A 114,784-nucleotide genomic window follows, 5' to 3' on the forward strand; every position below is an offset into this window, starting at 1 on the left:
TCGTTTCCGCTCGACTTGCATGTGTTAGGCCTGCCGCCAGCGTTCAATCTGAGCCATGATCAAACTCTTCAATTTAAAGTTTTTGATTCCCTAAATAAATAGGGAGAGGCTCAATGAATACTGACTTCAAAACTACTAATGTAATTTTAAAGCTATTATCGTTCCAACAGAACGATAATGAATTGACTGTGCCAAGTCCGAAGACTTGATTGGTCACTTCGTTTCATTGAAACCTAATTTGATACCGCTTTCCGTTAAGAAAGAAATATCTAATTGGATTATCATCAACGAGTGCCCACACAGATTGATAGGTCTATATTGTTAAAGAGCTTGCTTCGTAAGCTTTGCTATCGAAGCGGAGGCGTATTCTAAGGAATTAATTTTCAGTGTCAAACACTTTTTCAAATTAATTTTTAGAAGTTTTCTTTCGCCTTCTTGCCAACCGCTTTTGCGTTTCCGCTTTGCCCTGACAACGGAGGCGCATTATAGGGAGATGATTTTTCTTAGCAACCCCTTTTCAGAAAAAAATTCAAAAAAAAGCGTCGAATGATTAAATCTCACTCAAACGCTTATTTTTAGCACTCAGTTGTTAACTTCAAGTAGCAAATAGGCAATCAATATGTGTCTATCCAAGACTCTTCAAAGCCTGTGATATCGAGACTCAGTGATTGCGCCGCTTCGATTTGCTCGATAGCCTCTAGTTCTTTATTTACACTGCTCATCGTTAATGTGTTGTTGTCTAGCTCAAACACTTGGCGTTGCGTGGTGTAATAGAACTTAAGCGTAGTGAGCGCTTTTACATCGTCATTGCTCGCGGCTGCTTTAATGCTTTTTAGTTTACGAAAGATTTTGTTGTGCAGTTGCTTGAGTTTCCAAACGTACAGCACTTCTTCCATGTATGGTCGAGTTTTAATGTGATTCAATAAAGAGAGGGAAGTTGCAACTGCGAGAACGACACCAATCAAATTCCAATGGAAATTGCCCGTTGATTGTTCTGGTACGACTTCAGTGTTGCCAAACAAAACAATCAACAAGGTACTAAAGGCAAGAGAGGAGATGGCGAGCAACGCAACAAAACCGCCAATCACAAGGTTTACTTTCTTTTTATAAATGTCTTTATTTATCTGTTTGATTTCCATATACCGCTCCTAACAGGTTACCTCTATTTTAACCAGCGCACTCCGCACGACAATCGAAGCTTTGTAAGTAAGTTAACATTTGCTATTAAACTCGCATCCCTTCCCTGCTTGGGTATATACTTCCGCGCATTCACTCTTCCTATATAGAGGCTAAATTCATGCGCTCTTTTGTTTTACGAGCTCGCGCGGCGCCAACCACCAGCAAAGCACTGTTAGAAGGTGTTGGTAATGAAGCGCATACAGAGATTCTTGCTCATACCATGATGAACACTATGTTCGTTGCTCAATCACACCGTGAAGATGTGGTTGTTCACTTGGTTTTGGAAAGCACAAAAGACTTCTCACGCACCATTACTATTCGCTCCAACGACATCACCAACATTGGCGGCTTCCATGAGTCAACCTTGATTGCAGCAGTGGCTCGCGCTTTGGATGCTTCGGTTGGTATGGGTAAAGAGCAACTTCGTGAAGTCGAACCTGGTATTACCGTTCGTACAGTGAGCTTTGAACGCCTAGTACAAGAGCTGGCAGAAGATCACCAACTATATATGTTGGATAAGAAAGGCGAATTTGTTCGTGATGCAGAAATTGGTGAAAATCCATGTTTCTTGCTAACTGACCATATACCGATGCCGAAAAAGTCTTTTAACAGCTTAAAGCGCCTTGGCACAGAGAAGATCAGCTTAGGTCCTAAGATGCTTTTCGCTTCTCAGTGTGTGGTATTGATCCACAATGAGTTGGACATACGCGAATTCTAGTTATTCGCGCACACGTTGCTAGGTAATGAAAGAGGACTCCATTGAGTCCTCTTTTTTGTTTCTATAGGGATGCTAAGTTTACTTACCACCAATGCTCAAACGAGCAAAACGAACGTCTGGCGAGAAGAAAGTTCGGCTATCGTTAATTAACTGAGTATCACCCACTGCCTCAACTTCTTGCAGCATCTTGTAGAAGTTACCCGCTACCGTGATCCCACGAACTGGTTGAACGCGCTCTCCATCACAGCACAAGAAGCCACTCGCACCAAATGAGAAATCACCACTCACTGCATCCGCACCAGAATGGACACCTTGAAGCTCGACTAACTCTAGGTACTCACCCGCTTTTACTTCTGACGCACTGCTGTTGCCTGTCGCAATCACTTTGTGATTCGCTGATACGTCTAGGCTCGATTTTGCACCGCGAGCGGCACTTGCTGTCGAGACTGCGCCCAAGTAACTTGCGGTCTGGCTGTTGTGTAGCAAGGTTTTCAACTCACCATTAGCAATCATGACATTATCTTGAGTAGCGAAGCCTTCACTATCAAAACTCGCGATTGCCATACCATTTGGCATGTAAGCCGTATCAGTAAAGGTAATTAAATCACTCGCAACACGTTGACCAAGCTTGTCACCCAGTGGCGTAATGCCTTTCATCGCGCTTACGCCAGAGAAAGCACTGCCGAAAGCACCGAATAAACTTGCTAGCGCATTGATGTGGAAGATAGCAGGGTAGTTACCCGTCGCAACCGGTGCGCCTTCAAGAAGATCGCGAGCAAGGTTGTAGCCACCCTCGATACAGTAAGCTGGATTCAACTCATCAAAACGGCGACCCAGTGACATTCTACCCGCCATTGACTGTTTGCCGTCTTTTTCAAACAAGGTATACGCGTAACAAGTGAACGAGCGCTCGAAGTGTTGACACAATGTGCCTTGAGTATTGGCAATGATCAGTTGTGTTTCGCCATCGCTGTAACCATTGTAAGGTGCGCTAGAGGCGTGAGGCAGAGCCACTACGCCTTGCTCAAGAGCGAGAGACAGTTCGATTTTTTCGTCAACAGAAGTTGTATCTTCTTGCGCAATCTCAGCAACATCAGTCGCGATTTGACTGTTCACGCAACTAATCGTCTGATGTTCATCTTGCTTGGAAAAGCGAGCGCTTTGCAGTGCGTTGGTCAGCATCAAATCCAAGCTTGGTTGCTCTAACGACTCAGAATAGCTTGTTGCAACACGCGCATCTTTCACAACACGAACACCCAGAACTTGGCTTGAGCTTACTTTGTACTCATCCAGCTTTCCTTGGTTCGCTTTCAAAGAAAAGCTACTGTTACGGTTTACAATGACGTCCGCTTCTGCACCTTGGCGTTTTGCTTCTGATAGGACGTAATCAACCGCATTAAGAAGTTGTTGTTCTTGGCTCATTAGTTACCGCCTCCTACCAGAATGTTATCTACTTTCAGCGTTGGCTGACCGACAGTTGTTGGTACTGAACCACTCACGGAACCACACATGCCCGGCGCAAGCGCCATGTCTTTGCCGACCATGCTGATTTCTTTCAACACTTTTGGACCCGTGCTGATCAGCGTTGCTGTTTTCAGAGGCTTGGTGATTTTGCCATTTTCAATGAGGTAGGCTTCACGAACAGCAAAGTTAAACTCCCCCGTACCCGGTTGAACAGAGCCACCGCCCATCTTCTTCGCATAGATACCACGTTCGATGCCTGCCAGCATGTCATTAAGTGAATGCTCGCCCTCTTCGATAAAGGTGTTACGCATGCGCGAGGTTGGTGCGAACTTGTAGTTTTGACGACGACCAGAACCCGTAGGCTCATAACCTGTCTTCATGCCACCCATTTTATCGACCATGAAGCTGGTTAGCTTACCGTCTTTGATCAGTTGAGTGCGCTGAGTCTTCATACCTTCATCATCAATGTGAATCGAGCCCCATTCGTTGGTCATGGTGCCATCATCGACTGCATTCACTGCGGTGTGAGCAACCATTTCGCCCATCTTGTCGTGGAAGACTGATGCTTTCTTCGCAACTGAAGTGGTTTCTAGCAAGTGACCACATGCTTCATGGAAGATAACGCCGCCAAAGCCGTTACCAATCACCACCGGCATTTCACCCGATGGACAAGCATCCGCGCCAAGTTTTACTAACGCTTGCTGCGCGATAGTTTGACCTAGCTCTTTGGCATCAAGCTGTTCACTGAATTCCCAACCAGCAAGAGCGCCAGGACCTTCCATACCAGAAGACTGCTCATTACCTTTTTGCGCGACAGTGTTACCAGCAACACGAATGTAGTGGCGAGTATCGTCAACGTGTAGACCTTCTGAGTTGAAGATAGACACTTGTTGCTCGCGCTGAAGAACGCTGCCAATAAACTGGCTGATATGCTCACTCTCAGCACGTGCGGCTTGGTCAACTTTCAATAGAAACGCGATTTTTGAATCTAGGTTAGCATCCTTACTTAGCGACATGCGGCAACCATGTTGGATTGGGTAGCGGTTCAAATTCAAAGAACCCGCTGACGCGATTTGCTCACGCTTGTCTTTTGCAGCAAGCAGCGAGGTTACGCGCTTTAGTTCGGCTTCATCTGTGCTGTTGGTGTAACCGTAAAGCACCTTATGACCGAAAAAAAGACGAATACCGATACCAAAATCGATACCCGAGTTAACCTTATCCACTTCACCAGATGCGATCTGGACAGTGTTGGTTTGGTGATGTTCAACGAATAGTTCAGCGAAATCAGCCCCCAAAAAGAGTGCATGATCGATCACTGACTTCGCTGTTACAGAATTAAGCATGAAGTCTCCTTGCTCGATGATCGTCTTAGCCTTCCTAATTAACTGTGAAAAAGTTCAACAAAGTTAAATTGGCAACACGTTAAATTTTAACAGTTTTTTAACCTTGTTTTGTGCTAATCCTTGCTTAACGAGACCACGATTATTTATTAAATATTCCAGGTTCTGCTCATTCACCAGAGCGTTGCACTAGTAAATTCCACCCAGCAAACCATTTAGGTGCTTACTTTATCACTCACCTCGCATAATTGAATACTCATTATAATTACGCTCAAAAAACGTATCCCTTCCGCAATGGTCCTGCTATCATCCGAACGAAATAGTCGGGGGGCCACACGACAAGTGTTGGCTGAGATCGAAATTCGAGACCCGTTGAACCTGATTCAGTTAGCACTGACGTAGGGAACTATGCACACTTTGCCTTTCGTCGCCCCTCTTAGGTAAGCGATAGCGATCGAAAAATCGATCTATCTGCAACGGTCAAAGTCAGTTCCTATACGTCTTGTAGTAGGAGCGACCATGACGCAGCAATCACAACCTCATTCACATCACACGCCAGCCTTGCCTACCCCTATCGTATTGACCATCGCGGGCTCAGACAGTGGTGGCGGTGCAGGTATTCAAGCCGACATCAAAGCGATGTCCGCAACCGGCAGTTTTGCTTGCTCGGTAATCACGGCGATTACTTCGCAAAATACCCAAGGCGTTTCTGCGATTTTCCCCATTCCTCTCGACCATGTAGAGAGCCAACTTGATGCAGTATTTACCGACCTCAACATCGTTGCAGTCAAAGTGGGCATGCTGGCAGATTCCAACATCATCAAAGTCGTTGCAGACAAAATTAAACAATACCAGCCAAAACACCTCGTGATTGACCCTGTGATGGTGGCCACCAGCGGCGATCTATTACTGGAACAGTCGGCAATCAGCACTTTAAAAGAAGAATTGATTCCGCTCGCAGACATCATTACCCCTAACCTACCCGAAGGCGCAGCATTGACGGGTAAGCCAATGCCTCAATCAGAATCTGAAATGAACGATATGATTACCGACCTTCGTGCGCTTGGCGCCAAAGCTATTCTGCTCAAAGGCGGTCACCTTGAAGAAAATGAAAACAGCAACGATCTGCTTATCATGCAAGACAGTGCCGAGTTAATTAGCGCCAAGCGATTTCCAACCAAAAACACTCATGGCACAGGCTGTACACTTTCTTCCGCCATTGCGTCTTATCTTGGCCAAGGCAACAATCTGCACAAAGCGGTGCACCTTGGTAAGCAGTACATCAGCCAAGCTATCGCGCACGCTGATGAACTGGATGTCGGTAAAGGTCACGGCCCTGTGAACCACTTTTTTGCGGGTCATACTTATGTTCGCTAACGCGATTGGCATTCAGCTTTCCGATGCTAGCCTGCGATACAAAGATAGCCAAACACCGACTTTAGCAGGAATGAACATGACCATTCCCGTCGGTAAATGGACGGTATTACTCGGACGAAGTGGCTGCGGGAAAACCACAATATTGCGTTACTTAGCTGGCCTACTGGATGACCAAGTTGACTGGCATGGCGAACTCATCACAACGGATGGCGCTGCACTGCATGACCGTATCGCTTACATGGCTCAGCAGGATTTATTGCTACCGTGGTTGAATGTGTTAGACAACGTCTGCCTCAGTTCTCGATTTTCTCAAGAGCAAGCACCAGAGCAAAATAGACAACGTGCACTGACTTTACTCAGCCAAGTGGGACTCGCCGATTACCCGGATGCTAAGCCAGCTCAGCTCTCTGGCGGCATGAGACAGCGTGTTGCCCTTGCTCGCACTCTGATGCAAGACAAACCTCTAGTTCTGATGGATGAGCCTTTCTCTGCACTGGACGCGGTTACTCGCCATAAGTTGCAAACCTTGTCTGCCGAATTACTGAAAGACAAGACGGTTGTTCTTATTACCCACGACCCACAAGAAGCGGTGCGATTAGCTCACCAACTCTATGTGTTGCAAGGCACACCTGCGCAAGCTCAGCACTTGGTCGTTCCAGACTCCAAGCCGCCACGAGTTCTCGATGGAGAGTGCGCAGCGCTACAACAGGCGATTTTGGATCAATTGGAGAAAGACTATGAGTGATATGACTCAGTACAACTCCGTTTCGGCACGTATTAGTAAAAAAGAACGCGTGACCCATCCGGCTCTCCGTTTGGTCATCAGCACGGCGGTGATCTTGGGATTGTGGCAGTTGGTCGTGGTGATATTCGATATGCCAAGCTTCATCTTACCTTCACCAATTGAAGTGCTGGATAGATTGGTCACTCGTTACGATGTCCTGCTCAAACATACTTGGGTTACTGCGCAAGAGATCTTACTTGGTTTGGCGCTTGGATTATCGATGGGTTTGCTGTTCGCATTGCAAATGCTGATGTTCGAGCCGCTGAAGCGTTGGTTACTGCCTATTCTGATTGCTAGCCAAGCGATCCCTGTGTTCGCCATCGCGCCAGTACTCATGCTTTGGCTGGGTTACGGCATTGCATCGAAAGTCGTCATGGCGGCGATCATCATCTTTTTCCCCGTCACCACATGTTGCTACGACGGCTTACGTAATACACCAACAGGTTACCTCGACCTTGCCAAGACCATGGGCGCGTCTAAATGGCAGTTACTTCGTCATATTCAATTGCCAGCCGCCCTACCAACTTTAGCCTCAGGCATTCGTGTTGCCGTCGTTATTGCGCCGATTGGAGCAGTGGTCGGTGAGTGGGTAGGTTCAAGTGAAGGCTTGGGTTATCTGATGCTCCAAGCTAATGCTCGCATGATCATTGATGAGATGTTTGCGGCGCTGTTTATCCTAGCCGTGCTGTCTATCTCACTCTACTTCATCACCGATAAATTATTGAAAAATGCCATCCCTTGGGAAAGCAAGTAATTACAGAAAATAACCAAAGAAAATTGGGAAAGAAAAGGAAGAACCCCGTGAATAAAAACAAACTTATGAGCGCTGCTGCTCTACTCGCTTCAGTGGTATCAACCAATGTGCTTGCAGCAGAAAAAGAGATGACACTGATGTTGGATTGGTTCGTCAACCCAAATCATGGTCCTATCGTGATTGCCAAAGAGCGTGGTTACTTCAAAGAACAAGGTTTGAAGGTCAACATTCAAGAGCCGGCAGATCCAAGCACGCCACCTAAGTTGGTCGCGGCGGGTAAAGTCGACATGGCGATTTCTTACCAACCAAGCCTAACTATCGATGTCGCGGCGGGTTTGCCACTAATCCGCTCTGCGACTTTGATTGCTACGCCACTCAACACGTTGATGGTGCTGGATAACGGTAAGAATGAAAACCTTGGCGACTTGAAAGGCAAGAAGATCGGTATTGCGATCGCAGGCAACGAAGAAGCGACAATCGGCACCATGCTAGCGCAAGAAAACGTGAAGTTTTCTGACGTACAAATCATCAACGTAGGTTGGGCGCTGTCTTCGTCTCTTGCGTCTGGCAAGGTGGATGCGATTTGGGGCGGTCTACGTAACTTCGAAACCAACCAACTGGCACTAGAAGGTTATAAAGCTAAGGCCTTCTTCCCTGAAGAACACGGCGTGCCAGCGTATGACGAGTTAGTCTTCGTAGCCAATGCAAAAAACTACGACAAAGAAGCCATCAAGGCATTCAACAAAGCACTAGAGCAAGCGACCACTTACATCGTTAACCATCCAAAAGAGTCGTGGAAAGAGTTCGTGGCTTATTCACCAGACACGCTCAACAACGAGCTTAACCAACGCGCTTGGAACGACACGCTAACTCGTTTCGCTCTTCGTCCATCCGCAGTAGATCTGAAACGCTACGATGATTATGCGCAGTTCATGTATTCACAAAACATCATCGAAACACTGCCAAAAGCGAAAGATTACGTACCGAGCTTTGACTAATTCTACTGACCTTAGGATCTAAGCCTAGGGTCTTTTGATAACGAGATACTCATAATGAAATACCAAGATTTGATCGACGCTTGCCGCCAAGATTGGCAAGAATACACTGAGCATGCTTTCGTGCAGCAATTGGCGCAAGGCACTCTGGCTCAGCCTTGTTTTCTGCATTACCTAAAGCAGGATTTTCTTTTCCTAAAGCAGTACGCACGAGCTTACGCATTAGCGATCTACAAAGCACGTACTTTGGATGACATGCGCCGTGCCCTACCAAGCGTACACGCATTGCTCGATTCTGAAATCGCCCACCACGTGACTTACTGTGAGCAATGGGGACTGACAGAATCCGACTTAGAAAACGAGCCAGAAGATTTCGGCACTGTGGCTTACACCCGTTACGTATTAGATGCTGGCATGACGGGCGATCTTGTTGATCTATACGCGGCACTAGCGCCATGCTCCATCGGTTATGCCGTAATCGGTAAGGTGCTGATTGAAGATGAAAAGACCGTAATCGAAGGCAACCCATATGCAAGTTGGATCAACCTCTACGGTGGTGAGGAATTCCAATCTGGTGTCGCAAAAGGGGCAGAACACTTTAATCAGTTGCTAGCAGAAATTGATATCAACAGCCAGCGCGGTCAAAACCTGATTCAGGTATTCAAAACCGCAACGCGTATGGAAGTAGCATTCTGGCAACAAGGTCTGAACGCTCAGCAAGATTAATCGGAGAGTCTCATGTTAATTGAACAAATCACCCAAGCATTAACCGCAGTACGCCAGCAAAAGCCGTTAGTCGTCAACATCACTAACTACGTGGTGATGAATAACACAGCAAACGCACTATTAGCGATCGGCGCTTCTCCAATCATGGCGCACTCCAAACAAGAGATGGCAGAGATGATGTCGTTCGCTGGCGCACTGGTTATCAACATCGGTACCCTAGACAGCGTTTGGACACCGCGCATGAGCTATGCCGTAGAGCAAGCCAATGCCAACGGTAAAATCGTTGTACTCGACCCTGTCGGTTGCGGAGCAAGCTCACTACGTACCGAGACATCACGTGAGATCGCACGCCTTGCCGACAAGTTGATCATTCGTGGTAACGCCTCAGAAATCATCGGTCTCGCTGGCGAACAAGCACAAAGCAAAGGCGTCGATGCGTTAGACAGCAGCGACGCAGCACTTGGCGCAGCGAACTTCTTAGTTTCAGAGTATGGTGCAAGTGTGGTGATTTCTGGCGAGACTGATTACATCATCACGAAAGAGCAAACTGTGCAGCTAAACAACGGTCACGAGATGATGCCATACGTAACCGGAATGGGCTGCACACTAACGGCACTGACGGGTGCTTTCGCTGCTGTTGGTGATCACTCCGGACTTGCTGCCGCGGCGGTACTGGGCGTTGTGGGTGAAATTGCGGCTGAGCAAGCGCGAGGGCCAGGCAGTCTGCAAATGAACCTGTTGGATGAGCTTTACCAACTGGATGAAGAAACACTGGCAAAACGCCTAAAACTCCAAGTGAGTTAAGCTTTCTCTAACAAATACCGGCCTCTCACTCCCTGTAGATGAGAGGCCCAAAGGAAACAAAATGAACGCCTATCGTTTATATTTGGTCACCGATGACCAACAAGATTTAGCCACACTAAAGCGTGTTGTGAGAAAAGCCGTGGAAGGTGGCGTGACCATGGTACAAGTCCGCGAAAAACACGGCGATGTGCGTGCGTTTATCGAACGTGCTCAAGCCGTGAAAGACATCCTTAAAGATACCAATGTGCCTTTGATCATCAATGACCGCGTTGATGTTGCACTGGCAGTTGATGCCGATGGGGTTCACCTCGGGCAATCAGACATGCCCGCAACTATCGCTCGTGAGTTGATTGGACCAAACAAAATCCTCGGCTTATCCATCGAAAATGAAGAGCAGCTTGCAGAAGCGGACTCTCTTCCGATTGATTACATCGGCTTGAGCGCAATCTTCGCGACGCCGACCAAAACCAACACAAAAAAACATTGGGGTATTGATGGTTTGAAAATGGCGTTAGAGACGACTTCACTGCCGATTGTTGCCATTGGCGGCATTAACGAAAGTAACATTCCACAGCTTAGCGCCACTGGTGTTCACGGCTTAGCTTTGGTTTCAGCGATTTGCCACGCAGAAGATCCAAAAGCCGCATCGGAATATTTATTAGGGTTGATGAGCTAACCTTGCTCACGCCTGAACAAAGCGCTTATGGATGAGCGCGTTTGCCTTTCAGTACTTTCAACAACCTCTCCTTTCACAACGAAGAGCTGCAATATCACTTTCACGCTCGAATTGACAGAGCGTTGATAAGTTTTTCACGCCAGATAACGTAAGATAAGCCCCTTATTTTCACGTGGTTGAATAACCCTCAATAAAAACAAAACGCTCTCAATGAAAACCAAAAAATATGGATTGATGATGCTCGCCTTGTTTGTTCTTGGCATCATCCCAATGTCGCTGTTTGGCTCTTATCACAATCTCACTTCACAGGTGCCTGAAAGTCTGGGTATTACTTTTACTTTGCTCACAGATTCTGCTGGTAGCAAAGGCTTTTTAATTACGTTAACACTACTACTGCTTTCTTTATTTCGCTTTAAACCAAGTCGCATTGAGTGGATGCAAAAACTCTCAATGTTAGGGTTGTTACTTGTGATTGGTTTTGCCAGCAAAACAGGCTTGAAGCTAATGACAGAAAGCCCACGTCCCTACACCGAATTGCTTGCTGCAGAACAATTAATTGAACATCCAGAAGCGTTTTATCAACTAGAAACCGCTCAGCAAGCGAATGTGATTGGGCAGATTTCTGAGAAAGTCAGCGAATGGCGCACTCGCCACTGGCAAGGTGAAAAAGACTATTCTTTCCCATCCGGCCATACGATTTTCGTTTCGATTTGTTTGGCTTTCTTTGGCGGGTTGTTCTTACAGAACAAGTGCTATATCTCTGCACTGTCATTATGGATGTGGGGAATGAGCGTCGCATATAGCCGCTTATGGTTGGGCATGCATCGCCCTGAAGATTTAATAGGCTCAGTCTTGTTTGTCGCGATTGTATTTACTTTATTCCCGACATTTCAAATTAAGAAACAGATGCCGTTTGTTTCTCTCGCTTCGCGCTAATATGAGCGATTACTAGATAAAAAAGAAGCCAGCGATTCGCTGGCTTCTTGCTTTCAAGCGCTACTTTTTTCTAGCCATTTTTTGGTGGTTCAAACGCTGTTAGTTCTAATTCTGGGCCAGTGTATTTTTCAATACGAACCAGTGCCGAGTTCGCCGCACAGCCGTTTGCAAGTCGAGAGGTCGGAATATCCAACGTTAACACGTTACAACCGCCGTTCTTACAAATGCCGGTTTTCGGATCCAAATCCGGCCAACCGCCTTCATGAATACATACTGAACCTTGCTTGATTCGGTCAGTCACTTCCGCGCCAACCAATACTTGGCCACGGTTGTTAAACGCACGAACTAGATCGCCCGTTTTAATACCACGCGCTTTCGCATCTTCAGGGTGAATCCAAATAGGTTCACGGTTTGCAATTGCGTACTCTTCGCGAATCTTCGCGTAGTTAAACTGGCTGTGTAGACGATGTGCTGCGTGCGCGGTCATTAACTGCAACTCGCCATCTTTCGCAGTACCCGTGTACTCGGTTGGTGCCATCCACGTTGGGTGTGGAGGACAGTCTTCCAACTGGTAACCTTCAATGGTTTTCGAGAAGATTTCGATCTTACCACTTGGTGTACCGAGTGGATTCATGATCGGGTCTTCACGGAAATCCGCGTAACGAACATACTGTGCGTTCTTCTCGTTCCACTTCATCTCGATCAGTTGGTTATCTTCCCAGAACTTGCTGAAGTTCGGCATTGCTACGCGAGAGCCACGGCCACCTTGTTGCGCCGCCTTGTAGAAGCCGTACAGCCATTCCATTTCAGTTTTGCCTTCGGTGTACACATCACGGCCACCCGGTGCTAGTATCTCTGCCATGTCCGCGAATACATCGAAGTCATTACGCGCTTCACCTTGCGGCTCAATCACTTGCTTCATTGGCACCAAGTGTTGGTTACTGTAGTCACCTGTCATCGTTAAGTCGTTACGCTCAAACGATGTGGTGATTGGCAGAACGATGTCCGCATGCTTCGCAGCCGCCGTCCAGTAAGGCTCTGAAATCACGATCAGTTCAGGCTTTTGCCACGCTTTAATCAAGCGGTTGGTGTCTTGGTGATGAGTAAAGTTCGCACCACCTGCCCACCAAATCATCTTGATGTCCGGGAACGTCAGTTCATGACCGTTATGATGGTAGGATTGACCTGGGTTTTCCAACGCCTCGACAATACGCGCCACAGGGAAGCTTTGCACCGCGCCAGACACCGCCCAGTCGTTACCCGCAGAAGAGCCACCACCCAGTGATGCCGAAATCGCAGGAAGCACGCCAGCATCACGAGCAGGGTTACCACCGTTTGAGTAGTGGTAAGAGAAACCAAAACCACCGCCCGGTAAACCGATCTGACCCAACATCGTTGCCAGTGTAACCAGCATCCAGTGACGCTGCTCACCGTATTGTTGGCGCTGCATGCCCCAACCCGCCATCAGCATGGTGCGGTTTTTACTGAAGATGTCAGCCAGTAGCTCAAGTTGCTTCGCAGGTACGCCACAGATTTGTGATGCCCATTCTGCTGATTTTTCTACGCCGTCTTCTTCGCCCATCAGGTACGCTTCAAACTTGTCGTAACCTGCGGTGTATTTATCGAGGAAGGCTTTATCGTGCTTACCTTGTTTCACCAAGGTGTGTGCGATACCCATCATCATTGCCACGTCGGTCATTGGGTGAGGAGCAATCCACTCCGCATTCTCGCCAAAGAACTCGATGGTTTCAGAACGAATTGGGTCAATCGCAATAACCGTCTTGCCTGATTTTTTCAATTGATGGAAGAATTCAAGACCAGCACAGTCTGTTGAGCTCCACGCGATTTTTAGAGTGTTGATTGGGTTTAAGCCCCAAAGCACAACCACATCGCTGTGCTCTAATACCACTGGGTACGTGGTTTGTTGCTCGTACACTTCGATAGAGCCCACAACGTGCGGCATGATGATCTGCGCAGCACCCGTTGAGTAGTCACCCAAGTGGCCTGAATAGCCACCCGCCATGCTCATGTAACGTTGCAGCAAGGTTTGTGCTTTGTGCAGAACGCCACTTGAACGCCAGCCGTAAGAGCCTGCAAACACAGAAGCCGGGCCATATTCTTTGCGAATTCGCATGTGCTGTTCGTGGATCAGCTTGTAAGCCTCATCCCAAGACACACGCACAAACTCATCACTACCGCGCACACCTTCTGGCGACGATGGGTTTGCCAAGTAGCCTTTACGTACCATTGGGTACTTCACACGCGCTTTAGTGTGCACTTGGTCAGGACCGGTGCTTTGTAGGCTGTTTGATACCGTTTGTGGCAATGCATTCGTGGTTGAAACCAGCTTACCGTCTTGCACTTCACACAGCATTGGGCCCATGCGGCCCGCCGTTAGAATGCCTTTGCCGCGAGCATTAGAAGAAGCAACAGACATAGGTGCAAATGAAGTGAATGCCATTGCACCAGCCGCCATACCAGTGCCTTTTAGAAATCCGCGACGGGTCATATTAGTCATAATCTTATCCTTCTATTTATCGTTAGTGACCAACCACATCTTTCGCGTGGTGCTGGAAGAACTTGGTTAGAATTTCTAGGTTCTCGGCTGAAATATCAGTTCGATCACCCATACTTTTCGCTACCGGTCCCCATGCATTCACTGTGAAGTGATTTGAAGGAATTTTCGCGTGACAAGTTGCACAGTAAACGTTGTCCAATTCTTCTGCGTATGACCATACGGGTTCAAGCGTGTCTACAACTGGAGAATCAATAGCACCTGTTAGAGAAACCGCGCGCCATTCGTTGCCGTAAACATCTGCCTCAAATTCACCAGTTTCAAGCGCTTGTTGGCCTTGCTCTGTTAGCGTTGCTACGATGGCACGTTGACCTTCTCCCATGTAAAGCACTTGCTCTGCGCCTTTCATTTGGAATGCGTTCAACTTAACAGTGCGGTTGTCGCCTTCAGAGCTGATTACTTCCAACTTCGTCGTTGGGTTAATTTTACCCATCTCACCCATTGCGATTTCAGTCACAGGGTAAACGACTTTGGCACCAGGTGATGTTTTTGTGGTGAAGCTCATCAACGTTTCAAATGCCTTGCTGTCTAGCTCTGCTTCTGGTGCAAAGTGCGCCACACCTTTATGACAATCGATACACGTTTGATCGTTTGCTTTCGCGTAAGCGTGCATCTTCGCCGCATCACGTGATTGCTCAAACTCTTCCATTGCATCGAAATCATGACACGAACGACACGTCGCTGAATCATTTTCACGGAACTGAGCCCATACCGTTTCAGCCATATCTTTACGATGTGCTTCATATTTCTCTGGCGTGTCGATCTTACCTGTCACAAATTCATGGTAGATATCTTTCGACGCGCGAATTTTGGTGATCAGGTAATCCATTGGTTCTTGAGGAATATGACAGTCAGAACATTCCGCGCGAATGCCTTTCGCATTACTGAAGTGCACTGAGCCTTGGTACTCTTTGTAAGGGGTTTCCATAGAGTGGCACGAGAGACAAAATTCAGTATCTGAGGTGTAATGCATTACTACCGCACTCCCCCCCAAAGTTAACCAGCCCACACCAATGCCGGCAGCAACCAGCAGTGCAACATATCGTTTTTTTATTGACATAATTAGCAACACTTCCAAATAAAATGTAATTATAGGTCGCAAATTACTACTTTATGGGTAGTCCTCTCTTGATCCACATCATTTCCGTGTTGCTCTGTATGCCTCAAGTATGAAATTTTGTTATTTGCATCTCAAAGATGAATATATGGCAATAATCCATTACCCAGCCAACTATTCACCACATAAATCACTTTTATGAATGCAACTATTTGATTAAACAGATAAGAGGATGAGAGACTGAATCTCCACATTGATGCAGTAAGGACACGCATGTCAGTTTATATCGAGACGCACAGAAGCCAATTAAGACCCATCAAAGCCAGTGACTGGGAACTCTTTCAACGATTACTCTCCGAACAAGAGGTTATTGCGCTCTGTTTCGATCGTCCCAGCGAAACAGAAATAAGAGAAAAATTTGCTTCGCGATTATTACCATGGACCCCAAATTGCCAGCATTGGCTTTGCCTTGTAATACTCGATAAGCAATCTGAACAACCCATCGGCATCACTGGCTTTGCTATTGAAAACGGTAAGGCAGAGGTAGGTTACTTACTTTTGCCGGAATTTCATGGCCAACAGTTTGGAACAGAAACTCTTCAAGCGCTTCTATACTGGGCAACCTCGACACATAACATCAACCACTTTTCCGCGACGGTCACTGAAGGCAATATTGCGTCAGAACGTGTCCTGATAAAATGTGGTTTCGAACTCATTGAGGTCATTCCAGACGCATACCAAATTGGTGGCAAACCCTACGCCGATAAAATCTACTCACTACATAAATAAGGACGTATTTTGAATAAAGTAGTCATCATTACCGGCGCAAGCCGAGGTATTGGAGCCGCAGCGGCGAAAAAGCTGGCCGAGCAAGGCTATCGCGTTTGCGTTAATTACCGCACTCAGCAAGAGGCCGCCGACCAAGTTGTGGCAGAAATACAAGCAAACGGTGGCAAAGCGATTGCCATCGCCGCAGACGTAGCCGATGAGAAGCAAGTGCTCTCCTTGTTTGATGAAACAGAGCGTGAATTTGGTGCAGTGACGCACTTGGTCAACAACGTTGGCATCCTATTTACTCAATCGCCTTTGTCAGAAATTAGCTTGGAACGCTTTCAGAAAGTAATGAACACCAATGTGAATAGCTGTTTTCTCTGCTGTCGAGAAGCGGCGAGGCGATTCAGTGCAGGCGGTGCAATTGTGAATGTCTCCTCTGGAGCGTCGCGCTCAGGCGCGCCATTTGAGTATGTCGATTACGCCACATCAAAAGGCGCGATGGATACCTTAACTAAAGGGCTCTCGCTAGAGTTGGCAGAGCGCAATATTCGCGTCAATGGCGTTCGACCTGGTTTCATTTACACTGATATGCATGCCGACGGCGGAGAACCAAACCGAGTAGATAGACTCAGCCCTCAAATTCCTCTTAAACGCGGTGGCACGGTAGAAGAAGTGGCAAATGCGATCGCTTGGCTATTAAGTGACGAAGCCTCTTATGTCACAGGATCATTTATCGATATTGCAGGGGGCAGATAGAATGCAAGTCCATATCCGACAAGCGATTCCCGATGATTTAGACGGAATTTTTCAGCTTAATTTTCAAATTAATTCACTGCATTTTGCGAATGCGCCAGAAGCCTTTGTTGCGCCTTCAGAAGCTGACCGCGAATTTCTTGCACAAGCACTAGAGAACAAAGAGCGACTCTTTTTGATTGCCGAACGCGAACAGCAAATTCTCGGCTTCTTAACCGCGATGATCACCCAAAACGACACCATCAGTTTTCTGATCAAAGACCCAATTTGTCGCGTGGGAACAATTGTTGTCGATGAAGCGCAAAAGCAGCAAGGAATCGGCCGCCAACTGCTCCAAGCCTGTGAGCAATGGGCGCGCGATGCCAATGCCACACAAATTCGATTGGAAGTGATGGAATTCAATCAGCCAGCACAGCGCTTTTACGATAATCAAGGTTTTAAAACTAACTCACGCATTATGCTGAAACATTTGTAACGATAACGACAATTAAGCGCTTTTCACGACTAAACCCACCTAAATCGCATTTATCAATGCAATTTACCCCCCTGATTTTAGAAAAAGACGATATGATGTGCGGATAAGGAGATTCGAACATGATTTATCTTTTCGATTGGGGGAACACCTTGATGGTAGATTTCCCTCACGCACAAGGAAAAATGTGCGATTGGGAACACGTAGAAGCAGTTCCTCAAGCCAGAGAAACACTGGCAATACTTTCCCAAAATCATCCCATCTACATTGCGACCAGTGCATCTGATTCCAACATGGAAGAGGTTCAGCGTGCATTTGTTCGCGTCGACTTAGACCAATACTTAAATGGCTATTTTTGTTTTGCCAACCTCGGCATCGCTAAAAACCAACCTGAGTTTTATCTCGCCATCGCAAAACAGTTAGGGGTTAACGTGAGTGGAATAACCATGGTTGGCGATTTACCTCACAAAGATATTTACCCTGCGATGAAAGCGGGCGTAAACACAATTTGGTTTAACCCAACGGGCGCTGATGCACCAGCCGAAGCCATTCCTAACCAAATTCGTTGTTTATCTGAGCTTATCCCCTAACCGTTACTAACCTGCACTAATCAAGGAAGATGAATGCAAATCAGATCCATCAAGGTGAGCGATATCGCGCGCTTCACCGCGCTGTGGAATCGAGTGTACTCCGAAGGGGAATTTTTGATTTCTCCGGCACCCGATAACGCAACGCTTCGCAGAATCCTGCAACGTGTGGAAAACGAGTCCATCCCTCAGTTTGTCGCGTTTGACCGCCAAAAACTTATCGGTAGTGTTGAAATCTACCCAGCTGAGATGTGCGGTTACGAAAGAGGGCAACGCCTTCGCGTCGGTATTCTTGGTATTCACATCGACAAAAACTACCGAGGCAAAGGATTGGGGCGGAAACTATTGGCAGTCGCGATCGCACGTGGTTGGGAATTTGGTTACGACCAAATCGCACTCTACGTATACACAACCAACACACCAGCGATTGCTTTGTATGAACGGTTTGGATTTGAACATCAGGGGGAACTTGGGGAAGTGACCTTGCCAAATGGTAAAGTCTTGATGAGTCAAAAAATGGTATTGTATAAAGCGCAAAGCCGTTCGAAAAAACCCGATTTGTAGAGTCACGATAACCGTTGTTCGCAACACTTATTCGGGGTTAACACCCTTGCGTCACATGCCCTCGAACAATTGAATCGTTAGAGGCTTGATTCACGTAATAGAAATAGCATGCTTCTTCTGCCAGTGTGTAACCTTGCGGCCAAATGTACACAACGCGATCAACACCCGATTTATCTAAGAACTGATAATCACGAATAGCGACAAAATGAGCACTGTTTGGGTGCTGCAGACCGATGATGCAAAAATCACTGCCTTTGCACGGCACGTCAATTTTCGAATAACCTCTGGCTGGTAGATCGATTTCTAACAAAGCTCGAATACTATCGGCACTCGCTTCTGGCATGCCTTTGCGTGTTTTGACATGTCGGTCAATGTAGTGAACGTGCTCTTGGGCGTAAGCGTTATCAATCACTGATTGAGCATGAAAGAATTTGAGAGCCGTACCCAAAGAAGACTGAGAACTGTGCAGCATCGCAGCGTATGCTTGGCGATGAATATCGAGTAGTACTGGTAAAGCAGCTAATGCGATGAAAGCCAAAGTGGTAAGCACTATGGTGATTTCCATCAGCGTAAATCCCTTTGATTTCACGTTTCTTATCTCAACTAGCCCAAGACAATAGCCCCACATCCATGTGAGACCGAGCCAATATATCGCCAATTTTTTACGATTAAAGGCCCAAAGGGTAAGAAGAGACAAACACCACGCAAACTTGAGAACAGCACCCAAAGAGCAGTGTAACAAAACGACGCTATGTGTCAGATATTAGACGGTTTTTACTCTCTAGTTACTGAGTAAAGGCACATTATTTCGCACCAGACCACGACGAACATTCGTGCACATTTTGCCAAAACGACGAATCTCATCGAACTGCGGAACAATGCCGCGCTCCATGGCTGACTCCCAATAAGTGACTTCTGAATCGACCATTTCCAACAATTTCTTCGGACAGCCAATGCACTGCCCTTCTGGTCCACATACAAACGTTTCTGGTTCATAAATTGGTAGTTCCGCTTTTACTTGCTCTATGATGCTACGCATGGCGGTCATTCGATCTGGCTTTACCTTCATCATTCTGCTCCACGGATTAAGATGAAGCAGATTGTACCCACTGATACGCAAATGTCCCTACCCAATTTAGGTATATTCTGTTTGAATCGATTTCTTTATCGTCAGATCCGGCTTTTTAACCACCAAATACACCGCCGTAGCTGCCAGTACGAAACCAGAAATCCCCATCCAATCAAATGACTCTCCAAACGCGAGCCAAGCCTGAATCGCCGTCGTTGGCGGCACCAGGTAGAATACAGAAGCTACGCTCGATGCAGCACCGTTCTTAACCATGTACAGCAGCAGTAGAATAGCTACACAAGAGAGCACGACGACCAACCACAACACAGTCAAAATAAACTCCAGTTCCCACTGCACTTGCATGGTTTCAAACTGCATCGCAACGGGCAGAAACATGACGAGCGCGGCCAAATATTGCACCGTCGCACCACCCACCATATCCACTTGTTGGCAATGTTTTTTCTGATACAGCGTCCCTAGCGTGATACCAACCAAAGCCAATAAACACAAACCAATGGCCAACACTTTATGCTGCTCGGATTGCCACTCCATTTTGCCCATCAACACCATAGCGATACCGACAAAACCAAGAGCCAAACCCAACCATTGCGAGGGTTTAAATTCCTCACGAACAAACGCCACCAGCAAAGCCGCGGTTAAAATCGGTTGAATACCCACCAGCAACGAACTCAACCCAGCAGGCATACCCAAAGCGATAGCGAAATAAGTACCGCCCAGATAGAAACCGTGGATCAATGCACCAACCACACAGCTGTGCCAAAAATCTTTTCCTGTCGGCAACCTTCTACGCAATACCGCCACAAGAACCAAAAACAATAAGACATTGAATGCCATACGGATAGAAAGTAGTGTCGCTGGCTCGGCATATTGCAAACCAAAACGCGCACCAACGAATCCAGAAGCCCAAAGGATGACAAATACAAAAGGGATGGCTCGGATTAACATGATCGCCTCACTCACGCTTGTTTTATGTTTTGAGATACTGCTAATGTAATTAGGTACAGTGTTTTCAAAAAGTGACAGATGGAAGTGTTTTTATGGGTACAGATTTATTGGGAAGCGGTGAAGGGAATAAGTACCTCGTGGTGGAAAAACACCTCAAACAAGCCATCAGTGGTGGCGTTTATCAGGCGGATGATCGACTGCCCTCCATTCGCTCGTTGAGCCAAGAATTAAACGTCAGTAAAAATACCGTGATTCGTGCGTATCAAGAGCTGGAAGCACAAAACTTGGTGTACTCGGTTCCCAAATCGGGTTATCGAGTTAAAGTCGCTTTGCCGACCTCTCGCTCAATTCCGGATCCGACTCGCGTGGATTTGCTCTCGATCTGCAAAGAAATCCTTACTTATCCTGAATACCAAGAGCGTTTGCCTACCGGTTCTGCCCACCCAAACATTGACTCTCCCGCGATCAAAAGCTTGTACGCCGAGATCGGCCGTCACAGCCGCCAGCAAACGCATGTACCGAGCCATTACCAGTTGCCACCCGGTGATCACCTCTTAATTAAACAACTGGCGAAAATCACGCAAGATTTGGGCACACCAGCCAAATTGGATGAAATCATGGTGACGCACGGCGCGCAACAAGCAATAAGCCTAGCGCTGCGCGCAACGACACAAAAAGGCGATATCGTCGCGGTGGAGTCTCCTTGTTATTTTGGAAACTTATTGATGCTCGAATCACTCGGCCTCAAAGTGGTGGAAATCCCGAGTTGCCCACGAGACGGTATGTGCCCCGAAGCCTTAGCAAAAGCAATGGCGACATGGGACATAAAAGCGATCATCGTAACACCAAACTTCACCAACCCTACTGGTGCCATGATGCCGTTAGAAAAGCGCCAGCAATTGCTATTGGCGTCCGGCAATGTTCCTATTATCGAAGACGATGTGTTTGGCGGGTTAAGTTATGATAAGCCGTTGCCAAGCTTGAGATTGCTCGATGACAAGCAACGCGTAATTTACGTAAATTCGTTATCCAAAACGCTCGATTCGCGTTTGAGAATTGGTTGGATGTTGGCGGGGCGATATCGAGATCAAATTGAGCAATATCTACTGTGTGAGAACATGGGCAGTTTGAACCTGATGCAATCCGCCGTGGCAACGTTTCTAACGTCAGGCAAGTATCGAACGCATACTGCGCGAATGGGTCGGGTTTATCAAAACAACATGCGACGATTTATCCAGATGCTTCATCAATACTTGGATGAATACGAACCTCTAAAAAATCGATACCAGATCAACGCCGTACAAGGCTCGTTCTTACTTTGGTTGCGACTGCCCGAAGACACGGACAGCTATGCGTTGTATCAAGCATGCAATAAGCACAGAATCAGCCTACTTCCCGGCACCGTATTTGGCACTCAAGGGCAATATCGGCATTGCGTACGCCTCAGCGTGGCAAACTTTGGTCATGAAACCGATTGGAGTCAAGCGATGCAAACACTGGCAAAATTGATAGCAAAGCATGCCTGTTAACTCGCTCTTGCTAAATGAACTTATGCCTACACACGCAAACACGTAACAACAAAAAACTCCACGCAAAGGTGGAGTTTTTCATATCGTCATCGCCTTCAGTGCGACTTAATTTGCCACATTCTCGCGACGTTTTCGGCTAAGTTAGCAACGTTGACGTCGGCCTCTTTCATGGCCTCAGGTAAGCTCATCGCCCTTGGTACACAAGCAAACACCGCATCAATGCCGCACTCATAAACCGCCTGATAGTTGTCGCCCACACAGCCTGCTAATGCAATGACTGGTAAATTACACTGCTTGGCGACCTGAGCAACGCCCATCGGCGTTTTGCCATGTGCGGTTTGATGATCGATTCGACCCTCGCCTGTAAATACGATATCCGCATCCGCAACATGCTGAGCAAGTTTGACCGTTTCAAGCACAATCTCAATTCCCGGTTGCAAACGTGCTGGCGTGTACCCGAGCAAGGCCGCGCCCATACCACCAGCAGCACCCGCCCCTTCACGAGTCAGTACATGCATACCCGTCGCTTGTTCCGTCAACTCGCCAAACTTGCGCAATGCGTTATCGAGCAGAGTAACGTCTGATACGGTCGCTCCCTTTTGCGGGCCAAAGATAGCCGACGCGCCTTTGTCACCACAGAGTGGGTTATCAACATCGCACGCTACCAACACTTCGCAAGTTGCTAAACGAGGGTCAAGACCAGAAATATCGATGGACGCAAGCGCCGCTAACCCGCCTCCATTTGGGGTAATTGCATGACCAGATTCATCAAGAAACGCCACCCCCAACGCGGTCAACATGCCCACGCCACCATCATTGGTAGCGCTGCCGCCCAAACCAATGATTAAGCGTTGAATACCTCTATCTAGCGCGTGTTTGATCAGCTGTCCAGTACCAATGCTACTGGTCAGTTTTGGGTCGCGAGCATCACTCGGCACAAGGTGCAGACCACTGGCCTCCGCCATTTCAATAACCGCGGTTTCGCCGTCGCCGAGAATGCCATAAAACGCTTCAACATCATTCCCTAATGGCGCGGTCACTGTTGTGAAGACTTGTTCGCCTTGAGTTGCATCTATCAAAGATTGAACCGTGCCTTCGCCACCGTCTGCGACCGGAACCGTAACAAACTCAGCATCATGCCATACGCGAGCAAGACCTGTTTTGATCGCCTCGCTCACTTGTTTGGCGGTTAAGCTTTCTTTAAATGAATCAGGTGCAATTACCACTTTCATACGTATTTCCAGAGACTTATAAGAGAACGAGGCTCAAAATGTACACCAATGCCATTGCCGTGACACCTTGAACGAGCGTAGCCATGGTTTGCGCGCGGTACGCTAAGCCCACCGACATGCGGCTAAACTGCGAAACTACCCAGAAGAAACTGTCGTTTGCATGAGAAACCGTCATCGCACCAGCACCGATCGCCATCACCGTTAATACGCGGCCCATTTCTGAATCGAGCCCCAATTGCGTAAGCATAGGCGCAACCAAAGCCGATGTGGTCACCAATGCAACCGTTGATGAACCTTGCGCCGACTTTAGCGCAGCCGCAACGATAAATGGCATGAAAATACCCACGCCCAGCGCCGATAGCGTCGTACCTAAGTATTCACCTAGCGGCGTGGCTTTTAATACCGCGCCAAATGCGCCACCAGCACCAGTAATCAAAAGAATAGGCGCAGCAGCCGTAATACCTTGGCTGATTCGCTCGCCAAATTCTTCAATCTTGTTGTCTGATTTGAGTAGGCGAACAGAAAGGAACAGGCCAATCACCAATGCCGTTAGTGGCTGCCCTAAGAAAGTCAGAACATCAAACACAAAACCTTCGCCCAGCGGTAGGCTTGGGAATTTCGCGATAGAGCCAAAACAGATCAATAAGATAGGAACAAAAATAGGAGCGAATGCTTGGCTCGCCGTTGGCAATTTGCCGTAAGACGCTTTGAGTGCTTGCCAGTCTTGCTGAATTTCTTCTGCGGCTTCAATGCCATCTGGTTCAACATGTTGGAATCGGTTCGCCCACAACATCCCCGCTAACGCCGCAACCGCTGCAACAAACACACCCACACCAATCACTAAACCAAGGTTAGATTCCAGGCCTAAGTTACCCGCAGCGGCAATCGGGCCAGGAGTTGGCGGCACAAACGTGTGCGTTGCGTATAGGCCAGTTGCCAACGCCACACTCATCGCAACGCTTGAGGTTTTTAAACGCTTAGCGAGTGATTCTTTGAGCGAGTTCAGAATGACAAAGCCTGAATCACAAAATACTGGAACAGAAACGATGTAACCGATGATGCTCATGGTCAATGTTGGGAAACGCTCACCCAACACTTTGATGACCGTATCGGCCATGGTGATCGCCGCACCACTTTTTTCCAAAATAACACCAATGATGGTACCCAAAACGATAACCAAACCAATGTAACCAAGGATGCCGCCAAAGCCAGAAGCAATGGTTTTGGCAATGCTATCTGCCGGTAAGCCGTAAGCAAATGCCGCAAGGAACGCCGCGATGATCAGCGCTAAAAAGGGATGTAATTTGAGTTTGGTGGTCGTGAGCACAATAAATGCGATCACCCCAAGCAGGATTAATATAAGGTTCATGATAACTCCATTTATTCTTATTTTGCTGAGCGAGTCCGTGTTGGCTCACTCAACATGTAGGGACGCATGAATTATTAATCGTTTGCTTTCGAATTCCTTTAGGCGGAGTGACAAATGATGTGGTCAAAAAATAACGCGTATTGTGCAAATGCACAACATCACGACATTTTTGAGAGCCGAGTCGCAATATAAAGCTCCGCTAACCCCACAAAATTGGTAGTTGGTAGCCCTGTTATCTCGGTGATTTTCTCTAACCGATAGCGCAGAGTGTTCCGGTGAATAAACAGCATTTTAGAGCATTCTGTTACATTGCCATTGCATTCAAACAGTGCATCTAGGGTTTTCAATAATTGCCCAGATTTGTCTTTCTCTTTCAACCGTTTCACACCATCAATAATTTGTTCACCTTGCCAAATATCCGCCAACGGCGCTAACAAAACAGGCAAACGAAGTTCATCGAACAGGTACTTACGTTTCTCTGGGTAGAACTGCTTGCCAATGGCTAATACCTGCTTCGCGCTTTGGTATGACAACGCGACATCTTTAGGCTCATTAAACAGCTGCCCTAGCGCAATGTGAAACGTATGCGAATCGTGATCGCTTAAACGCGACATCAACTTATCAATGCGCTCACTTTCAACTTGGCTATCCCACTGCTTGGCGGAATGACACGGTTTCAACACCACAATTTCATTCACCGAGACAATCGCAACTAGGTTGTTACGCTCTGGGTATTCAAGCAGTTCAACAATATTGCGCACACTCTTCATGCTTTTTGAGGCCGACGGCGTCGAGACTTCAATCACCGTTGCCACCCGTGGTTGAGTCACATCGATAGAAAGACGCATCGCCCAATCTTTCAGCTCTTCATCGGTCAATTTGCCATTGATCCAAGCCAGAATAAACTCTTCGCGATGACGTCTGTCCCACTGAAATTTTTCCACCAGTGCAGCTTGCTCGATTGTCAATTCAGCGGTCATTTTGACCAGTTTGGCGAAATCTCGGATTTTCTCTGGCTCGCCTGTCACACCAACAATACCGACCACGTCACCATGCAATTTCAACAGCATATTGATTCCGGGTTTGACACCCTGCAACGTCAAACATTGCTGCTCATTCAGCTCTAGTGAATCGCCATGATTCAACGCCAATACCGCGCCATCATGCACTAGCCCAACGCGTTTGGGATCGCCACTGCCAATAATGATGCCTGCTGAGTTCATCACATTCACATTGTGACCAATGATGGACATGGTTCGATCAACAATTTGTTGTGCTAAAGCGTGGTCGAGAATCACCATTTCGAGTTTCCAAATTGACCGTTTAATCACTCAATAAATCACAAATGGCAAACTATCGCGATGCTGCGGTTCTAAATAACGGAAGCAGCTCAAAGCATTATCCAATTAACCATGTTTAAAAAGTGGATTAAACCTTAATTTTTAGCAGCGGGTTATATACTTAGAACAAAGGTTACCAATGCATTCTTCACTGTGCATTGATGCCACTCGTCTACCTACAGAGGAGAGATCAACATGGAGTTACGGAATAAATCGGGTGAAGTCGCAAAAATTGCAGATAACCTCACTTTGAAGGAAATCACAGAAATGGGCTACACCGTAGATTTATGCGATGAAGCATTTGCCCCTGGAGAGCATTGGAAAGCGGAAGGTAAAACGCAAGGTATGGGCGAGTATCCAGAGGAGTAAACGTCCTGACTAACCAGCGCACAAAGCGCTCCACAAACAGAAAAGCCGAGCGACTTAACGCTCGGTTTTTTTACTTTTGAACTTCTTGAATAAACAAGCTCATCTCTTCAAGATAATTGCCGTTTGAGCATCCCCAGTCGGTGACCTCAATCAACTCTGTAACTAACTGTCCAGACTCATCATCTTGCACTCTCTGCACAAACGCTTCAAAACGTTCCAGTTGTGCCTGACTCTTAACGCCATGCACGGCATATTCTACAAGCAAGCCGTTGTACGTCTGCCAGCGCTGATCGCCCGCAACATCATTGCTTAAAATCACAGAACACTTTTGTTGAATGCTTTCAACCGCATCATTTCTTGGTGGCGCGACTGTGGAACATCCAACTAAAATCGTACCTACCGCCAATAACGTAACTTTTGTCTTATTTATCATATCGTTTCCAACTGTATCGCCACGATATGGAAATCTTATTACACCTGATAAGGATCATCGATAGCGCACCGCAGATTAATTACTTAATAAACTGTAAACTCCATACCAGTCTTAACACTGCAAGCTCAGAACTCCTATTAACCCACCCAAATGTAAACAAATAGTAAAATCACCTTTACGCGATGCAAAATCGACAAATGAGATTAGCGTTCCTTTCTCGCGACCAAGCGTGCAATAATCAACTGTCTACATAACGAAACCATTTGAAGGATCAAAATGACCGCAACGGATTATCTCAACGACCTCAATCAACGTTACCTTGCGATTCACCGCACCAAAGAAGATTTCTTTTGGGAAACTTACATGGGGATCAGCGATGACCATGATGGCTCGACGCAAGCACAAACGGCATGGACAAGCTTTTTAAGCAACGCCGAGCAAATTACTGCCATCAAACAACAGCTTGAAGCCGCGGACTCAATTACCGACCCACAAGAGAAACAACAAACCATTACGGGTCTATCTGGTTGGCTGGCGATGTTTGAATCTCACGCTATCGAGGGCGAAAAAGCACAAGCGTTGAAAAATCAGCTCATTGCCTTTGAAGCTGAGCTCTTCGAGAAAAAACAGAACCACGTACAAACATTTACCGATGAGAACGGCGAGCAAGTAGAAGGTTCACTGCCCGTATTAAGCTCAACCATTCGCACCAGCAATCATGAAGAAGTTCGCCAATCGGCTCATCAAGCGTTGCTGAACCTTGAACAATGGCTACTGCAAAACGGTTTTATAGAGCTGATCAAACTGCGCAACCAGTTCGCTCGCTCACTGGGTTATGCGACTTTCTTTGATTACTCCGTGCAAAAAACGGAAAAGATGAGCTCTGAACAGCTATTCGAAATTTTGGAAGATTTCGAACAACGCACGCGAGATGCGCATCTAAACAGCTTAGAAAACTTGGCGAAAGAGAAAGGCGCAAGCGCACTAGCAAGCTACAACTTTGTTTACTCATTCGCGGGTGACGTTATGCGTGACCTTGACCCATATGTGCCGTTCTCAAAATCTCTGAGACGCTGGGTAGAATCATTTGGTCGCCTAAATATTGATTACTCTGGCGCGACGCTAACGCTGGATTTACTAGATCGCAAAGGTAAGTACCCGAATGGGTTCTGCCACGGCCCTATCCCTTCTTTCTATAACCAAGGCGAATGGGTCGCAGCGCAGGTGAACTTCACCAGTAATGCCAAACCAGACCAAGTGGGCAGCGGCTACGATGGCATTAACACGCTGTTCCACGAAGGTGGCCACGCAGCACACTTTGCGAACGTAAAAATGAACGCACCTTGTTTCTCGCAGGAGTTTGCGCCGACGTCAATGGCTTATGCTGAAACTCAGTCGATGTTCTGTGACAGCCTGTTAACCGATGCCGATTGGCTAAAACAATACGCACTGGATGATGAAGGGAATCCGGTTCCTGATGAGATCATTCAAGCGATGATCAACAGTCGTCAGCCATTCAAAGCTTATGAAGAACGTAGCATCTTGGTTGTGCCGTACTTTGAACGCGCGTTATATCAACTGAGCGATGACGAGTTAACGCCAGAACGCATCACTAAGCTGGCTCGCGACTGTGAAAAACAGATCCTTGGTTTGGAATGCAGCCCTCGCCCACTGATGGCGATTCCACATTTGCTATCCGACGAAGCAGCTTGTGCGTATCAAGGTTATCTACTCGCGCACATGGCGGTGTATCAGACCCGAGCATACTTCCTTGAGAAGTTTGGTTACCTGACGGATAACCCAGAAATTGGCCCACTGCTGGCAAAACACTACTGGCACGCAGGCAATCACTTGTCGCACAACGAAACCATTGTCAGCCTGACTGGCGAAGGCTTCAATGCCAAATACCTTGCAGACGTGTGTAACCTGTCGCCAGAACAGGCATGGGAAGTGCAGCAGAAGAAAATCGACTCACTTGCGACGCGAGAGCGAGCATCAGTCGCTTCACTGAACGCCGCGATTAAAGTCGTCGACGGCAGTAAAGAGCTGGCAAGCAACGCCATCTCTGACGAACAAATGTGTGACGATTTTGAACATTACATCATAGAGACTTACGGTCGATAACACGCAGAAAGCCAGGAGCTCGCCTTCTGGCTTTTTATTCTTTAGCTAATGCAATAGGAAGGAAGATCCATGTACCAAGAAGTCATCAAATTTTGGTTCGAGGAGCTATCGCCCAAAAATTGGTTTGAAAACAACCCAGAACTGGACAAGCGTATTACATCGCGATTTGCCTCGGTATTAGAACAAGCGGCTCGTTGTGAACTGTTTAATTGGCGTGACAGCGCACAAGGACGATTGGCCGAAATCATCGTCCTCGACCAGTTTTCACGTAATGTGTATCGCAACACCCCAAAAGCGTTTGCACAAGACCCACTCGCATTAGCATTGGCTCAAGAGGCAATTCGGTTAGGTCACGACAAAGAATTAGCGCCCGAGCAGCTAAGCTTTTTGTACATGCCGTTTATGCACAGCGAATCTCGCCTCATTCATGTCCAAGCTGAAAAATTGTTTCGCGCATCAGGGCTTGAAAATAACTACGATTTTGAGCTAAAACACAAAGCCATCATCGACCAGTTTGGGCGCTATCCTCATCGCAATGCGATACTGGGAAGAAAGAGCACTCCCGAAGAGTTAGCGTTTTTGCAACAACCAGGGTCAAGTTTCTAAATAACAATGAATAATGAGTTAACCATGAGAGACCACGCAGTATGCTGGCCATGCTTGCTAAAACTAGACGGCGACGATGAGCTGATCTACACGCATTCCCAGTCCGACTTAGACTCTGAATGCGAAGCCCTCATTTTTGGGCAAGATGATTACGTTATCGACTCAAATGGCAACACGTTTGAATTGAAAAACAATGGTTCGAACACCACTCTTTTACATCCAAAAGAACGAACGCTGTCCGTAGAAGAGGTTACGTCATTAATCCAATCGCATGAATTCAGCCTCGCGCAACGGTGCATTATCAAGATTCATTTCACCTCGGTGAGGCAAGCTGTTGAGGCCTTAGCTCACTAAATCAATCCCAATACGCACATCATTAAATAAAATTATCATTTTTATAATTTATGATAATTTCATGTAATCAATATCACACCATATACTCTCCCACATCGAAACAAGACAACGTTCAAACACACATGTTGGGAGCAAACAAATGAAAATGAATCATGTCGGTATTATGGTCGGAGATATGGACAAAGCGGTTGAGTTTTACACGCAAGCGCTAGGTCTAAAAGTCGTTATGGGCAACACGAAAGTGATTGAAGAACGCGAAACGGCAATTGGCAGAATGTGTATTGCGGTCTTTGGGGAAGGCTTTAAAGGCTTCAACATTGCGCACCTTGTGACAAGTGATGGCATCGGCCTTGAATTATTCGAAATGAAAGAGCGTCAAGAGCGCCATGAAGTGGATTTTTCTCGCATCGGTATCTTCCATTTCTGTTTGCAGACAGACGATTTTGAAGGTGCTATCAAACGCACCGAAGCACTAGGTGGCAAAGTGCGCATGGACATCATGCGTTACCACCCAGAAGACGATAATAAGCCTGCGAAAATGGTTTACCTAGAAGACCCATTCGGCAACCTATTCGAGCTTTACTCACATTCATACGAAGAAACTTACGCTTCTGATTACGAGTAATAGCCCCATCCATATTCCAAAAGGCTAGCAATACGCTAGCCTTTTTTGTTTGCTTTGAGTTGCAGTGTTTCTGCACTCGCTCTAGCAAAAAAACATCTGGAATTTGATCATTTCTCTCACCACTTTTAAGGTCACTTTATACTTACCTCAACACAATGCAAAAAGGAGTGAAGCATGCCCACCAAAAATCCAATCGCCATCAAAGCGCTTGATCATGTTGTTTTAAGGACCTGTAACCTCGATGCTATGTTGCATTTCTATCGAGACATTTTGGGCTGCCCTGTCGAACGCGAAGTAACGGAACTTGGTTTAACTCAACTTAGGGCAGGTAACGCATTGATTGATGTAGTGACGGTAGACAGCGAATTGGGTCAACTCGGCGGAAAGCCACCAGTTCAAAATGGTCGTAATATTGATCATTTTTGCCTGCAATTGGCGCCTTTTTCCGAGGATGAATTACTGGAATATCTGCGTTCGAACGGCATTGAAACCGAAGAGTTTGCGAAACGCTACGGCGCACAAGGATTCGGTCGCTCACTCTATATTCATGATCCGGAAGGAAATGTCGTCGAGTTAAAACCTCAAGTGATTGATGAGTAAGCGAGTAAAAAATCCTTGTTATATTCTGAAAATAACAAGGTTAATTTCCAAAATAATTATTGAATTAAGATCATATTATTAAGTAAAAATTCTAGCTGGCTCACCTGTTTCTTTTTCTCGCCACCATTGTTTATTTATATGTTCTTGATGAACGTAAAAACTCTCCCCCGGCATTGGCGTCAGCAGCGTTATATGTTCTTTTTGACAATGGGCAAGCAAATCTAAAATCGGTTCGTCCCAGCGGTGAGTAAATAGCTCGTATGTAGCCCAATGTACTGGCAACAGTTTTTTCGCATTTAAATCGTGAAACGCTTGCACGGTATGATGAGCCTGCATGTGCCCCCAGTTTTCGACCGGATAACCTTGGCCTTTCACATCGGCAGCCACTTCCAAACAGGCAATGTCGATTGGTCCACATCGCTGTGCGATCTCGGAAAAGTGCGAATCGTAAGCTGAATCGCCACTAAAATAGAGCGTCTCTTCTTTGCCTTTGATGACCCAAGAAGCCCACAGGGTCGCGTTTTTATCGAAATAAGTACGACCCGAATTATGGTTAGCAGGCGTACAAATCAGTTCGATTCCAGCATAGTGCACGCTATCCCACCAATCGAATTCCACGATGTTGTCTGCGCAAACGCCCCACTTTATCAGATGCTTGCCAACCCCTAAGGGTACATAAAACGTCACGGGTTTATCGGCGTAGAAACGTATGGTCGATGCTTCTAAATGGTCGTAATGATCGTGCGAAATCACGATAATTTCAGGAATCGGCAAACAATCTCTGGCATGGGTATTGGGAATATTGCGTTCAAACCACGCTTTTGCGATGAACGGAGAAGCGTAATCAAAGACCGGATCGGTCAGAATTCGAATGCCATCGACCTCCACCAGCATGGTGGAATGGCCCAGCCAAGTAAGGCGCATCGATTCACTTCGCTGCGCAAACTGCGTGGGTTGAATTGGGGAATGTGGCAGATATTCGTTAGGACTCAACGGCGTTCTACCACCAAGATAACTCCAACACACCTGCCAGAATGATTGCGGACTAGGCACATTTGGCATCTCGTTTTTAACGCGGCCGTTTTCAAATTGAGGCGAGTGGTGAACACGGTGCGCCAACTGCGCATGGTAGGTTTGAGGCGGAATCAGTGAACTTGGCTTTTGTGTCTTTTGTTCACTCGTTAGGTATGTGCGCTTAAGTATCGTCTCAGACATATCGTTATTTTGTCTCGCTTGTGAACGCTCAACAGTAGGTTTATTAAAACGTGCGTGTATGTCTATTTCGTGACCAAAATGAGGTGTAAGATGAAGATTCAGTTTCAATCAAACGTCTTCTATTTAAGGATACGGTTCTCAAACCTTCCGAATACTGCGTCGGTTTGAAAGGAGAAAACTATGGTGACTTGCAGCCAATACGATTTTATTGAAATCGCCTGTATGTTTAAGCTCCCTATCGAGATCACGCTAAAAAATGGTGAAACTCATCAGGGCAACGCGTTCGACACAGGCTACGACATGCAGCGACAAGAGTGCTTGTTTTTAGATATGGATGGTGAGCACACCGCTTTCCCGACTGAACAATTAGTCGCAATGCGCGCGCTCAAAGCCAATCCGCATTTTGATGAAGTGACGTTTGAGTAAACGTCCTTCTTTCACTGACACCGTCCAATAAAAAACGCCTCTCAAGCTGACACAACTTGAGAGGCGTTCTCTTACACGGTTCACCTGAACTTGTTGTTATTCACGCGACTGGATGAAAACCAACATCGGCATCATGATCACGAACATCACTCCCACAAGCTGGAAGGTGTGCACAAACGCGACCATTTGCGATTGCTGCTGCAACATCTGTTGGTATTGGTCTAACGCAACCGGGTCGGTAATGGAAAGCCCCTGATTGGCCGCCCAGTCATGCAAGTTAGGATTATATGGATTAATACCCTCTCCCAGCGCATGCCATTGCTGCTGACTATCACGATATTGGAACGTGGTGGCGATAGAGATACCAAACGAACTACCAATTGTACGGAACAGATTGTAAATACTTGCCGCCGCGACAGATTGCTCTTTCGGAATCGTTAAATACGCCAAGGTGGACAGCGTCGAGAAGGTTAAACCAAGCCCCATGCCCTGAATCATACTCGGCATCACAATCCAAAATGTATCGATCTGCAGTGAGTATTGCGTCATCAAATAACTACCAATCCCGATGCAGCTCAAGCCAAAGACTATTTTGATTCTGGGATCGAATTGCGGATTGAGTTTAATCACCAAAATTAACATCGCCGCTGACGCCAATCCACGCGGTGCCATTAATAAGCCAGTGGTTGAGACCGGATAATCCAGCAAGCTTTCCAACAGCATCGGTTGTTGAGTCGTCAGGCCAAACATCGCCATCGACACCACGGCAATCATCAACGACGAGACCATAAGATTTCGGTCTTTAAGCAGCCATAATGGCGCTATTGGGCTTTTGGTTTTCCAGCTGCGATAAATCCACATCACCGATCCCATGACTGCGAGTAATATCGCGGTCTGGATCATGCGTGAGTTGAGCCAGTCTTCTTCGTTCCCTTTATCCAACACAAACTGCAACGCGCCCACACCTAACGCCATGTAACCAATGATCCACCAATCAAAGTTAGGTTTGGATTTGTTGTCGATGTGGATATAGCGATAAATCAAAGAGGTACAGATCAAACCGAATGGCAAGTTGATGTAAAATATCCAGCGCCAATTGATGTTGTCGGTGATCACGCCACCCACGACTGGGCCCAAAATAGGACCAAGCAAAATACCGATGGAGAAAATCGCCATCGCTTTGCCTTTTTGCTCGTACGGATAAATCTGCACTAACGTCGACTGCGCCAATGGAATCACCGACGCGCCGAAAGCGCCTTGGATAATGCGAAACAGCACCATCTCTTCAAGAGACTGTGCTTGCCCACAAAGCGCACTGGCAATCACAAAACCGATCACAGCAACCAGCATGACTTTGCGTTCACCAAAGCGCGACACCCAGAAACTGGTCATCGGAATGAAGATCGCTTCCGCCATGCTGTAACCCGTCAGCACCCAAGTAATTTGGTCTGCCGTTGCGCCCAACGCGCCCATCATGTGCGATAGCGACACGTTCGCAACGGTCATATCGATTAACACCATGATGGCAGAAAGCATCACGGCGACGGTGGCAATCCCCCGTTTGTCTGCCGTAATTTGATGGCTCATTGCACGCTACTTTGCAAATCAATGGTGACTTCTGAGCTCGCACCCACGCGAAGTTGCGGCGCATCGGCCGGTACTTCTAATGCCAAACGTACAGGGAAACGCTGTTTGATTTTAACCCAGTTACCCGTTGCGTTTTCTGGTGGCATCAAGGAGAACGATGTACCACTCGCAGGCGATAGTTGTTCTACCGTTGCTTTCCACACCACGTCTGGGTACATATCAATCACCACATCCGCATGCATGCCAGGTTTAATATGAGTAAGATCGGTTTCTTTAAAGTTCGCGCGTACCCAATAGCTGTCTTTTAAAATCACAGGGAACAGCGTTTGACCCACGCTAACGACCGAGCCTACGTGCGTATTGATTTCACCGGCAATGCCATCCACTGGTGACGTAATGTCGGTGTAGCTCAAGTTCAGCTCCGCTTGCGCTAACTGTGCTGCAGCTTGTTGAACGACCGCAGCCTCTGCGCCTTCTTCACCACGGTTCGCAATGGCTTTTTCTACCGTCGCGCGCGCTTGCTCTAGGCTCGCTTGGGCATTGGCTAGTTTGTTTTTCGCCGTATCTAAATCTTGGTCTGACGCCAGTTTGCGTTTCACTAGAGAATCCGTACGTTTGTACTCTACTTGCGCTTCTGTCAGGTTAGATCGCGCCGCATCTAAGCCCGCAACAGCTTCAGTTACCTGCTTATCGGCAACGTCATGTTGCTGGACCGCCAATTGGTATGCCGCTTTTGCTTGCTTCACTGCCAACAAATATGGGCGTGAATCTATCTTCAGCAGTAGGTCACCTTTGTTAACAGATTGGAAGTCTTTGACATCCACAGAAACCACTTGGCCTTTTACCTGAGGCGCTACCGACAAAATTTTTGCCCTAACATAGGCATCTTCTGTGCTTGGGTGACTATCTGAATACTGCCAAGACCAATACATCGCACCAAATGCGATAACACAGAGAGTGAAGAAAAGAGTTTTTACCAGCTTAGATCTGGCGGAAGAATGCTTCGCGATGTCGCCGCTCATTTATATTGTCCACTTGTTCAATTATGTGACCAGTGTAGGACTTTTCGATCTTGGAACAATAAAATGATCTGCAAGGTTAAGATCCAGTTTTAAACCTTGAACTATTGCTTGAATCGTGTGCAATCTAATACACACGGAAATGCAGATAAAAAAAGGGGCAGTCCCCGTAACCACCCCCAAAGTCATGCCAATAATTGTAATGCGCGTGTAATGTGTGTAACTACCGCTTTTCTTAGAACTTGTAACCGCCGCTGATCATAAATACCCAAGGGTTAATTTTGACGTCGGTTTTTTGCTTCGCTCCACCTGCTTTGTAAGTTGCTTCTGTTTCAATGTTTGCATACCACGCTGATGCGTTAAGGAACCATTGATCATTGATCATGTAGTCCACACCTACGTTTGCTGCTAAACCAAATGAATCATCTAATTTCAAGTCTGACAAACCAGCGCCTTTACCTGTGCTGTTAAAGCCTTCATCAAAAAAGATTGTGTAGTTGAGACCTGCACCCACGTATGGACGGAACTTACTTTGTGGCTCGCCAAAGTAGTACTGAACCATAAGCGTTGGTGGAAGGTGTTTGGTGTCCGCGATATCACCAAGACCTAACAAGTCTGTTGAAATATCATGGCTGAATGGTGTTGCTGCTAGAAGCTCTAGGCTGATGTTGTCTGTGAACATGTAGCCAAACGTCAAACCAAGCTGCGTATTTGAATCCACTTTCAATTCTTCTTGAGAACCAAGAATCTTATCGCTGCTGTCATTTGGAACGACAGACGCCGCACCAACACGAAGAACGAAGTCACCTTGTTTATGAGCGAAAACACTTGGTGACACGAGTGCAGCAACCACTGCTAGACTGCAGATTGTTTTTTTCATTTTTTATTTCCTTTTGTAGGGCTTCGTTATGTTGTACCCAAAGGTGTGCCTGCTGAATGGCCTTAGATTTCAAGTAAACTCAGCGCCTTGAAGCACACGGGCATCTATATTTTTTTTGAGCTGCGCGCAATCTAGCACATAGAAACCCTACTATTTTGATGGAAATCAATTTGTGAAAAATATAGGTTTTTTGTATAGAGAAACGCCATACCGATCAACAAATTATGCAAATCGGATACAATTCTGTAATGCAAACTGTGCGTGTGAGAAGCCATGCTTACTCAAAAATACGAATCCTCTCGCTAAGGCTCGTAGCCAGCAAAAACTTTTTTCTTCCTCTACGTCTTCTATTTTCAAAAAACAACCCACTTAAAACGCTCGTTTGACCCCTTAAAATCGCGATTTGAGGGGTTTGTAAAACACTGAAATACAAGAAGTTATTTTTCTGGAAAATCAGTCACTTGGAGTGCTAGTCTGCTCGCAGCTAAGGAGAAGACATGTTAAAAACCGATCTCATTTTTGAACGAGAAAACTTTTCTCATCACGATTTTCAGAATGCCACCTTTAAAAACTGCCACTTTTATATGTGCAGTTTCGACCATGCCGATCTGCGCGATGCTAAGTTCATCGACTGTCGCTTTATCGAATCCAAAGCGCTAGAAGGGTGTAGTTTTCGCTTCGCGAACTTAAAAGACGCCAGCTTTACAAACTGTATGTTGGCGATGAGCCTGTTTAACGGCGCAAATTGTATGGGCTTGGAGCTGCGTAAGTGCGATCTCAAAGGGGCAAACTTCCAAGGTGCGAACTTTGCTAATCGCGTCAGTAACACCATGTTTTTCTGTTCTGCTTTTATTACTGGCTGCAACCTCACCTACTGTAACTTCGAGCGAGTGTTACTAGAAAAATGTGACCTCTTTGAAAACCGTTGGAACGGTGCGAACCTCGCAGGGGCAACTCTCAAAGGCTCGGATTTATCTCGCTGCGAATTCTCGCCAGAACAATGGGGAACCTTTAACGTTGAGCAGTGTGATCTGACTCATGTCGAACTAGACGGGCTGGATGTTCGCCGCGTTTCTCTGTTTGGTGTTAAAATTTGTGATTGGCAACAAGAGCAATTGCTTGCGCCTTTTGGACTGATCATTCTCTAAGGAAAGGCCATGAACCTGTTTAAAGACTTACCGAATAACCTCGACGAGGAAGTGTTCGAAGACCTGCTGACCCACAAAAACCTGCGTATAGAACGCATTGTCTCAACGGGGCAAACCTCGCCCGAAAGTGGCTGGTACGATCAAGAAGAACATGAATGGGTCTTGGTTCTTAAAGGAGCTGGAGAGCTGACTTTTGAATCAGGTGTAGTGCAACGACTTGAGGCAGGCGAGCACGTTACGATTCCCGCTCATACCAAACACAAAGTGAGCTGGACTGACCCAACGCAAGAAACCATCTGGTTGGCGGTGTTTTATCAATAAATACAAAACGATCTTAAACCAAAAAATAGGCGCTGAATTTGCTCGATACTACTAAGCCGTCACTGGCACTGTTTGATTTTGATGGCACCATCACCCGAGAGGATATGTTTAGCCTTTTCCTCCACTATTCTGCTTATGGCCTGCGCAAACGAGTAGGAAAGGTCGCTATCATGCCATTTTATGCGCTGTACAAACTCGGAGTGTTACCCGCTCGTGTTATGCGTCCACTCAGCAGTTTTATTGCATTTTCAGGGAAAGAAACGCAGCAAATTGAAGCGATTGGTGCTCAGTTTGCCCATGAAGTGATCCCGCTGTACTTGAGGCCAGAAGCGATGGAAAGGTTGGCGTGGCATCAACACAGAGGCGATACCATTGTGGTAGTGTCGGCATCACTCAATGCGTATCTCAAGCCTTGGTGTGAAGCGAACGGTTACCACTTGTTGTGCAGTGAACTGATCTCAGAACAGCCAAAACTGAGTGGCTTTTACCAACAAGGTGATTGCAGTTTAGAAAGAAAAGTCTCGCGCGTTAGGGCCACGTTTTCGCTCGACGAATTTGCGTCTGTTTATGCCTACGGTGATACACACGAAGACATTCCGATGCTCAAACTGGCAGACTACGCGATGCTCAACTGGAGCGAGTGGAGAGCAAGCGAATAACGATATGTGCTCTGATTTTCAAGACAACCACTCGACCAAAGTGGTCGTTTTAGGCTAAAAAACAAACCCTTCTCACATGAGAAGGGTTTTATTGTTCAGGGCCCGAATAAATGGCTTAACGCCATACACCCCATTGGCCTGTTGTGCCTGGTTCCTCACCAGACGTCCACCACTGGGCAGTCCATTCTTTGCCGTTGTGCGTCACCACATCACCTTGGTTGTATACGGCCGTCTTGTCCCACAAGTTGGTTGGTTCAACTGGTGGCGTTACATCCGCTTTGATCAGTGACAACGCATAACTGAAGTCTGCACTTGGCGCTAATACTTGGTTCGCATTCACGTTGTTACTATCGAACATGTAGTGGCTCATCTCTTGATGCCAAATGCCCACATACCAATCGCCCGTTTGCTGCGCGTTAAATTGATCTGCTATTTCTGCCGCCCAAGTCGCCGTATTGTTCGCACTGATTGGTAGTGAAATATCGACAATTTCATTGCCTGTCGCATTAAACGTACGGAAACGGATGGTGTCACCCGCTTCTACTGGTCCGAAACCTTGCTGAACAAAGTAGCCTAGAGATGTCAGATTATTGCCCGGTTCGGTTGGATCAACAGGGTCAGTCGGTGGCGTCGTGCCTGTTCCGTTTAACGTAATGTCACTACAGTTGTAGAAACCTTCCCCAGCGACATCAATACGCTGCCAACGAGTGTAAAGTACCGCATCGCCCGAACGATCAGCAGGGAAAGTCACCTGAATACGGTAGCGTTTTTCCGCATCAACATACACATCACCTGCGGTGTCGATCAGCTCTAAATCACTCCAAGTAAGAGGTTTTGAATCATCATAAGTTGGCTTGGTGAGATAGAATTCCCAGTACGATGGGTTGTGCGGCGCTTTGCCGTAAAACACCAATTCAATCTGGTTATTTGCATCTGGCGTAACATTGGTGCGCTGCCAGTTTGGAGAAGGAATGTTCAAGCCTTTCTTAGCTGTATCGCCAGCAGAACATAGCTCACCGTCGCGAACCACGGCTTTCACATGCTCCATATCTCGGTAATTTGGTACGTTTGCTGCAATTTCGCTACGCTGCACAAACGGATACGCGCCAGATTCATCAAAAGCCGCTTTACACGCTTGGTTAGGGATCTCGTTGGTCCAAAAGCCACCGTCTAAATAACACGTATTCTGACGAGCGCTTGGAAATTCTACCCAGCCGTGGGCGTTGACGTTAAATGAGCTCAATGCGGCAACAGCGCTTAAGCTCAAAAGAGGAAGTGTTACATGTGATTTCATCGTTCATCCTTAATTTTGCTGACTCGCCGCTCTGAAACACAAGCGGTTTAAGCAAAACTAGCAGGATGGGATTATTTAGAAGGTGAGAATAAATATGGAAATTGTAAGAGTGCCATCTGCTTTCCAGCATTTGTTGTGAACCATTCTCATACTCGACTGACTCGTTCGAGTCACTTCAAATTCGTGTGCCACAAAAACTGTCACTCTCGTTTGGCTAGCGCTCGTCTTTTGGTGTGTCCATCACCACCATGGTTGTGATCGACTTGACGTGTTCGCACTCACCCAACACATCAGCGTGAAACGCTTTATAAGCGGCGAGATCTTGCGTTTCCACACGCAGCAAATATTCGTTCGCGCCAGTGATGTTGTGACATTCCACCACCTCGTTTACAAAACGCACATGCTCTTCGAAACCCAGCTGCGCCTGCTTAGAGTGCGAGGCCAAACCAATCGACACATAAGCGACAAAACCCACGCCAAGTTGCTGATTATCCAGTACTGCTCGGTAGCCTTTGATCACGCCTTTACGCTCTAAATCTTGCACTCGGCGTAAGGTTGCAGATGGAGATAAACCAACGCGTTCCGACAGCTCTACATTGGAGATTCTTCCATCTCGTTTGAGCACTTGCAATATTCTTTCGTCAAATCTATCCATGATGATGTTTTATTGCTTATTTAGTTTCTAATCATCAAATAAAAGCACAATATTGACCTCAGTTCTACTTATAGTTGTTCTCAACTTATCGAGAACTGATTCAAGGAACAATCTATGGAATATCATCAACTGGGTGCTTTGGCGTTGTTCGCTTTTGTCTCCACTTTTACGCCGGGTCCCAATAACATTATGTTGATGACCTCAGGGGCAAATGTCGGCTTTAAACGCACTATCCCACATATGTTGGGCATTACCTTTGGCTTTGGTGCCATGCTAATTTTGGTGGGCATTGGCTTGATGAGCCTGTTCCACGCATATCCAATTACACACTCCATTTTAAAAGTATTGAGCTTGAGTTATTTGCTGTACTTGACGTACAAAATCGCCACCAGCGACAAAACCGAAGCAAAACACGATTTTCGCCCGATGTCTTTTTTAGGGGCTGTTGCATTCCAATGGGTGAACCCAAAAGGTTGGTCGATGGCGTTGACGGCCATTACGGTATACACCAGTGGCGGTTCTTGGCTCGAACTGACTTTTATCGCCGGTATCTTCTGTTTAGCCAACTTGCCATCGGTGACATTTTGGACGGCGGCAGGTATGCAATTGCAGCGTTGGTTGACCACCGATAAACGCGTTAAGGGGTTCAACTACAGCATGGCTGCGCTGTTGCTTTTGTCTACGATTCCAATGATATAAGTCCATTTATGGTTAAAAAACGACTCACTTTACGTGGTTAGAGAAAGGATAAAGGTAATATTTTTCTTGAGGCTTTGGCGTTAATTCACAGTGTAAATTTGTTTAAAGACGCTACCCTCTTGTTAGGGAACTTGATAATCTTTAAATGAGAAAGAGAATAATTATCGAGTAAAGTAACAATGAAAAAGAAGCCTCAACCTAAAACGCTTGTTGTCACAGACACAGAAACCATCACTCCAAACATGCAGCGCATTACCTTGCAAGGTGAAGCGCTGAGCCACTTTCCTCGTGACTGCGAAGGCAGTTACATCAAATTACTGTTTAACGATATGGGTGGCTCGGATCTGAGCATCCTGTCAGAATACGACCGACCAATCATGCGCACCTACACTATTCGACGCTTTCATCCAGAAACCAGTTCAATCGAAGTGGATTTCGTCCGACACGTAACGCAAGATCTGCAATGCGGATTTGCAGCGCGTTGGGCAATGGCCGCGCAAAAAGGCGACACGATCAGCATTGTTGGGCCAGGTAGCATCTCCAACTTAAATACTGAGGCGGATTGGTTCTTCATGGCTGCCGATATGACAGCACTTCCAGCACTTTCTGCGAAAATTCGTACGCTGCCAGAAGAGGCCAAAGGCTACGCTGTGATCAGCGTGATGTCTCCAGACGACATCCAACCCCTACACGCGCCAGCAGGCATGGAGTTGATTTGGTTAACCGAAGGGCAAGCCTTGGCTGATAGCGTTCGCGAACTCGAGTGGTTAGATGGTAACGCTTCGGTATGGTGTGCGTGTGAGTTCGATTCAATGCGCGCGCTGCGCCAATATTTCCGCAATGAGAAAGAAGTCGATCGCGAGAATATCTACATCAGCAGCTATTGGAAAAAAGGCGTGTCTGAAGATGGGCACAAAGTGATTAAACGTGAAGACGCGGAATCCAACCAATAGTGATTCATGTCTTTTCGATTCCAGCTCTCATCCTAATAAAAACGCCCGGCATCACCGGGCCTTTTAGCAACTTCAGTTGTATTAAAGTTCATGAAAACTCTAATCCGCTAGTTCCTGCGCTAAAAAGTCGATCAACAACCTCACTTTGGGCGATAAATTTCGGCTTTGTGGATACAGTGCCCAAATGCCTTCACGGTCGTCTCGGTAATCGGTCAGCACCTCGACTAGCTCACCGTTATCTAGGGCTTCTTGAACGTAATAGTCCGGCAACTGCACTAAACCCAAACCACGTTTGGCGGCGCCCATTAGCGCAAAACCACTATTGCATTTAATCCTCCCCGATACGCGCAAAGACTTATCGCGTTTATTTTCCTTAAAATGCCAATAATCGACCGAACCAACTAGGCACTGATGTCGAGCCAGTTCGGATAATGTGTGAGGCTCGCCAAATCGCTCCAAATACATAGGGCTAGCACACACGTAATTTTGACGCGACGAAAGACGCTTTGCGATCATGCTGGAATCTTGCAGGCGGCCAAGACGAATCGCCACGTCTACCCCTTGCTCTATCAAATCCAGTTTTTGATTGGTCAGAACTAAATCGAGGTCCACACGCGGGTACTTCTCCAAAAACTGATGCAAGAGCGGTGCGAGGTTCATTTCCCCATAGGTCACAGGCGCTGTCACACGCAGCAAACCTCGCGGTTCGGTTTGCATTTGCGTTACAGCAAGCTCAGCTAGTTCTAGCCCTTCGACCAAGTGTTTGCACTGCTGATAATAAAGCTGTCCAGCTTCAGACAGAGAAACTTTTCGCGTCGTGCGATGCAGTAACTTAACCGCAAGGCGCTCTTCAAGTGCCGATACGCGGCGACTGATTTGTGCCACTGACGTTTTCAGTTTAGCCGCGGCAGCTGTAAAGCTGTTAGTTTCCGCTACGGCAACAAACTCGCTGACTCCTTCCCAATTCGCCATGCTGTATTCCTGTCGACCTCTTCTAGACAAATAGTGATTACATTGTTCTCGTCGCGCTACGCTTTGAAAACGGGAAAACTTTACGCGTCAGGTAACGGACGAAGTTCGTCGTATTGCGCATCAAGCTCAATGCCAAAATATTCTTTCAACGCATCCAGGTAGGTTTGACCTGGCTCTAGCTCTATTTCTGTTAGCGCTTCATGATTGGCGCATCTGAGTGTGTAGTTAAGCAGCGTCACCAACCCACTTTCTGTCGCTCTAGCAGCGACTCTTGCGCTAGTAAAACGCGAATTAGGCGAAGTCGAGGTAAAGAAGTTGCTACATGCAATGTCACCAGCAAACACAAACTCTAGGTCAAAGCTGTATAGATTGTTCCACGTGTCCGTTCCATCGGTTGAAAGCACTTGGAGGAAATAACCAAACTGAGCATCTTTGACAAAACGGAAGGTTTGTAAATCCGTCTGAATCACTTGGTCAAGGATAAATGGCAATGGCGCTCGAGGGGTATTGGAGCCAAAACCCACATCGACAATCCATGTTTGTTCCTCTAACGTCACTAACGTGATTTGATGACTACGACCTGTTGGTGTGCCAGACACATGTACACGCCCTAGCAAACTTCGCGCTTCAAACCCAAGAGTGTTGAGCACATCAAGCATTAAACCATTTAATTCAAAGCAGTAACCACCGCGAGAGTGGTACACGGTTTTTTGAATAATATCTTCAATCTCAACAGAGACGCCTCGCTGCAATGCGATGTCAAAATTCTCAAACGGCAGGCAACGATGCTGCGCCACGTGAATTCTGTGCAATGACTCCAAATCGGCGGGCAATTCACTAGGCAAGCCTAGCTTGGTTAAATAGGCACTCAGATCCGTCTTATTCATAATCACTCTTACTTAGCTGATGGTTTGACAGTTTTCTACTTTAGCCCCTCTATCTAACTTCAGGTCAATCACCTTTTCCATTTCCCTTCCGCTTTAAGGAGGCATCGCACTCTTTTTACACGCTCACCTTATCATTATTACGCATATGTAAAAATCATTTTCAAAATGGACGGATTATCATTTTTACTGAAACACCTAAAATGAGCACCAACAAAACGACGCAGCGCGGTAAGCAAACCTTAACTACGCTTATTACGTCACTCCATATACTGAAAATATAAAGGAAACATCCAATGTCGCTTGAAATCAAACCTGGTCAAACTCACATAAAATCAAAAGCAATGGTCGCTTGGGCTGCAGGTGAGCCGCTTAAAATGGAAGAAGTTGATGTACAACTTCCAAAAGCCGGCGAAGTGCTAGTACGCATCGTAGCAACTGGTGTTTGTCACACTGACGCATTCACACTATCAGGTGACGATCCAGAAGGTATCTTCCCTTCAATCCTTGGTCACGAAGGTGGCGGTATCGTTGAAATGGTTGGCGAAGGCGTAACAAGCGTTGAAGTTGGCGACCACGTTATCCCACTTTACACTGCTGAATGTGGTGAGTGTAAGTTCTGTAAATCTGGCAAAACGAACCTATGTCAGGCCGTTCGTGAAACTCAAGGTAAAGGCCTAATGCCAGATGGCACAAGCCGATTCTCTATCAACGGCGAAACTATCTTCCACTACATGGGTTGTTCTACTTTCTCTGAGTACACGGTTCTTCCAGAAATCTCACTAGCGAAAGTAAACAAAGAAGCACCACTTGAAGAAGTTTGTCTTCTCGGTTGTGGCGTAACCACTGGTATGGGTGCGGTATTAAACACAGCTAAAGTTGAAAAAGGCGACACAGTGGCAATCTTTGGTCTCGGCGGTATCGGTCTTTCTGCAATCATCGGTGCTCGCATGGCTGGTGCCAGCCGCATCATCGGTGTAGACATCAACGAAAGCAAATTCGACCTAGCGAAACAACTTGGTGCAACTGATTGCATCAACCCACAAAAATTCGACAAGCCAATTCAAGAAGTGATTGTTGAAATGACAGACGGTGGTGTTGACTACTCATTCGAATGTATCGGTAACGTAAACGTGATGCGCCAAGCACTTGAGTGCTGTCACAAAGGTTGGGGTGAGTCAGTCATCATTGGTGTTGCTGGTGCAGGTCAAGAGATCTCAACTCGTCCATTCCAACTGGTAACTGGTCGTGTATGGCGTGGCAGCGCTTTCGGTGGCGTTAAAGGTCGCTCTGAGCTTCCAGAAATCGTAAACCGTTACATGGCTGGTGAATTCGGCTTACAGGAGTTCATTACCCACACAATGGGATTAGCAGACGTCAACAAAGCGTTTGATCTGATGCATGAAGGTAAGAGCATCCGAACAGTTATCCATATGGATCAATAATGCTGCCTCAGGCTCTCCTTTTGGGGAGCCTGAATTCCTTCTGCTAATTAGAGAGTTTATTCATGACCATTGAAAATGTAAGCCAAGCCAAAGTGTTTGGCGGTTGGCACAAGCAATATACACACGAATCCAATGCCCTAAACTGCACCATGCGCTTCGCGATATTCTTGCCACCTAACGCAACGAAATCAAATCCCGTACCCGCGCTATACTGGCTCTCTGGTTTAACGTGTACCGATGAGAACTTTATGCAGAAAGCGGGCGCATTTCGTATGGCGGCCGAGCTTGGCATTGCGATCATTGCACCAGACACAAGTCCGAGAGGCGAAGGTATCGCTGACGACGAAAGCTATGACCTAGGAAAAGGAGCTGGCTTTTACCTTAATGCGACGCAAGCACCTTGGTCACTGCATTACTGCATGTACGACTATGTGACCGAGGAGTTACCTGCGATCATCGAAAGTAACTTCCCTGTCTCTGACGTGAAGTCAATTTCCGGTCACAGCATGGGCGGCCACGGAGCGCTCACCATTGGTCTGAAAAATTCAGAACAGTACCGTTCTATTTCAGCGTTCAGTCCAGTCAGTAACCCAATGCAATGCCCTTGGGGACAAAAAGCCTTTACTGCTTACTTAGGCAAGGAGCTTGAAAGCTGGAAGCAATACGATGCAAGTGAACTTCTAAAACAACAACAATCACCATTACCAATTTTGGTTGATCAAGGTGATGCTGATGGCTTCTTAAATGAGCAGCTTAGACCGGAAGCGCTGATTGCTGCGGCAAAAATACACGATTCAAACCTAACCTTGAGAATGCAACCAGGCTATGACCATAGCTATTACTTCATCTCAAGCTTTATTGAAGAGCACCTCAACTTCCATGCAAAATATTTGTTTGCATAGTTAAATTAAGTAAGCTCATGAAATAAAAAATAAAGTCACCAAAACTAGGTGACTTTATTTTCTTTACGTACTAACAAATACATATCTGAATATCGATGATTTAAATATGTAAAATAATGTAACTTAAGAACAAATTCGACATCCCATTTCTCGCCTTATTAAATTCTCATTTCCGACACAGTATCTTTATTAAAAATGACACAAAGTTGCACTAAAAACCAATTAAATACCGCGAAATCATTACGAAACTCTACCATCATCCCAATACTCTGAGCTTTTAATTAAGAAGCAACTTAATAACCTTGACGTGACGTAAACCGACAGTTATTTTTGAAACATAACGTATTATAAAATCTCATCCGGTTGGCTCTATAATTATAAATAAATTACCGCTAGCACCTTTGTCCTAGCTAAGAAAAAAGAATAAAACTCAAAAGGGCATATGATGAAAAAGATAGTCGCGCTAGGTCTGTTTTTTGTTGCGCCATTCTTGTCTGCAAATACGATCGTATTTAGTAGTAGCCAGCAGCCTAGTGTCATACTGGAACTGGAAGAGATCCAAGCTTTACCTACCACTAGCTACACGATGACATTGCCTTGGCTTCCTGCCTCGTCAGAGTTTTTAGGCGTTAAACTCAGCACGCTTCTTACACACGTCTACGGAAAGGTACCAGAGCAGGTTGATATCAGCAGCTTAAACGACTATCACTCGACATTGTCCCGACAAGATATTCTTCGATATCAACCAATACTGGCTTATCAACAAGATCAGAATTACATAAACGTCAGGAATAAAGGCCCTTTCTGGGTGATATATCCACTCAATCTCTATCCAGAGCTAAACTACAATAAATATCATGCGCAAATGGTATGGCAAGTAAATGAAATAAAAGAAAAATAATAAGAATGAAGTTATCAGAACCCTATTCTAAGAAACAAAGAATATTGCAATATTCTACCACCAGCAAAATGCTGCTGGTGGTGTTTGCCGTTTCTTTGCTTCTCGCGAATGTCGTGCTTTTACAGCAAACACGTTCACTCTCACAGAATTTTAATAACGAACAAAAACAAGCGACTTGGTTTTTATTCCAACTCTCCAAAGAACTATCAGAACTTGTCGGCGAGGCCAGACGGTTAGATGAAAACGTATTGAATATTGATGGTGCAGAGCTTCAATACGAGTTAGCGTGGAGTCGCTTTGACTTATTGACCAGTAGCACGAAAGCCAATAAGTTCTTTTCTCGGAACAACATGCACCTTTACTTCATTAACCTTTTTGAAGAGTTCAAAGAGCTAGAAAAACAACTAGTAGAAGCTAGAACAGGTGATAGCCAAGCTGCTGCTGCATTTTATCGTTCAACTCAAACACTATATTTAGGCTTAATAGACTTCGTTAATCAAAACTTCCGTCTAAGCAGTAAAGCTTATGAAGCACAAAAAGGTCAAACCCAGCGCTTAATGCAAGCACAATATATGTTGTTTGCGACGTTCGTTTTGTCGATTATCTCTCTAACTTATTTCTTTTATCGTGAATCCCATTTTCATAGAAAATTGGCGCTCAGCGACCCTTTGACGAACCTAGGGAACCGCAATGCACTATTCATAACCCTAAACAAATTTACTCAAGAAAAAAGGCCCTTTTCTCTCTGGATTCTAGATTTAAATGGTTTTAAAGAAGTCAACGACACACACGGACACCAAGTTGGCGACACTGTACTGCGGGAAATCGCTAGGCGACTTAATTCTATGGCACTCAATGATTTTACTGTTTATCGCATGGGAGGAGATGAGTTCGCGGTTATCCTTGAAGGTGAACATCTCAATGAAGAGAACGTACGTGAGCAGATAAATACCGTCTTTGATGCACAAATATTAAACTCCGATAAAGTCTCAACACTTTCAACAAGCATGGGCTTAGCGCAATACCCTAAAGACAGTGACAATGTTGACTTTCTTATCAGCATAGCGGATAAGCGCATGTACAAAATGAAATTTCAACGTTAAACGGTATATATGATGAGAAAGTTCATGCAAGTACTGCTTCTACTGGCAGTCATTGCGGCAGGTGTGTTGGCTTGGGTATTTATTCCATCGCACGAAACCATCGGGCAAAAAACGCTTGAGCAGGCACTCAACGACGACTACAGCCTAGTTGGACATCGAATCTACTCAACCGATCCGGATGCTGGCAACCGATTCGGCTACTTCGTATTGGCAACGGGCCAGAGCATTGAAGAGCAAGAGCCGTTTTTGGTCACTTCGGATCAGTTTATTCGCATGGAGAAAACGGGTGATAATACCTTGTCTGTGACCGTCAATGGCCGTATTTACCATTATCATAACGACTTGTGGGTGCCAAAATCAGACGGGAAATTGCAACACTTTTTAGTCAGTGCAACCGCCAAGTACGTACGCTAAAACGGGAACATTACTACCCCCTCCCACCACACACACAAAAAAAACAAAGCCCCGCATACACTGCGGGGCTTTTTACGTGAAGAAGAAAATAACATCGAAAGAATGAGCGTTACTTCGCTAATACTTTCTCTTTAATCACTTTGAGTACCCCAGCCTCTTGGTTGCTTGGCGCAGAATAACGAGCAATTTTCTTAATCTCTTCGTGCGCGTTGGCAACCGCGTACGAATGCTCACTGACTTGCAGCATTTCGAGGTCATTGAGGTAGTCACCAAACGTCATGGTTTCTGCCGGAGTAAAATTCATCGTCTCTTGAAGATGCTGAATGGCCGCACCTTTAGAGGCCTCGGCATTCATCACATCCAGCCAGATTTTTGCACTCACCACGACTTTATGCGTTGCGCCAAACTTTGCGTTCATGGTCGGGAACAGGAGCTCTTCCGAACCGTCAAAGTGACAAATTGCTACCTTAATAAACTCGTCTTCGACCTCAAGCAAATCCGGCACATATTCACAGCGGTGGTAGTACTTTTGAAATTCTTCCAGCGATTGCTGATCATGCGTTTCGATGTACGCCGAGCGCTTGCCACACAATACGATGTTCGCCCCGTCAATCTCACGAGCCGCTTTCACAATCTCCAACACTTCCGCTTTAGGAATGGTACAACTGTAGAGCTCTTTGTCTTGGTACATCACCAAGGTGCCGTTTTCAGCCACATACAACAGTCTGTCTTTGATTGGCGCGAACGTGTCTCGCAGGCTGTAATACTGACGACCAGACGCAGCGGAGAACAAAATGCCTTGCTCTTCCAGTTGCAAAAACAGATCGAAAAACTCTGGATCCAAACGACCGTACTGGTCAAGCAATGTGCCATCCATATCGGAAGCAATAAATTTGATGCAAACTTGTGACATTAACGAAAACTCTAAATGATGCTGCGAAAATATATCCATGTAAGGTACAGGATCTTGTATGAATCTCAAGTCGGGATGACGACGCTTTTCGCATTCACCAAGGGTGCTTTTTAAAGTAATCTTCACTGTGATCGATGAAAGCTCTCACCGCAGGAGACAAGTGTTTACGTGATGAATACAGCGCGTAAATGTTGAGATCATTTGGCTTCCAATCCGGCAACACCGACTCAAGCTGACCCGATTTGAGATAGATATTGCTCAAGTAAGTTGGCAACATCGAAATACCCATGCCTTGTAAAGCGCCATGCAATAACGCCGTGGCCTCATTGCTGGTTAGACGACACTCAATTCCCACCGATTCGAACTGGTCGCCCTGAGACAAATGCCACACGTGACGCTCAAAGTTTTTGTAACCCAAACAGTCGTGTGAAGATAAATCTCGCGGATGCGCGATCGCGTGGTGAGTTTGTAAATATTGCGGTGATGCTACCAACACCGATTCGCACACCGCAATCGGCTTACCAATCAAAGAAGGATCGGGATCTGACGCAATTCGGATCGCCAGATCGATGCGTTGTTCGGTTAGATCACTCACTGAATCTTGCAGATCTATGTCGATATACACTTTGGGGTGCTTTTGCATAAAACTGTTTACTACGGGGATCAACTGTGAGAATCCAAATGAAGTACTAGACGCAAGACGGATTTTTCCGGACAGCTCACCATCAACGGCAATGTTCGACGTTAATGTATCGGCCTGTTTTAACCAGCGCTCAATCTGAGGCAAGCTGCGCTCCCCTGCGGTGGTGAGGGACACCTTGCGCGTGGTGCGGTGTAACAAACGAGTTTGCAGCCAGTTCTCCATCGCCTCTACATAACGAGTTACCATTGGCCGAGACATGTCTAACCGCTCTGCGGTCGCGGTAAAACTGCCAGAATACACCACATCCACAAACACTTTTGCTGCCGTTACTCTGTCCATACATTTGCTCGAAATAAGAAATAGTGATGCACATTATTGTGTATTTTTCCGAGCGTATCAATTTCCTAATATAGCTCCCGTTCCCAAGCCATCGTCGCTTGGCCCCAAATTCTTTAGGAGCTTATTATGAAAAAATTCACTTTGATTGCTGCATCCATTTTAATGGCAAGCCCTGTTCTAGCGGCAAACCACTCTCCCCTTACTCTTGAGGTTTACAACGCCGACGGTAACAGCTTCCACGTAAATTCAACCTTGGTATACGGTGAGACTGACGCCATGGTTATCGACACTGGATTCACCAAAGCTGACGCGATGCGCATTGCCGCTAAAGTTCTGGACTCAGGCAAAACACTTAAAACCATTTTTATCAGTCAAGCGGACCCAGATTACTACTTTGGCGCAGAGGCCTTACACCAACAGTTCCCTGATGCGCAGATCATCACAACGCCTGCGGTTCAAAAAATTATTAAAGAGAAATTGGCTGGAAAGCTGGCGTACTGGGGACCAAAGCTTGGCGCAAACGCACCGGTAAAACCAGTGATCCCTGTCGCGTACGATAAAGCATCATTAGAGCTAGAAGGTCATAAGATTGAAATCCGTGGTAACCATGGCACATCAGCACACCGCCCTTACCTATGGATTCCAGATAACAAAGCGATTCTAGGTAACGTAGCCGTGTACTCAAACGTACATTTGTGGATGGCAGATGCCGCAGACCAAACCGCCATCAATGCTTGGGAGCAGCAACTTAGCGAGATGCTTGCGCTTAAACCTCAAGTGGTCATTCCTGGTCACATGAAAGCAGGCACAAAGCTGAACGCAGACACCATTCGCTACTCGCAACAATACTTGCAGGACTTTCAGCAAGCGAAAAAACACAGCAATAACAGCGCTCAACTCATTGACACCATGTCAGCGAAATACCCAGAAGCTCAATTGCCAATCGCGCTAGAAATCGGTGCAAAAGTGCATACTGGTGAAATGTCATGGTAACCGTGCATTACTTCTTCGATCCCATGTGTGGTTGGTGCTACGGGGCATCACCACTCATCGAAGCCTTGATGGACACCTCTCAATTTAAGGTAGAGCTTCATCCCGGCGGTATGATTGAGAAACGCGCGATTGAACCTGAATTTCGTCAGCACATCATCAACAGTGACGCTCGTATTGCAACCGAAACCGGAGCGACGTTTGGTGAAGCATATCTGCAACGCGTGAAAAGCGAAGATGCGTTTGTTCTTGATTCTTATCTACCCACACAAGCGATCTTGAGTGCGGAAAAAATGGGGCTGAATCCATGGCACATGCTAAAGGCCATCCAATCTGCGCATTATCAGCTCGGGTTAAAAGTGAATGAAGCATCGACGCTCAAAGCCATTGCAGAATCGCTAGGTTTAGCAAGTGATGCGTGGGAGCAAAACATGACGTTAAGCAAAGCCGAACTAGGTGAGAGAATTCGCTCTAGCCGACAATTGATGCGCCAGTTGCACGTTGGTGGTTATCCAACCCTGATTGCAGAAGTAAATGGCGAGTACCTGACCTTGCCGCACTCGGCCTACTACGACAAACCAGCACAGTGGAAGCTTGCATTACGAAAACTGCAATAAACTCTTCCCCACTCGCTCTTGTCCTTAATCCAAGAGCGAGTGCCAACACCGACATGGCAATCCTGACTCAAACAGGTACAATCCTCGCTCGATTTTTTACTCGCGCGGATACCCACCATGCACTCGCCTGAACATTGTTTTACTCGTTTTACTGCTGATATTTCTGGCTATGAATTGCCAACGCAGTTTACGTTTCCGTTCTACTACACGCCGCATCCTCTTTGCGTTATGGCCGCAAAGCAATTGCAACAGCACTTATTAGCGCAAACCGACTTCGAACACGATTTTGGTTTGGTTAATGAAGAAACGGGGCGAGGCAAAATGTTTGGCGTATTGCTGGTAGAAAACCCTCAAGGCGAACTCGGATTTTTAAGTGCGTTTTCTGGCAAAATTGCTGACCAAAACTTAATTCCAGGGTTTGTCCCTCCTGTGTATGACATGCTGACCGATGAAGGTTTCTTCCGCGCAGAAACGGATGCCATCAACGCCGCCAATGCGGAGTACAAAACCTGTGCCGCGAATCCGGAATTGGCAGATCTTAAAGCGCAAATACAAGCCGACCGAGCCGCTTATCGACAAGAAGAGCAAACACAGCGCCAAGTGATGATTGACGGCCGCGCCGCACGCAAACGACAGCGTCAACAGGGCGAGCAAACGCTCAATGCCGATGATCTCAAAATCTTGTTGGATGAGTTGGGTAAGCAAAGTGTCACCGAGAAAAACGTTCTCAAATACTTAAAGCAAGCGTGGGATGAAAAGCTTGCAATCAAAGAAGCGCGCTTGGCCGAGTTAGAGCAGCAACTTGCTCATCTGAAAGAGCAGCGCAAAACACTCTCCAACGCTTTACAGCACAAACTGCATAAACAATACCGCTTTCTAAACAGCCATGGCGAAACACGCGACTTGGTGGACATTTTTGCGGACACCACAAACCCAGTACCACCAGCAGGTTCAGGGGAATGTGCTGCGCCAAAACTGCTTCAATACGCGTTTAAATACGGATTCAAACCGCTGGCGTTGGCAGAATTTTGGTGGGGTGTGTCGCCAAAGTCTGAAGTTCGCCAACACAAAAAGTTCTACCCATCGTGTAATAGCAAATGTCAGCCGATTTTGGGCCATATGATGCAAGGACTGGATGTCGAACCTAACCCATTGGCGGAGAATTGGGCAGAAGACAAAGAGCTAGAGATAATCTACCAAGACGACGCTATGGTCATCGTCAACAAGCCCTCGGGCTTACTTTCAGTGCCAGGTAAAACTATCAAGGACTCTGCTTATACACGCCTACAAGCGATGTACCCTGATGTGGAAGGGCCGTTTGTGATTCATCGTCTCGACATGGCGACCTCTGGCATTTTGGTGTTTGCCTTAACTAAGCGCGCGAACAAAAGTCTGCAAAAACAGTTTATGGCTCGCGGCGTACAAAAACGTTATATGGCACTGCTCGAAGGCGTATTAAACGAGCCTGAAGGGGAAATTTCACTGCCAATGCGTGGTGACCCAGACGACCGCCCACGTCAACTGGTGTGTTTTGAACACGGGAAACATGCAGAAACCTACTGGCAACTGATTGAAGTCAAAGATGGACGCAGCAAGGTATATATGTATCCGAAAACCGGGCGAACTCACCAACTACGTGTACACAGTGCTCATCACATGGGGTTAAACATGCCGATGGTTGGTGATGGTTTATACGGCGAAAAATCGAATCGCTTACACCTGCATGCTGAGATGCTAGAGCTGGATCATCCATACAGCAAAGAGCGTATGGTGTTCCAAGCTGAGTGCGAATTCTAACGTCTTCCCGATTTTAAATAACAAAAAAAGGCACTGATAGTCAGTGCCTTTTTTTGTTTTCTAACAACAGAATAAGCGTGATGCGCGATACCGAAAACCGTTAGCTCACCTTAAACTTGGTCCACACCTGAGAGCGCCAACGTCTTGCCATGATGATACCACGTACCCATTCATCGAGAGCGATTGCCATCCAAGCCCCTAAAACGCCATAACCCAAGTGGATGCCAAAGATGTAAGAGAAAAGCACGCCTAGTCCCCACATACTCAAAATCCCCATTTGCACTGGGAACTTGATGTCACCCGCGCCTTTGAGCCCCGCGATAAAAATCAGGTTAAACACACGTCCGGCCTCGAGCAAAATTGAGCCCATGACTAACGAACCTGCCAATGCGAGTATCTCTGGTTGATCGGTAAATACGCGCAGAATCTCTTCTTTAAACAGGTAAATCAGTGTGGTTGCCGCCGTTGATGCCACAAATCCTACTAAGAAGTAGATTTGTACGCGTTTTAAAATGCTGCTCACCCAACCTTTACCGATGTAGTAACCAGTCTGAATTTGCGCTGCCTGACCAATTGCCAGCGCGAAAGCAAACGAGAAACGGGCAATGTTTTGCGCATAAGTGAAAGCCGCTAACGATGCCGTCCCCATTTGCACCACAAAATACACAATGCAGATTTGCGCCACGTTGTAAGACAGCACCTCACCCGCGTTCATGCCGCCGATTTTTAAGATCTTTTTGTAAATCTCTGCGGGCACTTGTTTCATGGTCGACATCGGTAGTTCAATGCTACTGCGAGCGAGAATAAACCATAACATTAACGTACCGATGACTTGGCTGACGACGGTTGCTATTGCTACACCTTGCACACCATACACAGGTAAACCGAATGGCTGGTAAAGCGCAATATAGTTACCAATGATGTTGAACACACCCGAGATCAAATTCACCACCATTGGGGAACGTGAATAGCCATGACTACGCAGAATAGTTGTAAAAACAACGCCAATCGTAACGTTAAACGTCATCGCACCACTTATCAGCAGATATTCATGAGCGTACTGCTCAACTTGCGCTTCCAAGCCGTAATACGGGAGTAGATATATCGCACCAAGCACGGCAATCACACTCAATAGCACACCGACGAGCACAGACAACGCAATACTCGCAACACCAACGCTCACCGACTCTTGCTCGCGTCCAGCGCCATTGTATTGGGCAATCAAAATCCCCGTACCGCTACTGACAAACGTCGAAACGATGATTAAAAAGAAGGTAATCTGCGTGATCACACCAACAGCGGATACGGCTTTGTCTGAGTAGCCACTCAGCATGAACACGTCACTGGTTCCTAAAGCCGTCCGTAGCAAAATTTCGACAAGAATTGGCCAAGCTAATGCCACGATGGACATTCGTTGGTTGATGTTTTGGCTTTTAGGCATGCTTGTAACCTTTCCTACAACTAAAAACTGCCTCACAATTTTGTGAAGCAGTTTAAAAATAGTGACTCGAACGAAGCTCGATATGAGGTTGTGATTTAGCGCGGATTCTAGTCGCATATTGGTCATAACGACAACAATATTTCGCCCTGTTTCGGAAAAATATTTCTAATGCCTTTTCGAAACGACATATGCCTTAACGATAAGTAGAGCAGAGATTGGTGAACAATACTCTCAATCAACAAGCACCGAACAGAATCAGGATAATCAATAGTAATGCGTCTAACTAGATACATTACTTTGAGTTATCAGTCCAACCATATAGAGCCATGAAGAACCGTCATGAAAACCTGCATGCGCTACCATTCCTCTTTGAACACTCGCACCAAATCACACTGATGGCTTTGCACTAAAAATGACTGATATCACATTTGGAAACTTTGTTGTTCTATTTATCGCGAAAATACCGCCTAGAATAAGCGTACACGTTAATTAAGCAAGGATACGTAATGTCGACATTGGCTGGGGCGCGCTTAGAAGAAATGGCGGACATCCGCTCAACAAGAAAAAAGAAAATTGTCTTTTTATGCTCCAGTATCGCCGCTGCCTGTTTAACTTATGGTTCCATTGCTCAATCACTTGAGAATAACTGGGGCTTAAGCTTTTTCCATGCTTTGTGTGCCTTGGCATGCTTAGCAATCAGTTATGTAATAAAAGTCCAGCGGCACCATCAATACGCCGACTTATGGCTAAGTGCTGTCTTAATGTTCGAAGGGTTATTGTTACTTCTGTATAACGACGCTCCGTCAGGCAAGGTGCTATGGCTATATCCTATTGTCGCCACTCTGGTATTAATTAATGAGTTTAAGGTCGGTCTGCTGTTCAGTGGCACCTACATTTTACTGATCTTTTTTGGGGTCGCTTTTTTAGATCGACTGCCAACAGCCACAGAAATCATAGAGCGGAGATTGATGCTGACCCTGATAGCGACCGCGTTTGTGTGTCACACGTTCTCGTATTACTACACGAAAGTCCTCAATTACATTCAAACACTGTATCGTGAGGGGATTGAGGAGTTAGCATATTTTGACCAGCTCACTGGGCTTGCCAATCGCTGGAGCTTTGAGACTTGGGCGCGCGCAAAGCTCGATGAAATCAAGCACTCATCTGATGACAGCATCACCGCATTGGTTTTTCTCGATATCGATAACTTCAAGCACATCAACGACACCTACGGGCACGATATTGGTGACCAAGTACTTCAAGCCTTCGCAACTCGATTAAAAAATAACATTCGCAACAAAGACAGAAAAACAGATAAACACGACTACTCCATCGCTCGATTTGCGGGCGACGAGTTTGTAATCATGCTTTACGATGTAAAAAGTAAAGATGACCTAGACAGCATCCTAAAACGGATCGTAAATCTGTTTCCGACAGGTTACCGAAGCTACGATATGATTAACGAGTTAACGATGAGTGTAGGTGCTGCTATCTATAAGCAAGATGCAAAGGATTTGTCTGAATTGACTCGATGTGCAGACAAAGCAATGTACGCAGCTAAACATACTGGTAAAAACCAGTACGCCTTTTATGAGCACTGCAATACGGAAGAACAGTCAACATCTGATGCACCAGCGGTACCAGAAGCTTGCTAATGACTAAGCGAACACATGCATCACCCAAAGCCCCACAACGAGGAATACGATTAACCACACTACTTGCAACGTTCTGTTCGGCTTGTCTTGCTGACGAGTGGGGTGATCTTTAAACGCACGGCCCTTCATTTTGCCCATTAAGCTCTTTCCTAGAGCACGTCGATAAAATTCACGTCTCTTATGAGCGGCGTTGGCAACTTCGGTAAAGCGCTGTCTTTGCTCATTGGTGAGATCTTTATCCTCGTAACGAGGAGGGAGATCAGAATGCTTGCGTTGTACTGCCATCACTTCCTCCCTGGTCGATGGGTACATTTTTATTAAGTATATACCCAAATAACCAAAAAGATGCGTTATAAGTGAAGCACATAGACGAAAAAACCACCCGAAGGTGGTTTTATGACGAGCAACAAATGAACGCTAGAAGTACTCACATAAATACGCAGTCGCTTCTTTCACTTGAAGCTCAAATGAAGAATTACCTTCCACTTCAAAAAACTCACCACTTTGACAAGTCGTCCAATCGCTCTCGCCAACACGCTTGACCACAAGCGCACCTTTTACAACCGTCATACGCTCTGGTGCTTGAGTACCAAACGTGTACTCACCAGGAAGCATCACACCAACGCTAACATCCTGATCTTTCTGGTTAAAGCCTAGTGATTTTACACTACCAGCAAAATAGCTATTTTCCTTAATATTCATTATTGGTTTCCTTATCAAAAGTCCGCTCTTTTTTACCTTGTTTCTTTCCGTTACTCAAGCTTTGAAAGCCATTAAACTCAACGTAATAACGCACATCCTTTGCTACTGAGCGAGAACCTTTTTTCGCGAGGATTAATCAGGCGACCTAAACCGAGCAAGAAAACCTACGAAGTAATGAATGTGAGCAAACAACAAAACCATCAATAAGATGTGTATCTGAATGTAAAAGTGGACATTAGATCATAGTTTCGTCGTCTCAATGGCGGGATTGTTTGTTTTTAAAAAGGAAGGTTTCCACCATGTTAAAAAAGTGGAGAAAATTAGATCTATGACGGACTCAACCCGCCGAAGGCGAAAAGCACGACAAGAACCAAAACTTTCATTTTTGGCTCGCCACCAATCTAAAATCCTCAAGAGTACATTTGTCTGCTTCGGGATGGGTCTGTTGACGTTTTTTGGCTATCAAATCCACCTTTCCTATCAAGACCACATTGATCCGGAAAAGGTGTACGGCGAATGGATTGAGATTGGCGCGCCACCCTACCAAACAGAACGTCTCGTTTTCACTGAAGATGGGGTATACCGAAACCATCGACTTATTACGACGGAATTTGAATTCGATGGCAAGGTCATCACGTTGAATACCGGATTAGGAAAGACAGCGTATCAGATCTCGGGCTCTCATCTTTCACCTCAAATACGCCGTATTGAGCCTCTTATTCCAGATCAGCGATTCATTCGTAAAGGATTTGAGCATACCGTTCAGGGCTCAGAAACCGGTGCAGCCTCTAAACGTCGCGCCGCGTTGAGTGAACACTTCAGCCGTGACTAATACGTCTTCACGGCTATTTTTCCTTTCAATTCTCTTTCTATATCAATGAAACAAAACCTTAATAAACAACAAAATAAGGCCTTCATCGCATTTAACTAACTCGTTACTGAGTAAACAATAATTTTAGTTTCTGCTGAGATTTTATAAATTATTGACTCAGTCTGACACTTTCTGTGTAACAGAGTGCGAGTTTTAGTTAAGTTCTCTCAAGTGCCTCGAAAACCGTCTTAATTTTTTTTGACGAAAAAAAACTCTCTGAAATGCTGAGTGTGATGCTTTTGCACGTGGAGTAAATCCAATCATCTTATCTGGTGCAAGAGCAGCCTATGTTCTAGGTAGAACATGAATCCAAGGATTGAGAGAGAAGTTATGATTCGATTTAACCTATGTGCAGCTGGAGTTGCTTTAGCGCTATCAGGCGCTGCAGTTGCGGCTCCAACCGCACCAAGTATCGATATGTACGGTTCCAACAACCTTCAGTTTTCTAAAATTGAACTCGCGATGGAAACCACGTCAGGCTACTACGACATGGTGAAATACCATGAGCAAGCGAAGATCACTGTTAAATTTAACCAGTGGAGTGGCACACCTGGTGACACTTACAACGTCTATTTTGATGGTGTAAAAGTAGCAAGCGGCCCTATCACTGGTAGCCAAACGATAGCTTCGTTTGAATACGGCCAAGGTGGCTTATACCAAATGGAAATCGAAGCATGTGATGCGACAGGTTGTGCGAAAAGCGCACCAGCTGAAATCACAATTGCAGATACCGATGGTTCTCACCTGAAGCCACTAACGATGAATGTTGATCCAAACAACAAAACCTACAATACCGATCCAAGCGTCGTGATGGGTACGTATTTTGTTGAATGGGGCATCTATGGCCGTGACTACACAGTCGATAATATGCCGGTCGACAACTTGACTCACATCCTTTACGGTTTTATCCCAATTTGTGGCCCAAATGAGTCTGTGAAGTCTGTTGGCGGCAACAGTTTCAACGCGCTACAAACTGCTTGTACAGGTGTGCCTGATTATGAAGTCGTTATCCATGACCCTTGGGCTGCTTATCAGAAGAGCTTCCCACAAGCTGGTCATGAATACAGCACGCCTATCAAGGGTAACTACGCAATGCTAATGGCATTGAAACAACGTAACCCTGATCTAAAAATCATCCCATCGATCGGTGGTTGGACACTGTCTGACCCATTCTTCGATTTCGTGGACAAGAAAAACCGTGACACATTCGTCGCATCAGTTAAGAAGTTCCTGAAAACTTGGAAATTCTACGACGGTGTTGACATCGACTGGGAATTCCCTGGCGGCGGCGGTGCAGCAGCCGATAAGGGCGACCCTGTAAACGATGGCCCAGCATACATCGCACTGATGCGTGAACTGCGCGTAATGCTTGATGAATTAGAAGCTGAGACAGGCCGTACTTACGAGCTAACGTCCGCTATCGGTGTCGGTTACGACAAGATTGAAGACGTAGACTACGCAGATGCAGTTCAGTACATGGATTACATCTTCGCAATGACTTACGACTTCTACGGTGGTTGGAATAACGTTCCTGGTCACCAAACTGCGCTTTACTGTGGTTCATTCATGCGTCCTGGTCAGTGTGACGGTAGTGGCGTTGATGAGAACGGCGAACCGTACAAAGGTCCTGCTTACACAGCAGATAACGGCATCCAACTTCTTCTTGCTCAAGGCGTTCCTGCGAACAAGCTAGTACTTGGTACAGCAATGTACGGTCGTGGCTGGGAAGGCGTAACTCCAGATACACTCACAGATCCAAACGACCCAATGACAGGTACTGCTACAGGTAAACTGAAGGGCAGCACAGCGCAAGGTGTTTGGGAAGATGGCGTAATTGACTACAAAGGCATTAAGTCATTCATGCTAGGTGCAAACAACACTGGTATTAACGGCTTCGAGTACGGCTACGATGCACAAGCAGAAGCACCATGGGTATGGAACCGTACTACGGGCGAGTTGATCACATTTGATGACCACCGTTCAGTGCTAGCAAAAGGTAGCTACGCGAAGTCTCTTGGTCTTGCTGGTCTATTCTCTTGGGAAATTGACGCGGATAACGGTGACATTCTAAACGCGATGCACGAAGGTATGGCTGGTGGTGTGGTTCCTCAACCAAACCGTAAACCAACCGCAGCCGCTGGCGCAGATCAATCGGTAACAGGTCCTGCAAATGTGGTTCTAGATGGCAGCCTGTCAAAAGACTCTGACGGCACCATCGCAAGCTACGCTTGGGAACAAGTATCTGGCACAGCAGTGGTACTAACAGGTGCAAACACAGCGAAAGCAAGCTTTGATGCAGCAGAAGTTACTGTTGAAGAGCAATTAACTTTCAAGCTGACGGTGACTGATAACGAGGGTGCAACGGCATCTGACCTCGTTGTAGTAACAGTGAAACCAGCAGGTGTTGTTGACCCAGTGAACAGCGCACCAGTAGCACAAGTTGTTGCTCCAGCAACAGCAAACGCTGGTGACGTTGTGGTTGTAGATGCATCTGCGTCTAGCGATGCAGACAACGATACCCTGACATTCAACTGGACTCTACCTCAAGGTCTGAATGCAACGGTTGAAGGCTCTAAAGTCACGTTCACTGCTGCGGAATACCCGCAAGACACAAGCTTAAGCTTCACTGTAAGTGTGAGCGACGGTAAAGCGTCTTCATCGGCAAACGCGACAGTGGTTGTTGCACAGCACACAACCGATCCGAACCCTGGTACTTGTGACAACGCATGGGATGCGAGCGCAGTGTACACAGGTGGTAACCAAGTGACTCACGCAGGTAAAACGTGGGAAGCGAAATGGTGGACTCAGGGTGACGATCCTAGCCAATCTGGCGAATGGGGCGTTTGGAAAGAAGTTGGCGTAGCTAACTGTAACTAATTTCAGCCTTGCAGACGTTCTGCTAAATAAACAAAGGACAGCTTCGGCTGTCCTTTTTGGATTTAACCTCTTAACGAGGAGAGCAACACCAGAGACGAAAAAATCTGAGGTGTTACTTTCAAATCGACTTAGCCCAAAACGGAGCGAGTCAATCAGTAAAAGTAAGGGTTACCAAGCACTATCGAGCAAACGGTCAAAACTACTGAAGACTTGCTCACACTTCATCACTCGACCATGCCCCTGACCTTGTGTTGTCACTAACTCAACGTTTTTAATCTCTTCAGCCGCTTTTGCCGAGACACTGTATTTGGTGAACTTATCTTGCTCATCATGAATAATAATGGTGTGAGACGGACGCTCAGACAAACGCTTCATCGGATCAATGGACTGTAACGGATAGCCAAATTGGTCTTCAACTTCTGAAACCACAGCATTAAAAAGCTTCATCGAGTAACCGGAACGCGCAATGCTACCGAATAAGTTCTCTACGTAATTTAATACCGGAGCAATAAGCAGCAAAGGCTTGTTTTCTAATTTGCTGTGTCGGCACTCAAGAGCAGAAGCGGTGCCCATGCTGTGCCCAACTAGGCCAACAACATCCTCGACCGTATCCAACACATCTTCTAATCCTCTGACAAACCCCGGAATGTGCCCATACTGCCCCTCACTCTCACCATGTGCCGGATGATCGTACGCCAAAGCAGTAAACCCTTTCGACGCAATATGTTCCATCAGTGGATAAAACTGACTTGCCGTGCCAGACCAACCATGAGTTAGCACCCAAATAGGTCCAGAGCCCAAAGTATAGGTTTTGATGATGCCTGCATGCCCTTTAATTTCACCTTTGATAAGCCCTTGAGGTTCAATATTTTTAGGTTGCGTACGAGCAGGTGTCAGAAGAAGCTTGCGCGCGGTCTTCTTTGCATGTGACGGGGCCAGTGTATGGTGTAACCAAGTACTAATGTTCACCAAACTGCGCTTAATACTGAAACGTTGCGATGTATTAAAGTAAATTTTTTCACTCATAATCATGTCCTTAACTATCAGCTTTGCAAAAAATAGAACGATCGTGCTTTTTACGCTGATAAGAAAGAGCGAACTCAGCCGCTCTTTGTGATTTTATGTCTACGAATCTGGGAAGCGAATAACCGATATTAGCCTTTCCAGCGAGAAAATAAGTTGTCGATCCCTTGCCAAAACAGACGCAAGCTTTCTTGCTCACCTTTAATTGAGTAAAAAACATGCGCACTCAAATAGAGACCGTACAAATCAAACGTTGCTTGGCGTGTATCTAAGTCTGCTGCAAATTCTTGCTTCTCTTTGCCTTTCGCTATTTGGATCTCCAAATAACTCAGCCAAGTGTCTATGGATTTACGCAGTCCGGCCTGAAGCGGGCAATCTTTATCTGCCGTATCATTCCAAGCGTCAAGAAACATACAACTTCCTTGGAATGCGTGATTCCAAGTCATCCAAGAGTCGAGCAACCCTCGAATTTTACGCTCGATATTGCCATCCCCGAGTTCTCGAGCAGGCTCAATAACCCGATCAGCGAACACTTTATTGGCGTGATCAAGCACCGATAGCTGTAAATTCAACTTCGAATTAAAGTGGGCAAACAGACCACTTTTCGACATACCGCATTGCTTGGCTAACTCTCCAATCGTAAGACTTTCTAATCCGTCTTCGCTGGCGATCTCAAAAGCCCGCTGCAGAATAAACTCTTTTGTCACTTTTCCTTTTTGCATAGTCTTATTTTTAGCACGATCGTTCTTTTTTGCAATCTCGAGTTAACTGGTCTAACCATTATTCAGTGCTATTTTCGACTCACGAATCAGGTATTGATTGCGTTAATAGGTTAATAATTAAGAAGTTTGAAGTAAGTCTTAATTTTCAAAACAGCTTCAATGTAAGCGCAAGTCTGTTGACTTTTTCACGTATTACTTCAGTAACAACCTGCTATTTTCACCTAAGTTTTTTATTTAGGTAAACAATGTAATGGCAAAGAAACAAAAAATAGCCAGCTTAGAGTTTGCACGTATCATTGCGATGCTTGCGATTGTGGGTTTGCATTGCCAGATGGCACTGACGTACTGGCAGTGGGATGGGATACCATGGGTTGGCTATATGCTCAACCAACTGGCTCGTTTTGCTGTTCCGTTGTTCTTTCTCATCTCGGGTTATCTAATCCAGCCGAAGTTGAGTCACTCACCTATTGATACTCTTAAGAACTACGCCAAACCGTTAATGAAGGTTTGGCTCATTTGGAGCATGATCAGTTTACTGATGCCATTCCAATGGCAGACGGTCGCTGAGGCTGGGTATCTCGCCGAAAGGCAAGGTTATTGGGGGTACTTAATGTCAACCCCGATCAATTCACTCATCGAAGGCGGACTCGTTCATCTGTGGTTTATTCCGGCTCTGGTCATTGCCGTAGCGTTAATTGCCTTTCTCGTGCATATCAATATGGCGCAACTGATACTGCCAACCGCAGTATTGCTATACATATACGGGGTCTTTGCTGGCAGTTACGCGACCATTACCGACCTGCCAGCGCCTTTCTTTACTCGTAACGGGCCTTTTTTCAGCACGTTGCTAGTTGCTCTAGGTTATTTCGCACGAGAAGCGCAGTGGCGGTGGTCGAGAAACAATACGGTTCGATGCATTATTCTTGGCATGGCACTGCATTTTGGTGAAGCTTACTGGCTGATGCAACATGACATCGCTTTCAACTCGCACGACTTCCTATTCGGTACCGTTATCTGGACTGTAGGTGTCTTTATGTGGCTTTTGGCTCACCCTCATTTTGGCGACATGCCTTGGGTCTTCAAACTATCTCCTAGCGTGTTAGGAATATATGTTAGCCATCTGCTTATCATAATTGTCATGATGAATGTCGCTGGATTTATCGGGCTGCAACACCTCGCGAAAGATGTGTTTATTTATCCTGCAACGATTGTTGCAACCATACTGCTTGTGAAAGCAATCGACGCTTCACCGTTGAAAAAATGGCTCCTACGCTAAATGCATTCAGCTCTAGATATAGCTAGCTTTAACTCAAAAGGGTTAGAGCTAGCCAGTTAAAAATGAGATTTCTCTCTCACTGACCAATTTTTGACTTTCTAATCCTTCAGAATTTGCTTTCACTCACAAAAAACATTGTTCATTTCCTTTAAATTGGCTCGACTATTACAACATTGCTCATTAAACGGAGGCTGTATGTGGGCAGGTCAAGGACTCGTTCCTTTTTTAGAGATTAGTCACTGGTTAACTTACGGTTTATATGCCGCTGCGGTTTTATTCGGCGCAGCAAGCATTGCGTCACTCAGAAAATAGTGGCGCACACTATCATTTCCTAACTCCTACTGTTAATTCGAGCTCTCTCACAACTAACTCATTCATTTGTGGCTAATATTTCTCCAACCAGACAAAGGAGAAATGTCTATGCCAATCTATCCAATTGTGGCTTTCTGCTGTTTGTTGTTATCTAGCGCCACCTTTGCTGCATCAACCAATGAACTGAACCTTGTTAATTCTGGTGTCGGTTACGCGGCTCTGATTATCTTTTCGATCGCTTACATACTGGTTATGTTGGAAGAGTATCTGAAAATGAGAAAATCCAAGCCAGTGCTGCTCGCTGCAGGGTTAATTTGGATTCTGATTGGCTACACCTTTGCTCAGCACAACCAGCCTGAAATCGCCAAATCCGCACTAGAACATAACTTGTTGGAATATGCCGAGTTGCTGCTGTTTTTGCTCGTGGCGATGACCTACATCAACGCAATGGAAGAACGCAAACTCTTCGATGCCTTACAGGCGTGGATGGTTGGTAAAGGTTTTGGATTCAAAAAGTTGTTCTGGCTGACGGGGTTTCTCGCTTTTGTCATTTCACCGATTGCCGATAACTTAACTACGGCCCTTTTGATGTGCGCTGTAGTGATGAAAGTCTCTGGTGATAATCCTAAGTTCGTCAATCTTGCTTGTATCAACATTGTTATCGCAGCCAATGCTGGCGGTGCATTCAGCCCATTTGGTGATATTACAACCCTGATGGTGTGGCAGGCCGGTCATGTCAGCTTTGCTGAGTTCACTCCGTTGTTTGTACCGTCATTGGTGAACTACTTGGTTCCCGCATTTTTGATGTCACTTTTTGTTCCAAACACAAAACCGAATACGATTCACCAACACGTTGAGCTAAAACGCGGGGCAAGGCGTATTGTCGCGTTGTTCATTTTGACGATTGCCACCGCAGTCTCTTTCCATGCTGTGCTGCACTTCCCACCCGTTATGGGCATGATGATGGGCTTGGCGTACTTACAGTTTTTCGGATATTTTTTGCGCCAAACTCTCAAACACTCACTCGCAAAAAAAGCAGCTATGGCAATTGCCAATGGCGATGATCAGGCATTGAAGCGCTTAGGCTCAGTGGTTCCGTTTGATGTGTTTCATCGTGTGTCTCGAGCCGAATGGGACACCTTGTTGTTCTTCTATGGTGTTGTGATGTGTGTTGGCGGTTTAAGTTTACTTGGCTACCTCGAACTGGTTTCAAACGTCATGTACACGCAATGGAACCCAGTCTGGGCAAACGTAATGGTTGGTGTCCTATCTGCAATCGTCGATAACATTCCGGTTATGTTTGCTGTACTGACTATGGAACCAAACATGTCGATGGGCAACTGGCTACTGGTCACATTAACCGCAGGTGTCGGGGGCAGTTTGCTTTCCATCGGATCCGCGGCAGGCGTCGCTTTAATGGGAGCCGCGCGTGGGCAATACACCTTCTTTGGCCACTTAAAGTGGGCTCCCGTCATCGCCTTGGGTTATGCCGCCAGTATTGCGGTACACTTGTGGATGAATAGCGGTTTATTTACTTAAAAGCACCGACAATCAGGTACTTAACTTGCAACACAACCTAGCGGTCGGATGGATGGTTAACGCCATCCATCACTTCAATCGCTCCCAACTCATATGGGTTGACGCCCTCTAAGCAGCCGACATTATAGCCATACTCACTCGGGTCAGAACGACGCTGATGGTGCGTATAAATACCGCACTCGCCACAGAAAAAGTGCTTCGCAGTGTGTGTATTAAATTGATACTGCTTCAAGACGTCTTCGCCTTGCACAATACGAATACCGTTCAAAGGTACAGATGCGACAATCGCGCCACGACGTCGACACATAGAACAGTCACACCGTCTCGGTTTCTCAATACCATTGGGTAACGCCAGTTCCAACTCAACTTTTCCACAGTGACAACTCAGTCGATGTAATGTGTTGATTTGGGTGTTGCCAACTTTCTTAATCATAACTTTTCCTTGTTGTTTTTCTATCTGTGTACATTATGTTAAACAGGTTAATATCATCATAATCTCGTCCAAAAACTCGACATCCATCACTTTTCGCGACATTTTATTTGCCGATTTGTTAGTTGCTATTTTGGCGACTGTCTATCGCGTCCGTGAGACGTGTTATCTCCGGCGCGTTTTTTAAACCAAGGAAATTAATTTATGGACAAAGATCATAGCCTAAGAGAGAACCTCTTGGCTCTGACGCTCGGCAGTGCGTTAGTGTCACTTGGAGTGATATTTTTTAGCAAAGTAGGATTGCTCACTGGCGGTACGGCTGGCTTGGCGATCTTCCTAACCAAAGTGAGTGACTTCAGTTTTGGTCAGATATTTTTCGCTCTTAACCTCCCTTTTTATATTTTATCTGTGATGCGCATGGGTTGGCGCTTCACTATCAATACCTTTATTGCGGTTTCGATTGTCTCTTTTGCGGTCGATCATCTGCATCATGTGATTGAGATTTCACGAATCGAACCTTTCTATGCGGCACTTTTGGGTGGTGGGCTGATTGGAATCGGTATGTTGGTAATTTTCCGTCACAAAATGAGTTTGGGTGGCTTTAACATTCTAGCGTTGTACCTTCAGGAACGTTTTGGAGTTCGAGCGGGTAAAGTTCAAATGGCGTTAGATTGTGCCATCGTGGTGATGTCACTGTTCATTGTAGATGTGCACCTTATCGCTCTATCTGTTCTAGGTGCCATCGCAACGAACTTGATTTTGGCGATGAACCATAAACCAGGACGATACCAAGCAAAAGCGCAAGCAGCATAATCATCGCTGCATAGTCAACAACCCTAAAGCCCCCAGCCAGTCACTCGGGGCTTTTTTCATTCAACGCTAAGATCACGTCAACGAGCTCGTTTTGCAGTGCTGCTGCATCTCTTCATCCAATTTAGCTTTATATTTCTGACTAAGATGGAAGTGTACTTGCATCAACAAGTCATGTGCGTGGAACAGCTCAAACGCGTCGCTACCATTTTGCTGACAAATAGCCTCACAGCGCTCAGCATGCACTTTGGCTTCTTGCGGTTTATCCGCTTTAAGCAAGCTCATCGCTAAGCGATACTCTGCGCGCTCTTCTTGCATCCAACCCCCTGCCACTTTCCAATAGTCTAGCGCGAGTGTCGCTGCTTCTAACATCTTCGATTTTTCCATGCACGTGCGCTCAGCCAGCGCTTCGTACTGACATGCTAAGTTGTTCGCAGTGATCGCGATAGCGCGCGCTAATGGCCCTTCTGCATCGTTCGGCGTCGTTCCTAACGCTGCCTTCACCAACCATTGACTCGCCAGTTCAAGCTGAACAAGTGCAGAAAGTTCATTCGAAATCAAAGCGTAAACTCGGCGTTGTTCTTGCTCTTCCAATAATTCCATATTGTCAGTGCCATCTACGAAATAGCGCGCAACGGCAATACTGCGTTGAAATGCAAAACTCTCGGCAACCTTGCGTTCATCAAAGTGCTCTAAACAAGTAAGAAACTGTTCTGGGCACTGGAGATGCCCAATAGCGGTATGCAGCATCAATGCGAATATTCGCTCGATTTGGGTAACGTCTTCCACCTCGCTCAGAGCCGTTTCTAGCTGAGCATAAACTTGTTCGGGATTTTCCTCGTGATGCTGCCAACACTCACTCATGAAGGCATCAAAATCCGTTTTGAAAGGCATGTCCTTATTGTCCTTCTTCTATTCGTATAACGATTATGAAACTCTACACTATCGTTACCCCTGTGTAGCACGCTTAATCCCAATACGAGAATCGCCTCACTTAAAGCGGTGTACCTTGCTCCAACGCGAGCAAACGTTGCTTGCGCTCCACTCCACCTGCATACCCAGTCAGTTTTCCGCTTTTGCCAATAACGCGATGACAAGGCACCACGATAGAAATCGGATTCTTCCCGTTTGCTAACCCAACAGCACGCACAGCTTTAGGGTTACCTATCGCATTCGCGAGATCTTGATAGCTCCACGTTTCCCCATATGGAATGGTCGTTAGTGCCTGCCAAACTTGATTTTGAAAATCAGTGCCTGTCGCTGCAAGGGGCAAATCGAATTCGTTGCGCAGACCAGCAAAGTATTCATCCAGTTGGGTGACAGCTTGGCGCAAGACCGGATGCTGCTCGTCTCGCACTCCCAGCTCACTCGGCTTAGTGGTGCATGTTTCAAACCAAATGCCAAGTAAGCCCTCAGCGTTCGATTGGATAGTCACCGTTCCTAGTGGACTCGGCATTTCGGTATAAAATGTTTTCATGATTGATTCCATAAGTGAAACGTCGCGTAGCTTCCCCAAGGGGCCGCAGTGTGCGTATTCAGTGATGGGTAACGCTGCATCGCCTTTTTCACCACTAAGTCTTTATCTAAAAAGCAATCGGGTTGAGATTGCCCTCGCAGTTGAGCATAACTGACGGTCCAAGGTCCAATGCCTTTCAAAGTTAGCCACTGCTGGGGGTCAGCTTCTGAGTTGTCCTGCATAAACTGGGCGAAGCGCACTAGCGTCTCTTTACGGCTTTGCGGCATGCGCAAAAAGCTCACGTCGGCGTTTGCAATATCACTGGGAGTCGGGAAAAAACGTTTTTCTGACTCTCCACTAAGTGTGGCCACCAATAAGTTAAGTTGACCAATCGCCGCTTTAACCGACACCTGCTGGCCTAAAATCGCTCTAACCCCTGCTTCCCATGCATTCCATACACCAGGAATACGAATACCTTTACTCGACACGAGCCCAGGCGCGACATACTCCAAATGCTGCTCAACAGTACAAATATCAGCGTCAAGATCGAACATACGACGAATGTCAGACACCAAGTTTTGCAGCTTCGTTACGTCTTCAATTTCAAACGCCAGTTCTAAGTATCCTTCACCTTTTGTCGCTTTAAACCAGGCTTTGCTGTTATCCAAAAAAACGTTGCGCTGATAACTCTCATCCCTCACCAGCTCAACCCCCTCAACCGCTCGCAAACGATAGAAGTCCAACATGTGCGACCAATTCAACTCACCTCGATAAGGTAAGGCAATTCGATTGCAACCCGCACCATCAAACTCTTTACGGCGTACTTGAGAAGGCGTTAGTTTGAGAAACTTTTGAAAAGCATCGTTGAAGCGGCGCGTACTGTTAAAACCGGACGCAAACCCCACGTCGGTGACCGACATAGAGCTGAAGTGAAGCAACTGTTTGGCAAACATTAGTTGCTGATATTGCGCATACTGCTTGGGTGACATACCTAGATACTGCTCAAATAACATACGTAAGTAACGGTCAGAAATCCCAACACGCTCAGCCAACTCAGACACCGAATGGTGATGCAACTCCCCTCTATCAATTAACGAAATCGCTCGTTGAAAGGTCGTCTCGACACCTTTCCATGCCCAAGATCCAGGAGCGCTATCAGGTCGACAGCGTAAACACGGACGGTACCCTGCTTGAAGGGCTTGCGTCTTATCAGCGAAATACTCAACATTTTCTTCTTTAGGCAAATTTGCCGGGCAAATCGGACGACAAAAGATTCCCGTTGTTTTTACCGCCACATAAAATCGCCCATCAAAACGACTGTCTCGCGCGACTCGCGCCTTGTGACACTGCTCAAAGGTCAGTGAGGTATGGGGGTGAATAAACATAGTGCTTTCCTTGCTCATGCCTTTTGTCATTTATTGTTCATAGGCATCGTTCAATATAGTGTTATTGTAGCTTGCTTAAGCGCCCATAATTAGCCATTTTCGGAACTCAATATTGAGATTTATTGGCATTAGCGCTTTTGTACACTAAAGTTAGATCCAGAACATCACAACAACGTCGGCTAAAGGGAATTGGCATGGACTTACATACTTGCGTAATTGTATTAAGAAACCAAAAGGTTATTACCAGTAAATCCGTAGATCATTCTATTGGAATCATCGAACGAGACTCAGATAACGAGATCTCAGAAATTCAGATTAATGCGACGGATGGACGTAATATTCGAACTTATCACTACAACAATGTAGAGGAGTCATTAGAGAGCTTAATGAACCTCTGACGGTTTTCTTTAACGCACCTTTCTCCCTTGTTAAAAGCGAAAGCAATAGAGCACAGTACATGTGCTCTTTTTTTGTTTAACAGAAAAAATGTTTATCGAAAATAATGACAGACCTTGATTTAAAACAGACAATAATCGGCAAATTAAAACCCAAAAAACATTTCAAGATATTGATTTAAAATAACAAAAACCTCTCATTCGATTTTTTAGAACGAGTTTATCAAAATCCTCCCGTTATTTTTATGTTCGCCTCTACCTAAACTGTTCTCAACAGCACGGGAGCACACGCTTCCCACTCATTGAAAAGAGTCAGAGGACAGAATCATGAAAGCACTATTACAGAAAATTACCACGTCAAACGCAGGTTACAACGCACTATCACTTCGCGTTCCAATCGGCATTATCTTTATGGCGCACGGCGCACAAAAACTGTTTGGCTGGTTTGGTGGCTACGGCCTAGAAGGCACAGGTCAGTGGATGGCATCTATCGGTTTAGGTCCTGGCGTACTCATGGCGTTACTTGCGGGCAGCGCAGAGTTCTTTGGCGGCTTGTTCATTTTACTTGGTCTGCTAACTCGACCAGCAGCGGTTGCTTTGGCGTTCACGATGGTGGTAGCGATATTCTCTGTCCACTTTGAGAATGGCCTGTTCATGGCAAACAACGGTTACGAGTTTGGCTTGGCATTACTGGCAGCGAGCGTTTCTCTGGCGTTCTCTGGCGCAGGTAAAGCAGCGTTAGATAACTTTTTAAACAAAAAGCTCTCTTAAGGAGGCCTTATGATTACGGTAAGACATGCAGCAGACCGAGGTCGAGCAAACTTTGGCTGGCTTGATAGCAAACATACGTTTTCTTTTGGTAGCTACTACGATCCTCAACATATGGGCTTTTCTGAGCTGAGAGTCATTAATGACGATGTAGTCAAGCCTGGCGCGGGTTTTGATACACATGGCCACCGTGATATGGAGATCATCAGCTATGTGTTGGAAGGTGTTATCGCACACAAAGACAGTGAAGGTAACGTCAAAACACTACCTGCAGGTGAATTCCAACTCATGTCGGCAGGGAAAGGGATTTACCACAGTGAGTACAATGCGTCGAACCAAGATACGCTGCGGTTTCTACAGATTTGGATTCAACCGAACACATTTGGAACCAAACCAGGTTATCAGCAAAAAGATTTTGGTCGCAATCCTGGGTTAACGACTATCGCTACTCCAACTGGAGAAAACGGCACGCTACTTATTAAGCAAGATGCGACTTTGCATCAGTTAATTCTTGAGCCAAGTAGCGAACTAAACTTTGAGATTGAGTCGGGCCGAAATCTATTCATCCATCAAGTGACAGGCAGCCTTAGTGTCGACAATACCACTTTGACGGCTGGCGACGGCGCGAAGATTGAACACCAAAGTAAGGTTGTTTTGCGCAATACATCAAACGAAAGCACAACAGCCCTGTTGTTTGACTTACCATAACTATCGATTCATCGAGATAAAAACAAAGCCGCCTTAATTTCTCAAGGCGGCTTTTTCGTTTTTCTGGCTTTGCATTCAACGCTATTCGTCGGAAGTGCCAGAACCAATTTGCTGAAAACTGTAAGCGGTCAGTGGATCGATCTCTTTGACAATTTCTTCCACTTGCTTAATCGCGTCTACAGACGAGCTAGCTTTACGATAGCTCAAATAGATAGGGCGACACCAATCTTCTACTCCAGACACCTTGTGAAGCTGCCCATTAGCGATAAATGGCTCCACGAGAGAGATTGGTAAGTACGCGGCTCCACCCTTCTCTAAAATAAAGTCCAATGCGATACGCGCTGTTGAAGTGCGTAAATATGGAGCTGGAATCTTAGGGTGACGCTCAGAATGCTCTGAGGAGAAACGCGTCCCCCAGTCAACGTACACATATTTGTTTTCGAAAACGGTGTCTAAAGAATCTTTCTCAGTTGATACCAGAACGAGAACAACATCCGCCACTTTTTTACAGTTAAGCTCATCAGCTTTGATCTGATCGAACGCAAATGCCATATCTAACGTGCGCTCTAGCAAGCTACGACTGAGCATCTCACGTCCCATCACTTCTGCCATGAAGCCATAACCACCAAACGAATCTGTGACGACACTTAAACAATTCTGTAAATAAGCGTCCCAAATGTTTGGCGTGCCACCTAACGTTAGTTGCAGCGCTTTGCCATCTTCAAGCGATAATTCTAGCTTCGCTTGTTGCAATGTAGTGACCATTACCTCGGCATAGCTGATTAAGCGCTCACCTGCAGAGGTCAACTTTATGTTATTTCGATCACGAATAAACAATTGCGTATCGAAGTAACTTTCCAATTGTTTGATACGTGCGCTCACAGCGGCTTGGGTAATATAAAGGTTCTCAGCAGCACGTCCGAAGTGACGAACTCTTGCCAGCTCTAAAAATGTTCGAAAGACTTTTACATCCATAAACCATCTCCTGGTTAATATAAAACCAGATTAACAACTAATTAAAATCATGACGACAAAAAAGTTTTGTTTTTCTTTTGTTAGATTTAAGCCTAATTTTCGCCGTAAGTTCACTACATTCATCAATAACGGTTACAGAGGCTGTTGACATGTCTGACACTGAATTCCGTCATGGCAAAAAACGTTTTTACGATAACGTAAAATTCCCACGCGGCTTTGCAAAGTCTGGCGATTTTACTCTTTCAGAAGAGGAAATCCTAACAATTTATGGGGATACAATGCTTGGCTTAGAGTCAGGCGAATTAACACCTGAAAACAGCGAAGAGAAACACTTCATCAAGGTGTTAGAAAACCCGGGCAAAGCAAAAACAAAACTTGAGCGTACGTGGCTAAAGTACACCCAACTTGCTCGTGGTCGCAAGCGCTTCCATACGCTAAATGGTCGTAACAAGCCTGACGCCACAGAAGAATACATTGAAGAGAGTTTGGTTGAAGACGATTAATAACCAATAACCTAGTTCTCGCCTTTTTCTAGCAGTAGGCGAAAGCTCGTTTGACTTTACTGAGCGAGCAAGACAAGCTCATTTCTTCTCCTAAAGCCCAAGGGGGCATTCTCCCAAGGGCTTTTTTAATATTTGGGTGATGACCGTTTACTTGGCGAGCGTCGCAATCTTTTTCAGAAAGCTCTCTTTCAAATGCTCTTGGTCATATTCCAAGTGATAGGTGTTGTGGAAGCCAATTTTTAGCTCAACACCATTCCCTCTCAAGAAAACGTTGTACCCATCGTAGTCAGAAAACGCTTCTACACCTTCATACATTTTACCAAATTCGGTTGGCGTACCGTTGTTCATCACACATTCGTAAGCCTGTAGTACTTTGCTCGGATCTAACTCATTTTTCATACCGAATTCCTCACTGGTTTACACATTTCAATTATGGTTAAAGAATGAGCGCCATGCCATATCTAACCCATAATATTTGAAGTTCGTGTGCGATTTCGCACTCTGTAGGTTGTTAAAAAACAAGGTTAAGTGCGAAGGCAGAACTTAATTTAGATCATAAATTTTATCTATTGATTCGTCAGTTTCATAATGCAATTTCTTTGTAAAAAATCGTCTTATAAAAGCATTTAGATATAAAAATCGTCGACAAAACCAACATTGGTTAAAGAAAAAGCAAAATTTTGACCTAAAACAATAGCAGTTCGCCATTACTTATTTTATAATGCGAATTAATGTTTCAGTACATCGTCAATTCCAATAACTAGGGGCACAAAATGAGACTTATCCCGTTAACTCGAGCAGCACAAGTAGGTAAGTGGGCAGCTGCGCATATCGCTAAGCGTATCAACGACTTTAAACCTACTGCTGAGCGTCCATTCGTTCTGGGTCTACCAACTGGTGGCACTCCTCTAGCAACCTACAAAGCCCTAATCGAGCTTTACCAAGCCGGCGAAGTCAGCTTCAAAAACGTCGTGACTTTTAACATGGATGAGTACATTGGCATCCCTGCGGATCACCCAGAATCTTACCGCTCGTTCATGTACAACAACTTCTTTAATCACATTGATATTCAAGAAGAAAATATCAACCTACTGAACGGTAACACAGACGATCACGACGCAGAATGTAAGCGTTACGAAGACAAAATTAAGTCTTACGGCAAGATCAACCTGTTCATGGGCGGCGTGGGTAACGACGGTCACATCGCGTTCAACGAGCCAGCGTCATCTCTTTCTTCTCGTACTCGCATCAAGACCCTCACTGAAGACACTCGCATTGCGAACTCTCGCTTCTTTGACGGCGATATCAACCAAGTGCCTAAATACGCGCTGACTATCGGTGTTGGTACGCTTCTAGACTCAGAAGAAGTGATGATCTTGGTCACTGGCCATAACAAAGCTCAGGCACTTGAAGCAGCCGTGGAAGGTTGTGTAAACCACCTATGGACAGTTTCTGCTCTTCAACTTCACCCTAAAGCGGTGATCGTATGCGACGAACCAGCTCAACAAGAACTGAAAGTGAAGACAGTGAAGTACTTCTCTGAGCTAGAAGCAGAAAACATCAAAGGCTTTTAACCCATAGGATGGCAGCCTAGAAACACACTAAAAATACAAAACCCGTGTTGAACACGGGTTTTTTCTTATCTGAACAGCGGGCTTAAGTCGTCAATAAGCTTTAATACCAAACTGACGAAGACGCTTAGGAAGCACTTCATCCAACTTGTCTAGTTCACTCGGTTCGACTTCGATAAGATTGAAATGATGCTGCTCATAAACAGTACGAATGGTCTCACGGTCGGCCTGAGCCATCTCCCCATCGTCACTTCCCCAAAATTGCAAATAGACTTTGCCGCCTGGTAAGTAAAAATCGCTAGTGACATCTTGGTCAATCGGCAGCTGACGCTCATAAGCGTGCACTACACCAGCCAAGTACAGCCAGTTGTCAATGAGCAACTCCCCCTTAGAGCGCACGTAATGCCCATCTAATGTTCGGTGCTTGGCTTCAAATTTTTGGCGAAAGCTTGAGTACGATTTATCCGTAGAATGTGACTCCGCGTCTTGCCCTAAAAACTCAATGACAGACTGCTTAAGACGCTTGTTACGCAGCACCACATCGTGCCATACGACAAAGGTATTTTGTGTTTCTTTATCGGTTCTTTGCTGCCCACCAGCGCGCACACCAGCTTCTGTGACACTCCATCCCTCTTCGGATTTGGTCAACCAACCCAGTTCACTCAAAAGCTGATTCATGCGCTTCGCATTCAATTTCAGCTTTTCACCCAGTTGTGTCGCGCTCAATGTTTTCCCTGAGCTGGGAGTCAGCTCAATATGTAAGTTGGTCGGCCAGACGATGAACTGGCCAAATTTAGGGTGATCCACATACTCACCGCCAAACTTTGCCCCTTCTTCGGTCAAAATCCACTTTTCATCTTGGCGAACGATGTAGCCTGCACGTTTGAGATCGGCAAACAGCAGCTTAGCTTCTACCTTGCGCATTTTCGCTAATGCCGACGTCGATATTTTTTCAGACATGTGGGTACCTCATGCTGCTGCAAAATGAACACTATGTCGTCATAGTAACGCATTGATTTCACGGCTTGAAGTCAGGCAAACAAGATTTCGTGTTACAAATGGCAAAGCCAGCGTATAGGTGCTGGCTTTGTTATTTCGGTAAAAAAGCGAATGTTATTTAATAAAAGCGATGCATCCTTGCAAAATCACTAAATTCACAATGTCGATGAAGAATGCACCGACAATTGGAACCACCATAAATGCTTGTGGTGATGGACCATATCGACTCACGATGGAGCCCATATTCATGACCGCAGTCGGTGTAGCACCTAACCCAAAACCGCAGTGTCCGCTAGCGATCACCGCCGCATCGTAGTTGCCTCCCATCATGCGGAATGTTACGTAGTAAGTGAACATCGCCAACACTGCCGACTGAATAGCAAGAATAATAAGGAATGGGATCGCAAGATCGAAAATATTCCACAATTTCAAACTCATCAAGGCCATGGCAAGAAATAGAGATAGTGCAACCGTGCCAAGAATATCAACGGTTTCTAAATCAACCTTGCGCGCCTTCGTCACTTCCATGATGTTAGTGATAACAACACCAATAAACAGCGCATACACAAAATCGGGAATCATTAGCCACTTGATGTCAAAACTGCTTACCCAACTCTCCAGATACTTCGCGCCTGTCACGCAAAGTAAAATGATGGACAAGCTTTCAACGACTCTTTTCGCTGTGACACGATCTTCCTCATGTTCGTTGTACGTCACCAGTTCAGGGAAACTCTGATGACTTTGATTGGTGCGTCCGTATTCCGATTCCAAGTTGTGTTTGTTTAGTAGTTTTTGTGCAACAGGGCTGCCAATAATCCCGCCCATCACCAAGCCAAATGTAGCAGAAGCCATTGCCACCTCTAGAACATTATGCAGACCATACATTTCTTGAAAAGTTTGCGACCACGCAGCTCCAGTTCCATGCCCGCCAGAAAGCGTAATGGATCCGGCGATCAACCCCATGAGTGGATCTAACCCCAGCGCTGTTGCTAAGGACACGCCGACCGCATTTTGGATAAGAATGTAGATCGATGCCACAACTAGGAAGATGAAAACCTTCGCACCGCCTTTAATCAGTTGGGTGTAATTTGCCGCTAAGCCAACGGTTGCAAAAAACATCAGCATAAAGACGTTTTGCAGTGGTAAATCAAAGGAAACATCCACACCGTTTAAGTGCATCGTCGTGATGACGCAAGCGACCACTAGACCACCAACAATTGGCTCTGGAATATTAAATTTTTTTAAGGTTGGTAACTTGGTATTGATGAACTGCCCTAAAAACAACACGCAAATTGCGACGAGGAACGACTCCTGTGGGCCGATAGATATTACCTGATTCATGAGACCTCTTTACTCTACTCTTTCTCATTCATTGAGCACGCGCTCAACGTGAGATAGGTGCCTAAGCCAGTCAGATTGCCTCTCGAAACTTTTGTTTTCTAGGCCTCTTTGACCATCAATTCTCATCAAGTAAGAAATAGGCAGACCTAAAATTATGCTAATTATCATTCAGTGAGAATATTCATTTAGAACAGGTGATAAGTGTATTAATGGGAAGAGAAAAACAACACTTCTCAACTTATGAGAAGCAATTAATTTCCATATAAAACAAAACCTCAAAACAACGACCACATAGGTGGATATTTAGAGCGAATGAGACAGGCGGATACACTAGGTTTTAAATTATTACTTTCTCTCTAATGCACTAGGTGTTATACATATATATAACACCATCTCAACCAAGAGATTCACTCATGACTAATTGGCATGATCGCCAACCGATATTTCGACAGTTGGCAGACCAGATCACGCAGCAAATACTGCAAGGTGTCTGGCAAGAAGGCGATGCTCTGCCCTCCGTCCGTAGCATCTCTGCAGATATGAAAATTAACCACCTCACCGTTATGAAAGGCTATCAATTGCTTGTTGATGACGGGCTAGTGGAGAAAAAACGCGGTCAAGGTATGTTTGTCGCTTCAGGAGCAAAGCTCAAATTACTCGCAGACGAGAAGGCACGTTTTCTTCAGCAACAAATTCCGCAGATAGCCGACACAATACAGCGTCTGGATATGTCACTCGACGAATTCATTCAACAACTAAAACCACACTTGAAAGGTGACCAATGAGCGCATTAGTCAGTGTAAACAACGTCTCCAAGCAATATCAGCAACAAGGAGAAGCACTGCATGAAGTGAGTTTCGACCTACATGCAGGACAAGTACTTGGCTTACTCGGCCATAATGGCGCAGGTAAATCAACGCTTATTAATGCCCTACTCGGTGCACATGAATATCAGGGCACTATTCGTATCAACGGATTTGAACCTATTATGCAACGCGACAAGATAATGCAGAGCTTATCCTACATCTCGGATGTCAACGTTCTGCCAGATTGGATGACCGTTGCTCAACTGCTTAACTATACCGAGGGCGTGCATCCAGGGTTCAATCGCGCCCAAGCAGATACGCTACTTCGTCAAACGGACATCAAACCTCGTGCGCGCATCAAATCTTTATCCAAAGGGATGAAGGTGCAATTACACCTCGCGATTGTGATCGCGACCAACACCCAAATCCTCATATTGGATGAACCGACACTCGGGTTAGATCTCGTGTATCGCGAGACGTTTTATCGTCACTTATTGGAATGGTTTCACGACGGCGAGCGCGTGTTGATCATCGCCAGTCATGAAGTATCAGAGATTGAGCACTTGCTGACAGATGTTCTGATTCTTAAGCATGGTCGCCCCGTTCTGCAAACCTCGATGGACAGTATCAGTGAAGACTATTTCATTCTTGAAGCCAACGACGAGCACCGCACACAAATTGAAGCGATGAACCCACTCTCGTCACAAAAAGGCCTCGGTTCAACGAAATGGTTACTCAAAGCCCAGTATGCCCAACAAGCAGAAACAATGGGTTCCATCCATGGGGTGAAGTTAGCGGATCTATTTTTAGCATTGCAGAAGGAGGCAGCGTAATGCGTTCAGTTGTCGCGATGTTGCAAAAAGAGTGGTTAGAAAACCCTCTTGTTTTACGTATTCCACTGTTTGTGTTGGCGTGTGGAGTTATTCTCTTTGTGAGTTTAATGAGTAACGATACTCTACAACACAATATGTTTTTCCAAATGAGCTTTGGTGGCGATGTCAGTGACATTCACAAAGAGCTTGGTGATGACGTCAATATGTTGATTTCCGGAGGAGCAGGGCTGCTGTCTATCTTGTTAGCCGTTCAGTACTTCCCAAGAACGCTACGCAAAGAACGGGCGGAAGGCAGCATTATGTTTTGGCGCAGTATGCCTGTCAGTGACATAAAAACCCATTTAGTGAAGCTAGGATTTGGCTTATTGGTGATTCCGCTTGTCTGCTCGGTGCTCGTACTCGCTGCAAATTTAATGTTGTGGTTGCTGAACATCTCTACTGATCACCAATTGGCTTTATTGTACCGCCAAGCCTCGTTAGGTTACGTGCTGCTGCATTGGGGAGAGTTTTTAATCAGAATGTTGTTCACCGGTATTCTGCTGTTACCGCTGGCATTAACTGCGATGGCTATTTCACAAAAAGTGAACTCACCACTGGTCATTTTGTTTATCGCCATTTATGCGCTGCGTTGGATGCCTATCGCACTTTTTGGTTTCTACGGGCTAGATCAGTTTTTCTCCGAAGTGCTTTACCTTCCGCTGCACGCCATTATTACACCAAACCCATTCAATGCCATTCCTCAAGCGGGTTGGTTAAACGTTGGCATTTACGCCTTCATTGGTATTCTTGGTTGGACAGCTAGCCTCAAGTTCAGCCGAACTATCCAATAATGCTTCGTTCAATAAACGACCAAACCAAGTCATAAAAAAACGGTCACAACCAGTGTTGTGACCGTTTTATTTCGCCTCTAGGAGCTCATCCACTTAACTTTAACCAAGGAATGAAATGTAGCCTTGCAAGATAATTAAGTTGACGATGTCGATAAAGAAAGCGCCCACAATTGGCACCACCATAAATGCTTGTGGCGACGGGCCAAATCGGTTAACGATCGAACCCATGTTCATTACGGCTGTTGGGGTTGCCCCCAAGCCAAAACCGCAGTGCCCCCCTGCAATAACAGCAGCATCGTAGTTGCTTCCCATCACTTTGAACGTAACATAGTACGTAAAGATTGCTAAGACGACAGACTGCACAGCTAAAATAACCAAGAATGGAATCGCTAGATCGAAGATATTCCATAACTTCAAGCTCATCAGAGCCATCGCTAAGAACAGAGATAGCGATACCGTACCTAACATATCTACCGTTTCGGCATCTAACTTACGAATCTTGGTCACTTCCAAGAAATTCGTAATGATCACACCAATGAATAGCGCATATACGAAGTCTGGAATCATCAGCCATGAGATTTCATACGTGCTTACCCATTGCTCGACATACTTGGCCCCAGTAACACAGATCAGTAGGAAGAAGAGTTTCTCCACCACTTTTTTCGCCGTTACTTTATCTTCTTCGTATTCATTGTAAGTCACCAACTCCGGGAATTTCTCGTGAGTTTTGGCATCTCGACCACCACGACCATACTCAGACTCTATGCTGTTCTTTTCGACTAGGCGCTGCGCTACAGGGCTACCAATGATACCGCCGATGATCAAACCAAAAGTCGCTGATGCCATTGCAATTTCTAAGACGTTATCCAATCCATACACGTCTTGAAAGGTTTGTGACCACGCAGCACCTGTACCATGACCACCAGACAGAGTAATCGAGCCAGCAATTAACCCCATCAAAGGATCTAAACCGAGCGCCGCCGCAAGTGAAACGCCAACGCCGTTTTGTATGATGATGTAAAACGATGCGACAGCTAAGAAGATAAAAACCTTCGCACCTCCTTTCATCAACTGAGTGTAATTTGCGGCCAAACCAACTGTCGCAAAAAACATTAACATAAACGTATTTTGTAATGGCAAGTCGAACTCTAAATCGATGCCGTTGAAATGAAGAGCAGTAATCATGCAGGCTACAATAAGACCACCTACAATCGGCTCAGGTATGTTGAATTTCTTTAAAATCGGTAGCTTAGCATTAATAAAATGCCCCAGGAAAAGCACACTAATTGCGACCAAGAAGGACTCCAGTGCACCTACAGATATTAAATGATTCATATCGCCTCTTATTATTGTTCTCTTCATTCTCCGTAATGAATGAGTGTTAGTTTAACCTTCGTTCAATAGCAAATTTTCTCGCTTTATTGTTTCGAAAATACTCAAAAAGTTGGTGTAGATGCGCCTTAGGCTAGTTTAAGGGGCGCTCCTTAAGCGATGTGTCAGTTTTTACGCTGTTAGCAAGCCCTTAAATGTGAAAGGAGCTGATACAGCTCCTTCAAATGGCCCCTCGCAATACCTTTGCGTTATCGCTTGGGGTGTCGTGTTGTGAGTAAATTCTGGGTGACACTTTCTGAACCACTTCGGGCTCCCTTACTTAAACAGAATGTGTCAATTACTATCAAACAAAGTTCCTTCCCGTTGTAACCGCTAAACGCCGAGAGCGCGTTCAAAACAATTGGGTTTGCCTGTTCCTGTCGTAGCTTTTCAACTCTGGCTCATGGTGTATAAACGAGCCGAATCCAAGGAAACTCTCAGGCTGCAACAAACGTTTTCGTCACAACGGAGCAGGATTATAACATATCGCTGATAATTTTCTTCAATTCAGTGACATTCACCAACCCCATAGTTAAACCTTGCAATGATTAACTGCCTATTATCATTTTCACAGATAAAAATCGAAGCACAGTTACTCAGTAAGCTTCTTAGAATACGATGCATAGCTAATAACTTCACCGCCGTTCTTATCCAAGAGGTCTTGATAAACGCCCTAGAGAACCAAGCAGCCGAAATATGCGATGTTATCATGATTGCTTTTCGAGACCGACGTCCCGACTTTGGCTAATGAGTACACCCCCAACTATGCATCAGACAAAAACATGTATAATTTTTTATACAAGTTATTCAATAACAAGAGTCCCACATGAACATTCATTCGCTTTGCGCTGCGCTATTACTCAGCATCGTCTCATCAGCTACAGCAGCTGAAAACATTCGTATTCAATATTCTCCCATAGAGACAACTCATGAAAAAATCGCCCAACAATCTATTCAAAGCAGCGATGTAAACACCATCTTTGTTGAGCTGTCTCAGGCCTACTTTCCATTTGATCAAGCTCTCACGCTGGTTTACGGCGGAGAAGATGGTCCAATGTATGATCCTGATACACACACAATATACGTTCCTTACACTTTTTATTTGGAGTCGCTCAATTACTTCTCCAATAATCAGTATGAAGAACGCTTCGGAAAATCCCCAAAAACAGGGGCGCTAGATACGTTATTGCACACTTTACTTCATGAAGCTGGACATGCTTACATCGAAGATCAAAGCATCCCTGTTCTCGGAAAAGAAGAAGATGCGGTCGATAATTTTGCCACTATTTTAATGATTGACTTCCTAGAAGATGGCGCAGATATGGCCATTAGCGCCGCCGACATGTTCGCATTCGAATCCGACGACAGACCGGACTACTACGATTTTGGCGAGTACATTGACGAACACAGCTTTGATTTGCAGCGTTACTTTTCAACGTTATGTTTGGTGTACGGTAGTGATCCTGAGCAATACAAAGCCTTACTCGATGAAGTAGAAAAAGACTACCTGCGTGATCGCAAAGAGTTCTGCCAATTCAATTACGGCAACATTCGCGACAATTGGCTGCATTACTTGCAAAACAATGAACCAAAAGAAAATTCGCCACGTAAAAGCGATTAGAAAATCTCAAATAAGAAGACCGCAATGACAAAACTCACCATATTTTATGACGGAACCTGCCCGCTTTGTGTCAAAGAGATGAAGGCGCTAAAACAACGCGATTCCAAGCAGCACATCAAAACCGTCGATATCTATAGTGATACATTCGCAGATTATCCGCAGATCGATCCTGAACAAGCCAACACCATTTTGCACGCCCTCAACGAAAAGGGGGAGCTTCTGCTTGGGTTGGACGTGACTCATCGTGCGTGGCAATTAGTTGGTCGCGGTTGGCTCTACGCTCCACTGCGTTGGCGCCTCGTTAAACCTGTTGCTGACTGGCTTTACCTCAAATTCGCAAAGAATAGGTATCGCGTCTCATATTGGTTAACAGGGACTTCTCGTTGCAATAGTGGGTCTTGTTCACGTTAATTGTGATCCCGCTTAAAAATGCTACGACCTTCGTCTAGATTTACAAATTTCCAGTACTTCTGATTGAGTAACTCGGTTAATCTCTAAGCATTACAACAATAAGTATTAACACTTTTATCAGGTAAGCTTATTCAGCTTGTCACTTGTAACGCTGCGCCGAGAGAAGGACGTCTCTATGAATCTGACGATCAGAAAACGACTATATATCCTTTCAATAATTCCAATTCTAACTATGGCAATAGGCATGATGTGGTTCACCTACCTACAAACCACTGCCTACAACGAGCACGAGATTGAGCAAACTCGAAGTCGAATGATGGAGATGAAAAAAGCCGAACTCAAAAGTTACGTGCAAATGGCGCGTTCCGCTGTCGAGCCACTACTCGCACAAAATGCCCCACTGGAAGAGGCTCTGCCTATCTTGAAACAACTAGAGTTTGGTCAATCCGGCTACATCTTTGGTTATGATTCAAAAGGCGTTCGCGTCGTGGTGGGTAAAAACACCAAAGGCATCGGGGAAAACTTCTATAACTTGCAGGACAAGAAAGGCAATTACCTGATTCAGGATTTGCTAAAAAATGCCAAAACTGGTGAGTTCACGACTTATTACTTCCCGAAACTCGGTCAGAGTGAAGCACTACCGAAACTCAGCTACTCAGTCTTTATTCCTGAATGGGACTTGATGTTGGGAACGGGTTTCTACACGGACGATATCGACGCCATTGTGGCAGACATGGAAAAAGCCGCACACGAAGATCTCAACACCACACTAACTGCGATAGCCCTGTTTTGTGCCTCGATAACAGCGATAGTTGCAGTCTTTGCCGTATTTGTTAACCGCAGCATCATGAAACCTATTGAGCAGTTTGATGCCTCAATCCACTCTTTCGCACAAGGCGATGCAGATTTAACAGCGCGTATGGAAGAATCTAGCGTGCCGGAGTTCACGCAGCTGAGCCGCAACTTCAATATCTTCGTTGAAAGCCTGCAAGGCATCATCAAGAGTGTTAGCCATGTCGGACAAGAAGTGGTTTCAGAGACCAACGAGATGTCACAGCGTGCATCGCAAGTGGACGAGTTAGCTTCAGGTCAACGTGAAGAAACCGAACAGGTCGCTGCGGCAATGACCGAGATGACAGCAACGGCGCACGAGATTTCAAACAACGCTAACCAAGCAGCGCAATCAGCCAGAGACGCCGATGAAAATTCACAGCAAGCGAAACACATTGTTGATTCCGCAGCAAACTCCGTCGAAGCGCTCGCGCTAGAGGTGTCGGAAGCCAGCACGGTAATTTCTCGTTTAGAGAGCGACGTACAAAACATTTCTTCTTCGCTAGAAGTGATTCAAGACATTGCCGAGCAAACCAACCTATTGGCACTAAACGCAGCCATTGAAGCAGCCCGTGCAGGCGAACAAGGTCGAGGCTTCGCAGTCGTTGCCGATGAGGTTCGTAAACTGGCAAGTCGCACTCAAGACAGCACAGGCGAAATTCACCAAATGATTGAGCAGTTGAAGTCTGGCTCGGATGCAGCAGTGAAAGCCATGGGCTCAAGCCAAGCGCGTGGTGAAGCAACGGTTGAGGAAGCACGAGCTGCCTCTGCCGCACTGCAAGAAATCCAAGCCGCAATTGCTAACATCATGGACATGAACACCCTGATCGCAACAGCAACCGAAGAGCAAAGCCAAGTTGGCCAAGAGATTTCACAACGCATCGAAGTCATCTCTCAACAAAGCAGCCAATCGGCACACCTTGCGAATCAAAACCGCGCAGGTAGTGGCAACCTAAACCACAAAGCTAACGAGCTGTACGACTTGGTCGGTCGCTTTACGGTTTAACGCTTTCCTCACCCATTCTCCATGCAAACAGCGACGCCAAAACGTCGCTGTTTTTATTTCTGCTATCCTCATACGACTTAGCTATAATGCCGCCAACTTAGCACCCATAAGGGCAAACCAGATGATTATTATGACCACCAATTTCGGTGACATCGAGATTGAACTGAACCTAGAACGAGCGCCAGTTAGCTCAAAGAACTTCAAAAAATACTGTGAAGATGGCTTCTACAACGGCACCATTTTCCACCGCGTTATCGATGGCTTTATGATTCAAGGTGGCGGTCACACCGAAGACATGGCAGAAAAGCCAACGCGCGGACCAATCGCGAACGAAGCAAACCGTGGTCTAAAGAACCTTGTTGGCACTATCGCAATGGCGCGTACCGATGCACCGCACTCTGCAACGGCACAGTTCTTCATTAACTTGGAAGACAATGATTTCCTAGACCACACTGCAACTACCAACCTAGGCTGGGGCTACGCCGTGTTTGGTAAAGTGACCGCGGGTATGGATGTCGTAAATCGCATCGCGAAAGTGAAAACGACCTCTAAGCTTGGTCACGATGATGTGCCATGCGATCCAATCATTATTGAGAAAGTGACAGTCAGCGAATAAGCCCATTCATCTCTTCGGAGAAATCGTCGCTATAAAACAATAAAAGCGCCTAACGTTATATGACTTAGGCGCTTTTTGTTTTCGTTGCTGAAACAAATGAGCAGCGAGTTTACAGTGTAAAGAGTGAGCAGTTCTAGCGATTACATTCCTTTGAATAAACTTTGAGATGCACGGCTCACAGGGAGCTTGTTTTCTCCAACGTGCACAAACATTCTGCCAGCAAAGTCTTTGTTTACTTTGCTAATTTTGCACACTTGCACCACGCTTGAACGGTGCACTTGCCAGAACTGTTCTGGGTTAAGCTGCCCTATCAACTCTTTCAACGATGTACGAATCAAATACTCCTGCACTTTGCCTTGTCCTTGTTGGGCATACACAGAAACGTATTTTTCTTCCGCTTTGAAATACAACACATCAGACGTGGCGATCAGATGAATATCTTCCCCTTGCGTCGCTTTGATCCACTGAAGATATTGCGGCGTTTGTGGAGCGGATAATTGCTGCAACTGTTCTAACAGGCTGCTCATCTGCACATTACTGCTTTCTTGCTCTCGCTTAGCAAGGCGTGCTTTCACTCTTTCACACGTCGTCAGAAGGCGCTCATCAGAGATAGGCTTGAGCAAATAATCGGCGGCATTTTGCTCAAAAGCTTTGATGGCGTAATCATCGTACGCAGTGACAAACACAATCAAAGGTGGATTGGCGAGTTGATTGAGTTTTTGCGCTAATGTCATGCCATCCAAAACTGGCATACGAATATCGAGAAACGCAATATCAGGTTGGTTTTGCTCAATGGCTTGCAACGCTTGTTCACCATCGGCGACTTTGGCTATCACCTCTAGCTCTGGCCACACTTCAGCTAGGCTTTTATCAAGATGACGCCTCAATAGCGGTTCATCATCAGCAATAATGGCAGTAAACCCTGTATTCATTCCTTTCTTCCTTGATTACGATTCCATTGGCCAGCTCAGGCGAACACAAACACCACCCTGAGCAGACTCACTGATAGAAACCTCTCCTTGCCCTGCGAACAAAGCTTCAACTCGCTGCTTGAGGTTACTTAAACCGACGCCAGAGCCCATGTGCCCACTAACATGATTCAAGCCAACACCCGTGTCTCTGACTTCAATCTTCAAGTTCTGTCGTTCACGCTTGATGAGCAAACTGATTTCGCCGCCTTCTCGCTTCGGCTCAATACCATGGATGATGGCGTTTTCGATTAAAGGTTGGAGCATCATCGGCGGTAATTCGGTTCTGCCTAGCCCTTCTTCCACTTCAATCTTGTAACTGAGTCGATCACCCAAACGAGTTTGTTGGATGCCTAAGTAAGCCTCAAGTAACGCCGTTTCATTGTCTATGGTGGTGTGTTCTTCGCGTGAGCTTTTGAGCGTCGCACGCAGCAGCGCGGTTAACTGTTCTAGCATTAGCTTGGCTTTATCGACATCTTGCGACATGAGCGCACTGATATTTGCCAAGGTATTGAATAAGAAATGCGGTTCAATCTGGCTTTGCATCTGCTTAAGCTGACTCAGCAACAGCGCACGATCTTGCTCTGCTTTCTCGCGCTTGATGGCTTCCAACTCTCGTTGAGCAACCGCCTCTTTCTCACGCGAGTAAAAATAGAAATAACACATACCGCTAAACAGTAATCCCATTAAGCCAACAGGGATCATATCGGAGATACCAAAATACTCTCCGAGCCAAAATTGCGCATTAATCACCCCAAACAATAAACAGGCAACAAGCGAACACACCACTTCTATCATACGCGGGAGGGTTGGAAACAAACGGTCAATCAACCATGAGAAGAAGATAGCCGAATAGCCAAATCCAAAGCTAACCGCCACATGAATGTAGAATGGACCGCCCCAAACCGAGAGCGTCATTGCTGCGATAAAGAGACAAAATGCCGTGGTCACTAATAAGCTACGCGGCCATCCACTTTTCACCACTGATTTTGCTGAACCCATTTAGAATTTCCCTTTGATGTTAAATACAATCATATGCTTATCATTGATTTGTGCGTAAGCAGATTGGTCGTCTCCGGTTAAAAAGCGTGCGGCAACTTCCACTTCTACACTTTGGTCGCCAGTATCAATCCATTGGTAGTTAAGCCACTGCGTGACAATCACACCGCCATCTTGCGGCGACAACATCACATCCAACGTAGGAGTCACATCACTTAGCCAGCCCATATCCGCTTTGCCGTTCCATGCAGCCCATGCTTCTACATCCCAACTCCAGTGCAGCATTACGTTATGCTGAACGATATTGGCATGCTGAAACCCTTGGGCGTAGCTTGTCGCAAGTAGAGAAACATTATGGTCGGGGATCTGAGAGAGTAATTCGCCACGCTCTATTGCTTGTTGCCATTCACCTTTCGACCATGCACGGCTGTCGTACCAATATTCAGCAATCACGTTGTGTCCGGCTTGGTTTGCCCAGTTCAATCCAATCAAGGCTTGGAATGCGCTGCCCTGCTTCTCAACCGAAACAGGTTGGTAAAGATCGTCTTGCTGAAACTGATAGCCGACACTTTGCTTTTGCCACAGCATGGAACCGTGCATGGCGATGGATTCATCCCACACGGCGATGGCACTGGCGCCAAGTAAACCTCGGCGCACATCATCGTAATAACCAATAAGTTGATACTCGGTATCACCCACCAGCGCATAACGACGAATACCAACACCTTGCTGCTCTGCGGCTTGATCCAGTGCACTCTGGTCTTGTTGCCCCCAGCTTGAATCCGTTGCAATCACCGTCCACTCGCCTGCCATATCGTAGTGTGAGAGTGAAAACACACCCGCACCTTCTTCTGCTACTAAGCCAACCGGGTTTTGTCGATAAGGCTTAAACAGATCCAAAGGTCGGTAGCCATAACCCACGCCCCAATCCACGCGTAACTTACCCAAACTCACATCAAGAGTGGTATCACCGACTTGCCACTCCCCTAGCCAAGCCAGCTCTCGAATCAGCAATTGGTTATCAGCTTCACTCCACCAATCACTCTCTCCTTGTTGGTTGAGGTACAACCCTTGGCTGTACAGAGCGAACAAGCCACTTAAGTTTTGATAGTTCACCTGCACATCCAGTAGCGCATTGAGTGAATCACGAGAGCTGCCCTGCGCTTGCATAAACGCACTGTCACGCTGCTTAGCAGTTTCGTAACTGACAGCCCAATCCCACTCGAAACTCAGTTCATCATTGGCAAAAGCAGGGGCTGACGCGCCCACACACAATGAGGCAGCAATCAAAAAACTAGTGCTTTTGTTAAGGTTAGGCTGGTGCGGTTTCATGTGACTTCCTTGCTCGTTTTCATGCTTCTGTTTGCAAAGCTCAGGCTAAAGCTGAGTCGTGTTGGCCTTCGGCAAATAGCTTGGGTTGTAGAACTTGTTGTCCAGTTGCCAAGGCACGATTTCTTGGTACTCGATAACGGTCTTTTTGCTCGGCTGAATGCTATCAAGCAAGGTCATCTCACTGACATAGTCTTCACCGTTGTCAGTTGCACGTCCGTATTGCGCTTGCTTGGCGAGTTTGCCAGAGCGCAAGTAGAGATCGGCTTTGATTGGAAATGCATCTTGCTCAGACAACCATAAGTCGATCTTCTGATAACTCGCCCCTTTGGTTTTCGCGGTTAACGCAAGGTGATAAGCCGAGACACTTTCTCCGTTCACCGAAACAGTTTCTGTCGCTTTCCATTCACCTAGATAATCTTGACTCCACGTCAGCGTTGATATGTCGCCGATAGACGCTTCACCAAGCAGCTTTTGCATTGGCGTAATTCGAATAGGCCGACGGCTCTTTGGCATTTGCAGCCAGTAGTTATCGCCCATCATCAACATCTTTTGCCCAGCTTCGACTGCTGATTTGAACACCACCAGCGATTCACGATTTGGACGCGTGTACACGTGGTAAAGGCGGGTTTTATCTAACTCTTGGTCTTGATATAAGCGCACCAGAGACACCACTTTGGAGGAATCATCTTGCAAGCGGTAGCTATCCGCTTTTTCAATCAATTGCGCGACTTGCTGTGCATCTAGCGCTGTTTCATTCGCACTGGCATTCATGCTTGCCATGCCGCTTACCGTCAGCAGTGCAATTGGTAATAGTGATTTGAAATTAAACATAAATCAGTGCCTCCGTAATTGGCTTGTTCACCCCTTTGCGCGCCGAGAAAAACGCCGTAACCAAACAAATCATCAATACTGCGAATCCTGCGACAGCGACCAGCTCCCAAGAGAAGTAAATCGTCAATGGATAACCTTCTGTGCGTCCTGGCGGTGGCGGCATTTGCACATCCACGACCATCAGTAAGACGGTGACTAACGCAGTAAACAAAGCGCCGATTAAGCTGCCAATCACGGCAAGTAACCCTGCTTCGCGCAAGAACCCAGCAATGATTTCGCGAGGGTAGCTACCAAGTGCTGACAGGGTGCCAATTTCACGGGTGCGTTCCGTTACCGACATGGTCATGGTGTTGAACAGGGCGACAAAGACCACCAGCGCCATTACTGCTCCCATGATGCCGAAGATACGGTCGTACAAATCTTTCACTTTGAGATAAAAGAACGCACGTTCTTGCCAAGGCGTAATTTCAATATCTTGATCACCAAAGTTCTGTTTTTGCTTACTCAGAACCGAAGCCACTTGTTGCTCGACTTGGTTAGTTAAACTGGTATCGAACAGAAAGACAGATAACGCACTGACTTTGCCTGAACCGAGCAGCGATTGCGCGCTGTTGATATGCACGTACAGTTGGCGTTTATCAAGCTCAGGCACGCCGGTTGAATAGATACCACGAACTTTGAAGTCATACGCGTTCAATGCGCCGTCGGTAGTGGTCGCCAGCAAGGTAATCCAATCGCCAACGTGCACACTTAGATTGTTCGCCAAATCAACGCCGAGCATCACTTCTGGCTCTGCTGGGTCATAACGCGATGCATGAATGTTGGACAGCGTCTGCCCTTCACGCACATCCAAAAACGGCCCTTTCATATCGAATTCGCGCTCGTTCACGCCAATGCCTATAAAGATCGATGACTTGTTGCCGTTGGAAATCAAACCGCTGAATTCAACTCGCGGCTGCACGCCTCGCACTTCGTTTAAGCCAATCAATTGCTTGGTGATGTCGTCGGCGTGAGTTAAACCGTTACTCAACGGCATCTCTTCTTCTTTAGCGAAGTAACCCGGCGTGGTTAACGTCAGATGCCCCGTGTCACGCGCTGTCGACTCTTTTAAACTGTCGTAGGTATACAGACCAAAACCACCCGCACTGGTTAACGCAAACACGGCAATGGCGATGATCAGCATCGACAACAAACTGCGACGGCGATTGCGTTGCAGGTTCAACCAAGCAAGGCGAACCGAAACTGGAATTAGCTTGCCCATGAAACCTCCTCCACACTTGCGTGCGTTTGGGTAATCTTGCCGTCCACCAACTCAATGGTGCGGTCACAACGGGATGCCATACGAGGGTCGTGTGTGGCGACGATAAAAGTAGTGCCAAGCTCATGTCCGAGCCCTTTCATAATGTCGATGATCTTGTTGGCAGTTTGGCTATCAAGGCTCGCGGTTGGCTCATCAGCAATCACCAACGCCGGTTTGTGTACTAACGCACGAGCAATTGCCACACGTTGTTGCTGACCGCCTGATAGGTTATCGGGCATATGATGAATAAACTCGCCCAAGCCAACGTGTTCTAGCATTTGTGTGGCGAGCTCGGTTTGTTCTGCTTTTGAAAAGCCATTGAGATGCAGCGGATAAGCCACGTTCTCTAGCGCCGTCATCACGGGCACAAGATTGAATTTTTGAAATACAAAGCCAAGCTTTTCACGGCGCATTTTCGCAGCCTGCATTTGTCCGGTTGGGTATGGGCTGCCGGCAAATGTCACCTGACCTTGGTATTGAGTATCCAGCATGCCAAGCACGTTAAGTAAGGTGCTTTTGCCTGAGCCAGACGGTCCGCACAATGCCACCATTTCGCCGGCAAACACTTCACCAGACACGTCTCGCAATGCACGTACCATTTGGCTACCAAGGGCGTAATCACGGCTAAGTTGATTAAAAACAATCATGACGCCTCCCTAATACTTGGCTAGCAGCGCTTTCGCGGTTTGCGTTTCTAGATTGCTGTCGCCCAATTGCTCCATTTGCGCTAACCATGTTTTGGCTTGTTGGACATCTTCAGCGCGTAGTGCTGCTTCAATGGCGTAGCGATAAATCCACGAAGTAGCCGCGAAAGGTTGTTGGCTAAAACTCGGCTCATCGAGCAATGAAAGGTACAGCTCGTAGCCACGCTCAAAGTGATTGAACATATCAGGTAGAGAGGTAAACGTAGTGGCTGCCATGGCGGTGGCTAATTGGTATTCCGGCAAGCCTTGTAAGCGTTGTTGCTCTTGCAGTGGAACTGGCTGATTCGCCATTAAATCCAAACCTTTTTGGATTGTGGCAAGACCGCGCTCGGTGAACTTCATCTTGTTCCAAGGCATAAACGCCTCACGACCTTGCAACGTTTCAGCACTACCTAAATACACCAAGGTCACCGGCGTTGCGCCTTGCTCTTCGAGTTGTTTAGATAATTCGCCGTAAACGGTATCAACTAAACCAGAGTCACCCTGCGCCGCTTGGTTGAATTGACTGAGTGTGCGCTCGCTTGGGTTAGCCAGAGTCAGATTGCTGCTGAGTGCAAATGCGGCGATAAACGTACTTGCCAGTTTAAGAGCTTTGATTGAGCGAGATTGAGAAACCATCATGTACTGTCCTTAGTTGAACGTGATTTGATGGTTTCAGATTAAGGGAGAAGGTCGCACGCTGCTTTTGCATGCGACCAATGGCAGTTATGCAGAGTGAATGGTATTGAGAGAGGATGAATGACATTCACTTAAACAGAAAATACAATTCCGCTCATTCGTAACGCTACATTTTTACGGCAGTAACAATAAAAACACTGGCTTAAAATCTGAGGCTAGTGTATTTATCCATCCCACAGCTACCCATAACAGACAGTGTCGCACTCTCCTTTCTTACACACCTTTGCATGGTGTCTGTTGTTTCCAAATCGAGATTCTTAGCATCGGAATAGTTTGAACTCTTCGAGTTTTAGTTGTTTTCGCACTCAAAATAGGTGCGTTATTAGGTCGTTGAAAATGAATAAGCGTTATTTCCCAAGAGTTGATTTGCCACTACTCATGGCGATCATTCCGATCATGCTGTTAAGTTCGCTCACTCTCTGGAGTGCCAGTAGCTTTAATGAGGCGATGCTCTTCAAACATTTGGCGCGCTGCGGACTGACATTAGTTTGTATCTTGGTCATGTCCTCGATTCCAGCGTCCAGCTATCAGCGCTCAGCTCCATATCTCTACATTATTGCGGTTGCGCTACTACTTGCTGTCGCTTTATTTGGTGATAGCACCAATGGCTCTCAACGTTGGCTCGATATCGGCTTCTTCCGCTTTCAACCGTCCGAACTAATCAAACTTTCCATTCCAATCATGATCGCCTGGATGCTTCATATTGAAGGAGGTCGACCAGACAGTCGGAAAATTGCGTTTTGCTTACTTATTACAATGATTCCTGCCGGGTTAATCGCGCTACAACCGGATTTAGACGGTGCAGTTTTTACCATCATTTATGCATTGTTCGTTTTGTTTTTGGCTGGCATGAGCTAGAAAATAATCTGCGGGTTTATTGCGAGCATTTTAACGTTAGCACCTATTTTATGGTTCTTCGTTATGGAAACCTATCAAAAGAGCCGTGTAACACAGTTCTTGCACCCTGAGTCCGATCCACTGGGTTCGGGTTACCAAATCATCCAATCTTTGATTGCGATTGGCTCAGGCGGTATGAAAGGCAAAGGTTGGATGAATGCAACGCAGGGAACACTTGGCTTTATTCCAGAAAGTCATACGGACTTTATTTTTTCGACCTATGCAGAAGAATGGGGCTTTGTTGGCAGTTTAGTCTTACTCGCATTGTACTTGTTTATTACTGCACGCGTTATGTTGCTTGCATGTCAGTCTGACCACTTTTTTAGTCGGCTGGTAAGTGGCGCATTAGCGATGAGCTTTTTTCTGTATGCTTTTATCAATACGGGCATGGTGAGTGGCTTGTTGCCAGTAATGGGTAGCCCACTTCCCTTCTTTAGCTATGGCGGCACGGCGATGCTAACTCAAGGTATCTGTTTTGGTGTAATCATGTCGCTGTGTTATTCCAAATATCGTAACGTATAGCTCTGCTTGAGAAAAAGCGATCAAAAAAGGCTTCCCTGAGGAAGCCTTTTTACAACGATATGAGCGAATTAATTACAGCTCTGCGTTGTGGTAAACCTGCTGAACATCATCACAGTCATCTAGAAGATCTAGGAATTTCTGGAACTTCTCAGCATCTTCACCCGATACAGGCGTATGAGTTTGCGGAACGAATGTGATTTCTTCAACATCGATCGTTAGATCTGGGAATGCACCGTTAAGCGCAGTTTTTGTTTTGAAGAATTCTGTGTGAGGTGCGAATACAGTGATAACACCGTCTTCTAGCTCAACGTCAGTAACGTCTACGTCTTCCATCATTAGCGTTTCTAGGATGATTTCATCATCGTCGCCTTTGAACTGGAATACCGCTTGGTGGTCGAACATGTGAGAAACCGAGCCCTCAACACCAATTTTCGCACCGACTTTCACAAAGCATTGGCGTACATCTTGGAAAGTACGGTTGCCGTTGTCTGTTAGACAGTCAACGATAACACTAGTACCGCCAGGGCCGAAGCCTTCGTAACGTGCTGGAGTGTAGTCTTCACCACCGCCACCGTTCGCTTTGTCGATCGCTTTATCGATAACGTGCGCAGGAACTTGGTCTTTTTTCGCTTTTGCGATCAGGTGTTTCAAAGACAAGTTCATGTCTGGATCACCACCACCGTTTTTCGCGCACATGTAAATTTCTTTACCGTATTTGGAATAAACTTTAATTTTCGCGCCTGCAGTTTTCGCCATAGAGGCTTTGCGCACTTCAAAACTTCTTCCCATCGGGATGTCTCTCTAAATTCAAATTTAATGCGAAGGATTTTAGCAAAAAGCGAAACCTTTTCAATTTCGCTTAGCAAAGGAATAGGGAGGTTACCTCATTCGTCGCATTGGATTGAACCATTGCCACGGTTCGCGTTAAGCGACACCCATTACTCGTTTGTACTTTTCGACCGATTGCTGGAAAAACGCCTTTTCATCAGCATCGTTAATCTTGGACAACTGTTCTTCTATTGCTTCAGGACCAGATTTGGCCTCTCTGAGCTTCCAAACCAAAAACGACGCCTGCTTATCCAGTTCGATTTTGTTTTTTTCGTCAGGCGGCAATAGGGATAGATTAAACGACATTCACAGCCTCAAGGTACTTTAAATACTAGCCGGGCACTATATCACACAGAGTTACAATTACAGAATAGAAACGCACTTAACTTGATCGATTTCAAGTTAACTATTTAGGCACAGCGCTGATTTTCAGTGCTTTTGGTAAATGCTGTTCGAATATTTGTTGTAATCGAGTCTTGGTAACGGGTTTAGCCACGAACTCGTTCATCCCAACATCGAAGCAATGTTGCTGATCCTCTTTAATGACATTGGCACTTAGCGCAATAATTGGAACGTGTTTCCCCCACTCTCCCATTTTTCGAATTCGCTCCGTAGCAATAAACCCATCCATCACAGGCATTTGGCAGTCCATAAAAATCAAATCGAAAGGCTGCTGATCACACAGCTGCAATGCTTCTTCGCCATGGTTGGCGACACTCACTCGCACACCCAGTTTTTCTAACATGATGCGAACTACCTTCTGATTGACGATGGTATCTTCAACAACCAATACCCAAGGTTTATCATTATCTTGAGGGCTGATTTCGTTGTCTTCCGCTTTCCGGAAATCTAATACATTAAGTTGGTCGGTATAGGTCGATTGCGCATTTATTACAGCAACAGGAATCGAAAATTCAAAACAGCTTCCCAGCCCAAGCTCACTTGTTAGTTGTATTTCCCCTCCCATCAAGTTAACCAACTGTGCAGCTATCGCCAAACCAAGCCCTGTCCCACCATACTTTCTGGTGGTACTACCATCAGCTTGTTGGAAGCGTTCGAAGATTGCTTGTTGGTGCTCTTTCGCAATACCAATACCAGAATCCACAACTCGAAACCGGATATGAGCGGTCTCTCCATCAAGTCGAGATAACGCTACAAGAAGCTTCACATGGCCGCGCTCGGTAAATTTAATCGCGTTGCTCAACAAATTGTTCAGAACTTGTTTCAATCGTGTGGCATCACCTTGCACTTCGATTGGCAAGTGAGGATCAATATCGCTGAGCAGCTGTAAGTTTTTCTGCTTGGCTTTGACACTATGTAAACTGATGACATCGTCAAGTAGCTCGCGAAGATCATAGCTCGTGTATTCCAGCTCTACTTTGCCAGCTTCAACTTTAGAGAAGTCCAAAATGTCGTCGATGATCGTCATTAGTGAGTGAGAAGAACTGTCAATGATCTCTACAAACTCTTTTTGCTGGGGATCGAGGTCGGTGTCATTGAGCAACGACGACACACCAATAATGCCATTCATCGGTGTGCGGATCTCATGACTCATAGTGGCAAGAAACTCACTTTTCTTACGATTAGCGACTTCTGCCCTATCGCGTTCAGCCTCTAACTCAGTCTGGTGCTCTTTCACTTTCTCAACACTTCGGTTGTATTTCTCTGCCAAAACACTCACTTCATCAAAGCACCATCGTTTAGGGAGAGTCACTTTACTCGGCACTGTACCGCCACGAAAATCGCTCACCGCACCAGACAGCAATTGTAACGGATTGACCAACAAGCGAAACGCCACCCAAAGAACACCAATGATGAGGACAAGAATTTTGATCGCTTCTGTCGTAAGTAGAAAAAAGAACTGCTGCCAAAGATCTTCATATATCGCGCTAAGATCCGATTGAACCGTTAATATCGCGAGATCATACGTTTTATCGCCGACCCGATACTGCATCGGCCAGCTTCTCTCGACAACATCCTCAGAAAGCGCCGAACCTAATTCAATGATAACTTCGTCTTCACTAGCAATACGTAAGTAGTCCACCGAGGGCAGACGCATTGCACCTTGAGCTTGTGTCAACAACAGCTCCCTATCCTCTACCCACAAACTCGCAGAAAAGCTCGATAAATAGCTAGACTCAACCTGCTTTAATTCAACATCTAAATGGGCTAAATCTTCGTGAAAAACTCGATATAAGCTCACTGTAGAAATGATGACCGTAAAGATTAAACTCAACGTTAATACCGCCAACATAAGTTGGTTGCCGATACTAAAACGACGTTGAGATCGCTCTTTTTCATCCATATGAAACCGCTCCGATAAACTTGCGCTACTCTAAATATAGCTACGCACAAATAATAATCGAGGATACGATGAAAAGACTTCTACTTAGATTGGCTTTTAGCTTAATTGTTGTAAGTTCTCATGTGACCGCAAATCAAGTGAACTATTACGTCATTGCTGAACAAGCTCGACCATTTCAAATTGAACAACAGGGACAAATGCACTCCGGAATTGTGACCGATATCGTCAGTGCTATCTTCGCGGAGTCGGATTACCAAGTGAATTATCATACTTATCCATTTAAACGTATGATTTCCATATTGGAAGAAGGCGCTGAGCCAAACTGGTTAACTTATGGCAGCCCGAACTGGGGCAAGGTGCAATCGGAAAATTTATCTGAGGAGCCCATTTACACTGTAAAACATGTACTGGTATCGAGTAGCGAGAAGCCTTTAGAATTCAAAAATATGGATACGATGCATGGTCGTTCTATTGTATTACTGCTGGGGTTTGATTATCCAAATTTAACACCGTTCTTTGAAAATGGCAGTGTCAATGAAATGCGCGTGAAAGACTACAACGCCGCATACCGAGTGATAAGCCGAACCCCTGGAGATACAGCTTTTGTCGAGATGGAATCCCGAGTCCTTTACAACTTAAAGCGACTCAATTTGCCGTTAGAGAATTTTCAGATACAGCCTTTCAGCTCGGTTATTCCTGACTACTCAATCTACCTAGCTTTTTCACCTCAAATGCAACCAGAAACTCAAAATTACATCAATACACGACTCGTTGAATTAAAAGCCTCAGGGGAAATTGATGAAATCATTCAAAAGTATCAATGAATCAACTCATTAACAAAAACGCCAACGATGATACGTTGGCGTTTTTGTTTCTGGGAAATCTGTAGCACTTACTTAATGTGGTTAACAAACTTAGGATCAAACATGTGCCCCAATTTACTCGCCTTGGTTTGCAGGTAATGTTGATTACTTGGGTTATTCCCTTCTTGTAATGGCACTCGTTCAATGACGTTAATATCAACCGCTTTTAAGGCGGCGAGCTTGCGTGGGTTATTCGTCATTAGACGCACAGCGTCAATCCCCAAATGCTCTAGCATTCCTTTACAGAACGCGTAATCACGCATATCAGCGGCAAAACCTAAACGCTCATTTGCTTCCACGGTATCTGCGCCATCATCTTGTAAGTGATAGGCACGAATTTTATTAATCAAGCCGATTCCACGCCCTTCTTGACGTAAATAAAGCAGCACGCCACATCCCTCTTTGACGATGTTTTGTAGCGCTCTATTAAGCTGAAAACCACAGTCACAACGCGTGCTAAATAGAGCATCTCCGGTAAGACACTCCGAATGCAACCGAATAAGTGGAGCTGCACTTTTTGTTGGCTCACCATAGACCAGAGCAAGATGCTCTTTATTTGTCGCGGCTTCAATAAAGCCGTACATCATAAATGTGCCCCACTGGGTGGGCAATTTGGCTTTATCGATAAACTTCACGAGATTGTAAGGCTCAACATGTCTCAGCTCTGCCCGCACATTCATCAGAATCTCTCCTAGATGATTTTCTCCTTTACCATCTCCCCCGTCTCCCCAAAAGGCATCTTTATGAGAATGCTCTGTTAGGCAAGCGTTACCCGTTCTCATTAATTGCTGCGCTAATGGTGGATTTTGTAGAAACTTTTCCCTAACGATGAAAGCCATAACAGCCAACTTTATATCGTCCCAATCGCTTCTGACAAAGTGTTCGTATTTACGGCTTAAAGCAAACGCTTCATCAGGGGTGCTTGCGTGCTGAATTTTACTTTGCAACTGAGCATCGAGAAACTTTTGGGCTTGGTAATAATGTTCGCTGGTGGGCCAAGTTTGGGAGGAGATATTGACTGGGGCATGGCAAAAATTTGAGAGAAAACCGTGGGGTTCATCGGGCTCATAAAAAAGGATTTGATCAACCATACTTGCGCTCCTTGCTTTGTGGTTGCGATAATCAACAAAAAGCATATCGCTACTGATATATCTAGTAACACAAGGTCAGATTGTCAAACTTCTTCGGGACGGGACGTGAGTGTGAAACTCGTGCTTTTGAGACGCAAGACAGATAAATGGAGGGTTTGAATAAGAGAGTAATAGAGTGAAAAAATAAAAAGGGCAGTCCGTCGACTACCCTATGGGTTGCTAAACCAACCTGAGGAGATCAGTGTATCAAGCCAAGCTCCCTTGCTTCTTCAATGGTCAACCCACTTTCACGGATCTCACGTAACGCTTCAATGCGTCTTCTGGCTTCTGCTGATTTCACTGTTTTCTCTGGCTTCACAACGGTTTCCTCATCAGGTAATTCCCATTTGTGAGCGATGTTGGTCATCTCGTCATGGTCGATAGAATTAATGGACATATTTCCTCCGAACACACCATGTTTTCGATGCGTAATCTATAGCAAAACCGGAACAAGGTGGTAAGAAAAACTGTAGGGAAATGTGACCCCTCCCGCCCTTTCGTTAACTCCTTAATAGATTCATCATTTAAGTTTTGCCAAGGGACAAATTTACGATTAAATTTGAGTAATTCCCCCTACGAAAAGTGTGCTGATCTAGCTCTCAATTCTGCTCTTCTTTAGTTTTATCAACGACGCATTACACCACTTCCTGTTTCACCTAACTTTCGAGTCACTTCACTGATTCATGGTTTGATACTTTCTAAAAACCGCCACACCTGATAATGATAATAATTATCTTTTAGATTGGTAAGGTGTTTATATGGATGGTATTAACTTAAGTCATGCATACCACAATGACCCGGTCATCCAGATCCGAGATTTGTGCGTCGATTACATCACTGATAATGGTGATTTTAATGCGGTAAAGTCCGTCAGCTTTGATATCGGCAAAGGCGAAGTATTTGGTCTCGCCGGTGAATCTGGATGTGGTAAAAGCACAATCGCATTCTCAATAAATCGTCTTCATAAGCCGCCAGCGTTCATTTCTGGCGGTAAAATATGGTTTGATGGCAAAGATATCCTTAGTATCTCAGACTCTGAACTGACCGCTCTAAGGTGGAGTGAAATCGCCATGGTGTTCCAGAGCGCGATGAACTCACTCAACCCTGTCTTAACGATACAAGAGCAATTTGCAGATGTATTACGACACCATCAAGGCCTCACTAACGCTCAAGCAAAAGATAGAGCAGAAAAGTTGTTGGACTTGGTCAATATTCCTCGAGAACGCTTAGCAGAATATCCTCATCAATTTTCAGGAGGAATGCGTCAGCGGTTGGTGATAGCCATTGCTTTGTCTCTAAATCCAAAACTGATCATTATGGATGAACCCACAACAGCATTAGATGTAGTGGTACAGAGAGAAATTTTACAGCAAATTTATCAGCTTAGAGATGAGTTCGGTTTTTCAGTCCTCTTTATCACTCATGACCTGGCACTCATGAGCCAACTATGTGATCGAATTGCAATCATGCGTCACGGAGAAATCGTCGAAGTCAATCGAGCATACGATATACGCAATCATCCTCAACACCCTTACACGCAAAAGCTATGGGCTTCTTTCCCAAACATCCATGACGTCCACAAACAACCAGAGTTACAAGGAGCGTAACCATGAGCCAGCCTATCATCCAAATGAAAAATGTGATTAAAGAATTCAAAGTGGGCGGTGGTTTAGCGAAAGAGGAAACCTTTCGTGCGCTTCAAGGAGTGACTTTTGATCTGTACGCAGGAAAAACCTTGGCTTTGGTTGGAGAGTCAGGCTGCGGTAAGAGTACTTGCGCTCGTTTAATAACCAAAGTCTATCCAGCAACGCAAGGCGAGATTCTTTTCAATGGCACTGACATAAATGAGATCACGTCACGATCGGCTCTACAAGAATATCGCAGTAAAGTACAAATGGTGTTTCAAGATCCGTTTGGCTCTCTCAATCCAACTCATACCATTCGCCATCACCTAACACGTCCTTTAAAAATTCATAAACAAGTCAAAAACGAGCGCGACATCCCAGCCCGCTTGGAAGAGCTCCTAAAACTGGTGGAACTACCTGAAGAGACATTGAATAAGTTCCCTCACGAACTCAGTGGTGGGCAACGTCAGCGAGTAAACTTAGCAAGGGCTTTAGCGGTAGGTTCGCAAATCATTCTTGCGGATGAGCCTACGTCTATGCTGGATGTTTCTATTCGCTTGGGAGTGTTGAATTTAATGCAACGAATGAAGCAAGAGCTGGGAATTGGTTTTTTATACATCACTCATGATCTGGCGACTGCGCACTACATCGCGGAAGAAACCGCAGTAATGTACAAAGGGCAAATCGTTGAATGGGGCGACACTCATTCAATACTTAAGAATCCGCAGCATCCTTATACTAAGCTGTTGATTTCTGCCGTTCCTGATCCTGACTTACCTTTTGGTAACTTAGTGAAAAATGAGCCAAACTATTCGATAGATGCCGATGAAATTCGTCAACGTAGCAGCATAATTGTCGACGAATTTGATCAAATAGGGCCAAATCACTATGTAAAACAATGGACTGAGGCAGCGTAATGGATTTGAGTACTTGGCAAGATCAAATCGCCATGTGGTACGAACAGCGGAAACATGATCAAGTAGAAAAATTGGAAACGATCTTATATCAGGTGCCTGATGACGTGTTTGGACCCGAATTGAGTGATCTTCAAAGTAAAGCGATTGCTTGCTGGTTGGATGGATGTTTACGCGTGTTTCAACATGCAAGGTACCAAGACCCTCAGAAAGCATATCAAACCTTGCTTTATACGAGTGCAAAGCTTGAACAAGCAGCATGCCAAGTCTCGACTGATATTCTGATCAAAGATTGGTGTTTGAGACGACTTCAGCATCTCACCGTTGTGGCGTTAGAGTTTTGTAATCAGCAGTGTGATCAAAACAAGTGGCAGGAACAAGCCCATAGCTTAATCGAATCACATGTTGCGTTGATGCGTTCATTACATTGGAATGAACCCAAGAAGCATGATCAAGGTTTACCTCATTAGTCCGGAAAAATGATCAAGGCTTAATTAGCGGAATTTTAGGCAAAAAAAAGCGAGTTTCCTGAGGAGAAACTCGCGAAGTCTATTCAGAATGAATGTAACAATATGAGCCAATCTATTAATCATCAGAAAGGACAAAAGGTTGTCTATTCGGGATAAATAGTAGTATTAGGCTTGGCTTCTAATGTCAGTGGTTTGTAAGAGTTAAGTCTGTTTTTTATCATCGAAAGACATTGTTACATTTCAAACCGATACATCACACCTATAGCTTGATACACATCAAGCGACACTTTTAAATCGCCATTTCATCCAAGGCACGAAATACCATTTCATCCATGTGACCATCGAAGATTTGACGACAAACTTTCCGACGCACCGCTAACCCCGCAATCAAGCGCTCGATGGTAAGATGCTTAACATCGTTCTGGGTGTTAAACAGCTCGACGGTTTTACTTAATGTCTCATAAGGAATCGGCTCATCCCCTACCCTTAGCCAATCGAGCTTCTCTATGTAATCTGAGCACTCTTCTTTGATTGAGGCATACGAGTGCCCTGTCATCGCAGACAAAGCCGTTATACTGCGTTCTAGAGCCTCTGGTGAGGTATATTTAGATAGAGTAATGGTGATCTCATCAGCATTGATCTCTACCAAATGCTTTCTTTGCTTCACGCGTCGCCCTAAATTTCCTCTTGGAGATGGTGCTTTGCGTTGAATAGGCTCAAATTCGCCGTCTATGATGCCTGAGAGCTCCTCAAGCTGTTGTCGGGTTACCATCTCATTACGAAGTGGATTTGGCAGCGTAGGCGCCATGTTACGCTTTCCTGCGTTGGTCGTTCGCGCTCGCGAGTAACGTAAGACCTCTTCGACATCACATTTGATGTCGATTTGGTAGTCCATCACTTTGTCATTTTCGATCATGGTTTCGATCGTCAGGTGATAACCCCACAAATTAACGACGAATAGATCATCATTCCCTTTTCCATCAGACAAACGCTTTAGTTCTCGGATCAAATCCATGGAGAAACGTCGCCATTCAATGTTACGTGCAAGCTTCTGATTTAACTCACTCAGTAGCATGCAATCCGTGTGACGACGAACCATGCGACTACGGAAGAAAGAGTACAGTTGAAACACCAAAGTATGTTGTTTCAAGATCTCTGGCGGAAACAAGAAGAAATAATCGCGCGTTAACAGCTCTTCATAAAACGAAGGTTCCCAAACTAAAATATATAAGTTTGGCTTGATACGAATTTCACCATCGCTACCCTCCACTGGTGCCTCTTCAGAGGCTGTGATGGTTCGAGCAAGAAAACGAAAACGATCACTTTTGAAGCCCTCTGGCATGTTTTCACTTAGCCAACGTCCAGTAAGTTCATGGAGCTGAAAATCAGTGAATTCAATGCGATCAATGCTATCGCGAATGGAATCACGAGCTGGGCCACTGTCTTTTTTGCCTCTGAGCGACAAAATATCAGTGATGTATAGCGGTGTTTTGTTTGGTACGTGAGCCGCATCAAGCTGATACTGATCTTTGTGATGATCATGATACTGAACCGTTAACGTGAAGAGAGCGAACAGGGTCATGAGATCATCCACAGTCATGATATTTTTGGATGATCGCGTCTCAATAACGGCTTTTGTGCCAGAGATCGACACCATGGATTTCTGATAACTTTTTCGAGTTCTTGGTGGCGCAAGTGCTTGGTCAATTATCCCAGCCCAATTTGTTGGAGATACAACAAATTGATCGGCTTCATCTTTCATCGTGGGAGGTGTGTTTAACCCGTGCTCATTCAACAAACGTTTGTTTACTTGAGTCTGAGCCAATGCTTTCGAACGTTTTTGTTTCTCGTTCTGGCGAACTTTGTCGGTAACAAGACTTGTTGCTCCCAACACAGATATAAGCTGATTGGGATTCACAAATTTATGTAGCATCGTTTTACCAGCAAGCCCCTCTTCAAAACGCACTGGAATTTGAGTAAATAAACCAATATTTACTGCCGCGCGCAAACGTTGTTGCAGAGCTGCACGTGTGAGTTGCCCATCTGTTGCTTCCACAATCTCTGTGGTTGAAACCAAACCATCCTTGCTGCTGAAGCCTCGTAATGAGATCAGATTAAGCAACTCTAAGATGCTTTTGGTCACCCCTTTGAAATGTTGGTACTGCTCTACCCAATCCGCAGAGGATTCATGTACCTCAAAAAGATGGCCATCTTTGTGGCTTCTCGGTGCTTTAATCAGAATTTTTTCATCAGCCGTCATTTTAGATCCAGATCACACTAGCCGTAGTTGTGCTATGGTTCCGAAGAATAAAGAAAAACAGATCATAAATAAAGAAAAAAGATTGTTTTTTAAATAACTGATCTTTTTGATTAATCTGATCTTAATTGATTATATGATCTAATGATCTGGCTTGAAATTTCTCGCTAAGCTTTTGTTCTATAAGACTATTATTTCCATGTGTTTCGGAACTATGATCATAAGAAGTCTGAAAGTATGATCAACAATAACCTGAAAGCATGATCATATTTATTCGTAAGCATGATCATTAAGGTTATGAAAAGATGATCAAAAGAGTCTTGAAACGATGATCATGATGTTTTTACAGGTTATCCACAGATGCTGTATTTAATAATGATCTTCACGATGATTATATTGTGCATTGGTGATGTTATTTATACTCGGATCGATGATCAAGAGCCAATATATCTATCGTTCTGGCGCCCATATTGATGAGATATCACTCATCTGATTAAAATACATTCAAGTCGCTCATATTTAGAAGTAAATCCTAGTCTCTGCTTATTTACAGGAAGCATGATCATGAGAGCGTGATTTATCATAGCAACTTGAGCAATTTCATTGTTCCGGCTTCTATAACGTCAATTTCTGCTCAATCCCCCATTCTGTCTGCACTCAACCGTAAATCAGAGAAGAAAACTCATGCTTCCGAGAGATTCTAAGGCTTGATCATATTTCCGATTAATGGATCTTATTTTATTTGCGTGTTTACACCGTACTCTGCTCTATTTTTTCCATGATCATGCTTTCGGATTTGCTTATTAACACGGAAGCATGATCATAAGCATACCTTGATCATACTTCCATAGATGTTTCGCTGGAACTGCCCTATTTTGCTCGGAGACATGATCAAGGTGTTCAGGTCTTTATTGTTCCGATATTACTTACTATTTTTCGTTTAAATTAGGTTGGTCTAACATAATCCGTAATTTAGCTTAAGATTATAATCGTTCCGGTAGAAAATTGATTTACATTGTAAATGAGTGACACTGTAACACTTTTTATTTTTAAGTTTAGGGTCCACTTATGAGAAGATTATTTGATTAAAAATAGTTATCTTTTTGACCATAAATCATAAAAGCGTCGATTTGGGTGTTTTTTTATGTGATGGTAATTCAAAATGTTCGTGCACCTTTTTGTTGTTTTTGGTCTTTACTGCTGTACAATTGCAATTATAAATCCTTCCAACGGAATTTGGCATGAAAAGAGAAAAAACGATTGAAAACCTTCTTGAGTTAGCGGAGCTGACTCAGCAGGTTCAAGCTGACCGTATTGAAATTGTTTTAGAAGAGCGAAGCGATAACTACTTCCCACCAATGTCGAAAGCGATGATGGAAACCCGTTCTGGTCTAACTCGCCGTAAGCTCGACGACGCGATTGGTAAAATGGAAGCCGCTGGGCATCAATTTACTAAAAACAACGCGAATCATTATTCAATTACGTTAGAAGAAGCACACATGCTCATGGATGCAGCTGAAGTGCCTAAATTTCATGAGCGTAAAAAGAATTCAGGTAACAAACCTTGGATTATTAATGTGCAGAACCAAAAGGGCGGTACAGGTAAATCAATGACCGCGGTTCATTTAGCGGCATGTTTAGCGCTAAATTTGGATAAACGATACCGTATTTGTTTAATCGACTTAGACCCACAAGGCTCGCTACGTTTATTCCTCAACCCGCAAATCAGCATGGCAGAGCATGATAATATCTATTCTGCGGTAGACATTATGTTGGGTAACGTGCCTGATGGTGTGGAAATTGAAAGTGAATTTTTACGTAAAAACGTATTGCTGCCAACGCAATATCCGAACTTAAAGTCGATTTCAGCGTTTCCAGAAGACGCGATGTTTAATGCGGAAGCATGGCAAACGCTATCTGAAGACCCATCACTCGATATCGTCCGTCTGCTGAAAGAGCAACTGATTGATAAAATTGCTGATGACTTCGATATCATTATGATTGATACCGGTCCACACGTTGACCCATTAGTATGGAATGCGATGTATGCATCAAATGCCTTGCTAATTCCTTGTGCGGCTAAGCGTCTGGACTGGGCTTCAACAGTAAACTTCTTCCAGCATTTGCCTACGGTATATGAAATGTTCCCGGAGGACTGGAATGGTCTTGAGTTTGTTCGCTTGATGCCAACCATGTTTGAGGACGACAATAAGAAGCAAGTTTCTGTTTTAACTGAAATGAACTATCTTCTAGGTGACCAAGTTATGATGGCTACTATTCCTCGTAGCCGTGCGTTTGAAACCTGTGCCGATACCTACAGCACAGTATTTGATCTGACAGTAAGCGATTTTGAAGGCGGTAAGAAGACACTAGCTACCGCGCAAGACGCTGTTCATAAAAGCGCACTGGAATTAGAGCGTGTGCTGCACTCTAATTGGCCGTCATTGAATCAGGGGTAATAAGTAAATGGCTTTGAAAACGTCTGAATTAAACGCGAAATTATTTGGCAAAACGAATAAGCGTCGTGTTGTGACTCCGCAAGAGGCGCAAACTGCGGCAAAAGAGAAAGCTCAAACGATTGAACTAGCAGTTGCAGGTGAAAATATTGTTCAGTTTGAACTTGTGCGTATTCCTGCAAATAAAGTTGCGACAGAAACAACAGTATTTGTTGATAACGCTCGTGAGCAATCGTTCTTAAACGAACATGCTTTATCTGATGTTTTAGTCACACTCAAAGAGCGTGGCCAACAATATCCAGCTGTGGGTCGTAGAACTGAAGATGGCAAGATCGAAGTTTTAGATGGTAGCCGTCGTCGCATGTCTTGTATCCTCGCTGAACAAGATTTTTTGGTTTATGTTGCTGACAACATCAATACTGACCATGCTAAGTTTTTGTCTGATGTGGCAAATGCTCACAAACCGCTCTCTTTATACGAAAAAGGTAAAGAGATGCAGGCTAAGCTTGATAGTGGTGAAGCTGAGGATCAGAAAGCATTGGCAAAAATGTTCCAGTGCAGTGAAGCGTTGGTAAGTGGCGCTTTAAAAGCCGCAGCATTACCGTTAGAACTGCTTCAAGCGTATCCGAATGTTGGCGATCTCGGTCGCCCAACAATCGTGAAACTGCACAAACAGTTTTCAACGCTAACGCCAGAGCAGCAGCAAGAGCTGTTAGATAAATGTCGCTCTAGCGAAGGGTTTTTATGGCAGCGAAGCACAGCTCAAGGCGTTGCTCGTCTGACAAAAGAAGTCACGGAAAGCATCGAAAATTGGATTACTGAACTTGCACCAGCAAAACCTGGTAAGAAGACGGAAAAAGTCGACTTAGTTAAAGGTCGAGCAAGCTATAGCCGAAAAGGTAGCAGCCTGGCGTTGAACTTGAAGAAAGTTGACGACAGCTTAATGGAAGAGATTCTTGCGTTTGTACAAACCAAACTGCAATAACAAATGATGATTGAATCAACCGCCTCCGGGCGGTTTTTTTATATCTGAGAAGCGTCAAATTAAAGATGTGATACCATTACGTCAGTTCAACGTTGGATAGACAAAATGCAGACACAATCTGATTTCCTTTCATCACTTCAACATCAAGCTCACCAATCTTTCCAAAGGATTGGTGTTGTCATTCAAGGCGAGGCTTCTTGGCAAAATGCGTTGATGTCAGAGTTCCATAAAACGCAGCGCCATCAACGTTGGTTTTCTGTTGGTTATTTTGGTTTGAAAAATGTATCCAGCGTTTCGTCTAAACAAGGGCACATGTTGCTAGGCAGAGAGTGTGACGTTCTATTGTTTGATACTCGAAATGGCTTTGACGCCAATAGTTTTACCGCCACGCTTGGCTCATTGGTTGGCGGTGGTTTTCTTATTGTCATTACTGAGCTGCGACAAAATGCGAATTTTGCTCAGCAATGGATGCATAAACAATGGGAGAAGCTCGTTGTTATTGAGCAAGACAAACCATTGCCAACGGCTCCAGACATCAAGCAGGCAGAAAAAGAAAGCCACTACACGGAACAAGAACATGCCATTTCTCTAATTGAAAAGGTGGTAACTGGACATCGAAAGCGACCGTTAGTTTTGACCGCAGATCGTGGGCGCGGAAAAACAAGTGCCCTCGGCATTGCGTGTGCGAGCTTATTACAGCAGAAGCCACTTAGAATCTTAATTACGGCACCATCTATAAAAGCCGTTGAGCCTGTTTACCAACATGCTTTGCGGCTACTTCCTAATGCGCAGCGTATTAGGAAGGACAGATTACAATCAGGGCAGGGAGCCATTCAATTCATTGCTCCTGACGAACTTCTATCGAGCAGACCTGAATGTGATTTGTTACTTGTCGATGAAGCGGCTGCAATTCCAGTTCCTATGCTCAAAAGCATTACCGAACATTATCATCGACTCGTTTTTTCTACGACTGTTCATGGTTATGAAGGTTGTGGTCGGGGCTTTACGATTAAATTTGTTGATTGGCTTCAGAAACAGCGTTCGGGAATGAAAACATGGCACATGACACAGCCCATCCGCTGGAGCATGAATGATGCGCTCGAATCATGGCTCTATGACGCGTTTTTGTTGGATGCGGAGTTAACGCACCATCAACTTAACCAGGTCGACTCAATTTCCCTTTCTAAAGCCGATAAGAACAATTTGATATCGCAGCCTAGTTTGCTGCGTGAGTGCTTCGCTCTTTTGGTGAATGCTCATTATCAGACCTCGCCGAATGATTTGATTCACCTTTTGCAAGACGACAACATTCAGCTCTATTTTGCTAAGCAAGATAATGCGGTTGTGGGGGTGATATTAGCGGTCGAAGAGGGGGGCCTTGACGATGAATTGATTGAAGAAATCCAGCTTGGTAAGCGTCGTCCTAAAGGACACTTAGCCCCCATTACGATTGCAAACCACCTAGGATTTCCGAATGTCGCGAATCTATCGACGCTGCGAGTCATGAGAATTGCGGTTCATCCAGCATTGCAAGGAAAAGGCATTGGTCAAAAAATTCTGCAGCAACTTGAGCAAATGGCTGCTAAACACATTGCCTACTTATCCACGAGTTTTGGTGCGACGGAAGAGTTGCTCTATTTCTGGCGACAATCGAACTTCCGTACAATTCGCTTAGGGTCAATGCGCGATGCTGCTAGCGGTTGTTATTCAGTCTTGATGGTCAAACCTTGTGATTCCCAACAGACGGCTTGGGTCGACCAATCTCAGGCGCTATTTGAAGAAATGTTGTCTAACAATGTGGCTGACGTCTATCCAAAATTAGAAGCCCCTATTTTTCGAGCTCTATTGCCGCAACCTTTGGGAATGAGTCCACTTCATCCCGCTAAGTTATTACTAATTGAATGTTATGCTGATGGTGGTAACAGTTATGAGTCTGTGTCTGTGTGGCTTCAGCAGTGGTTACTTAACTTAGGTTTGAACTCCGCTTCCGACTTGATGATCAGTAAGTTTTTTCTTAACCGTAGTTGGACTGAATGTGCTCAGCAATTTGGTTTACCTGGAAGAAGGCAAGTTGAGCAGCAGTTAAGGGACGAAGTAAGACACATTTGGAGCGATTTACACTGTAAACAATAAAGGGAAATTTACACTGTAAATGAAATTACTGGGAGCTGATTTTACACTGTAAATCCAGCTCCTTTTTGTTTCAGCGTGTATTTTGATTGAGCTTTAGGCTAAATCGAGTTTTCTCTTAATATCCTGTTTAACCGTTATTGATGGATTACTTTCTTTAGTGACGTGAGCCCTATAATAAGAAATGCGAGGTTTGTTCAGAAAACGGATTTGGTTAGACTGAAAGTGTTGATGGGAAGCAAAGTGGTAAGGGTATGTGGAAGCTGTGTCTTGAGTTATCTGAAGATAAGACCAAGGTGATAGCCCGTCTTCCGGGAGAAGTGGACCTCGGTGGTGAGCTAAATCAAAATGAATTAAACGAGCAGCTCGTCGCAATGAACGCTGAAAAGATGTTTGTTGTTGAGGGGGAAGTCGTGAGATTCATTAACTGCGCCAAAGAACGTAAAGCCGAGGCTTACGAAGGCATCGTTATTGCGGAAAAGCGCAACGCGCAAGTTGAGGTTGAATTATCGAATAATGACATGCTCGCCAGTATGAACGTTGTCGGCGCGTACGGAGGCCGAGGTTTACGTGGCCCCGAGATTGTTCAAGCCCTTGCTCAAGCGCGAGTTTCGAAAGGCATCAACAAACTGGCTTTGAAGAAAGTGTTGGTTGTCAGCACTCAGCTCAAACCCGGCGAAACTTTTTCTCAACCTGTAGCGGTTGGTAAGCAACCTATCAAAGGCAAAGACGCTCTTTTTACTCCTCTTGTTAAAGACATCACCAAACGCATCCTCAAACCCAAAGACGGCCAATCTTCTAGCGACAAAATTGATTTACGTAACCTCGGTGAAACTATCGCGGTTGACGTAGGCGATGAGGTGATGCGCCGCACGCCTGCGACCAAAGGTACGCCTGGTTTTACTGTTCAAGGGCGAGTGATTCCTCCACAAGCCGGAAAAGACAGCCCAATGAAGCCAGGCAAGGGCACCGAGATAAGCAAGCACGACCCAAACCTATTGATTGCATCGGTATCCGGTACGCCTCTGATTAAAGACAAAACCATCGAAGTTGATAACGCACTCTGCCTCAATAGCGTTGGCGTGAATACAGGCCACGTGAAATTCAAAGGAAATGTGATTATCGGTGGCAACATTGAATCTGGCATGATTGTTAAAGCGACGGGCTCTATTACTGTAGGCGGCTTCATTGAATCGGCTGACGTACAAGCGCAAGACGACATTCAAGTTGGTAAAGGGATCATTGGCCACACCGTGAGTGATGGCCAGCCAAAGAGTTGTCACGTCAAAGCCAAGGGTTCGATTCGTGCCAGCTACGCCCAATATTGTGATTTGCAAGCCGGAGAAAATATTGAGTTGGCGGTGCACAGCATGAATAACGATATTGTTTGTGGGCGCAATCTGACGGTGCTAGATGCGAACGGTAGGAACGGCACGCTCAGCGGCGGAGATGCCAAAGTCGGTGGCAAAGTGGTGTGCTTACAATTGGGCGTAGAAGGCGACACCGCCACTAAGGTAGAAGCGTTCGCACGCTATTCTGCATTTAAGGAGCGATTAGCAGAGCTCAAAGATCAATACAAACACGCTCAAGAAGGAACGATGGATGTGATTCGTAAAGAGCTCGAATTTAAGAAACGTCCTAAAGCCGAACGTACCGACGAAGAACAAGCTCAGATTGATGTGATGAAAACACAAAACAACGAGCAGCTTGAAGCGATAAAGCAAAAGCTAGAACAAACGGAACACGACTTTGAAGTCGCGTTAGAAGAAAATATTGTCGAAGCCAAAGAGCGTGTCTTCACACGCGTGACGGTGCAGTTTGGCGACGAGCAGGTAACGACAAAGCGCACTCATGGCGGTTGTTCGTTCCGTTTCAATCAATACGAAATTAAAGTCTCGGCGAACTTGGAAGAAGAGGACGTCGCTGCGGTTTAAGCTTTCTTACTCACTGAGCCCACACGTCGCAACAAGATGTGTGGGCTTTTGTTTATCTACAAATCGACAATGTGCTCTTGATAGTAGTCCGCAAGCGCACCGACTTGGCTGCTACACATTACTTTCATTGCTTGTTTAATGTGTTCTATTGGCCAGTTCCACCATTGGATATTGAGTAGAGTTTCAATCTCTTTATCGCTGAATCGTTGACGTACGACTTGGTTGTTTCCAACCACTACCGAATAAGGTTGCACGTCTTTCGTCACTACGGTGCGTGCTCCGATGATGGCTCCATCACCGATGTTTACTCCGGGCATGATCATCGCCTCGCTGCCAATCCAAACATCGTTCCCCACCACTGTATCTCCGGCACGCTCGAAACCGTCTTGTACGCCTTCTCCAAAGTCTTCAGGAGAGAAGGGGAAGGTCGAAATCCAGTCAATGCGATGACCTTGGTTTCCTGCCATCATGAAGGTGGCTCCAGAAGCGATGGAACAAAACTTGCCAATGATTAATTTGTCGATGCTATCGGGTTCTCTACTTTGCCATTCTTGAAGTGTGACGGGGTCACCCAACAAGTAGCGTACCGCTTGCTCTTCGAAGCTTTTTTGATGATAGAAGCCCGAGTAATAGCTGTAATCGCCAACGATGATATTGGGATTAGTGATGTGATCTTTAATGACTTGACCTTTTAACCACGTGTCGAAAACACTCATAACTCATCCTTTCAAATTTAGGTTGTACAGAGTTTAGAGGCTTTCTATTATTTCCAGTAGTTTGATTTTAGAGATTCAGAATTACTGTATGGAAATAAAATGGCTCAGCTACGTACCACTTTACGTCGCTTTGTGTGAGGAACGAAGTATTGCTGGTGCAGCAAAGCGACTGAATTGTTCGAATGCGCATGTAAGTCGGCAACTTAAACAGCTTGAAGACATATTGTCGGTGCAGCTTATTCAGCGAACTACGCGCCAGTTTAATTTGACCTACGATGGTTTGCGGTTTTATCAGCAGGTAAAGCAACTGCTCGAAGGCGCTGAGCAGATCAATGAGCAAGTCATGGCAAACGAGATCGTATCGGGAAAATTGAGAATAGCGGCGTCCGCTTCTTTCGGAGCTGCGTTACTCAGCCAAACATTGATCGAGTTTCGATTGCAACATCCACAAGTGAGTGTTGAAGTGATCTTCACAGAGACACCTCTCGACTTGATTGAGGCTGGGTTTGATATCGCATTCTACTTTACCGATACTCCCCCAGAGGGATACGTCGGCCATCAGCTACGCACTTTACACTGTAAACCGATCGCTCATCGCTCGTATTTAGCTGATAAACCAAATGTAAGTACGCCAGAGGAGCTTGGTGACTTAGAGCACATCCTTTATAAAAGTCGTGACTTGGTGTTAGACAAGTGGACGTTTACGCATAAGCAAACTCAACAGCAGTGCAGCATTGAGTTAGAAAGTACGCTGAGTTTTAATCTTGTCCAGTCCATGTTGGATGCTACTTTGGCTGGCTGTGGTGTAGCCATGTTAGATGAATTTGCATTGGCTAAACTCGAACCTGCACAAAAAGAACAACTCGTGAGTTTGCTTCCAGAATGGCAAACGGATGCGATTTTGCCGCTTTATCTGCTTTACCCAAAACGTGAGCACTTACCAAGAAGAACGCGAGCGTTCATTGATCACTTTAGGAACATATATTCTGTCGGCGAATAGCGACAACAAACTCAGCAACAATTGTGGAAGCAAAGGAATGCGAAAACACTGTCACCAGCTTCCCTGATGCAGGCGTGTTTGTTAAAACAGGTAACGAAGAAAACATATGGCGAGGGTGAGCTTCTTGAAATCAGCATTAAAGGCAATAACTACTGACCGGACACAGAAGAAGCTCATTGGATTCAGCTAACTTACATTAAGTATCGTGCTTACAGCTCGTAACGTAGACCTAAGTGGTAGTAGCTTTCGTCTGCGTGCGCACCGCCAAACGAGACTTCTTGTCCATTGCTGTAGCCACGCGAGCCGTTACGATCAACGTAGTTTGTGTAGATAGAAGAACGAGGCGTCAGTTTGTATTGCACTTCTAGCGTTGTATCTTTCAGCTCTAGCTCGTCACCATCACTGTTTTCTAAAGAACGATAACCAGCACGCAGTACCCATTTGTCATTTACACTGTAAACCGCCGTTAGTTCCATCACTTTGTCGGTACTGGTTTGTGAGTAATAGCCCTCTAGTTCATCTTCCGAGTACAACGCACCCAACATCAAATCACCTAGGTAGTAACGCGTACCTGCGCCCCAGAATGTGTAATCGGTGTCGTTGCTTTCACGTGCATCACCTTTATTCTTCTGCATCGCTATCACTGGTGCCAAGGTACCCAAATTCCCCATGTCTAGCGTATAACGCAGTGCAGCGTTGTAACCGTAGTCGAGCTCAGAAGTGTTGTTTCCTAAAATGTACGCGACAGAAAAATCGACATTACCTAGGCTGTTTTGGTATTGCAGCGTGCCATCTTGACGGAAAACTTGCGTTGCGGTTTTGTCGACTTTATTCGCTTGGCGCGCCATAGAAACATCGGAAGAGGCGAACACATCACCAATGTCGGTAAACATAATCAACCCAGATGCCACGCGACCACCAGTAATGCG

The 114,784-nt window shown here is 45.6% G+C and carries 113 protein-coding genes, 1 rRNA gene, 1 pseudogene and 1 riboswitch (1 of these 116 cut by a window edge); of the genes and pseudogenes, 63 read left to right on the top strand and 52 right to left on the bottom strand.

Going from position 1 to position 114,784, the window contains the following annotated elements; all coding sequences use genetic code 11:
* Window positions 1-75: ribosomal RNA gene (locus R7P80_RS23615) — 16S ribosomal RNA — on the bottom strand; the annotation flags it as partial.
* Between the two features lie 539 nt (window positions 76-614).
* Window positions 615-1,139, bottom strand: coding sequence for a DUF3087 domain-containing protein (locus R7P80_RS23620; protein WP_170893875.1), 525 nt, complete (start codon window positions 1,137-1,139; stop codon window positions 615-617).
* 158 nt (window positions 1,140-1,297) lie between these two features.
* Here R7P80_RS23620 and trmY point away from each other — a divergent pair, with 158 nt between their 5' ends.
* Window positions 1,298-1,897 (top strand): tRNA (pseudouridine(54)-N(1))-methyltransferase TrmY, encoded by a 600-nt coding sequence (trmY, locus tag R7P80_RS23625; RefSeq protein ID WP_017634347.1) that lies wholly within the window; start codon window positions 1,298-1,300, stop codon window positions 1,895-1,897.
* A gap of 78 nt (window positions 1,898-1,975) precedes the next feature.
* On the opposite strand, the gene R7P80_RS23630 is transcribed toward trmY, so the two are convergent.
* Together R7P80_RS23630 and R7P80_RS23635 are read right to left on the bottom strand one after the other, a co-directional pair.
* Window positions 1,976-3,319, bottom strand: a complete 1,344-nt coding sequence (locus R7P80_RS23630; RefSeq protein WP_054575237.1) for a TldD/PmbA family protein — start codon at window positions 3,317-3,319, stop codon at window positions 1,976-1,978.
* Window positions 3,319-4,704: a TldD/PmbA family protein gene (locus tag R7P80_RS23635; protein WP_054575238.1), complete on the bottom strand. Its 1,386-nt coding sequence runs from the start codon at window positions 4,702-4,704 to the stop codon at window positions 3,319-3,321. Before R7P80_RS23635 ends, R7P80_RS23630 begins: the two co-directional genes overlap by 1 nt.
* 311 nt (window positions 4,705-5,015) lie before the next feature.
* A riboswitch (TPP riboswitch) is annotated at window positions 5,016-5,123 on the top strand.
* Window positions 5,124-5,220: 97 nt separating this feature from the next.
* Here R7P80_RS23635 and thiD point away from each other — a divergent pair.
* The 8 genes from thiD to R7P80_RS23675 all read left to right on the top strand — a co-directional run bounded on the left by thiD (window position 5,221) and on the right by R7P80_RS23675 (window position 11,753).
* Window positions 5,221-6,078: a bifunctional hydroxymethylpyrimidine kinase/phosphomethylpyrimidine kinase gene (gene thiD, locus R7P80_RS23640; protein WP_005383329.1), complete on the top strand. Its 858-nt coding sequence runs from the start codon at window positions 5,221-5,223 to the stop codon at window positions 6,076-6,078.
* Window positions 6,068-6,823 (top strand): ABC transporter ATP-binding protein, encoded by a 756-nt coding sequence (locus R7P80_RS23645; RefSeq protein ID WP_225491987.1) that lies wholly within the window; start codon window positions 6,068-6,070, stop codon window positions 6,821-6,823. The genes thiD and R7P80_RS23645 overlap by 11 nt, the downstream gene beginning before the upstream one ends.
* Window positions 6,816-7,616, top strand: a complete 801-nt coding sequence (locus R7P80_RS23650; RefSeq protein WP_225491988.1) for an ABC transporter permease — start codon at window positions 6,816-6,818, stop codon at window positions 7,614-7,616. Before R7P80_RS23645 ends, R7P80_RS23650 begins: the two co-directional genes overlap by 8 nt.
* A 47-nt stretch (window positions 7,617-7,663) precedes the next feature.
* Window positions 7,664-8,614, top strand: a complete 951-nt coding sequence (locus R7P80_RS23655; protein ID WP_005374293.1) for an ABC transporter substrate-binding protein — start codon at window positions 7,664-7,666, stop codon at window positions 8,612-8,614.
* 54 nt (window positions 8,615-8,668) lie between these two features.
* A complete protein-coding gene (gene tenA, locus R7P80_RS23660) occupies window positions 8,669-9,337 on the top strand; it encodes a thiaminase II (RefSeq protein ID WP_005374294.1) in 669 nt (222 codons plus the stop codon).
* Between the two features lie 12 nt (window positions 9,338-9,349).
* Complete coding sequence (thiM, locus tag R7P80_RS23665; protein ID WP_005374295.1) at window positions 9,350-10,141, top strand: hydroxyethylthiazole kinase; 792 nt, start codon at window positions 9,350-9,352, stop codon at window positions 10,139-10,141.
* Window positions 10,142-10,202: 61 nt separating this feature from the next.
* Complete coding sequence (thiE, locus tag R7P80_RS23670) at window positions 10,203-10,817, top strand: thiamine phosphate synthase (RefSeq protein ID WP_225491989.1); 615 nt, start codon at window positions 10,203-10,205, stop codon at window positions 10,815-10,817.
* A gap of 210 nt (window positions 10,818-11,027) precedes the next feature.
* Window positions 11,028-11,753: a phosphatase PAP2 family protein gene (locus R7P80_RS23675; RefSeq protein WP_053304008.1), complete on the top strand. Its 726-nt coding sequence runs from the start codon at window positions 11,028-11,030 to the stop codon at window positions 11,751-11,753.
* A 70-nt stretch (window positions 11,754-11,823) separates the two neighbouring features.
* Here R7P80_RS23675 and R7P80_RS23680 read toward each other — a convergent pair whose 3' ends face one another.
* Together R7P80_RS23680 and R7P80_RS23685 are read right to left on the bottom strand one after the other, a co-directional pair.
* Window positions 11,824-14,271, bottom strand: coding sequence for a trimethylamine-N-oxide reductase 2 (locus R7P80_RS23680; protein ID WP_225491990.1), 2,448 nt, complete (start codon window positions 14,269-14,271; stop codon window positions 11,824-11,826).
* A gap of 22 nt (window positions 14,272-14,293) precedes the next feature.
* Window positions 14,294-15,388 carry a NapC/NirT family cytochrome c gene (locus tag R7P80_RS23685; RefSeq protein ID WP_053304006.1) on the bottom strand — a complete coding sequence of 365 codons (1,095 nt, stop codon included), beginning with the start codon at window positions 15,386-15,388 and terminating at the stop codon, window positions 14,294-14,296.
* A 270-nt stretch (window positions 15,389-15,658) separates the two neighbouring features.
* On the opposite strand from R7P80_RS23685, the gene R7P80_RS23690 reads away from it, so the two are divergent.
* The 5 genes from R7P80_RS23690 to R7P80_RS23710 all read left to right on the top strand — a co-directional run bounded on the left by R7P80_RS23690 (window position 15,659) and on the right by R7P80_RS23710 (window position 18,535).
* On the top strand, window positions 15,659-16,174 hold the full coding sequence (locus tag R7P80_RS23690) for a GNAT family N-acetyltransferase (RefSeq protein ID WP_005374306.1): 516 nt from the start codon (window positions 15,659-15,661) through the stop codon (window positions 16,172-16,174).
* A 9-nt stretch (window positions 16,175-16,183) separates the two neighbouring features.
* Window positions 16,184-16,915: a glucose 1-dehydrogenase gene (locus R7P80_RS23695; RefSeq protein WP_017821007.1), complete on the top strand. Its 732-nt coding sequence runs from the start codon at window positions 16,184-16,186 to the stop codon at window positions 16,913-16,915.
* 1 nt (window position 16,916) lies between these two features.
* Entirely contained in the window at window positions 16,917-17,387 is a 471-nt protein-coding gene (locus R7P80_RS23700) for a GNAT family N-acetyltransferase (RefSeq protein WP_213870805.1), read from the top strand.
* Between the two features lie 119 nt (window positions 17,388-17,506).
* Entirely contained in the window at window positions 17,507-17,974 is a 468-nt protein-coding gene (locus R7P80_RS23705; RefSeq protein WP_005374312.1) for an HAD family hydrolase, read from the top strand.
* Window positions 17,975-18,007: 33 nt separating this feature from the next.
* Window positions 18,008-18,535 carry a GNAT family N-acetyltransferase gene (locus tag R7P80_RS23710; RefSeq protein ID WP_053308054.1) on the top strand — a complete coding sequence of 176 codons (528 nt, stop codon included), beginning with the start codon at window positions 18,008-18,010 and terminating at the stop codon, window positions 18,533-18,535.
* A gap of 37 nt (window positions 18,536-18,572) precedes the next feature.
* Here R7P80_RS23710 and R7P80_RS23715 read toward each other — a convergent pair whose 3' ends face one another.
* From R7P80_RS23715 to R7P80_RS23725, 3 genes are all read right to left on the bottom strand, one after another.
* Window positions 18,573-19,163: a type II secretion system protein gene (locus tag R7P80_RS23715; protein ID WP_225491991.1), complete on the bottom strand. Its 591-nt coding sequence runs from the start codon at window positions 19,161-19,163 to the stop codon at window positions 18,573-18,575.
* Window positions 19,164-19,316: 153 nt separating this feature from the next.
* Window positions 19,317-19,604, bottom strand: coding sequence for a hypothetical protein (locus R7P80_RS23720; protein ID WP_005374318.1), 288 nt, complete (start codon window positions 19,602-19,604; stop codon window positions 19,317-19,319).
* Between the two features lie 66 nt (window positions 19,605-19,670).
* Entirely contained in the window at window positions 19,671-20,570 is a 900-nt protein-coding gene (locus tag R7P80_RS23725) for a DMT family transporter (RefSeq protein ID WP_017634359.1), read from the bottom strand.
* 92 nt (window positions 20,571-20,662) lie between these two features.
* Here R7P80_RS23725 and R7P80_RS23730 point away from each other — a divergent pair, with 92 nt between their 5' ends.
* Window positions 20,663-22,099, top strand: coding sequence for a PLP-dependent aminotransferase family protein (locus R7P80_RS23730; RefSeq protein ID WP_225491992.1), 1,437 nt, complete (start codon window positions 20,663-20,665; stop codon window positions 22,097-22,099).
* Window positions 22,100-22,194: 95 nt separating this feature from the next.
* On the opposite strand, the gene R7P80_RS23735 is transcribed toward R7P80_RS23730, so the two are convergent.
* The 3 genes from R7P80_RS23735 to R7P80_RS23745 all read right to left on the bottom strand — a co-directional run bounded on the left by R7P80_RS23735 (window position 22,195) and on the right by R7P80_RS23745 (window position 26,001).
* Entirely contained in the window at window positions 22,195-23,331 is a 1,137-nt protein-coding gene (locus tag R7P80_RS23735) for a glycerate kinase (protein WP_213880278.1), read from the bottom strand.
* A gap of 16 nt (window positions 23,332-23,347) precedes the next feature.
* Complete coding sequence (locus R7P80_RS23740; RefSeq protein WP_054575250.1) at window positions 23,348-24,700, bottom strand: GntP family permease; 1,353 nt, start codon at window positions 24,698-24,700, stop codon at window positions 23,348-23,350.
* A gap of 158 nt (window positions 24,701-24,858) precedes the next feature.
* Window positions 24,859-26,001 carry a sugar diacid recognition domain-containing protein gene (locus R7P80_RS23745; protein WP_213880277.1) on the bottom strand — a complete coding sequence of 381 codons (1,143 nt, stop codon included), beginning with the start codon at window positions 25,999-26,001 and terminating at the stop codon, window positions 24,859-24,861.
* Window positions 26,002-26,235: 234 nt separating this feature from the next.
* Between R7P80_RS23745 and R7P80_RS23750 the strand changes: the two genes are divergently transcribed.
* Window positions 26,236-26,409 carry a hypothetical protein gene (locus tag R7P80_RS23750; RefSeq protein WP_202600834.1) on the top strand — a complete coding sequence of 58 codons (174 nt, stop codon included), beginning with the start codon at window positions 26,236-26,238 and terminating at the stop codon, window positions 26,407-26,409.
* Between the two features lie 70 nt (window positions 26,410-26,479).
* Here the strand turns inward: R7P80_RS23750 and R7P80_RS23755 are convergent, their stop codons facing one another.
* Window positions 26,480-26,842, bottom strand: coding sequence for a hypothetical protein (locus R7P80_RS23755; protein ID WP_017634365.1), 363 nt, complete (start codon window positions 26,840-26,842; stop codon window positions 26,480-26,482).
* Window positions 26,843-27,118: 276 nt separating this feature from the next.
* Between R7P80_RS23755 and R7P80_RS23760 the strand changes: the two genes are divergently transcribed.
* The 5 genes from R7P80_RS23760 to R7P80_RS23780 all read left to right on the top strand — a co-directional run bounded on the left by R7P80_RS23760 (window position 27,119) and on the right by R7P80_RS23780 (window position 31,151).
* Window positions 27,119-28,966, top strand: a complete 1,848-nt coding sequence (locus R7P80_RS23760; protein ID WP_225491993.1) for a M3 family metallopeptidase — start codon at window positions 27,119-27,121, stop codon at window positions 28,964-28,966.
* A gap of 69 nt (window positions 28,967-29,035) precedes the next feature.
* Window positions 29,036-29,572: a DUF924 family protein gene (locus R7P80_RS23765; RefSeq protein ID WP_033907197.1), complete on the top strand. Its 537-nt coding sequence runs from the start codon at window positions 29,036-29,038 to the stop codon at window positions 29,570-29,572.
* Between the two features lie 24 nt (window positions 29,573-29,596).
* Window positions 29,597-29,926, top strand: a complete 330-nt coding sequence (locus tag R7P80_RS23770) for a DUF4144 domain-containing protein (RefSeq protein ID WP_033907198.1) — start codon at window positions 29,597-29,599, stop codon at window positions 29,924-29,926.
* Between the two features lie 139 nt (window positions 29,927-30,065).
* Window positions 30,066-30,551: a VOC family protein gene (locus tag R7P80_RS23775; protein WP_025768760.1), complete on the top strand. Its 486-nt coding sequence runs from the start codon at window positions 30,066-30,068 to the stop codon at window positions 30,549-30,551.
* Between the two features lie 174 nt (window positions 30,552-30,725).
* Window positions 30,726-31,151, top strand: coding sequence for a VOC family protein (locus R7P80_RS23780; protein ID WP_017821017.1), 426 nt, complete (start codon window positions 30,726-30,728; stop codon window positions 31,149-31,151).
* 78 nt (window positions 31,152-31,229) lie between these two features.
* On the opposite strand, the gene R7P80_RS23785 is transcribed toward R7P80_RS23780, so the two are convergent.
* Window positions 31,230-32,366, bottom strand: a complete 1,137-nt coding sequence (locus tag R7P80_RS23785; RefSeq protein ID WP_065275640.1) for an MBL fold metallo-hydrolase — start codon at window positions 32,364-32,366, stop codon at window positions 31,230-31,232.
* A gap of 180 nt (window positions 32,367-32,546) precedes the next feature.
* Here R7P80_RS23785 and R7P80_RS23790 point away from each other — a divergent pair, with 180 nt between their 5' ends.
* Window positions 32,547-32,792: a Rho-binding antiterminator gene (locus R7P80_RS23790; protein ID WP_005460845.1), complete on the top strand. Its 246-nt coding sequence runs from the start codon at window positions 32,547-32,549 to the stop codon at window positions 32,790-32,792.
* A gap of 96 nt (window positions 32,793-32,888) precedes the next feature.
* Here the strand turns inward: R7P80_RS23790 and R7P80_RS23795 are convergent, their stop codons facing one another.
* The 3 genes from R7P80_RS23795 to ompW form a co-directional block, all read right to left on the bottom strand.
* Window positions 32,889-34,379, bottom strand: a complete 1,491-nt coding sequence (locus R7P80_RS23795; protein WP_005391958.1) for an MDR family MFS transporter — start codon at window positions 34,377-34,379, stop codon at window positions 32,889-32,891.
* Complete coding sequence (locus tag R7P80_RS23800) at window positions 34,376-35,401, bottom strand: HlyD family secretion protein (RefSeq protein WP_005460787.1); 1,026 nt, start codon at window positions 35,399-35,401, stop codon at window positions 34,376-34,378. Before R7P80_RS23800 ends, R7P80_RS23795 begins: the two co-directional genes overlap by 4 nt.
* A gap of 232 nt (window positions 35,402-35,633) precedes the next feature.
* Window positions 35,634-36,278, bottom strand: a complete 645-nt coding sequence (ompW, locus tag R7P80_RS23805) for an outer membrane protein OmpW (protein ID WP_021452789.1) — start codon at window positions 36,276-36,278, stop codon at window positions 35,634-35,636.
* A 497-nt stretch (window positions 36,279-36,775) separates the two neighbouring features.
* Here ompW and R7P80_RS23810 point away from each other — a divergent pair, with 497 nt between their 5' ends.
* Genes R7P80_RS23810 through R7P80_RS23820 form a run of 3 tightly spaced genes read left to right on the top strand, consistent with a single transcriptional unit; the run spans window position 36,776 to window position 38,406 of the window.
* Window positions 36,776-37,426 carry a Qnr family pentapeptide repeat protein gene (locus R7P80_RS23810; protein WP_005460782.1) on the top strand — a complete coding sequence of 217 codons (651 nt, stop codon included), beginning with the start codon at window positions 36,776-36,778 and terminating at the stop codon, window positions 37,424-37,426.
* Window positions 37,427-37,435: 9 nt separating this feature from the next.
* On the top strand, window positions 37,436-37,747 hold the full coding sequence (locus R7P80_RS23815; protein WP_021450380.1) for a cupin domain-containing protein: 312 nt from the start codon (window positions 37,436-37,438) through the stop codon (window positions 37,745-37,747).
* 38 nt (window positions 37,748-37,785) lie between these two features.
* Window positions 37,786-38,406: an HAD-IB family hydrolase gene (locus R7P80_RS23820; protein WP_025768754.1), complete on the top strand. Its 621-nt coding sequence runs from the start codon at window positions 37,786-37,788 to the stop codon at window positions 38,404-38,406.
* A 115-nt stretch (window positions 38,407-38,521) separates the two neighbouring features.
* On the opposite strand, the gene R7P80_RS23825 is transcribed toward R7P80_RS23820, so the two are convergent.
* Both R7P80_RS23825 and R7P80_RS23830 read right to left on the bottom strand, forming a co-directional pair.
* On the bottom strand, window positions 38,522-39,700 hold the full coding sequence (locus R7P80_RS23825; RefSeq protein ID WP_017633838.1) for a lytic polysaccharide monooxygenase: 1,179 nt from the start codon (window positions 39,698-39,700) through the stop codon (window positions 38,522-38,524).
* 214 nt (window positions 39,701-39,914) lie between these two features.
* Window positions 39,915-40,355, bottom strand: a complete 441-nt coding sequence (locus R7P80_RS23830; RefSeq protein WP_005482841.1) for an Lrp/AsnC family transcriptional regulator — start codon at window positions 40,353-40,355, stop codon at window positions 39,915-39,917.
* Between the two features lie 114 nt (window positions 40,356-40,469).
* Between R7P80_RS23830 and R7P80_RS23835 the strand changes: the two genes are divergently transcribed.
* Both R7P80_RS23835 and R7P80_RS23840 read left to right on the top strand, forming a co-directional pair.
* Window positions 40,470-41,054, top strand: a complete 585-nt coding sequence (locus R7P80_RS23835) for a LysE family translocator (RefSeq protein WP_053303997.1) — start codon at window positions 40,470-40,472, stop codon at window positions 41,052-41,054.
* A 179-nt stretch (window positions 41,055-41,233) separates the two neighbouring features.
* Complete coding sequence (locus R7P80_RS23840; RefSeq protein ID WP_213900011.1) at window positions 41,234-42,007, top strand: siderophore-interacting protein; 774 nt, start codon at window positions 41,234-41,236, stop codon at window positions 42,005-42,007.
* Between the two features lie 99 nt (window positions 42,008-42,106).
* On the opposite strand, the gene R7P80_RS23845 is transcribed toward R7P80_RS23840, so the two are convergent.
* The gene (locus R7P80_RS23845) at window positions 42,107-42,979 is read right to left on the bottom strand and encodes a LysR family transcriptional regulator (protein ID WP_017633836.1); all 873 of its coding nucleotides are present in this window, start codon (window positions 42,977-42,979) and stop codon (window positions 42,107-42,109) included.
* A gap of 80 nt (window positions 42,980-43,059) precedes the next feature.
* Window positions 43,060-43,866 (bottom strand): arylamine N-acetyltransferase family protein, encoded by an 807-nt coding sequence (locus tag R7P80_RS23850; RefSeq protein ID WP_213870800.1) that lies wholly within the window; start codon window positions 43,864-43,866, stop codon window positions 43,060-43,062.
* 293 nt (window positions 43,867-44,159) lie between these two features.
* Between R7P80_RS23850 and R7P80_RS23855 the strand changes: the two genes are divergently transcribed.
* From R7P80_RS23855 to R7P80_RS23875, 5 genes are all read left to right on the top strand, one after another.
* Window positions 44,160-45,308 (top strand): S-(hydroxymethyl)glutathione dehydrogenase/class III alcohol dehydrogenase, encoded by a 1,149-nt coding sequence (locus R7P80_RS23855; RefSeq protein ID WP_017821027.1) that lies wholly within the window; start codon window positions 44,160-44,162, stop codon window positions 45,306-45,308.
* A 62-nt stretch (window positions 45,309-45,370) separates the two neighbouring features.
* Window positions 45,371-46,210, top strand: coding sequence for an S-formylglutathione hydrolase (fghA, locus tag R7P80_RS23860; RefSeq protein ID WP_225491994.1), 840 nt, complete (start codon window positions 45,371-45,373; stop codon window positions 46,208-46,210).
* 445 nt (window positions 46,211-46,655) lie between these two features.
* Complete coding sequence (locus tag R7P80_RS23865; RefSeq protein WP_225492014.1) at window positions 46,656-47,111, top strand: oxidoreductase; 456 nt, start codon at window positions 46,656-46,658, stop codon at window positions 47,109-47,111.
* 5 nt (window positions 47,112-47,116) lie between these two features.
* Window positions 47,117-48,214 (top strand): GGDEF domain-containing protein, encoded by a 1,098-nt coding sequence (locus tag R7P80_RS23870; protein ID WP_005383270.1) that lies wholly within the window; start codon window positions 47,117-47,119, stop codon window positions 48,212-48,214.
* A 24-nt stretch (window positions 48,215-48,238) separates the two neighbouring features.
* Complete coding sequence (locus tag R7P80_RS23875; protein ID WP_005374387.1) at window positions 48,239-48,628, top strand: hypothetical protein; 390 nt, start codon at window positions 48,239-48,241, stop codon at window positions 48,626-48,628.
* A 109-nt stretch (window positions 48,629-48,737) separates the two neighbouring features.
* Here the strand turns inward: R7P80_RS23875 and R7P80_RS23880 are convergent, their stop codons facing one another.
* Both R7P80_RS23880 and R7P80_RS23885 read right to left on the bottom strand, forming a co-directional pair.
* Window positions 48,738-49,541, bottom strand: a complete 804-nt coding sequence (locus R7P80_RS23880) for a Cof-type HAD-IIB family hydrolase (RefSeq protein ID WP_042522338.1) — start codon at window positions 49,539-49,541, stop codon at window positions 48,738-48,740.
* 94 nt (window positions 49,542-49,635) lie between these two features.
* Window positions 49,636-50,523, bottom strand: coding sequence for a LysR family transcriptional regulator (locus R7P80_RS23885; protein WP_225491995.1), 888 nt, complete (start codon window positions 50,521-50,523; stop codon window positions 49,636-49,638).
* 126 nt (window positions 50,524-50,649) lie between these two features.
* On the opposite strand from R7P80_RS23885, the gene R7P80_RS23890 reads away from it, so the two are divergent.
* The 3 genes from R7P80_RS23890 (at window position 50,650) to R7P80_RS23900 (ending at window position 53,927) form a co-directional block, all read left to right on the top strand.
* On the top strand, window positions 50,650-51,516 hold the full coding sequence (locus R7P80_RS23890; protein ID WP_006740944.1) for an MBL fold metallo-hydrolase: 867 nt from the start codon (window positions 50,650-50,652) through the stop codon (window positions 51,514-51,516).
* Window positions 51,510-52,130, top strand: a complete 621-nt coding sequence (locus R7P80_RS23895) for a DsbA family protein (protein ID WP_225491996.1) — start codon at window positions 51,510-51,512, stop codon at window positions 52,128-52,130. Before R7P80_RS23890 ends, R7P80_RS23895 begins: the two co-directional genes overlap by 7 nt.
* Before the next feature lie 117 nt (window positions 52,131-52,247).
* On the top strand, window positions 52,248-53,927 hold the full coding sequence (locus R7P80_RS23900; protein WP_225491997.1) for an RluA family pseudouridine synthase: 1,680 nt from the start codon (window positions 52,248-52,250) through the stop codon (window positions 53,925-53,927).
* 100 nt (window positions 53,928-54,027) lie between these two features.
* On the opposite strand, the gene R7P80_RS23905 is transcribed toward R7P80_RS23900, so the two are convergent.
* A complete protein-coding gene (locus R7P80_RS23905; RefSeq protein ID WP_169628494.1) occupies window positions 54,028-55,368 on the bottom strand; it encodes an MATE family efflux transporter in 1,341 nt (446 codons plus the stop codon).
* 506 nt (window positions 55,369-55,874) lie between these two features.
* Between R7P80_RS23905 and R7P80_RS23910 the strand changes: the two genes are divergently transcribed.
* Entirely contained in the window at window positions 55,875-57,023 is a 1,149-nt protein-coding gene (locus R7P80_RS23910) for a GGDEF domain-containing protein (protein WP_017821033.1), read from the top strand.
* 3 nt (window positions 57,024-57,026) lie between these two features.
* Here R7P80_RS23910 and R7P80_RS23915 read toward each other — a convergent pair whose 3' ends face one another.
* Complete coding sequence (locus R7P80_RS23915; RefSeq protein ID WP_005374405.1) at window positions 57,027-57,308, bottom strand: hypothetical protein; 282 nt, start codon at window positions 57,306-57,308, stop codon at window positions 57,027-57,029.
* Between the two features lie 132 nt (window positions 57,309-57,440).
* On the bottom strand, window positions 57,441-57,725 hold the full coding sequence (locus R7P80_RS23920; protein ID WP_065275586.1) for a pyrimidine/purine nucleoside phosphorylase: 285 nt from the start codon (window positions 57,723-57,725) through the stop codon (window positions 57,441-57,443).
* A 328-nt stretch (window positions 57,726-58,053) separates the two neighbouring features.
* On the opposite strand from R7P80_RS23920, the gene R7P80_RS23925 reads away from it, so the two are divergent.
* Window positions 58,054-58,557 carry a DUF2850 domain-containing protein gene (locus R7P80_RS23925; RefSeq protein WP_005374408.1) on the top strand — a complete coding sequence of 168 codons (504 nt, stop codon included), beginning with the start codon at window positions 58,054-58,056 and terminating at the stop codon, window positions 58,555-58,557.
* Window positions 58,558-58,926: 369 nt separating this feature from the next.
* Window positions 58,927-61,473, top strand: a complete 2,547-nt coding sequence (locus R7P80_RS23930; protein ID WP_225491998.1) for a glycosyl hydrolase family 18 protein — start codon at window positions 58,927-58,929, stop codon at window positions 61,471-61,473.
* A gap of 168 nt (window positions 61,474-61,641) precedes the next feature.
* Here the strand turns inward: R7P80_RS23930 and R7P80_RS23935 are convergent, their stop codons facing one another.
* A complete protein-coding gene (locus R7P80_RS23935) occupies window positions 61,642-62,499 on the bottom strand; it encodes an alpha/beta fold hydrolase (protein ID WP_225491999.1) in 858 nt (285 codons plus the stop codon).
* Window positions 62,500-62,627: 128 nt separating this feature from the next.
* Window positions 62,628-63,218, bottom strand: a complete 591-nt coding sequence (locus tag R7P80_RS23940; RefSeq protein WP_005374416.1) for a TetR/AcrR family transcriptional regulator — start codon at window positions 63,216-63,218, stop codon at window positions 62,628-62,630.
* Between the two features lie 250 nt (window positions 63,219-63,468).
* On the opposite strand from R7P80_RS23940, the gene R7P80_RS23945 reads away from it, so the two are divergent.
* Together R7P80_RS23945 and nhaD are read left to right on the top strand one after the other, a co-directional pair.
* A complete protein-coding gene (locus R7P80_RS23945; RefSeq protein WP_213971373.1) occupies window positions 63,469-64,494 on the top strand; it encodes an acyltransferase in 1,026 nt (341 codons plus the stop codon).
* Between the two features lie 420 nt (window positions 64,495-64,914).
* Window positions 64,915-66,345, top strand: a complete 1,431-nt coding sequence (gene nhaD / locus R7P80_RS23950) for a sodium:proton antiporter NhaD (RefSeq protein WP_065275582.1) — start codon at window positions 64,915-64,917, stop codon at window positions 66,343-66,345.
* Window positions 66,346-66,382: 37 nt separating this feature from the next.
* On the opposite strand, the gene R7P80_RS23955 is transcribed toward nhaD, so the two are convergent.
* Complete coding sequence (locus R7P80_RS23955; RefSeq protein ID WP_017821038.1) at window positions 66,383-66,778, bottom strand: GFA family protein; 396 nt, start codon at window positions 66,776-66,778, stop codon at window positions 66,383-66,385.
* Window positions 66,779-66,979: 201 nt separating this feature from the next.
* Between R7P80_RS23955 and R7P80_RS23960 the strand changes: the two genes are divergently transcribed.
* Window positions 66,980-67,588 carry a YitT family protein gene (locus tag R7P80_RS23960; protein WP_005374427.1) on the top strand — a complete coding sequence of 203 codons (609 nt, stop codon included), beginning with the start codon at window positions 66,980-66,982 and terminating at the stop codon, window positions 67,586-67,588.
* 72 nt (window positions 67,589-67,660) lie between these two features.
* Here R7P80_RS23960 and R7P80_RS23965 read toward each other — a convergent pair whose 3' ends face one another.
* The 3 genes from R7P80_RS23965 to R7P80_RS23975 all read right to left on the bottom strand — a co-directional run bounded on the left by R7P80_RS23965 (window position 67,661) and on the right by R7P80_RS23975 (window position 70,426).
* Window positions 67,661-68,479, bottom strand: a complete 819-nt coding sequence (locus R7P80_RS23965; RefSeq protein ID WP_053350106.1) for a hypothetical protein — start codon at window positions 68,477-68,479, stop codon at window positions 67,661-67,663.
* A 100-nt stretch (window positions 68,480-68,579) separates the two neighbouring features.
* Window positions 68,580-69,062, bottom strand: coding sequence for a methylated-DNA--[protein]-cysteine S-methyltransferase (locus tag R7P80_RS23970; protein WP_005374431.1), 483 nt, complete (start codon window positions 69,060-69,062; stop codon window positions 68,580-68,582).
* Window positions 69,059-70,426 (bottom strand): AlkA N-terminal domain-containing protein, encoded by a 1,368-nt coding sequence (locus R7P80_RS23975; RefSeq protein WP_225492000.1) that lies wholly within the window; start codon window positions 70,424-70,426, stop codon window positions 69,059-69,061. The genes R7P80_RS23970 and R7P80_RS23975 overlap by 4 nt, the downstream gene beginning before the upstream one ends.
* A gap of 194 nt (window positions 70,427-70,620) precedes the next feature.
* Here R7P80_RS23975 and R7P80_RS23980 point away from each other — a divergent pair, with 194 nt between their 5' ends.
* The 3 genes from R7P80_RS23980 to R7P80_RS23990 all read left to right on the top strand — a co-directional run bounded on the left by R7P80_RS23980 (window position 70,621) and on the right by R7P80_RS23990 (window position 72,297).
* On the top strand, window positions 70,621-70,824 hold the full coding sequence (locus R7P80_RS23980; RefSeq protein ID WP_017633816.1) for a hypothetical protein: 204 nt from the start codon (window positions 70,621-70,623) through the stop codon (window positions 70,822-70,824).
* Window positions 70,825-71,148: 324 nt separating this feature from the next.
* A complete protein-coding gene (locus R7P80_RS23985; protein ID WP_225492001.1) occupies window positions 71,149-71,592 on the top strand; it encodes a DoxX family protein in 444 nt (147 codons plus the stop codon).
* Between the two features lie 9 nt (window positions 71,593-71,601).
* Complete coding sequence (locus R7P80_RS23990; protein ID WP_005383228.1) at window positions 71,602-72,297, top strand: pirin family protein; 696 nt, start codon at window positions 71,602-71,604, stop codon at window positions 72,295-72,297.
* 81 nt (window positions 72,298-72,378) lie between these two features.
* On the opposite strand, the gene R7P80_RS23995 is transcribed toward R7P80_RS23990, so the two are convergent.
* Window positions 72,379-73,272: a LysR family transcriptional regulator gene (locus R7P80_RS23995; protein ID WP_005374436.1), complete on the bottom strand. Its 894-nt coding sequence runs from the start codon at window positions 73,270-73,272 to the stop codon at window positions 72,379-72,381.
* 149 nt (window positions 73,273-73,421) lie between these two features.
* Between R7P80_RS23995 and R7P80_RS24000 the strand changes: the two genes are divergently transcribed.
* Entirely contained in the window at window positions 73,422-73,775 is a 354-nt protein-coding gene (locus tag R7P80_RS24000; RefSeq protein ID WP_005374439.1) for a DUF413 domain-containing protein, read from the top strand.
* Between the two features lie 147 nt (window positions 73,776-73,922).
* Here the strand turns inward: R7P80_RS24000 and R7P80_RS24005 are convergent, their stop codons facing one another.
* Window positions 73,923-74,174 carry a DUF3081 domain-containing protein gene (locus tag R7P80_RS24005; RefSeq protein ID WP_005374440.1) on the bottom strand — a complete coding sequence of 84 codons (252 nt, stop codon included), beginning with the start codon at window positions 74,172-74,174 and terminating at the stop codon, window positions 73,923-73,925.
* Window positions 74,175-74,548: 374 nt separating this feature from the next.
* On the opposite strand from R7P80_RS24005, the gene nagB reads away from it, so the two are divergent.
* Window positions 74,549-75,349, top strand: a complete 801-nt coding sequence (gene nagB, locus R7P80_RS24010; RefSeq protein WP_005374441.1) for a glucosamine-6-phosphate deaminase — start codon at window positions 74,549-74,551, stop codon at window positions 75,347-75,349.
* A 90-nt stretch (window positions 75,350-75,439) separates the two neighbouring features.
* On the opposite strand, the gene R7P80_RS24015 is transcribed toward nagB, so the two are convergent.
* Window positions 75,440-76,306, bottom strand: coding sequence for a hypothetical protein (locus tag R7P80_RS24015; protein ID WP_005374442.1), 867 nt, complete (start codon window positions 76,304-76,306; stop codon window positions 75,440-75,442).
* Between the two features lie 153 nt (window positions 76,307-76,459).
* Window positions 76,460-77,686 (bottom strand): sodium/glutamate symporter, encoded by a 1,227-nt coding sequence (gene gltS, locus R7P80_RS24020; RefSeq protein ID WP_193837823.1) that lies wholly within the window; start codon window positions 77,684-77,686, stop codon window positions 76,460-76,462.
* Window positions 77,687-78,099: 413 nt separating this feature from the next.
* Between gltS (R7P80_RS24020) and R7P80_RS24025 the strand changes: the two genes are divergently transcribed.
* From R7P80_RS24025 to R7P80_RS24035, 3 genes are read left to right on the top strand one after another with little or no spacing between them, the layout of a single operon-like run.
* Window positions 78,100-78,471 (top strand): GntR family transcriptional regulator, encoded by a 372-nt coding sequence (locus tag R7P80_RS24025; RefSeq protein WP_005374444.1) that lies wholly within the window; start codon window positions 78,100-78,102, stop codon window positions 78,469-78,471.
* On the top strand, window positions 78,468-79,325 hold the full coding sequence (locus R7P80_RS24030; protein WP_005383221.1) for an ABC transporter ATP-binding protein: 858 nt from the start codon (window positions 78,468-78,470) through the stop codon (window positions 79,323-79,325). The genes R7P80_RS24025 and R7P80_RS24030 overlap by 4 nt, the downstream gene beginning before the upstream one ends.
* Complete coding sequence (locus R7P80_RS24035) at window positions 79,325-80,155, top strand: hypothetical protein (RefSeq protein ID WP_171342396.1); 831 nt, start codon at window positions 79,325-79,327, stop codon at window positions 80,153-80,155. Before R7P80_RS24030 ends, R7P80_RS24035 begins: the two co-directional genes overlap by 1 nt.
* A gap of 99 nt (window positions 80,156-80,254) precedes the next feature.
* Here the strand turns inward: R7P80_RS24035 and gltS (R7P80_RS24040) are convergent, their stop codons facing one another.
* On the bottom strand, window positions 80,255-81,490 hold the full coding sequence (gene gltS / locus R7P80_RS24040) for a sodium/glutamate symporter (protein ID WP_005374448.1): 1,236 nt from the start codon (window positions 81,488-81,490) through the stop codon (window positions 80,255-80,257).
* A gap of 862 nt (window positions 81,491-82,352) precedes the next feature.
* Here gltS (R7P80_RS24040) and R7P80_RS24045 point away from each other — a divergent pair.
* From R7P80_RS24045 to R7P80_RS24060, 4 genes are all read left to right on the top strand, one after another.
* The gene (locus tag R7P80_RS24045) at window positions 82,353-83,147 is read left to right on the top strand and encodes a DUF4344 domain-containing metallopeptidase (RefSeq protein ID WP_053303983.1); all 795 of its coding nucleotides are present in this window, start codon (window positions 82,353-82,355) and stop codon (window positions 83,145-83,147) included.
* A gap of 24 nt (window positions 83,148-83,171) precedes the next feature.
* Window positions 83,172-83,558 (top strand): thiol-disulfide oxidoreductase DCC family protein, encoded by a 387-nt coding sequence (locus tag R7P80_RS24050; RefSeq protein ID WP_053303982.1) that lies wholly within the window; start codon window positions 83,172-83,174, stop codon window positions 83,556-83,558.
* Window positions 83,559-83,733: 175 nt separating this feature from the next.
* Entirely contained in the window at window positions 83,734-85,395 is a 1,662-nt protein-coding gene (locus R7P80_RS24055) for a methyl-accepting chemotaxis protein (RefSeq protein ID WP_053303981.1), read from the top strand.
* A gap of 121 nt (window positions 85,396-85,516) precedes the next feature.
* Window positions 85,517-86,011 carry a peptidylprolyl isomerase gene (locus R7P80_RS24060; protein ID WP_054575272.1) on the top strand — a complete coding sequence of 165 codons (495 nt, stop codon included), beginning with the start codon at window positions 85,517-85,519 and terminating at the stop codon, window positions 86,009-86,011.
* 140 nt (window positions 86,012-86,151) lie between these two features.
* On the opposite strand, the gene R7P80_RS24065 is transcribed toward R7P80_RS24060, so the two are convergent.
* Genes R7P80_RS24065 through R7P80_RS24095 form a run of 7 tightly spaced genes read right to left on the bottom strand, consistent with a single transcriptional unit; the run spans window position 86,152 to window position 92,766 of the window.
* Window positions 86,152-86,943, bottom strand: coding sequence for a LytR/AlgR family response regulator transcription factor (locus R7P80_RS24065; protein WP_045371237.1), 792 nt, complete (start codon window positions 86,941-86,943; stop codon window positions 86,152-86,154).
* A 15-nt stretch (window positions 86,944-86,958) separates the two neighbouring features.
* Window positions 86,959-87,981, bottom strand: coding sequence for a sensor histidine kinase (locus R7P80_RS24070; protein ID WP_206970550.1), 1,023 nt, complete (start codon window positions 87,979-87,981; stop codon window positions 86,959-86,961).
* The gene (locus tag R7P80_RS24075; RefSeq protein ID WP_206970551.1) at window positions 87,982-89,310 is read right to left on the bottom strand and encodes a hypothetical protein; all 1,329 of its coding nucleotides are present in this window, start codon (window positions 89,308-89,310) and stop codon (window positions 87,982-87,984) included.
* Window positions 89,311-89,355: 45 nt separating this feature from the next.
* The gene (locus R7P80_RS24080) at window positions 89,356-90,141 is read right to left on the bottom strand and encodes an outer membrane lipoprotein-sorting protein (RefSeq protein WP_225492002.1); all 786 of its coding nucleotides are present in this window, start codon (window positions 90,139-90,141) and stop codon (window positions 89,356-89,358) included.
* Entirely contained in the window at window positions 90,134-91,402 is a 1,269-nt protein-coding gene (locus tag R7P80_RS24085; protein ID WP_225492003.1) for an ABC transporter permease, read from the bottom strand. Before R7P80_RS24085 ends, R7P80_RS24080 begins: the two co-directional genes overlap by 8 nt.
* Window positions 91,390-92,088, bottom strand: a complete 699-nt coding sequence (locus R7P80_RS24090) for an ABC transporter ATP-binding protein (protein WP_171345561.1) — start codon at window positions 92,086-92,088, stop codon at window positions 91,390-91,392. The genes R7P80_RS24085 and R7P80_RS24090 overlap by 13 nt, the downstream gene beginning before the upstream one ends.
* Window positions 92,089-92,097: 9 nt before the next feature.
* A complete protein-coding gene (locus R7P80_RS24095) occupies window positions 92,098-92,766 on the bottom strand; it encodes a hypothetical protein (RefSeq protein ID WP_225492004.1) in 669 nt (222 codons plus the stop codon).
* A gap of 393 nt (window positions 92,767-93,159) precedes the next feature.
* On the opposite strand from R7P80_RS24095, the pseudogene rodA reads away from it, so the two are divergent.
* A pseudogene (gene rodA, locus R7P80_RS24100) lies at window positions 93,160-94,242 on the top strand (rod shape-determining protein RodA).
* Between the two features lie 72 nt (window positions 94,243-94,314).
* Here the strand turns inward: rodA and R7P80_RS24105 are convergent.
* The 3 genes from R7P80_RS24105 to R7P80_RS24115 form a co-directional block, all read right to left on the bottom strand.
* Window positions 94,315-95,031, bottom strand: coding sequence for a YebC/PmpR family DNA-binding transcriptional regulator (locus R7P80_RS24105; RefSeq protein ID WP_005374482.1), 717 nt, complete (start codon window positions 95,029-95,031; stop codon window positions 94,315-94,317).
* Between the two features lie 135 nt (window positions 95,032-95,166).
* Window positions 95,167-95,376, bottom strand: coding sequence for a DUF3283 family protein (locus R7P80_RS24110; protein ID WP_005374484.1), 210 nt, complete (start codon window positions 95,374-95,376; stop codon window positions 95,167-95,169).
* Between the two features lie 100 nt (window positions 95,377-95,476).
* Complete coding sequence (locus tag R7P80_RS24115; protein WP_225492005.1) at window positions 95,477-97,375, bottom strand: ATP-binding protein; 1,899 nt, start codon at window positions 97,373-97,375, stop codon at window positions 95,477-95,479.
* Window positions 97,376-97,443: 68 nt separating this feature from the next.
* Between R7P80_RS24115 and R7P80_RS24120 the strand changes: the two genes are divergently transcribed.
* Window positions 97,444-98,199 (top strand): substrate-binding periplasmic protein, encoded by a 756-nt coding sequence (locus tag R7P80_RS24120; RefSeq protein WP_005374490.1) that lies wholly within the window; start codon window positions 97,444-97,446, stop codon window positions 98,197-98,199.
* A gap of 68 nt (window positions 98,200-98,267) precedes the next feature.
* Here the strand turns inward: R7P80_RS24120 and ribA are convergent, their stop codons facing one another.
* Complete coding sequence (ribA, locus tag R7P80_RS24125) at window positions 98,268-99,329, bottom strand: GTP cyclohydrolase II (RefSeq protein ID WP_005374492.1); 1,062 nt, start codon at window positions 99,327-99,329, stop codon at window positions 98,268-98,270.
* 238 nt (window positions 99,330-99,567) lie between these two features.
* A complete protein-coding gene (locus R7P80_RS24130; RefSeq protein WP_005374493.1) occupies window positions 99,568-99,765 on the bottom strand; it encodes a PA3496 family putative envelope integrity protein in 198 nt (65 codons plus the stop codon).
* 361 nt (window positions 99,766-100,126) lie between these two features.
* Between R7P80_RS24130 and R7P80_RS24135 the strand changes: the two genes are divergently transcribed.
* Genes R7P80_RS24135 through R7P80_RS24145 form a run of 3 tightly spaced genes read left to right on the top strand, consistent with a single transcriptional unit; the run spans window position 100,127 to window position 102,377 of the window.
* Window positions 100,127-100,975: an ABC transporter ATP-binding protein gene (locus R7P80_RS24135; protein ID WP_005374497.1), complete on the top strand. Its 849-nt coding sequence runs from the start codon at window positions 100,127-100,129 to the stop codon at window positions 100,973-100,975.
* Between the two features lie 2 nt (window positions 100,976-100,977).
* Complete coding sequence (locus R7P80_RS24140; RefSeq protein WP_053350124.1) at window positions 100,978-101,910, top strand: ATP-binding cassette domain-containing protein; 933 nt, start codon at window positions 100,978-100,980, stop codon at window positions 101,908-101,910.
* Complete coding sequence (locus R7P80_RS24145) at window positions 101,910-102,377, top strand: hypothetical protein (RefSeq protein WP_005374501.1); 468 nt, start codon at window positions 101,910-101,912, stop codon at window positions 102,375-102,377. Before R7P80_RS24140 ends, R7P80_RS24145 begins: the two co-directional genes overlap by 1 nt.
* 289 nt (window positions 102,378-102,666) lie before the next feature.
* Here the strand turns inward: R7P80_RS24145 and R7P80_RS24150 are convergent, their stop codons facing one another.
* A complete protein-coding gene (locus R7P80_RS24150) occupies window positions 102,667-104,637 on the bottom strand; it encodes a replication initiator protein RctB domain-containing protein (RefSeq protein WP_225492006.1) in 1,971 nt (656 codons plus the stop codon).
* Window positions 104,638-105,875: 1,238 nt separating this feature from the next.
* On the opposite strand from R7P80_RS24150, the gene R7P80_RS24155 reads away from it, so the two are divergent.
* The 4 genes from R7P80_RS24155 (at window position 105,876) to R7P80_RS24170 (ending at window position 112,139) form a co-directional block, all read left to right on the top strand.
* Window positions 105,876-107,093: an AAA family ATPase gene (locus R7P80_RS24155; protein ID WP_225492007.1), complete on the top strand. Its 1,218-nt coding sequence runs from the start codon at window positions 105,876-105,878 to the stop codon at window positions 107,091-107,093.
* Between the two features lie 7 nt (window positions 107,094-107,100).
* A complete protein-coding gene (locus R7P80_RS24160; protein ID WP_005374504.1) occupies window positions 107,101-108,075 on the top strand; it encodes a ParB/RepB/Spo0J family partition protein in 975 nt (324 codons plus the stop codon).
* A 105-nt stretch (window positions 108,076-108,180) separates the two neighbouring features.
* Entirely contained in the window at window positions 108,181-110,208 is a 2,028-nt protein-coding gene (locus R7P80_RS24165) for a tRNA(Met) cytidine acetyltransferase TmcA (protein ID WP_225492008.1), read from the top strand.
* Window positions 110,209-110,459: 251 nt separating this feature from the next.
* Window positions 110,460-112,139, top strand: a complete 1,680-nt coding sequence (locus tag R7P80_RS24170; protein WP_225492009.1) for a DUF342 domain-containing protein — start codon at window positions 110,460-110,462, stop codon at window positions 112,137-112,139.
* Between the two features lie 56 nt (window positions 112,140-112,195).
* Here the strand turns inward: R7P80_RS24170 and catC are convergent, their stop codons facing one another.
* Window positions 112,196-112,855: a CatB-related O-acetyltransferase gene (gene catC, locus R7P80_RS24175; RefSeq protein ID WP_225492010.1), complete on the bottom strand. Its 660-nt coding sequence runs from the start codon at window positions 112,853-112,855 to the stop codon at window positions 112,196-112,198.
* Between the two features lie 88 nt (window positions 112,856-112,943).
* On the opposite strand from catC, the gene R7P80_RS24180 reads away from it, so the two are divergent.
* A complete protein-coding gene (locus R7P80_RS24180) occupies window positions 112,944-113,855 on the top strand; it encodes a LysR family transcriptional regulator (RefSeq protein ID WP_054700560.1) in 912 nt (303 codons plus the stop codon).
* Between the two features lie 209 nt (window positions 113,856-114,064).
* Here R7P80_RS24180 and R7P80_RS24185 read toward each other — a convergent pair whose 3' ends face one another.
* Window positions 114,065-114,784, bottom strand: partial view of a porin gene (locus R7P80_RS24185; RefSeq protein ID WP_033907247.1) — the 3' portion only. The gene runs 336 nt beyond the window's last position; 720 of the gene's 1,056 nt are visible here — the last part of the coding sequence; the start codon falls outside the window, past its right edge; its stop codon occupies window positions 114,065-114,067.

It is taken from the genome of Vibrio sp. 2092 (genome assembly GCF_033339635.1).
GTDB classification, from domain to species: domain Bacteria; phylum Pseudomonadota; class Gammaproteobacteria; order Enterobacterales; family Vibrionaceae; genus Vibrio; species Vibrio alginolyticus.

Bases quoted from the DNA above. Each gene is read 5' to 3' on its own strand.
- R7P80_RS23985 (WP_225492001.1), top strand. From the start codon at position 71,149: ATGAAAGCACTATTACAGAAAATTACCACGTCAAACGCAGGTTACAAC.
- R7P80_RS23885 (WP_225491995.1), bottom strand. From the start codon at position 50,523: ATGGACAGAGTAACGGCAGCAAAAGTGTTTGTGGATGTGGTGTATTCT.
- R7P80_RS23835 (WP_053303997.1), top strand. From the start codon at position 40,470: ATGGAATATCATCAACTGGGTGCTTTGGCGTTGTTCGCTTTTGTCTCC.
- R7P80_RS24075 (WP_206970551.1), bottom strand. From the start codon at position 89,310: ATGAAACCGCACCAGCCTAACCTTAACAAAAGCACTAGTTTTTTGATT.
- R7P80_RS24140 (WP_053350124.1), top strand. From the start codon at position 100,978: ATGAGCCAGCCTATCATCCAAATGAAAAATGTGATTAAAGAATTCAAA.
- R7P80_RS23930 (WP_225491998.1), top strand. From the start codon at position 58,927: ATGATTCGATTTAACCTATGTGCAGCTGGAGTTGCTTTAGCGCTATCA.
- R7P80_RS24005 (WP_005374440.1), bottom strand. From the start codon at position 74,174: ATGAAAAATGAGTTAGATCCGAGCAAAGTACTACAGGCTTACGAATGT.
- R7P80_RS23765 (WP_033907197.1), top strand. From the start codon at position 29,036: ATGTACCAAGAAGTCATCAAATTTTGGTTCGAGGAGCTATCGCCCAAA.
- R7P80_RS24055 (WP_053303981.1), top strand. From the start codon at position 83,734: ATGAATCTGACGATCAGAAAACGACTATATATCCTTTCAATAATTCCA.
- R7P80_RS23800 (WP_005460787.1), bottom strand. From the start codon at position 35,401: ATGAGCGGCGACATCGCGAAGCATTCTTCCGCCAGATCTAAGCTGGTA.
- R7P80_RS24180 (WP_054700560.1), top strand. From the start codon at position 112,944: ATGGAAATAAAATGGCTCAGCTACGTACCACTTTACGTCGCTTTGTGT.
- R7P80_RS23845 (WP_017633836.1), bottom strand. From the start codon at position 42,979: ATGGCGAATTGGGAAGGAGTCAGCGAGTTTGTTGCCGTAGCGGAAACT.
- R7P80_RS23645 (WP_225491987.1), top strand. From the start codon at position 6,068: ATGTTCGCTAACGCGATTGGCATTCAGCTTTCCGATGCTAGCCTGCGA.
- R7P80_RS23920 (WP_065275586.1), bottom strand. From the start codon at position 57,725: ATGAATATTAAGGAAAATAGCTATTTTGCTGGTAGTGTAAAATCACTA.
- R7P80_RS24065 (WP_045371237.1), bottom strand. From the start codon at position 86,943: ATGAATACAGGGTTTACTGCCATTATTGCTGATGATGAACCGCTATTG.
- R7P80_RS24030 (WP_005383221.1), top strand. From the start codon at position 78,468: ATGAGCGCATTAGTCAGTGTAAACAACGTCTCCAAGCAATATCAGCAA.
- R7P80_RS23725 (WP_017634359.1), bottom strand. From the start codon at position 20,570: ATGTTAATCCGAGCCATCCCTTTTGTATTTGTCATCCTTTGGGCTTCT.
- R7P80_RS23750 (WP_202600834.1), top strand. From the start codon at position 26,236: ATGGAGTTACGGAATAAATCGGGTGAAGTCGCAAAAATTGCAGATAAC.
- R7P80_RS23955 (WP_017821038.1), bottom strand. From the start codon at position 66,778: ATGATTAAGAAAGTTGGCAACACCCAAATCAACACATTACATCGACTG.
- R7P80_RS24120 (WP_005374490.1), top strand. From the start codon at position 97,444: ATGAAAAGACTTCTACTTAGATTGGCTTTTAGCTTAATTGTTGTAAGT.
- R7P80_RS23870 (WP_005383270.1), top strand. From the start codon at position 47,117: ATGAAGTTATCAGAACCCTATTCTAAGAAACAAAGAATATTGCAATAT.
- R7P80_RS23785 (WP_065275640.1), bottom strand. From the start codon at position 32,366: ATGTCTGAGACGATACTTAAGCGCACATACCTAACGAGTGAACAAAAG.
- thiD (WP_005383329.1), top strand. From the start codon at position 5,221: ATGACGCAGCAATCACAACCTCATTCACATCACACGCCAGCCTTGCCT.
- R7P80_RS23635 (WP_054575238.1), bottom strand. From the start codon at position 4,704: ATGCTTAATTCTGTAACAGCGAAGTCAGTGATCGATCATGCACTCTTT.
- R7P80_RS23830 (WP_005482841.1), bottom strand. From the start codon at position 40,355: ATGGATAGATTTGACGAAAGAATATTGCAAGTGCTCAAACGAGATGGA.
- R7P80_RS23990 (WP_005383228.1), top strand. From the start codon at position 71,602: ATGATTACGGTAAGACATGCAGCAGACCGAGGTCGAGCAAACTTTGGC.
- R7P80_RS23855 (WP_017821027.1), top strand. From the start codon at position 44,160: ATGTCGCTTGAAATCAAACCTGGTCAAACTCACATAAAATCAAAAGCA.
- R7P80_RS24160 (WP_005374504.1), top strand. From the start codon at position 107,101: ATGGCTTTGAAAACGTCTGAATTAAACGCGAAATTATTTGGCAAAACG.
- R7P80_RS23710 (WP_053308054.1), top strand. From the start codon at position 18,008: ATGCAAATCAGATCCATCAAGGTGAGCGATATCGCGCGCTTCACCGCG.
- R7P80_RS23690 (WP_005374306.1), top strand. From the start codon at position 15,659: ATGTCAGTTTATATCGAGACGCACAGAAGCCAATTAAGACCCATCAAA.
- R7P80_RS23850 (WP_213870800.1), bottom strand. From the start codon at position 43,866: ATGAATAAGACGGATCTGAGTGCCTATTTAACCAAGCTAGGCTTGCCT.
- R7P80_RS24050 (WP_053303982.1), top strand. From the start codon at position 83,172: ATGACAAAACTCACCATATTTTATGACGGAACCTGCCCGCTTTGTGTC.
- R7P80_RS24105 (WP_005374482.1), bottom strand. From the start codon at position 95,031: ATGGGAAGAAGTTTTGAAGTGCGCAAAGCCTCTATGGCGAAAACTGCA.
- R7P80_RS23760 (WP_225491993.1), top strand. From the start codon at position 27,119: ATGACCGCAACGGATTATCTCAACGACCTCAATCAACGTTACCTTGCG.
- R7P80_RS24130 (WP_005374493.1), bottom strand. From the start codon at position 99,765: ATGTCCATTAATTCTATCGACCATGACGAGATGACCAACATCGCTCAC.
- R7P80_RS23705 (WP_005374312.1), top strand. From the start codon at position 17,507: ATGATTTATCTTTTCGATTGGGGGAACACCTTGATGGTAGATTTCCCT.
- R7P80_RS24170 (WP_225492009.1), top strand. From the start codon at position 110,460: ATGTGGAAGCTGTGTCTTGAGTTATCTGAAGATAAGACCAAGGTGATA.
- R7P80_RS24145 (WP_005374501.1), top strand. From the start codon at position 101,910: ATGGATTTGAGTACTTGGCAAGATCAAATCGCCATGTGGTACGAACAG.
- R7P80_RS23825 (WP_017633838.1), bottom strand. From the start codon at position 39,700: ATGAAATCACATGTAACACTTCCTCTTTTGAGCTTAAGCGCTGTTGCC.
- fghA (WP_225491994.1), top strand. From the start codon at position 45,371: ATGACCATTGAAAATGTAAGCCAAGCCAAAGTGTTTGGCGGTTGGCAC.
- R7P80_RS23980 (WP_017633816.1), top strand. From the start codon at position 70,621: ATGGACTTACATACTTGCGTAATTGTATTAAGAAACCAAAAGGTTATT.
- ribA (WP_005374492.1), bottom strand. From the start codon at position 99,329: ATGGTTGATCAAATCCTTTTTTATGAGCCCGATGAACCCCACGGTTTT.
- R7P80_RS23895 (WP_225491996.1), top strand. From the start codon at position 51,510: ATGGTAACCGTGCATTACTTCTTCGATCCCATGTGTGGTTGGTGCTAC.
- R7P80_RS24090 (WP_171345561.1), bottom strand. From the start codon at position 92,088: ATGATTGTTTTTAATCAACTTAGCCGTGATTACGCCCTTGGTAGCCAA.
- R7P80_RS24080 (WP_225492002.1), bottom strand. From the start codon at position 90,141: ATGTTTAATTTCAAATCACTATTACCAATTGCACTGCTGACGGTAAGC.
- R7P80_RS23795 (WP_005391958.1), bottom strand. From the start codon at position 34,379: ATGAGCCATCAAATTACGGCAGACAAACGGGGGATTGCCACCGTCGCC.
- R7P80_RS23755 (WP_017634365.1), bottom strand. From the start codon at position 26,842: ATGATAAATAAGACAAAAGTTACGTTATTGGCGGTAGGTACGATTTTA.
- R7P80_RS24135 (WP_005374497.1), top strand. From the start codon at position 100,127: ATGGATGGTATTAACTTAAGTCATGCATACCACAATGACCCGGTCATC.
- R7P80_RS23685 (WP_053304006.1), bottom strand. From the start codon at position 15,388: ATGTCAATAAAAAAACGATATGTTGCACTGCTGGTTGCTGCCGGCATT.
- thiM (WP_005374295.1), top strand. From the start codon at position 9,350: ATGTTAATTGAACAAATCACCCAAGCATTAACCGCAGTACGCCAGCAA.
- R7P80_RS23730 (WP_225491992.1), top strand. From the start codon at position 20,663: ATGGGTACAGATTTATTGGGAAGCGGTGAAGGGAATAAGTACCTCGTG.
- R7P80_RS23880 (WP_042522338.1), bottom strand. From the start codon at position 49,541: ATGTCACAAGTTTGCATCAAATTTATTGCTTCCGATATGGATGGCACA.
- nagB (WP_005374441.1), top strand. From the start codon at position 74,549: ATGAGACTTATCCCGTTAACTCGAGCAGCACAAGTAGGTAAGTGGGCA.
- R7P80_RS23780 (WP_017821017.1), top strand. From the start codon at position 30,726: ATGCCCACCAAAAATCCAATCGCCATCAAAGCGCTTGATCATGTTGTT.
- trmY (WP_017634347.1), top strand. From the start codon at position 1,298: ATGCGCTCTTTTGTTTTACGAGCTCGCGCGGCGCCAACCACCAGCAAA.
- R7P80_RS23970 (WP_005374431.1), bottom strand. From the start codon at position 69,062: ATGAAAACATTTTATACCGAAATGCCGAGTCCACTAGGAACGGTGACT.
- R7P80_RS24070 (WP_206970550.1), bottom strand. From the start codon at position 87,981: ATGGGTTCAGCAAAATCAGTGGTGAAAAGTGGATGGCCGCGTAGCTTA.
- R7P80_RS24095 (WP_225492004.1), bottom strand. From the start codon at position 92,766: ATGATGGTTTCTCAATCTCGCTCAATCAAAGCTCTTAAACTGGCAAGT.
- R7P80_RS23770 (WP_033907198.1), top strand. From the start codon at position 29,597: ATGAGAGACCACGCAGTATGCTGGCCATGCTTGCTAAAACTAGACGGC.
- R7P80_RS23960 (WP_005374427.1), top strand. From the start codon at position 66,980: ATGGACAAAGATCATAGCCTAAGAGAGAACCTCTTGGCTCTGACGCTC.
- R7P80_RS24015 (WP_005374442.1), bottom strand. From the start codon at position 76,306: ATGTCTGAAAAAATATCGACGTCGGCATTAGCGAAAATGCGCAAGGTA.
- R7P80_RS23890 (WP_006740944.1), top strand. From the start codon at position 50,650: ATGAAAAAATTCACTTTGATTGCTGCATCCATTTTAATGGCAAGCCCT.
- R7P80_RS23935 (WP_225491999.1), bottom strand. From the start codon at position 62,499: ATGAGTGAAAAAATTTACTTTAATACATCGCAACGTTTCAGTATTAAG.
- ompW (WP_021452789.1), bottom strand. From the start codon at position 36,278: ATGAAAAAAACAATCTGCAGTCTAGCAGTGGTTGCTGCACTCGTGTCA.
- R7P80_RS23910 (WP_017821033.1), top strand. From the start codon at position 55,875: ATGTCGACATTGGCTGGGGCGCGCTTAGAAGAAATGGCGGACATCCGC.
- R7P80_RS23720 (WP_005374318.1), bottom strand. From the start codon at position 19,604: ATGAAGGTAAAGCCAGATCGAATGACCGCCATGCGTAGCATCATAGAG.
- R7P80_RS24060 (WP_054575272.1), top strand. From the start codon at position 85,517: ATGATTATTATGACCACCAATTTCGGTGACATCGAGATTGAACTGAAC.
- R7P80_RS23790 (WP_005460845.1), top strand. From the start codon at position 32,547: ATGGTGACTTGCAGCCAATACGATTTTATTGAAATCGCCTGTATGTTT.
- R7P80_RS23940 (WP_005374416.1), bottom strand. From the start codon at position 63,218: ATGCAAAAAGGAAAAGTGACAAAAGAGTTTATTCTGCAGCGGGCTTTT.
- catC (WP_225492010.1), bottom strand. From the start codon at position 112,855: ATGAGTGTTTTCGACACGTGGTTAAAAGGTCAAGTCATTAAAGATCAC.
- R7P80_RS23815 (WP_021450380.1), top strand. From the start codon at position 37,436: ATGAACCTGTTTAAAGACTTACCGAATAACCTCGACGAGGAAGTGTTC.
- R7P80_RS24110 (WP_005374484.1), bottom strand. From the start codon at position 95,376: ATGTCGTTTAATCTATCCCTATTGCCGCCTGACGAAAAAAACAAAATC.
- R7P80_RS23965 (WP_053350106.1), bottom strand. From the start codon at position 68,479: ATGCCTTTCAAAACGGATTTTGATGCCTTCATGAGTGAGTGTTGGCAG.
- R7P80_RS24155 (WP_225492007.1), top strand. From the start codon at position 105,876: ATGAAAAGAGAAAAAACGATTGAAAACCTTCTTGAGTTAGCGGAGCTG.
- R7P80_RS24035 (WP_171342396.1), top strand. From the start codon at position 79,325: ATGCGTTCAGTTGTCGCGATGTTGCAAAAAGAGTGGTTAGAAAACCCT.
- R7P80_RS23840 (WP_213900011.1), top strand. From the start codon at position 41,234: ATGAAAAAGAAGCCTCAACCTAAAACGCTTGTTGTCACAGACACAGAA.
- R7P80_RS24165 (WP_225492008.1), top strand. From the start codon at position 108,181: ATGCAGACACAATCTGATTTCCTTTCATCACTTCAACATCAAGCTCAC.
- R7P80_RS24150 (WP_225492006.1), bottom strand. From the start codon at position 104,637: ATGACGGCTGATGAAAAAATTCTGATTAAAGCACCGAGAAGCCACAAA.
- R7P80_RS23740 (WP_054575250.1), bottom strand. From the start codon at position 24,700: ATGAACCTTATATTAATCCTGCTTGGGGTGATCGCATTTATTGTGCTC.
- R7P80_RS23945 (WP_213971373.1), top strand. From the start codon at position 63,469: ATGGCAAAGAAACAAAAAATAGCCAGCTTAGAGTTTGCACGTATCATT.
- R7P80_RS23975 (WP_225492000.1), bottom strand. From the start codon at position 70,426: ATGTTTATTCACCCCCATACCTCACTGACCTTTGAGCAGTGTCACAAG.
- R7P80_RS23775 (WP_025768760.1), top strand. From the start codon at position 30,066: ATGAAAATGAATCATGTCGGTATTATGGTCGGAGATATGGACAAAGCG.
- R7P80_RS23620 (WP_170893875.1), bottom strand. From the start codon at position 1,139: ATGGAAATCAAACAGATAAATAAAGACATTTATAAAAAGAAAGTAAAC.
- R7P80_RS23715 (WP_225491991.1), bottom strand. From the start codon at position 19,163: ATGTGGGGCTATTGTCTTGGGCTAGTTGAGATAAGAAACGTGAAATCA.
- R7P80_RS23810 (WP_005460782.1), top strand. From the start codon at position 36,776: ATGTTAAAAACCGATCTCATTTTTGAACGAGAAAACTTTTCTCATCAC.
- R7P80_RS23925 (WP_005374408.1), top strand. From the start codon at position 58,054: ATGACGGACTCAACCCGCCGAAGGCGAAAAGCACGACAAGAACCAAAA.
- tenA (WP_005374294.1), top strand. From the start codon at position 8,669: ATGAAATACCAAGATTTGATCGACGCTTGCCGCCAAGATTGGCAAGAA.
- R7P80_RS23630 (WP_054575237.1), bottom strand. From the start codon at position 3,319: ATGAGCCAAGAACAACAACTTCTTAATGCGGTTGATTACGTCCTATCA.
- R7P80_RS24045 (WP_053303983.1), top strand. From the start codon at position 82,353: ATGAACATTCATTCGCTTTGCGCTGCGCTATTACTCAGCATCGTCTCA.
- gltS (WP_193837823.1), bottom strand. From the start codon at position 77,686: ATGAATCAGGTAATATCTATCGGCCCACAGGAGTCGTTCCTCGTCGCA.
- R7P80_RS24085 (WP_225492003.1), bottom strand. From the start codon at position 91,402: ATGGGCAAGCTAATTCCAGTTTCGGTTCGCCTTGCTTGGTTGAACCTG.
- R7P80_RS23735 (WP_213880278.1), bottom strand. From the start codon at position 23,331: ATGAAAGTGGTAATTGCACCTGATTCATTTAAAGAAAGCTTAACCGCC.
- thiE (WP_225491989.1), top strand. From the start codon at position 10,203: ATGAACGCCTATCGTTTATATTTGGTCACCGATGACCAACAAGATTTA.
- R7P80_RS24000 (WP_005374439.1), top strand. From the start codon at position 73,422: ATGTCTGACACTGAATTCCGTCATGGCAAAAAACGTTTTTACGATAAC.
- R7P80_RS23995 (WP_005374436.1), bottom strand. From the start codon at position 73,272: ATGGATGTAAAAGTCTTTCGAACATTTTTAGAGCTGGCAAGAGTTCGT.
- R7P80_RS23865 (WP_225492014.1), top strand. From the start codon at position 46,656: ATGAAAAAGATAGTCGCGCTAGGTCTGTTTTTTGTTGCGCCATTCTTG.
- R7P80_RS24025 (WP_005374444.1), top strand. From the start codon at position 78,100: ATGACTAATTGGCATGATCGCCAACCGATATTTCGACAGTTGGCAGAC.
- R7P80_RS23650 (WP_225491988.1), top strand. From the start codon at position 6,816: ATGAGTGATATGACTCAGTACAACTCCGTTTCGGCACGTATTAGTAAA.
- R7P80_RS23875 (WP_005374387.1), top strand. From the start codon at position 48,239: ATGCAAGTACTGCTTCTACTGGCAGTCATTGCGGCAGGTGTGTTGGCT.
- R7P80_RS23915 (WP_005374405.1), bottom strand. From the start codon at position 57,308: ATGGCAGTACAACGCAAGCATTCTGATCTCCCTCCTCGTTACGAGGAT.
- gltS (WP_005374448.1), bottom strand. From the start codon at position 81,490: ATGAATCATTTAATATCTGTAGGTGCACTGGAGTCCTTCTTGGTCGCA.
- R7P80_RS24115 (WP_225492005.1), bottom strand. From the start codon at position 97,375: ATGGATGAAAAAGAGCGATCTCAACGTCGTTTTAGTATCGGCAACCAA.
- nhaD (WP_065275582.1), top strand. From the start codon at position 64,915: ATGCCAATCTATCCAATTGTGGCTTTCTGCTGTTTGTTGTTATCTAGC.
- R7P80_RS23680 (WP_225491990.1), bottom strand. From the start codon at position 14,271: ATGACTAATATGACCCGTCGCGGATTTCTAAAAGGCACTGGTATGGCG.
- R7P80_RS23675 (WP_053304008.1), top strand. From the start codon at position 11,028: ATGAAAACCAAAAAATATGGATTGATGATGCTCGCCTTGTTTGTTCTT.
- R7P80_RS23905 (WP_169628494.1), bottom strand. From the start codon at position 55,368: ATGCCTAAAAGCCAAAACATCAACCAACGAATGTCCATCGTGGCATTA.
- R7P80_RS23900 (WP_225491997.1), top strand. From the start codon at position 52,248: ATGCACTCGCCTGAACATTGTTTTACTCGTTTTACTGCTGATATTTCT.
- R7P80_RS23700 (WP_213870805.1), top strand. From the start codon at position 16,917: ATGCAAGTCCATATCCGACAAGCGATTCCCGATGATTTAGACGGAATT.
- R7P80_RS23745 (WP_213880277.1), bottom strand. From the start codon at position 26,001: ATGGTGATTCTCGACCACGCTTTAGCACAACAAATTGTTGATCGAACC.